The sequence below is a fragment of the Pseudoalteromonas sp. NJ631 genome (genome assembly GCF_000276645.1).
Classification (GTDB): Bacteria; Pseudomonadota; Gammaproteobacteria; order Enterobacterales; family Alteromonadaceae; genus Pseudoalteromonas; species Pseudoalteromonas piscicida.
This window is the reverse complement of the sequence record NZ_AKXJ01000003.1, coordinates 230,686-346,028: the sequence shown is the minus strand read 5'-3', so window position 1 is coordinate 346,028 and position 115,343 is coordinate 230,686. Positions and strand designations below refer to the sequence as shown.

The following is a 115,343-nucleotide window of genomic DNA, read 5'->3' as shown; positions in this document are numbered from 1 at the left end:
CCCACCAGCTATCCAAGAAAAAAAGAAAAGCAGTACCAAGGTGGCACGGTTCGTTGTGCGTTTAATACGGAGCAAATACAACAATTAGATGAAGCCTGCCACCGCGATGGCGTAACACACTTTACCGCCTTGCTTGGCGTGTTTTACATCTTGCTTTATCGCTACAGTGAGCAAGCTGATATTACCTTAGGGGTGCCGGTTGCAAATCGTCAGCAAAGCGAGTTTGAAGCTATGCTTGGCTGCTTTATTAATACTTTGCCACTGCGTATGCAGATAAACGGTCATCACTCCATGAGTGAGGCGATTAAGGCGCTGCAATACAAAGTATTGCAAGGGCTTGGTAATCAAAACGCTGCCGTGGAAGACATCATTGAAGCGCTGGAGCTACCCAAATCCGCCGCGCATTCCGCCTTGTTTCAAGTGTTATTTAACTACAATGGTGTAGCGAGTAATAAGGTGTCGGTAAATAACCAATTAGAAGCCGAGTTAATTGCCCTAGATAATGGCACTGCGAAATTTGACTTAACCCTATCTGTTGATGATACAGATGATGGCCTTGTGTGTGACTTTGTTTATGCAACAGGGCTTTATGACCATGCGCTTATTCAGCAATTTGCCGATGATTATTTGGCGCTCGTCCAGTGCTATTGTGCTAAAGAGGCGCTGCCAATTGACGACTTGGTGCTCAAATCAACGAGCGTACCGACAACGGCGGCGGGTATCAATCACAACATCAGCCAGCCGATGCTTGTGCCGCAAGCAATCAGAGATATAGCGCAAACCCAAGGTGAGGCGATTGCAGTGGTTGTGCCAAGTACCAATGGCGAAGCATCACGGACCCTGACGTATCAGCAGTTGTATGCCCAAAGTTTGCAAATTGCCAACAACTTAGATGTTCCAGCGTCAATCATTGCGCTGATAACAACGGGCGATATGAGTGACATTGTCACTATGCTTGGCGTAATGCAAAGTGGCCGCGCGTATCTACCTATTGATGGCAATATGCCCACTGCCAGAGCGCTACAAATGCTAGCGCAAGCTAATTGTAATACGGTGGTGGTAAGTGTCGAAACGCCACTTTGCCAAGCGCTACGAGAAGCTGACATTAGAGTGCTTACATATAGTGAGCTGAGCCAAAACAAGGGAGCGCCGCAGCAAACTTATTCACCAAGTTTTGATGATAGCGCGTATGTGTTGTTTACTTCTGGTTCTACTGGTGTGCCCAAAGGGGTTGAGATCAGCCATGGCGCGCTGAGTCACTATTGTAGCAGCATCGCGGCGAGATTGAGTTACAACCAAGATACGCGAGCGGGCGTGGTTACAGGACTTGCCACGGATTTATGCTTAACGGCTGTCTACCCGGTGCTTACTCATGGCGGCACTGTGGTGCTCACCCTTGCAAACCAAGCGCCAGAACTGACTGAAATCGCAGCCAAGTTAGTAGCAGAGCAAGTTAATTTGATTAAATTAACCCCTTCTTTTGCCGCGGTGCTTTTGCCTCAGTTTGCTGAGCAAAAGCCCGCTATTTCGCAGTGGGTGTTAGGTGGAGAAGCATTAGGTGAGCAGCTTGTTGATAGCATTCGCGCGCTGACGCCAGCGGCGCGTATTTTTAACCATTATGGTCCGACGGAGGCTTGTGTTGGAGTGGTTTGTCATGAAGTCACTGACAGCAGGCTAACCGGCCACAGTTATCCGATCGGTACGCCTTTGGCACATGTTACCACCTGCGTACTCAACAAACAGGGGAAGCCAACACCTGTAGGCATGCCTGGAGAGCTCTATATTGGCGGGCCGAGCCTCGCTAAAGGGTATATAAATACGCCTTCAGAGACCGCAGCTCAGTTTACAAGTAGCTTGCAACATAGTGCCCAATGCGTCCGTTTTTATCGCAGTGGTGATAGCGTTAGACTGAATGCGAGCGGCGAGCTTGAATTTCTCGGTCGAATTGACAAACAAGCGAAAATTCGCGGTTACCGCGTTGACCTTAATGAAATAGAAGTTGCACTGTTAGCGCTTGATGAGGTATCGCAGGCAGCGGTCGTCGTGCGTAAGCTCGGCAAACAAGATGCTTTGGTTGCTTTTGTGGTAAGTGTTGATATCAGCCAGTGCGCCGCAACCAATCTGCGCGAGGTGATCCGCCAAGGCTTGAAGCGTCGCTTGCCTGAGCCGATGATCCCAAGCTGGATAGAGCTTTGCCAGCACTTACCCACCTTGAGTAATGGCAAGATAGACCGCCAACAATTACAGTCTTTGGCATTAACTTCTCAAAGCCAAAGTAGTGAGGTGACAAGTGCGTTGCAGCGACAGTTAATCACACTCTATCAAACCTTAACGGGCGCACCAGAAGTGGGGCTGCACGATAGCTTTTTCAGCATCGGTGGTCACTCTTTATTGGCAATGCAATTACTCAATGAACTAAGAGCCCAGCTCTCGGTGGAGGTGAGCTTAAAGCAACTGTTTGCCAATCCTAGCGTATTTGAACTAAGCGAGATGCTGGCTAACTCTCAGTCTCAATCTTCACTACCAAGTCTACAACCTGCGCCATCACAGCCCAATTATCCTTTGTCATTTGCACAGCGGCGCTTGTGGTTTGTTGACCAACTGCAAGGGCACAGCAACCAGTATAACCTACAGGGTATATTCCAATTGCAAGGCAAGCTTAATACCGAAGCCTTAGAGGAAGCCTTTATTGCAGTGATTAAGCAACATCCAGTCTTGGCGTTTAATTATCATCAAAATGCGCAAGGAGAACCGCACCAAAGCATTAACCTTGATGCTCGATTTACTCTGGTTAAGCATGACTGGACAGATAAATCCCCAGAGCAACAAGCACATGCGTTAGAGCAGGTCATCGCAGAAGATTACGCAACCAGCTTCGATTTAAGCCATGATTTAATGCTGCGAGCCAGTCTTTATCAACAAGAGGCGATGCAGGCTACGCTAGTGATCACCTTACATCATATCGCTGCCGATGGTTGGTCTATTGCGTGTTTGAGTGAGGCTTTAGGACTGGCTTACAAAGCCGCGCTCAGCGGCGAAACCTTAGCGCTACAAGAGGTGCATTACGTTGATTATGTGATGTGGCAACAGCAGCTGGAACAGAGTTCGCTATGGCAACAGGAGCTAGATTATTGGCGTATGCAATTACAAGGTCTGCCCAAGGTGCATGAACTACCGCTTGATTACCGCAGAGAAGCAACAACCTCTGCGCGCGGCGCGTTAGTGATTGAGCCCATACCTGCGGCGCTGGTCAGTGCGCTTCGAGCGTATCAAACTCGCTCAGGACAAACCTTATTTGTGTTACTGCAAACGCTATTTTCATTGTGGTTAAGCCGCTTTTCTCAACAGCGCGATGTGGTTGTTGGTACGCCGGTATCAGGACGTCACCTCAAAGCATTTGAAAGTATGATTGGTAATTTTATCAATACTTTAGTGCTTAGAAGCGAATGGAGTGAAGACACCAGTTTTACCCAAGCGCTACAGCAAACCCAAGGCTTACTCAATGACGCGTTGCAATATCAACATATTCCCTTCGATGTGTTAGTGGATGAGTTAGACATTGAACGCTCAAGCGCCCAGCATCCGCTGCATCAAATCGTGTTTCGGGTAAATAATCAGGTAAATGAAAACCTTACGCTAGCGCAACTGGAAGTGACGCCCTGCCAAAGTAAAGTACGCGGTGCCAAACTAGATTTAGAAGTCGCAGTGATAGACGAGGGGGATGTACTCACCGTTGAATGGCTTTATGACAGCAATTTGTGGCAAGAAGCGAGTATAGTTAGTTTCCATCAGCAGTTTTGTTATGTGTTATCGCAGTGTCTTGCAGAGCCAAATACTCCGTTGTCAGCATTGTCATTGTGGCCCGCTGAGCAGCAGTTAGCTCTATTAAAACAGCAGCAAAGTGTTACGGTAGAAGTGACAGAGCAACAGCCATGGGTGACTCAGTTTAGTCAGGCGGCTCTTCAGACACCACTACAGACTGCGGTGCGTATGGGAGAGTTCACTTGTAGTTATCTCACCTTAGAAAAATGCGCGAACCAACTTGCTAATAGCTTATTAGAAATGGCATTTGCCGAGCAAAGTCGCATTGCTATTTTACTGCCGTCTTCGAGTTACATGGTGGCCGCGGTGCTGGCAATATTAAAAGCGCGCCATACCTATGTGCCCATTCATCATGACACGCCAACCGATACCTTAGCCTATATCATGGATGATGCAGACATCGTATTGACGCTGGCGCTAAGTGAAGATGCCGAGCGCTTGATTGAAGCCGGTAGTGACTTTTTGTTGCTTGATGATTTGTTCGAAGCCGAAGGGAACTTTGCGTTTTACGATACCAGTTTGTTGGTAGATGAAGACGCATCTGCATTTAACCAAGCCGAGCTTGCCTATGTTATTTATACCTCAGGTTCAACCGGGCAGCCAAAAGGGGTGCCCATTAGTCATGGCAACCTCAATAATTATCTGCGTTTTGCGTCTCAGCGCTACTTGCCACAATCGGGTGGCATAACCAAGGCCGTACTCAGTACACCGCTGGCGTTTGATGCGACGGTGACCGCCTTAGTGCCTATTTTAATGCGAGGCGGTGAGCTTGAGCTGCTCCCTACGGACGCCGAATTGTTGCCTGCGTTACATGAACAGATTTTTGCCGCTACGGAAGCCAAGTTATTCAAGTTAACACCGGCTCACTTACGCGCGGTATTTGCATTAAGTGACGCACAAACTCATAACAATATCGCCCACCGATTTGTGGTTGGCGGTGAAGGGCTAAGCGCAGCTTTGGTTGATAAGCTGATGGATAAGCTCCCTAACGCCCAGTGGATAAACGAATATGGCCCAACAGAGGCAACAGTCGGCTGTAGTATCTATGCTGTAAGCCGTGAGTCGCGCCACCTGTTAGCGGGCCACGAAGAAGTGCCTATCGGTCATACTATCGATAATATGACCCTTGCGGTAGTCGACGAATTTGGTGAACTGGCTTTACCTAACATGCCCGGAGAGCTTTGGTTGGCGGGAGATGGGGTGTGTGAAGGCTATATTAATCTCGCGAGTGTGACGCAAACACGCTTTGTTGAGCAAGCAGTGCCTGCGTCTGGTACTTCAAGCATGCGTTGGTATCGCAGTGGCGACAAGGCAAAGTGGCAGGCGAATGCGCGCGGTGAGGCTGACTACCTTTGTTATTTAGGGCGGTTAGGCGAGCAAGTAAAACTGCGAGGCTACCGTATTTCTCTTGTGGCAATCGCCCATCAAATCGACGCGTTGGCGCAAGTAAAAAGCTGCGCTGTGAGTGTTGATGAAGCACAAGAAAGCCTAGTGGCTCATGTGGTTTTAAATGGTGAGGCTAAGCTCACACTCGTGCAGTTGCGCCAAGCTTTATCGCAGTCGTTGCCCAGTTATATGTTACCTGCCGCGCTGGATATCGTTGCTGATCTTCCACTGACTGCAAACGGAAAAGTAGACAAGCAAGCATTACAGCTTGCCTATCAGGCTCAGGCGAAAAGCCAAGAGGTCGCTGAGGTAATTGATGGATCTAAGCTCACGGACATACAGCGTTATTTACTTGAGTTATATCGTGAGCTACTGCCGAGCCAAGTACAGAGTATTAACGATAGTTTCTTTGACTTAGGCGGGCATTCTCTGCTTGCCATAAAAGTGATCAGCCGAGTGCGCAGTGAGCAGCGGCGAGATATCACCTTACCACAACTCTTTGATGCGCCAAGTATTGTAGCGTTTGCTGAAGTAATAACCGCAAGTTCGATGATTGCGCACAGCCATACCATTGAGCCAGTATCAAGAGCCCAAGCGTTACCTCTGTCTTTTGCTCAGCAGCGTTTGTGGTTAATTGACCAGTTACATGAGCAGAGTCTGCAATACCATATGCCAGCGAGCTATTGGTGTGAGGGAGCCTTAGATATTGATGCTTTAACACAAGCGTTAAGCGCGATTGTTGCACGTCATGAAGTACTCCATACGGTCATCGTTCCTGCAAATGGTGAGCACGGTGCAGTGCAACAGGTTCGTGATCAAGTAGCCAGTCCTGTGGAATTAGTAGATTTGTCTGGGCTGAATAACGCAGAGCAACAGCAGCGTTGGCAAACATTGCAGCAACAATCGCTCAGCAAGCCTTTTGATTTATGCCAAGACACTATGCTGCGCGTTATCTGTGTACAGTTTAGTCACAACCAATTTGGACTCTTGTTTAACATGCACCACATTGCCAGCGATGGTTGGTCGATGGCGCTGCTGGCCAAAGAGTTCGTGGCGTTTTATCGGCACTTTAGCGAAGCGCCAGCGTATCCCTTGCCAGAGCAATACGCTAAACCGCTAGCGGTGCAGTATGCAGACTTTGCCTACTGGCAGCAGCAACAGCAAGATAGCTATCAGGCGGATCTTGCCTATTGGCAAACTCAGTTGCAGCAGTGTCCAGTTGTTCATGAATTACCGCTGGACTTTGAGCGACCACAAGTTCAGTCCCTAGATGGTGAGTGTATTCGTCATACCCTTACGACATCGCAAGTTGAGGCGATAAAAGCGCATTGCCAAGCACAAGGGGTGACCTTGTATATGTGGTTGCAAAGTGCCTTTTCGCTGTTGATGCTTCGTCTTAGTCAAACGCAGGATATTGTTATTGGCTCGCCCATTGCCGGACGTGAGGTGAAAGAGTTAGAGGGGTTACTGGGCTGCTTTGTGAATACCTTGGCTATTCGCGCTCACAAAGTGGGGGCGCCGTCATTTAACGACTGGCTAAGTGAGCAAAAGCAGGTGATCTTGGCGGCGTTTGCCCATCAGAGTTTACCCTTTGAGCAACTTGTTGATGCCATTAATCCTCCGCGTAGCCTAGCGCATTCGCCCGTGTTACAAATACTCTTTGCACTACAAAATAACGAACAAAGTGACTTCAAGCTACCTCACCTTAAAATTGAGCAACAGCTTGATCTAAAGCCTGCAATGAAGTTCGACTTAGAAGTGAATGCACAAGAATCGGGCAGTGAGATAGCAGTGCAGTGGAATTATGCCAAAGCCTTGTTTAAACACACTAGCGTACAGGCGATGGTTGATGCTTTTGTGACCTTAATTGATGCTGCGCTCACAAGCCCTGAGCAAAGCGTGAATACCTTACCATTAGTTGAGAGTAAAGCACTCAGCGAGCTAGGGCTCGCCACGCAAGCACAGCCTCAATCTCCTTGGTTTATCAGCGATAAAATACAACATTTTGCTCAGCACCGCGCGAACCATAATGCAGTGCGAGATATGGCTGGAAAACGATTAAGTTTTGGCGAATTGGAGTCAAAAAGTAATCAACTAGCGCGTTACTTGATTGAGCAAGGCGTAACGGCAAGGTCGCAGATTGCAATAAGCTTAGCGCCAAGCTGTGAGCAAGTTGTGGCACTTTTGGCAGTCTTAAAGGTCGGGGCCGTGTATGTGCCGCTTGACCCCAATGCACCGAGTCAGCGTCAGCACTTTATATTGCGTGACAGTAAAGCGGCTTGCCTTATCACCACCTCAGCACTACTTCCAAGCAGCGCAGATCTCAGCTGCCGTTTGGTGCTAATGGACACCACACAGCATTGGCAGAACATGCCTGTAGAAGCGCTTGCGCCGTTAAGTGATATTGATGCGCCGGCTTATATAATTTATACCTCAGGCACCACAGGGCAACCCAAAGGCGTGGTGGTCAGCCATCGTAATTTGCACCTTTATCTTGAGCACGTTAGCCACAGTTATCTCCAAGGCGATATACAAGAGAGTGTTGTCAGCACGCCTTTAGCGTTTGATGCGACTGTAACGAGCTTATGGGGCGCGCTGGTTAATGGTCTTGGTGTAGTGCTGCTAAGCGATGGTGAGCAGTTAATCACAGAGCTTAGTGCGTGTTTAGCGCGCGAAGAGTCATTGCTGTTTAAGCTGACTCCAGCCCACTTGCAAGGCGTGCTGGCACGATTACAACCGAGCAATGCTGCGCACCACATTGTGGTGGGGGGAGAAGCTTTATCTAGCAGCGTGGTTGCTCAAGTCGGGGCACTGATGCCACAGGCTCATTTTTATAACGAATATGGCCCAACAGAAGCAACAGTCGGGTGCTGTGTGTATCGTTGTAATGGCCAAGATGCGGTTTCGCTTGCGCAGCAATCGCAGCGCTTTGTGCCAATCGGTAGCGCCATTCAAGGCACTCATTTGGTGGTGCTGGATCAGCATCAACAGCTTGTTCCTATAGGCATGCCCGGAGAGTTATACATCGCGGGCGATAATGTGGCTCAGGCGTATTTTGGGTTGCCTGAGCTCAGTGCCAGTAAATTTGTGTCATTGTCTTTGAACAATGACTCGCAGCGATATTATCAGACGGGCGACCAAGTGCGTTGGCTGCTAGATGAAGAGGGCTGCTCTAGCGTGCTGCAGTTTATTGGTCGTCGAGACAACCAAGTTAAACTGCGTGGCTATCGCATCGAACTTGAAGAAATTGCGGCTCAGCTTGAGCACCTAGATGCAGTGCAACAAGCACATGTGTTACTTAACGAAAGTAAAGATAACTTACTGGGCTGTGTGGTACTAACTACGCCATCCCAAAGAGATGCCATTTATGAGCTTGAACAGACGCTACACACTCAGATATTAGCCTCGTTAGCAGAGGTCCTACCAAGTTACATGTTGCCCTACAAGCTGTATGCACTGGCTGCTATGCCGCTCACTAATAATGGCAAAGTAGACGCAGGCGCGCTTGCACAACTGCTGCAATCGCAACAGGCGCAAGCGCTTACAGCACCTTTAGCTCCTATGACTGAACTACAAATGCTGCTGGCAGAAATTTTTGCTCAAGTGCTCAACACTCAAGTTCGAGATATTAACAGTAACTTCTTTGAGTTAGGGGGGCACTCTTTATCAGCGAGCCAAGCGGTTGCCTTAATTGAGCAGGCGCTTGAGGTGCCCATCACCTTAAAAGTATTGTTCGAGCGGCCAAGCGTAAGTGCACTTGCAACTTGGTGTGAGATCCACCGTGCAGCCAAAGCGGCGGACGAAAACGGCCAGTCTGAGGAGATGTTTTTGTGATGAATGAACAGCAAAGACAGATAGAGGCATTGATCGCAGAAGCATTAGCAGCTGGCGTGACCTTGTATGAAAAAAACGGTGGCCTGGCATTTAAGCAAACCGCTGGATTTCCTCCACAGTTAAAACAGCAAGTGGTTGAATATAAATCAGAGATCATTGCCTATTTCCAACAGCAAAGCCGTGATGTGGCGAACTCATCGCCGAAAATAGTCGCGCAGCCAAGCGCGGGGAAAATCTTACCGCTGAGCTTTGCGCAGGAAGGACTGTGGTTTATTGAGCAACTGCAAGGTAGCAAGCAGTATTATATGCCCGCCGAGTTTTTGTTACGCGGCAAGCTTAATATTCAAGCAATGCGCAGCGCAGTACAAGATGTGGTGCAGCGCCACGAAATACTGCGCGCTAGGTTTGTAAAAAATGAACAAGATGGCCAACCCCAGCTGCAAATAACGGATGATATTAGTGCGCCGTTCGAGTGGCTTGATGCCAGTGTAGCAGCTGAGGAAACAAGGCAAGCCTACATTGCTTCGCGCATCGCAGCACATCAGAACAAGTCTTTTGATTTGGCTCATGATTGTTTGCTTCGCGTGCTGGTGGTGAGTGATGGCGATGAGCATCACCTTGCATTTAATATGCATCATATTGTCTCTGATGGCGCGTCCATGGCGCTACTTGCACAAGAGATAGAGGCTGGCTATTGCAAACACATAGGCGCACCTTATACACCGCTTGCAACTATGCAGGTGCAATATGGCGATTTTAGCCAGTGGCAGCGAGCACAGTTAACGCCAGATCGCATCGAGGCACCACTGGCGCAACTAAAACAGCAATTTAGCGAATTAGCGCCGTTGCAGTCATTGCCTTGTGATTTTGTCCGTCCTGCGGTGCAGTCGTTAACGGGGAAAGTATATCGCCAAGCGCTCGATGCGTCGTTATTTGCGGCGATCTCGACACAGGCTAAGTCGCTCCAGCTCACACCCTTTATGTGGCTGCTCAATACCTTTATGTTGTTTATTGCAAGGCTTACGCAATCGCAGCAGGTGATTGTAGGCACGCCAGAGCTTGGCCGCCATCATCCTGAATTAACGCCGTTAATCGGCTTGTTTGTTAATACCTTAGTGATGCAAGCAAAGCTTGAAAGTGATATGCCATTTAGCCAATGGTTGCAGCAACAAAAAGCCCTCAACCTAGCGGCGTTTGAATACCGCGATATTCCTTTTGATAAAGTGGTTGAAGCGGTTGGCGCTCCAAGAGATTTAAGTCACCATCCGCTAGTGCAAATATTATTTACACTGGAAACCCGTGATGAGCGTGCTTTTACGCTTCCGGGATTATCGGTTCAAGAAGTGCAAAAACAAAAGGCGGATAGCATAGCGGTAAAGTGCGACTTAGAACTCAATGCCGTAGTTGATGAGCAGGCACTTTATTTACATTGGAAGTTTGATAGCCATCTTTACACAGAAGAGACCATCAAACATTGGGCGGATTGCTTTCACACGCTGCTTCAAGCTTGTGTTACAGCCCCTCATACCGCCGTTGGTGAACTTGCGTTACTGAACCAAAAACAGCAGCAAGCTTTAATAACGGACGCTCAATGCCAAGCGGCAACTTGGCCTAAGCAAGACACCATCACCAGTTTATTCACGCGCTACGCCGAGCGCTTTGCCACACGTACTGCCGTGCAAGATAGCATGACTGTGCTGAGTTATCGTGACCTTAACGAGCGAGTCGATGCGCTGGCGATAATGCTGTTACAACAAGGCGTCACGCCACGAACCATGTTGGTGGTGAGTGTATCGCGCAGCGTTGAGATGATAGTGACCTTGCTGGCAGTGCTTAGAGTTGGTGCTGCCTACGTGCCAGTAGATCCCGACTACCCTCAAGAACGCATTGAGTATATTTTGGGAGACGTGCAAAGCCCATGGCTGCTTTGTGACAACGCTACCCAGGCACAGTTTAGTCAGATTTCATACCAGCTAATTAATGTGTCACAGGCAGAACATCAGGTAAGCCGCGAAGCTCTCAAGCTGCTTGATGCTATTCAGATTGAGCCGCAAGACTTGGCTTATATGATCTATACCTCTGGCACCACAGGACGACCAAAAGGCGTACAAATTGAGCACCGCCATGTGGTTCGGTTACTTCATGTTGAGCCCAACTTATTCGATTTTAATGAGCAAGATGTTTGGACCTTGTTTCATTCCTTCTGCTTTGATTTCTCAGTGTGGGAAATGTATGGCGCGTTGCTCTTTGGTGGTCGCCTTGTGGTTGTGGATAAAGCGACTGCGCAAGACACTCAAGCTTTTGCTCAGTTGTTGGTTGATGCCCAGGTTACGGTATTAAATCAAACACCTAGTGCGTTTTACGCGCTGCAAGCCACGCTACTCAATGACAGTCAGTTGGCGAGCCAATGTGCAGTGCGGTACGTGATTTTTGGTGGTGAAGCGTTGCAGCCAAGTAAGCTACAGCCTTGGGCACAGCACTTACCAAATTGTCAGTTAATCAATATGTATGGCATTACCGAAACCACGGTACATGTTACCTTTAAAGCGCTGGAGCCTGCGGATCTGACGCTTGGCACCAGTAATATAGGTCGTGCGATTCCGACCACCAGCTGCTATGTACTTGATGAAAAGCAAAGGCTCTTGCCACAAGGTGCCGTGGGCGAGTTGTACGTAGGGGGCGAGGGGGTTTGTCGGGGATATTGGCAACGTGATGAATTAAACGCGACCCGCTTTATTCAAAACCCATTTAGTGAAGCACCTGAGCAGCGGCTATATCGCTCGGGGGATCTCGTGCGGCTAATGGCCAGCGGTGAGCTGAGCTATGTTGGTCGAATTGACGACCAAGTAAAGGTTCGAGGTTATCGCATTGAATTAGGCGAAATTGAAAACCAGTTGCGCCAGCATCCCGAAGTGGCTGAGGTCACTGTGCTGTTAAATCGGCAAGACCCAGAAAATGTCTGGATCTGCGCCTTTGTGGTGTTACACAAACAAGTCGAGTTCGACGACATCACGTTGGTCATGCAGCAGTTTTTAAAACAAAATTTACCCGACCATATGTTGCCTGCCAAAGTGCAAGCGGTTTCAGCCATGCCACTGACCAGCAATGGTAAAGTAGATAAAAAAGCACTACTGCAGCAACTTGATACAAGCCTTAACGAAAACACTTATGAAGCACCGATTGGCGAGCTTGAAACCCAACTTGCAAGCTATTTTGCCGAGATACTGCAGCGCGAGTTGGTTGGTCGCTATGACGACTTTTTTAGACTCGGCGGACACTCGCTACTTGCTGCAAAACTGGCAAATCATATTCGCAAGACGCTGCACATTGAGTTACCGCTGCAAGCGATTTTTACGCACCCTACAGTACAAGGTTTAGCGGCTGCACTTGAAAAGCAAGACGCGCAGCTAAGTGCTATTGCTGTGGTGGATAAAACCAATGGCGTAGTGTTGTCTTTTGCTCAGCAGCGTTTATGGACACTAGATCAAATGCAGCAGGGCAGCCAGCAATATCAAATTCAAGCGTTATTGGCGTTTTCAGGGGAGTTTGATCTGAGCGCATTCGAGCAAAGTTGGCAAAAGGTGCTGTCACGGCATCAGGTGTTGCACTCGGCTATCACCAACACGAATGATGGGCCTAAACAGTACCTTGTGGCTTTGCCTGAGCATTTTGTTACGCTCATTGATGTCTCCACACAATCGCCGCTTTGGCAAAACTTGGTTTGGCAGCGCGCGGTACGGGACGACCAAGCACAGGGTTTTGATCTTAGTAAAGATCTAATGATCCGCGCAACTCTAGTTCGATTTTCATCAGGTTATCATCGCCTTATCGTCAATATGCACCATATTGCTAGTGATGCTCGCTCTATTGAAGTATTAATGCGAGAGCTAACGCAGTTTTATGCCCATTACACCCAAGGCTGTGGACTTGCCCATGACTTAATTGCGCCACCTGAGGTGCAATACGCGGATTATGCCCATTGGCATCGATCACTGTGCCAAGGCGCGCAGCAAAGTGCAGACATGGCATTTTGGTCAGCGCACCTTGACGATGCGCCGCCACTGCATCAATTACCGCTCGATACGCCTCGTGGGCAGGCCGTGAACAATAGCGCGCAAGCATTTACTGAGCAGCTAAGCGCTGAAACATGGCAACGGCTGCAACAGTATTGTCAGCGCTTGGCAATAACCCCGTTTATTTGGTTGCATAGCGCGTATGCGGTGGTGCTCGCTAAGTTTAGCCAAGTGGATGATATTGTGGTTGGTGCGCCATTTTCAGGGCGGCATCACCCGCAAGTGGAGCAGTTGATTGGCTTTTTCGTCAATGCCTTGCCTATTCGCGTGAAGGTCGATTGGCAGCAGAGTTTCAGTCAGCTACTCGATATACAAAGAGAGCAGATTGAGCAAGTACATCAACATCAATCACTTCCCTTTGAACAGCTCATTGACCATCTTGGTGTTAGCCGTGAGCTAAGTCACCAAAGTGTTTTCCAGTTGAGTTTTGCGTTTAATCCCGAGCCACAGCACACACCAGAGTTTGTAGGCCTTAGCACGGAAGTTTTAACGTCGGAAAACATGCGTGCCAAGTTTGATCTTGAGCTCAGTGCAACAGTAAGTGGGCAAGGGTTGAGACTGCGCTGGCTATACAACAGTGGATTATTTGAAAAAGAAACTGTGGCTAGCATTGCAGAGTGTTTTAATGCCGTGATAGTGCAATTACTCGCGCAACCTGAGTGCCCGCTTGCGGATATAAAACTTTGCAAGGAGCAGAAGCTAGAGAGTCATGCGATTTCAGGCAAATCAGCGCCGGAACACCTTGAGCAGTCAGTGCTTGAGCAAATTGAGCGAAATTTGGCTGTGCCCACGCAGGCTAAACAGATAGCGGTAATTGACACAAACTCAAATCAAACCTTGAGTTATGGTGAGCTTACTGAAAGAGCCAAGGCATTGGCGGCGCTGTTATTAAGTGAAGGGCTGCAACCCGAACAGCCTGTACTTGTTGCGATGACGGGGAGCGCAGATCTCATTGTGGCTATGTTGGCTGTGTTAAAAGCGGGTGGATGTTATGTGCCTGTTGACCCTCATTACCCTCAAGCGCGAGTCAATTACATCGCTAAAGACAGCGGTGCAGCGCTGGTTTTAACAAAGTGTGAGTTTGCCGCTTGCTTTGAGGTCGCTGAGTTAGATGATAATCACCTTGAGGCTGAATATCGCTCGCCACATGTTATGTGTGTTGATGACGCCAACGTGCAAACGCGCCTTGCGGCAATAGCATTACCTCAGCAGTTTCCAAAAATTAAGGCTGAGCAGCTGGCCTATGTGATTTATACCTCTGGCACGACAGGTAATCCCAAAGGCGTGATGATAGCCCACCAAGGGTTAGCGAATTTATGTGGTTGGCACCGACGAGCTTTTGCGGTGGATAATCATAGCGTAGCGAGTCAAACCGCCAACCCCGCCTTTGACGCAGCAACGTGGGAGATTTGGCCTTATTTGTGTGCCGGTGCGAGCTTAGTGTGTGTGCCAAAAACCGTGCTACAGTCACCGGCCGAATTAACTGCCTGCTTCAATACGCACCAAGTCACGCATAGTTTTATTGCAACGCCAATCGCTCAAGCGCTGCTCACTGAGCCTTTGTTTAATCCACAAAGCTTGCGCTATTTATTGGTTGGCGGCGATAAACTCGGTGCGCTGCAAGCAAAAGAGTACGGATTTACCCTAGTCAATAACTATGGACCTACCGAAGCTTCGGTGGTCGCGACTTCTGGTGTGGTTGAGTTTGACAAACAGGTGCCAGATATCGGCTTGCCCGTCGACAATAGTCAGCTATTTATCTTAGACCCACAACTGCGGGCTGTGCCACCGGGGATGATCGGTGAGTTATACGTAACAGGGGCAGGACTTGCCAGAGGATATTTGCATCAACCACAGCTTAGCGCTGAGCGTTTTATTGAGCTACAAGTCTCTCCATCGCAAGCGGTGCGTGCCTATAAAACCGGAGATTTGGTTCGCCTGCTTAGCAACGGCCGTATCGCCTATATGGGTCGTAACGATGGACAAGTAAAGCTGCGAGGTTATCGTATTGAGCTGGCCGAAATTGAACAGCAAATTGGGCTGCTATCGAGCGTACAAGAATGTGCGGTTCAGATAACCACAAGTGCGTCAGGGCAGCCACAGTTGCAGGCATTTGTGGTGGCAAACACTGAGCCTCAAGTGCTTCAAGCCCGGCTAAAGGAAAGACTACCAAGTTATATGGTACCAGAGCATTTTGTCATGCTCGCAAGGCTGCCTTTGACACCGCATGGCAAAGTTGACCATCGTGCCTTGGCAACGCTTGGTAAAACTCAACAGACTACCACAGTAACCGAGCAGAGCGCGGTCACATCACAGGCTAACAGCATCGTAGCCCAGTTACTGGCGATTTATCGGCAGGTATTAAATACGCCATCCATGACCGCTAAAGACGACTATTTTGCTTTAGGCGGCGACTCTATTTTGAGTATTCAAATCGCCAGTAAAGCCAAAGCACTCAAGTTACCTGTTAGCGCTACCGACGTGTTTACCTACCCCTGTGTTTCGGCACTTGCAGCAAGACTTGCCCAGCAAGATATTCTGGTGCCAATAGGCAAAGAAAGGCAGCCATTGGTTGGTAAACTCGATAAATTACCAATTCAGCATTGGTTTTTTGCCCAACAATTTGCCAACCCCAGTCATTGGGATCAGAGCGTGCTGGTGAGTGTAGATAAATCCGTTACACCAGCGCAGCTCATGCAAGTGATAGGGTACTTGATAGCCCAGCACGATGCGCTACGTTTGGTGGTTGCGGATGAAAATACCCTATTTATACGTGATGGCATTGATATTCAAAAGGTATTTACGGCGCATACGCTTGAGCGTGACGCATGGCAAGCTGAGCTGAGCGAGTTCAGTGAGCAAGTGCAGCAAGGTTTTGCGTTTACTGGCACGCCACTGTTTAAAGCGGTGTTATTTGTGACACCTGATAGTGAGGCCAATAATCGCTTGTTGTTTAGCGCACATCACTTGCTAGTGGATGGCGTCTCTTGGCGTGTGTTACTTGAAGATGTAAGTCAGCTACTACAGCAGAAAATAAACAATGTGCCGTTGGAGCTTCCTGCCGCAAGCGCGAATTTGGCTGAACTTGCCGATTTTTATCGTGAACTTGCAACCGATGAGCGTGGTTTGCGCAAATGGCAGAAGGTGGTTGCACTGGCTGAAACCTCACACTTATTGAGTCTTAAGGATACAAGCGCGACCCCAACCATAGCCAAAGTTCGCCACACACTGTCAGCAATGCACACCCGTGCGCTACTGGGAGCCGCCAACACCAGTTATGGTACAACGGCGCAAGCATTGCTGCTCAGTGCGCTTGCCTGGTGTGCGCAAAAGCGTGGTGCAGGCAGTGAAGTGATCATGCTAGAAGGGTATGGTCGCGAGTTATTGACGGAGGCACTGGACAGTAGCCGAACCATTGGCTGGTTAACGGCACTCTATCCAATGCAGTTATTTAGTAATAGCAGCCGCTTGCATGATGTGATTTGCAGTATCAAGGCGGAGCTTGAAAGGAGCGCTAAAGTCGCCAGTAGTTATGGCGCTACGCGGTATTTACACCCAGAGCCAAGCGTTCGCTCATCGCTTGAGATTGATACCCGAGGCTTTCTGTTTTTCAACTATTTAGGCCAGCTAGATACAGTTATTGAGCAACAAGGTTTGCTGGGAGATGCTCGTGAGTCGACTGGCACTTTGGTTGCTGAGTCAAACCTCAGTTACTTTGGAGCACAACTAACGGCGGCGGTCGTGGATGGTAAACTGGCGTTAACGCTGGAATTTGACAGCCAGCGCTTAGCGTCTGAAGAAGCAGAGCGATTAAGTAAAGAGATACTTGAAAGTCTAATTCAGGTCATCGAGCATTGCCAATCCCAGCCTCAACGTCACTATACAGTCAGTGACTTTGCACTTCTCAGCGGCATTTCTGAACGGCAGTTACAGCGCATACTTGGGCAGGTTGAAGGAGACGTTGAGGATATTTACCCTCTAACTGGTTTGCAGCAAGGCATGTGGTTCCACAGTCAAACGGCAAGTGAGGCGCACACTCAAAGCATGCTACCTTACGTCGAGCAAACCAGCTTATTGCTACAAGGTTGTGTGGATATTGAGGCGTTGAGTTATGCTTGGCAGCAATTGATTACACAGCACAGCATATTACGCACGGCCTTTATAGATGTTGCTGGCGAGCCGCTGCAAGTGGTCTGTAAACATGCCGATGTACCACTGACACTGCTGCACAGCGATGCTGTTGCAGAAGAACAATCGCACATGGTGAAATCACAGGCTGCGGTGGAGCTTGCCGAGCCGCTTAGGCTCTCACAAGCGCCTTGTATGCGGTTGTGTTTAATCGTTTTTGAAGATGGCAATGTCGGGGTGGTGTGGACCTATCATCATCTCATCATGGATGGATGGTCGCTGCCGGTGTTATTTGCTGAATTATTGGCATTTTATCAAGCCCGTTGCCAAGGTGATTTACGCCCCATTGTGGTAGATAATTTCCGCGATCATATCGAATATTTGCATATGCATGTTGACCGCGACGAAGCGTTTTGGCGGGAGTATTTGGGTGGAGTCACCGCGCCCACATTGCTTAGCGAAAAGGTACTACATACTGAAAATAAAGCGACAGGTGTTAAAGAGCTCAGTGTGACTTTACCGCAATCACTGCAAGATGCTGTGACTCGCTTTACAGGCGAGCAAGGACTTACCGTCAATCAGTTTATCCAAGGGCTCTGGGCTTATTGGGTGGCAAATTGCTGCAACGAACCGTATGCCTTATTTGGTCAAACTATTGCGGGTAGACCTACAGCGCTTAGTAGAATGGCGCAGCGCGTTGGCTTGTATATTAATACGCAAGCGGTCCATGTCACGATAGATCAAAATGCGCGTGTGAAAGATTACCTGCAAGCGGTGAAGTCGCAGCTTACGGCATTGGCGCAGCACCCGCATACACCACTGACACAAGTTCACCAGTGGTCGGGTATTGAGAATGAAAGGCCACTGTTTGATTGCTTGTATGTTTTTGAAAATTATCCGCAGGATCCGTTACAAAATAGCGCTGCGCTGCCATTTATCGCAACAACCTTAAGTGAAGTTGACGAAACGCACTATCCATTGACCTTTGTGGTAGGCATAGGGGCGGGTTTATCGCTCACGCTGAGCTATCAGCAGCAATGCTTTGATGAAGTGTTTATCGAGCAAAGCCTTGCGGCGATGCAGCAGCTGATGTTAGCTGCGACACAACAGCCCGAACAAACACTTGGGAAATTGTCTTGGCAGCCTCAACACGCGCAGTACAGCAAGGCATTGCCTCTACCTACTTTTTCACTGACGCAAGCGGTGCAATATCAAACGCCAAATTTACCAATTCAGCAATTATTTGCTCAAGTTGCTGCTGAATTTCCTGAGCATATTGCTATTCGTGAATATAGTACCGCCTCTGGGGAGGCTCGCTGTTATCGCTATTCACAGCTGGATAAAGACGCCAATCAGCTCGCCCATTACCTTGCTTCACGACAAGAGCCGAGCACAGCCCCCGTTATTATTGGCCTGTGTTTAGAGGCGAATTATCAGCTTATTGTGGCTATGCTTGCGGTGCTCAAATTGGGCGCGGCTTATCTACCAATTGCACCATCACTACCCGAGCCTCGACGTCGTTTGCTGCTGCAAAATGCCAATGCAGCCATGCTGGTTACTAAAACAGAATATTGGCAGGGTAGCTCGGAGCAAGTGGTGCCTCAAGTCGATTTAGATAGTATTCAGGGCGCTTTGGCCGAGCAGCCTAGTCGTTGCTTTACTGCGCCATGCCAGATTGACGACCTCTGTTATGTAATTTACACCTCGGGCACCACGGGCATGCCAAAAGGGGTGATGGTGGAGCATGCTAGTGTCGTTAATTATGTGCAGGCATTAGCCGCGCAATATGCGATTACGGCAAGCGACAATTACCTGCAATTCGCCAGCATGAGCTTTGATGTGTTTGCGGAAGAAGTTTTTTGCACTTTACTTCATGGCGCAACGCTGGTGATGGCTCCGACAGACGACATGTTGGACCCCAACAAGCTGGCGCAATTAAGCCAAGGTGCCGAGCTGACACTGATGAGTTTACCAACGGCGTATTGGCATCAACTTGCTGCGACTTCAGTCACCTTGCCAAGCTCGCTGAGGATCATCACCATAGGTGGCGAGCAAATGCAGATAGCCGCGCTCACCGATTGGCAGCAGCGCTATGGCGACCGTATTCGAATTATTAATGCCTATGGCCCGACCGAAGCAACCATTTCTGCAACCCTTAATGATGTCACACACTTCAGCGGTGCGCGTGTGCCGATCGGTCAGCCCGTCGCGGGTTTGTCTTTATATTTACTTGATGAGCAGCTCCGAGCGGTGGCTACCGGTGTGGAAGGCGATTTATACATTGCGGGTATTGGCCTTGCCAGAGGCTATCTCAATGACAAAGAAAAGACGCAGCAGGCCTTTATTGTTGAGCCTAACAGCGGCCAGCGACTTTATAAAACTGGCGATCGCGCTTGCTGCTTAGCATCAAATGAATTGCTGTATCTAGGCCGTGGTGATGACCAAGTTAAAGTGCGCGGTTACCGCATCGAATTGGGAGAAATTGAGCGACAGCTTCAGCTGCTAGACGAGGTTGCTGCTTGTGCTGTGGTGGTGCGCGAAGATAGCAGTAACAACGCGCAATTGGTGGCATTTGTACAGCCAACGCAGTATACGGAAGTGAATGATGCTGCTGTGCGAGCGCAGTTACGCGCAGTACTACCCGCTTACATGGTCCCTGAGTTGTTCCAATTAGTTAGCCAACTTCCGCTGACAACGAACGGCAAGATAGATCGCAAGCAGCTCATTGCACTGGCAGGTTCATACACTCCGCCTCAATCCTTGCGGCAAGAGGATAAGCTGGAAAGGCTCACACCACTACAAACTCAATTAGCGCAGCAGTTTGCCTATCGTTTGCTGGTGGATGGAGTTTGCCTTGACGATAACTTCTTTAATTTAGGTGGCCATTCACTATTAGCGATGCGTTTAGTGGGTGATATTAATCAACATCTACAACTCAATTTGCCGCTGTCGGCACTTTTTGAGTATCCGACTGTGCGTGGGCTCTGTCAGTATATTCAAGCATTGAGTGATGGTCTTGGCGAACGCCAAGGCGAACCTCAATCGCTTGAAACCTTAGTGTGTTTGCAAGAGGGCGAGCTTGGTTTTACACCTGTGGTGTTGATTGCGGGAGCGGGAGGTTGGCTAATGGCATTTCATGCGTTAGTGAATAGACTTGATAGCCGTATACCCGTTTATGGCTTGCAGCCAGAGGCGCTTACCGAGGAACCCGAGACGCTAACCTCAATTGGGCGTACCGCAGAGTATTACTTGAGTGTATTAGCTGGCGCAGAACTTGGTGAGCAAGTGCATTTGGTCGGACATTCTTTTGGTAGCTTTATTGCCTATCAACTTGCCACTTTACTTGAGCAACGAGATCGAATTGGCTGCTCGGTAACTGTGATTGATACGCCTGTCCCAAGCAATCCAGCGCTTAACTTGGATGAAACGCAAATTGCACAAATGATGCTGGATAATCTGATGGCGTTTTTCCGCCTTAGTGTCTCTGGTGCTGAAATCAGTGCTTATCAACAAGGTGATGCAACAGCACGCATTGCCTATCTCAATCGTTGGATACACCAAGCTGGATTTAATTTTAGTGATGCGCATCTACGCCACTTTCAGCAAGTTTTTAGTGCCCAACTGCGAGCAAATGTTGAGATGCCGTCTATGCTTAGCGACACCCCAATCTGCGTTGTAAAAACGCAGCAAACGCAAGAATTTGAAGGCCGTCCTGTGAATAAAGACATGGGGTGGAAACCATTTAGTCACTCTCTCTCTTGTTATGAAGTCAAAGGAGATCATTTGTCCTGCCTACAAGCCGAGCAAGTGGGGCAGTTGGTTAACATAATTGAGCGCAACTATGTGTTGCACTAGCAAAAGTACTTACTTTTAAGGATGGGAAAACAATGGATCACGCACTTTCTTTGGAATTGGATCCGACAACAATTGCAGCAGACTCTCGGATACATGACTTATCTGAGGTTAAACAAAGCGGCATGGCATGGGTGAAAAACCACGTTCAAGAGGTGAATAACTGGGTTGAGCGAGATGGTTTTGCATTGCTTCGTGGCTTAAATATTGTGAGCACGAATCAGTTTAGCGCCATACTTGAGACCTTGTTTGGTGAGCGTTTAAGCCAGTATGTTTATCGCTCCTCACCGCGTACGGCACTGAACAACAATATTTACACCACCACGGAATATCATGCCGATCAAGTGATCCTGCAGCATAACGAAAATGCTTACTCCAATGTTTGGCCGATGCGAATGGGCTTTTTTTGTGTGATCCCAGCAACCACGGGTGGGTGCACTCCACTTGCCGACAGCCGTGAAGTATATCGTCGTATTCCCAGTGAATTAAGAGACAAGTTTGAGCGTTTAGGTGTGCAGTACGTGCGTAACTACGGTGATATCGACCTACCTTGGCAAGAGGTTTTTCAGACCGAGAGTAAAGCCGAAGTTGAGCAATATTGCCGACAAAATGAAATCGAATTTACTTGGCTTGATGATAAAAGGCTACAAACCAAGCAATGGCGTCCGGCGGTCATGCGCCATCCAAAAAGTGGTGAAAAGGTATGGTTCAATCAAGCTCACTTGTTCCACTGCTCGAGCCTAGATAATCAACTCAGTGCACAAATGCGTGACAGTATCGGCAGCGAATTTTTACCTCGTAACGCCTTTTTTGGTGATGGTAGTGAAATAAGTGACCAAGACATCAAGCTCATCAATCAAGTTTATCAAGACCTCACTTTTGCTTACCCGTGGCAAAGAAACGATATTTTGCTGCTGGATAATATGCTGTTTACTCACGGCAGAGAGGCCTATACAGGCACTCGTAAAGTACTAGTTGGCATGGCAAATATCGCGTCAGCATAACTAGTTGATACTTATTCCGATGAAAGTCGGGCAACAACATTTGTTAGTGGTTACGTGGTTGGCAATGTAAGGAATGAAAAAATGAAATGGCTAATACAACTACGGCTAAGAATGATGATGCTATTTTGCATCACCTTAGCACTGGCTTCTTGTTTGCAGAAAAAGAGTGTCGCAGATAATCACACGATTATGCCTAATCAATTAGAAATGATAGAGGCGGTGGTGAAGGAATATTGCGATGCCAACCTATTCTTTGGCACGGTTTATATCACCTCGGTTGATAAGGTGGTGTACCAGTCCAACTGCGGACCACAGAACATGCAATATGATGTTGATAACAGCGTTAAGTCTAAGTATCGCATTGGCTCCAATACCAAAGCGTTTTCGGCTGCTATTTTAATGAAGATGTTAGATGGTAAGGACTTACGGCAGGAAACCATTGGCGATCATTTGCCTTGGTACCCAGATAATCAATGTGCGGATGTTTCGTTACATCATTTGCTTACTATGTCGTCTGGGATCAATAACTACAGCGATAACGAAGCCGTATACGATAACTACGGTTGGCGGCCTTATTTATATAACGCGAGTCTAGATCTTAACGGACCGGAAGATTTTAGTAACCGCTTTTGCACCTGCGGTGCCGAAGCGGGGCAAAGTGGTACACCGTCATTTACGCCCGGCAGTAAGTATGAATACAGCAACTGTAACTACTATCTTATCGGTAATATCATCGAGCAGTTAGCGGCTGGCAAACAAGGCAATATTGGTCGTGAGTATTGGTTTGCCAATATCGTTCAAGAGCAAATTTTAAACCCGCTTAGCATGACGGACAGCGGCTCTTACAGTGCGATTGGTGTCTATGCAAATATGACTACAGGTTATATCTATAATCAAAACCAATATTTATCGCTTGCTAATGGCCGTCCACCAGCCACTGGAGGCCCCGCACCTTACGAAGATATTTTAGTGAATCCATATAGCAACCCATTAGTGCTGTATTCAGCTGGAGATTTGTATTCCACAGTGGAAGACATGCATAAATGGGATCAAGGTTTGTATGGCACTCAAATCTTAAATGATACCCAGAAACTAGCGGCCTTTGCTCCCTACTCTAACACTGGTAGTAGCGACGAGTGTGAATACTATGGCTATGGCTGGTTTGTCACTTATGTCGACCCAAACCAGTACGGCAAAGTGGCAAATTGCCCCGAAAACCCAGCCGATGCAAATCTCAGAATGTATGAAAAATTCTTACAGTACTCTGGTAGTTACCCCTATTCATGGGTGACCAGTTTTACTCGTTTACTGGAACGAGATCAAAGCATTATGGTGTTTAGCAACTATGTGAAAGAGGGGATTGAGTCAGATTGTATCGCCAAGGAGATCCGCAACATTATCTTCTATAGTGATAAACACCGTACCGAGCAATGCCAGCAAGATTTGAATCAGGCATAACGCGGTAGGGAAAAACACTGAGCTTTCGCGCTCGGTTAAACAAATTAATAGAACGCCTGCAGTAGGTGGCAACGTTTCGCTCAGTTGTATTTGTGACACTGTGCAAATCCTTGGTTGTTCTTAGGTTTACTTCTTCATCATGGATGAAGGCGGTAAAGCTCAGAGTTGAATAAGTGCAGCTTGTTTGATTTTGGGTACTAGGGCAAGTGCCAATATGGTGCTTGATGAGTTCGACAACTGTTTAAATAAATCATAGAGGATGAATTATGGCAGTGACAAAAACAGCGAAGGATGACAAGGCGAGCGACGCTCCAGAACAACAGGAATCACAACTTGTTGCTGATGAAGACAGAGCAGCCGTTGCTCAGCTGATTGTCGACAAATACACAAAATGGTCGTTTGGCTCTGGGTTTATTCCCGTTCCTGCGGTTGATTTAGTGGCGTTGACAGGGATCCAAATGAAGATGATAGGCGAAGTAGCAAAAGTCTATGGTCAATCATATGGTGACAACAAGCTGCGTGGCACAGTAAGCGCATTGATTGGCGGCTCTTTTCCACAAACCTTAGGGGGCGCGGGACTAAGCAGCTTTTTGAAGGCGGTTCCTGTCCTTGGCACGTTAAGCGCAATCGCATTTATGCCAGTTGTGTCTGCGGCATCAACACACGCAGTAGGCGCAACTTTTGTTCGACACTTTGAAAATGGCGGCACGCTGATAGACCTGAATCTAGCAAGTATGAAAGGGGATATCGCAGACATCGCAGCTAAGTATCGTGCAAATAAAGGGAATGCGGACGCAACAGCTACAGCGGATAAAGCCACAGTATAACCGATACTGGCTGACATAAACCGGCAGGCAACTGCTGGTTTATTCTCCGCACCGAATTTATCAACAACTTGGAGAAAATTATGCTTATCGCTTTATATTTAGTGTTATGCATTTTAACTGGTTATTGGGGACGAAACACCTTTGCCGGACCTGTGGGCTTCTTTTTAATTTCGTTGATGTTTACACCTATTGTTGGCTTGATCATTTTACTAGTTGGGCAAAAGCGCAAGCCCACAGAGGTGAATGACGAGGAATGAGATCTTACATTGCTGGTAAAACTGGGCGGTTTATAAATATAACTTAATGTTTTAATGAAATATTTATTTAAATCCAACAGGCAGTTTTGATTTTTAGGGACTATGCTAAGTAGCATGCGCGGGCGGTAGCCCAATAACAATAAAAGATAATAACAATGGTATTGTACGAATTAATTCGCCGACATATTCAGATAAAGAAAAGGACCTTTATTGCACTGGGGTGCATTTCTGGTTTGGCCAATGCGTTGGTGCTTGCGCTTATCAACAACGTAGCAGCCAATATCTCTGATATTAATAAAGAAAATCATATTCTTTACTACTTGGTGCTATTTACACTGACGATTGCAATATATGGTTTCACTCAGCAAAGATTGATGACTAAAGCCGCGCAAATGGTGGAGCGTGCTATAGACAAATTGAGAGTCGATCTGTTTGAAAGCATTCGTCATACCGAGTTGTCAACACTAGAGAAAATTGGCAAAGAGCGGATCTTTAATACCATCAGCAAAGAGTTGCAGACTATATCTCAGTCGGCGCAGCTGTTTGTGATCATTGGTCAATCCATTAGTTTGGTGTTTTTCACATCGCTCTATATTGCCTGGCACTCTTTTGTGGCTTTTATGGTTATCTCGACACTGATTTTGGTCGGAGCCAGTATTCACCGATTACGCGCCAATGAAATCCAGCGCAACATGCGCATTTCTTTTGAAAGCGAAAACCAGCTTATTCAACGCTTATCTGACTTGCTCGATGGCTTTAAAGAAGTAAAGCTCAGTGAGCCAAGAGCGGAAGATTTAGAACATGAATACCGCCGTGATTCGAATCGTGCAAGGCGTGCAAAAACCAAAACCCAAACCTTGTTTGCGACCGACTTTATTCTGTCGCAAATCACCTTTTTCGCAGCCACAGGCGCGATGGTGTTTATCGTCCCTATGCTTTCGGATGTATATACCGATGTGGTCATTAAAGTTACCACTGCATCGCTATTTTTAATCGGCCCTATTACCAGTATTGTTGGTGGGATCCCCGTTTTCACCACCGCAACAGAGGCGGCGCAAAACGTCTTAGCATTGGAGCGCGATTTAAAAAATGTCCAAGATGAGCAAGAGATTAAACGACCTGAACCTGGTGAAAGCCTAACCTCATTTAATGCCATCACCTTAGCGGGGGCGTTTTATCAACATCAGAAAAAATCGAGCGATCGTCCGTTTGCTGTGGGGCCGGTGGATATCACCTTTGAACAAGGAAAAACCACTTTTATTACCGGTGGTAATGGTAGCGGTAAAACAACGTTTATACGGATGTTGACTGGCCTTTATGAATTACAGAGCGGACAAATCCTTTTGAATGGCAAAGCGGTTACGGAAGATAATCGCCTTGCTTATCGAAGCCTATTCACAGCCGTTTTTGCAGATTTTCATTTGTTCCAGCAGCTCTATGGTATTCGTGATTTGAGTACTGAAGAAATCGACGAATGGTTGGACTTTTTAGAGATGCGTGCCAAAGTGGGTATTCAAAATGGGGCGTTTAGCACCATAGACTTATCATCAGGCCAGCGCAAGCGTTTAGCGCTTTTGAGTACCATTTTAGAAAATCGTCCCATTTACATCTTTGATGAGTGGGCGGCAGATCAAGATCCTATCTTTAGACGAAAATTCTACGAACAAGTGTTACCTCGTTTAAAAGCGCGTGGTAACACCATTATCGCCATCACCCATGACGATGCCTACTTCCATTTGGCCGATGTACACTTAAAAATGGAGGAAGGTCAGTTGTTAGCACACCACGACAGTGAAAGTAATGGAGTACCATCATGAACATTAATATTTCAGGGGATTTTGCCTTACTCGTCGCCGGCGGCTTAATACTGGCACTGATCCTATCTAATTTGCTCATGCGGGTGTTAAAGCGTTACAAGCCCAAGTGGCATAAGCGTATTTTGTCTTGGCGTTTTCGTGCTGGTGTGACGTTACTTATTTTATTATTTATTGCCGTTGCATTGGTCAAAATCATTTTTATCAAGGTAGACTCAGGTCAAGTTGGAGTACTTTGGAAGCGCATTGGCGGTGGTACGTTCGTAGAACATCCATTTTATGAGGGCACGGTGCTAGTTTATCCTTGGGATACATTGACGATTTATTCGAGCCGATTCCAAACCGCGACTACTCAGGTACATGCGATCACCTCTGAGGGCCTGCGGATCCAACTAGATATCACCGTACGTTACCGTCCTGTAGTGGAGCATATTCCCTACCTACATAAATTAGTTGGAGAGGATTATTTAGATGAAATGGTGATCCCTGAGGTGGCCTCTGCAGTGCGCATGATTGTTTCTGACTATACTGCGGAGCAAGTCTATGGTCATCAGCGTCTAGAAGTTCAGGCTCGGCTATTGAATACGGTGTTAAAGGAGCTACAGCTGCAAGAAAAAACAATTCTTGAGCAAGAGAACAGTACGATGCAAGGGCATAACTTAGTGAACCTTGACGATATGCTTATTCGGCAGGTAGATGTGCCAGATAAAGTACATAACGCAATTATTTCCAAAGTGAATCAAATGTACTTAAATCAAGAGTATGAAATGCGTTTAGAGGTAGCCAAAAAAGAGGCAGAACGGAAAAAAACCGAAGCGCAGGGCATAGCCGACTTTCAAGAAACGGTGAGTGGCGGGATCTCTGAAACTTATCTAAGATGGCGCGGCATAGAAGCAACCATAGAATTGGCAAAATCTAACAATGCAAAAGTGGTGGTAATAGGCAGTGGTAAAGATGGCCTACCACTGATTTTAAATACAGAGGGTGGCACACCGGCTTTGCCAGCCTCGGTTAACCCAAATGCTACGGATCCACAAAGCCAAGAACCGCAAACGCCTAATGCGACTAAATCAAAGTAAGGAGTAGTTACATTTTCAGTGTCACGGACTACACTGTGGCGATAAAGGAAAAGAGAAGGACAACGAAAAATGCAAATTGATTTACATCATGGTATGACATGGGTGGTCGCACGCGCGGCGGGGTTCACCGACCAAGAGGCTGAAATTATTGCTTACGCGGCACAATACGTAGACGATGCAACAAACTATGGTCACATCAAGTTTGATAACGGTGCCGCTTATGAGCGCATCGCAACCGCCCACAGGATGCTCGATTATAAAAGCCTAGACAGCTTAAAGAATATGAAAGTGTGGGTACCTTTTCATTTCCTACCGGGTAATGGCGGTTTACCTGCTGGGCAAAATCCATCGGGCACCTTTATTCAAAAGCTAGTGTGTAAGCCACATTCTCATGTAGCAAAAGATATGGTCGCTGAGTGTATTGCAGATAAGCATAGGCCTTATGGACTGCACCGCCTTGGTATCACCTCTCATGTCTTTATTGATACTTGGGGCCATCAGGGATTTGCTGGCATACAGCATAAAGTTAATGAAGTGACTGAAATAACGGACTTGAATGGTGAAGCAGAAGAGACTTGGCGCGAGCGAATTAGAGAATACTTTTTAAATGTTGTTCAAGATGATATTCCAAGTTTAGGGCATGGGCAGGCGCTTTCTCATCCTGATCAGCCTCATCAGCAGTGGAGCTACATCAACGGATTGGGCGAAAAAGTGGTGCGAGATAATCCAAGCGATTTTCTAATCGCAGCCGATGAGCTTTGCAAAGTCTATCAAGACTATCGAGGCGAGGTTATCAGTGGCTTGAGTGAATCATTAAAGCAAGAAATAGCGCAATGCTTTGCTGAATTTGATATGGATGATGGTGAAGAACGTCATCAACTGTGGCTTGACGCCATTGAAGCTAACCGGTTTGGACTTGGAAGTTATACCCTAACTTACATTGCAAAAGGTGAGGGGTCTTGGAAACACCAAGCGCTAGGTACAACCCGTGCTAAAGGTGACGACGATAGCTATTCATTTCGCAGTGAATTCTTAACTTCTAACTGGAAGTATTTTCACGATGCAGCCAAAAAGCATCGCCTCTGTGTCATTGATGATATTTTGCCCAAATACGGAATTTGTGTGAGCTAAGCTTCAGTAAAGTAAGTGCAGCTAGGCTGCACTATTTTTGTGTTTAAAATAGCTCGGAAGAAAGCTCACGAGATTGCGAATTTTGATTTATATGCCAAGTTTCGACAAGGCGAGTTGTACCGCCCGAGTTTTTACAGATTAATTCTGTCACCAGTACCTTATAAAAACCACTGTATTTAGCCTCACCCACAACATTCAAGACATCACTATAAAATCCACCTTGATGTCTTTCATTGAAAAATTCGGGGTTACCACTGACATAATTGGTTTTACGGCACTGGCCTTGATGCGAGTTGTTATTAATATTAATCAAGCCAGTATATTGAACATTTGCAAAATATCCTGGGCCATTGCTCGGCGTTTGCCAGTCAGCCACCGTGATTTCACTGTGCCATACAACGGCGGGAGCCTTGGGTATCTTGTGATAAACAATTGCTTCTTCACCTGAGGGTAAGGTGCAGCTGAGTTTAACCGACTTTTCTGTCAGCTTATGCTCCGCAGGTAGTGGGCCAGAAATAAAGGGCGCGTTGAATGTGAGAGGAGCAATCAAATCGCCGGTTTGTGTATTAACCACTTCAAATTGATGGCATTTATCCACCGCTAAGCCGCCCGTGAGCGCATTAAAGTACTCAGTTGTGCCTGCACGAGCTGAGATAAAATCGACAGGTGCGCCCTGATACTGCGAATGATCTCCCGCACCATCCTGATCATAAAATACCTGAGTAGCCAAAACAGAAGTGGAACTACAAGCCAATGCCATCGCAAGCAGTCGAGTGTTGAATGTAACCATAGTCTTTCCTTTACAGTTGTGTTTGTTTTTTATTCAGTTTCAATATAAGGTAAATGTAACTTCATGCAACTTTTTGATTTTTCTGGTTTTGGCAACTATCTAATTACTGCAACCGCTATGTGTATTGGTACGTGATGTGGATATAAATACTTAGAGTTTAGCCAGCGTTAGATGAATGGAGTTCAAGTGGGTAGAGGTTAGAGTCATCAGGCGCTCTAGTTACTAGGTTTCAATATTTTATGATATGGATTGAAAGTTGTGTTTGTACCTGCTTTGGATTAAAGCTGTGCAACTTTAAAGTTTAGGGCTAAGGAGCCAATATCTTTATAGTTTGCAATCAAATAAGCTTTTGAATATTGATTTCAGTAGTACGTTAAAAAGAGTGCAAAAGACGTAAGGTAAGAAAATGGTGGCCCCACCTGGACTCGAACCAGGGACCTAACGATTATGAGTCGTGCGCTCTAACCAACTGAGCTATAGGGCCATTTTGTATTGTAAGTGCTCATTAAATTCATCCATGAAGCAATATCCTGTCGGCGTCCTGCCTCCACCTCATCAAGCTGCGAAGCGCTGCTTCGGTCTTGATTCGCCCAACTGAGCTATAGGGCCATTTGCTATAGTAATTTAAAGGTAAATCACTGAAAGCGCAGGCAGTATAAAAATTTTTAACAGGCTTGTCACTATTAAAACGTGAAAAAGTCGGGGCGAATGGATTGATCGCTCAATAATAAGCCAATGTTGTAGCGGTTAGGGTGTTGAGCTGTGCGGATCAGTAAAATGGTGAGGTAAGTACTGGTCTGGTTTTGCAGTGAAAAAAATAGAGTCTCTTAGAATTCGGGTTGGATTTTTGCTGTAAACACAAGATGAGCAAGCAGTAACGTTCGTTGGAAGTAGGGCAGAGATAAAAGAAGCCGGCAATTGGCCGGCCTCTTTTAGGAGAACGAATTAGGTTATTGGTGCATGCCTAGTTTTTTCTCTAGGTAGTGGATATTCGTGCCACCGTTTTGGAAGTTCTCGTCTGACAAGATCTTCTTGTGAAGCGGGGTATTGGTTTTAATCCCGTCAATCACTAGCTCATTCAGTGCGTTTTTAGCACGAGCGATCGCAACATCACGGTTCTCACCATAAGTGATTAACTTACCGATCATTGAGTCGTAATGTGGCGGTACTGTGTAATCAGCGTAAATATGGCTGTCCCAACGGATCCCAAGGCCACCTGCAGGGTGGAAGCGTGTAATTTTACCCGGTGAAGGGATAAAGTTTTCTGGATCTTCTGCGTTAATACGGCACTCGATTGCGTGACCACGGATCACCACGTCTTCTTGTGTGATAGAAAGCGGTTGACCAGCAGCAATCTTAAGTTGCTCTTTGATTAAGTCTACGCCAGTGACCATTTCAGTTACTGGGTGCTCAACCTGAATACGGGTGTTCATTTCAATGAAGTAGAACTCGCCGTTTTCGTATAAGAATTCAAACGTACCTGCGCCGCGATAACCAATCTCGATACACGCACGAGTACAGCGATCACCAATGTACTTACGCATTTCTGCTGTGATCCCTGGTGCAGGAGCTTCTTCCACTACTTTTTGGTGACGACGCTGCATTGAACAGTCGCGCTCACCTAGGTGGATTGCATTGCCTTGACCGTCAGCGAGTACTTGTACTTCGATGTGGCGTGGGTTTTCTAGGAATTTTTCCATGTAAACCATGCCGTTACCGAAGAACTGCTTCGCTTCTTGTTGTGTTAAGGCGATAGAGTTCGCGAGTTCTTTTTCGTTGCGAACTACACGCATACCACGACCACCGCCGCCGCCAGCCGCTTTGATGATAACTGGGTAGCCGATACGCTTAGCGATCTGCGTATTGCGGTCGTTGTCATCGGTCAATGGACCATCAGAACCTGGCACGCAAGGTACGCCTGCTTTTCTCATCGCTTCAATTGCTGATACTTTATCACCCATTAGGCGGATCGTGTCGCCCTTTGGACCGATAAAGATAAAGCCACTTTGCTCAACTTGGTCAGCAAAGTCGGCATTTTCAGAAAGGAAACCGTAACCTGGGTGAATAGCAACCGCGTCTGTGACTTCGGCTGCCGCGATAATACGAGGAATATCAAGGTAGCTTTCGCTTGCCGCAGGTTTACCGATACAAATGGTTTCATCCGCAAGAAGAACGTGTTTTAGGTCGCGGTCAGCTGTTGAGTGCACAGCAACCGTCTTAATACCTAGCTCCTTGCAGGCACGCAATACGCGAAGTGCAATTTCACCTCGGTTTGCAATGACTACTTTATCTAACATAACGTTGACCTTCTGCGTAATTATTCGATGATGAATAGCGGTTGGTCGAATTCTACTGGCTCACCGTTTTCAACTAGGATTGCTTTCACTACACCAGCTTTGTCTGATTCGATCTGGTTCATCATCTTCATGGCTTCAACGATACAAAGTGTGTCGCCAACATTTACTTTTGAACCTACTTCAACGTATGCCGCTGCTGTTGGAGAAGAAGCTGTGTAGAAAGTACCAACCATAGGAGACTTAACTTGGTGACCTGCTGGTGCGCTGCTTTCTGCTGGTGCTGCTTCTACTGCTGCAGGAGCCGCCGCTGGTGCTGCTGGTGCAGGTGCCGCTGGAGCTGCCATGTATTGTTGAGGTTGCGCATAAACTGGAGCACTGCTGTGGCGATTGATACGTACTGACTCTTCACCTTCAGTGATTTCTAGCTCTGCAATACCTGATTCTTCTACTAGCTCGATAAGTTTTTTGATCTTGCGAATATCCATACAATGACCCGCCTGTTAGTTAATTTGAGTTATTTTGTTTTCGCAATTGCGCTAACGCTGCATCAAATGCAGCACGATAGCCCAACGCGCCTAATCCACATATCACGCCTTCCGCCACATCAGAAAAATAAGACTTGTGACGAAATGGCTCTCTGGCGTACACATTGGTGATGTGTACTTCATAAAAAGGGATGTCCACACTGAGTAAAGCGTCTCGAAGGGCAATGCTCGTATGGGTAAATGCGGCGGGATTAATGATAATCGCATCGCATTGTTCATATTGAGCGTGAATAGCCTCGATTAGCTGCGCTTCACTATTACTTTGAATGTGTGACAAGCTGACTTGCTGTGCTTCTGCATATTCAGTTAATGCGTCAACAATTTCGTTGAGAGTCTGCGTGCCGTACTTGTGCGGCTCACGGCGACCTAGCATATTTAAATTAGGGCCGTTTACTAATAAAATCTTTAATTTTGCAGACATATTACGCGAACTTCCTTTAACTAAAGCATTAGCCAAAAATTTAGACTGTATGGCTTGTTAACTTAAGCCGAATTCCAGCAAATAGCAAATATTTCTCCATTTCGTGGAGTATTATAGAGAGTTCGAGGTAAATAGCAGCAAAATACTGGTCTAATCAGAAGGGAAGAGGGGCAAACAAGCTTGCCCCTAAAATGGTTACTTTGCGTCCTGCTTGGCCTTTTCTAGGTGGGCAGCAAAGTCTTTTGCGTCTAAAAAGCCTGTGATGCGGTGTGCTGGCATCTCATTACCTTGGCTATCAAAGATTAAAATAGTCGGTAAACCAAACACCGTAAATGCTTCCATGATCTCTTGGGTGTTGTCATTGGCCTTGGTCAAGTCGAGCTTTAATAGCTCATAATCTTTGAACTGTGCTTGTACTTCAGGTTTCGGGAAAGTGTATTTTTCAAACTCTTTACACGCAACACACCACTCTGCGTATAAATCAACGATAGGCACTTTGCCTTTAGCATTGGCCTCAGCAACGGCGACTTTAAGCGCGGCTAAGTCAGGTAGTAACTTAAACTTCTGCTCTCCGGTAACGGTCTCGGTTTGAGTCGATGCAGTACTTACAACAGCTGCAGGTGCTGGAAACAGGTTTGTTTTTAATGCATATAAGCCAACAATAAACAGGGTGATCGCAAAGCCCCATAATGTGGTTTTACCTTTGCCTGCCTGTAATTGGCTTTGCCAATAATGCAAATAGAGTGCTGTCGCTACGGCGAGGCCACCGGCAAGTGAGATAATCACTGTCGCATCAAGTATGCGCTCTAAAAGGATAAGCGGTACGAAGAGCATCACAAAACCAAATAGCGTTTTGACCTGATCCATCCAGCCTCCTGCTTTTGGTAGTAATTTTCCACCTGAGGTACCTAGCAGTAATAGCGGTAGGCCCATGCCCAAGCTAAGTGCGTATAGCGTTACCGCGCCCACAACATAATCACCACTTTGCGCGACAAATAATAGCGCGCCAGAAAGTGGAGCTGTGGTGCAAGGCGATGCAATAAGTCCAGAAAGCACACCCATAATGAATACGCCCCAGTAATTGCCGCCTTTTTGTTTGTTACTGAGCTGAGTGAGTTTATCCATCATGCCGCTAGGTAAACGAATTTCGTAAACCCCAAACATAGATAGCGCGAGTGCGACGAACAATATACTAAAGCTGATAAGTACCGCTGGATGCTGCAAGTAGCCTTGAATTTGGCCACCGAAATACGCAACGACTAACCCAAGCGTAGCGTAAGTGACCGCCATACCTTGCACATAGACAAAAGATAGACTGAAGGCTTTTTTAGTCGATAGACCTTGTTGACCAGCAATGAGGCTCGACAAAATCGGGAACATCGGGAATACACAAGGGGTAAAGGCAAGGCCAATACCAAGGCCAAAGAACGTCAAAATATTCGCAAGTAAGCTGCGCTGCATTAACTGCTCAGTGAAAGACAAATTATCGTCATCCACAGGCGCGCTTTCGCTTTGAACTTCTGCTTTTGTCTTTGGTACTTTTGTTTCAGGAGCTTTGGTTGAGGTGGTCTTTGGCTTTTCTCCGGCAATCGTGCTTAGCGGCACTTCAACAATTTCTGGCGGATAGCAAAGTCCAGCTTCGGCGCAGCCCTGATAGCGTATTTTTACGATTGCACCTTGCTCGATATTACTGAGCTTAGAGATAACAGATAAGTTATTAAAGTAGACTTCAGTGCGACCAAAAAACTCATCTTCAATCATCTTTCCTTGCTCAAGCTCCGGCACTTGGATGTCGGCTTGTTTGGCGATAATTTGAAGATTCTTCTTATATAAGTAATAGCCGTCGGCGATGTCCCAACCCACAAACAAGGTGTTGCCTTGTTGGTCAAAATCGAACTTGAATGCTTCTTTTACTGGTAAAAAAGTTTGTTGTTTAGGAGCCAGTAAGCTGTCTAGCACTGCATTGTTTGCTTGCGCGGGAAACCACATCAGCAATGAGAAAAGAACTACTAAGAGTCGCATTACAATAATACCTCGTCCATCCATTTGAAATAAGCTAAGTTGCCGCTGGTTACGTCCACGACTTGAATTTCTGGAACATCATAACTGTGTAGTTCACGAATCGCGGCCATCACTTGCTCTAGTTTTTCGGATTTTGTCTTGATTAACAGCTTGGTTTCTTGTGCATGTTCAACCTGACCTTCCCAAACATAAATAGATTCCACTGCTGGGATTAGGTTCACACAAGCTGCAAGTTTTTGCTCTACAAGTTGCGTTGCAATCTTACGCGCTTCTGCAACTGAATCGCATGTAGATAAGACGAGTTTATATCTTACGCCCATTGCCATTTCCATTTTAGGGTTAGTAATGGCATCTTAGCGGATAGCGCCTCTTTTCTAAAGCGTCTTACTTGTATCGCTTGAATTAAGACCTTTGCACCCATATTTATCTTTCGTAGATTTGGAGAAAGTATGTTTAGATTCTTATTTATTTTATTTATCGCTATTCCGATTATTGAAATTGCTTTGCTGATCCAAGTCAGCGAGGTGATAGGCGGTTTTGCTACCATTGCGCTTGTAATTGGTACCGCTATTTTAGGGGCAAGACTAGTGAAACAGCAGGGTCTTGGCGCTTATGTCAACGTGCAGCAACAGATGTCTCGTGGGCAATTGCCTGCACAAGATTTATTTACCGGTTTGTGTGTGATTATTGCCGGCGTGCTATTGATGACGCCTGGGATCATGACCGATGTATTAGGCTTTTTACTGTTAACCCCAGCCGTCAGAAAAAAGCTGGCGCAGTCGCTTTTAGCCCATGCCACCGTAAGAGTGCAAACAGGCATGCACTCAGGTCAGTCACCGTTTGCTAATCAATCACGCGACGAGCGTGCGGATCAGCAGGAAGAAATTAGAGATCCATTTAAAAATCAATCGGGTAGAAATTCTTCAACAACGATTGAAGGTGAATACGAAAGAAAAGACTAAATTTTTTTGGTTTTTTCTCTTGGGTTTTAATTTGCCCATCCCCATAAATGAAAGCAATTAAAATTGCGTGTGTTAACCACAACCTGTGGATGTAACACCGCCTTAAAAAAAGCATTATTTCTGTCATTGTTCAGAAACTGTTAGGAGAACTATATAAATGAACATTCGTCCTTTACATGATCGCGTCATTGTTAAGCGTCTTGAAGAAGAAACAAAGTCAGCTGGCGGCATTGTGTTAACTGGTTCTGCAGCTGAAAAGTCTTCACGTGGTGAAGTAGTTGCAGTAGGCAACGGCCGCGTGTTGGACAATGGTGAAACTAAAGCACTACAAGTAAAAGCTGGCGACACAGTGTTGTTCGGCTCTTACATCGAAAAAACTGAAAAGATCGAAGGTCAAGAGTACCTGATCATGCGCGAAGATAACATCTTAGGCATCGTAGAATAATTAATACTTTTTAGTTTAATCGACAACAGAATTTAAGAGGAATTTATAACATGGCAGCTAAAGAAGTTCGTTTTGCAGGTGACGCTCGTACAAAAATGCTAAAAGGCGTAAACGTACTAGCAGACGCAGTAAAAGTAACACTAGGTCCTAAAGGCCGTAACGTTGTTTTAGAAAAGTCATTCGGCGCACCAACTATCACTAAAGACGGTGTATCTGTTGCGAAAGAGATCGAGCTTGAAGATAAGTTCGAGAACATGGGCGCACAAATGGTTAAAGAAGTTGCGTCTAAAGCTAATGACGCAGCGGGTGACGGTACTACAACTGCAACGGTTCTTGCGCAAGCTATCGTGAACGAAGGTCTTAAGTCAGTTGCTGCGGGTATGAACCCAATGGACCTTAAGCGTGGTATCGACAAAGCAGTTATCGCTGCTGTTGAAGAGTTAAAAACGCTTTCAGTGCCTTGTTCAGACGCAAAAGCGATTGCACAAGTTGGTACGATTTCAGCTAACTCTGATAAAGAGATTGGTGACATCATTGCAGAAGCAATGGAAAAAGTAGGTCGCGAGTCTGGTGTTATCACTGTAGAAGAAGGCCAATCACTACAGAACGAATTAGATGTAGTTGAAGGTATGCAGTTTGACCGTGGTTACCTTTCTCCGTACTTCATCAACAACGCTGAAAAAGGCCAAGTTGAGCTAGATAACCCACATATCCTTCTAGTAGACAAGAAGATCTCTAACATTCGTGAACTTCTACCTACACTAGAAGCTGTTGCTAAAACAAGCAAGCCGCTACTAATCATTGCTGAAGACCTTGAAGGTGAAGCGCTGGCAACTCTGGTTGTAAACAACATGCGTGGTATCGTGAAAGTTGCTGCGGTTAAAGCGCCTGGCTTTGGTGACCGTCGTAAAGCGATGCTACAAGATATCGCGACACTAACTGGTGGTACGGTTATCTCTGAAGAAATTGGCCTTGAGCTTGAGAAAGCTACGGTTGAGGACTTAGGTACAGCTAAGCGCGTGGTTATCACTAAAGATGATACAACTATCATCGACGGTGCTGGCGAGCAAGAAGCAATCGATGGTCGCGTATCTCAGATCAAAGCACAAATCGAAGAAGCAACTTCTGACTACGACAAAGAGAAACTACAAGAGCGCATGGCAAAACTTGCAGGCGGTGTAGCAGTAATCAAAGTTGGCGCAGCAACTGAAGTTGAAATGAAAGAGAAAAAAGACCGCGTAGAAGATGCGCTACACGCAACTCGCGCAGCGGTTGAAGAAGGTGTAGTACCTGGTGGTGGTGTTGCGCTAGTTCGCGTTGCGAGCAAGCTTGAATCGCTAACTGGTGACAACGAAGACCAAAACCATGGTATTAAAGTGGCACTTCGTGCGATGGAAGCACCACTTCGTCAAATCGTTTCAAACGCAGGTGACGAAGCATCAGTTGTGGTTAACGCAGTTAAAGCTGGCGAAGGTAACTACGGTTACAACGCTGCAACTGGCGAATACAGCGACATGATCGAAATGGGTATCCTAGACCCAACTAAAGTAACGCGTTCTGCACTTCAGTTCGCAGCATCAGTTGCTGGTCTAATGATCACCACTGAAGCGATGGTTGCTGAAATTCCAAAAGAAGAAGCTGCTGGTCCAGATATGGGCGGCATGGGCGGAATGGGTGGCATGGGCGGCATGATGTAATAAACATCATCTCCTAAGCACTACACGCTTTAGAAAAACCCTAACAGTTTGATGTTAGGGTTTTTTTATGTCTTTAATTTGCTAAAGCTTCATCATTTTTGGGGTATTGATTAAACGCCCATTTGTTGTAAAAAATGTGCTTTTATGACTATTCATTTTAATATCCATTCAGCGTCAACAACGAATACATCAACACCTACACAACTGCTTGCTGCGCCCGTAAAAAAGAAGCCAGAACCTAATCAGGTTAAAGAGATACCAAAGAGAAACAAGTATCTGACGAGTCTGTGTCTATTGCTGCATTTACAGGTGATGCACCGAGCAGTTCACCATACAGCGCTCTACTTAATCCTGAGGACTTTGATTACATCCGTTTGAGAACGATTTACCCTAATTTCGGTCTTACTAACTATAAGCTAACTTGAACGCTAGCAATTGTGATTCCTTAAGAGTGCTTTAACTTTGTTTTTAATAGCCCCGAAAACCTACATTGCTTTTGAGAAAGCACTGCTCTAGGGTGGAATAGTATTAGTGAACTTAGTTTTTCATTCAGTTAGCTAACTAACTTTTGTGTACAGCTTTAGGTTGGTTATGTAAATGTAGTCAAATGTCACACTGCGTAAAAGGGTGTGATCTTGCTTTACTTCGCACAATGAAGGAGTAAGGTGATGGTAGAGTTTGAAGGAGATCCAAAGATGAAAACACAAATTGCAATACTTGCTTTATTTATGACTCCCTTGTTTGTCAATGCAGGTGAGGTCGCTGTGACTTGGAAGGACTTTAAAGAGTATCGCGATGTTAAACCAGGTAATGAAACCCGAGGTTCATTTCATAAACGGGTTGAAAAGCAACTACAGAAGCACCTAGAAGAATTAGCGACTAAATTACCCGAGGGCTACAAGCTCGCAATTACCTTTGATGAGATAGACCTTGCTGGTGATGTTCATTACGGTACCACTGATATTCGGGTGATTAAACCAATCCATTTCCCCCGTTTTGAAATTAGCTATAAGTTAACAGATAAGTCAGGTAAAACCATCGCAGAGGAAAATAGCGTGACCTTAAAAGATATGTCGTTCATGGATAGAATAAAAAGAGGCATGGACGAAGCTTTTTATTATGAAAAGCGTCTTTTAACTGACTGGTTTGAAGATGACTTAATGAAGAAAGTTAGTTAATTAACCGGCATTAGCCTTGAGATAAGCTTACACGCAGCGGCTAAGCTGCGTGTTTGGTTAGCTAGTTGGCTATTTAAATGTAGCCAGTAGCTGTAATAAGGATTGTAGCTTTTTCACAACCAGTGCGAGTTTTTGCTCGTCAATTTCTTCAGTTGTCGATAGGCCTTCAACGTCGGCTGCAACATCTAAAACATAAGGTTTAAAGCGTTTTGCTTCAAACGTAAACCCCGCTTCTTCTGTAAATAGCGCTTTAAACTTACCATGACCTTGCTGCTGCAATTCATCGAGTTTTTTATCCGCATCTAGTGCTTGGCGGTATATGATCTTGAGATTTTCATTGAGTTTTTCGATAACGGCTTGCATGGTCAGTCCTAATCGCCCTACTAAAAGCGCTTATTTTAAGGGTTTCATTTACAAATGTCAGGTGTAAATCTACCCTTTTATAAGTAGTACAAAGGAATTGGAAATTTATCTCGTAATTTATCCTAAAGGTTTAAATTTATACGCCGATAACCAATTTGATCCATCAAAAAGTCAGGTAATCACTTATGAATATTTCCGGAAGTAACCTACCTGCTATGTCTGGAGCTGGTCAAAGCGGTGAAGTATACAGCGCCGTTTTGGCAAAAAAGCAACAGAAAGCAGATGGACAAGCCGCGCTTGCTTTAATTGAATCTGCGGGCAGCAGTGCAGCAGCACAAACGCCAGCTAAATCAGTGACAGCAACGCTAGGCAACAACATCAATACATATGCGTAAGCTTATGTCTGATGGCACGTTGTCTTCGGCATGTCCGATAGATATGTGCAAAGCAATCGGTGCTAGGGTCATTAGCACCGATTTTTTGCTATTTTAGTCTAGTAAATTTAAGTCAATCGGCGTTTTGCTTGGCTGACCACCAATTTCTCGCACCAATTTGGGCACCAAGAATCCCGGCAGCACTTCTAAAAGCTCAGCCATTATCGCCTTGGCTTCACGCTCTTCTACATCAAAATGACTAGCGCCTTCTACCTTATCGAGTAAATGTAAATAATAAGGCAGTATATCTGCATCGAACAGGGCTTCACTCAGTTGAGCTTGGGCCGCAACATCGTTATTAATTCCTTTAAGTAGCACAGCTTGGTTTAGCAAAGTCACATTGGCTTGTTTAAGCCTTTGCATTGCGGCTTTAAAGGTATCATCGATTTCATTTGCATGATTAATGTGATTTACCAAAATTACCTTTAAATGACTCTTTGTTAAACGTAGGCACAATTCCTCGGTTATTCTCGCTGGGATCACTACCGGTAAGCGACTGTGAATACGCAAACGTTTGATTTGTGGTATAGCCTCTAATTGTTCTAGCACCCAAGCTATCATGTCATCTTTGGCCATCAGCGGATCACCGCCACTTAAGATCACCTCATTGATTTCAGGATGGGCGCGCAAATAATCAAATACAGGCTCTAAGGTGCGTTTGTTGACCTGATTATCCTGATAAGGGAAGTGGCGTCGAAAACAGTAGCGGCAGTTGACCGCACAACCAGTTTTGAGCATGAGTAATACCCTAGAGCGGTACTTATGTAACAAACCAGGTACAGGCGCGTCTTGTTCTTCGAGTGGATCTTTACTAAATCCCGCTTCAGTTAAATATTCCTGATGTACAGGTAACACTTGTAATAGCAAGGGATCATGACGATCTCCGTGGCGCATTTTAGCGATAAATGGGCGAGGTACTCGCATAGGAAACAAGCGCTTAGCTGCAAAGTCTCGTGCATCAAACTGGTCATGCAACCCCAAGATGTTGAGTAGCTCTTGTGGGTCAGTGACAACATTTGCTAATTCTTTTTGCCAGTTAGTCTGCAAATTTACTTCATTTATTTGTATCATTAGCAGGTTAATTACTCGAATATACGTAGATTAGAGGATACGATGGCGAATTATAGCACCAACGAGTTCAAGGGCGGCCTAAAAATTATGATGGACGGCGAGCCTTGTTCTATCTTAGAAAATGAAATGGTCAAGCCTGGTAAAGGACAAGCGTTTAACCGCGTTAAAATCCGTAAGCTTATCTCAGGTAAAGTACTAGAGAAAACATTTAAGTCTGGCGACTCAGTGGAAGGCGCAGACGTAATGGATACTGATCTAGCGTATTTATACACTGATGGTGAGTTCTGGCATTTCATGAACAACGAAACATTTGAGCAGATCGCAGCTGATGAAAAAGCACTTGGCGATAGCGTAAAATGGTTGGTTGAAAATGACGTTTGTACTATCACACTGTGGAATGGTAACCCAATCGCAGTAACACCACCTAACTTTGTTGAGCTTGAGATCACTGAAACCGATCCAGGCCTGAAAGGCGACACTGCGGGTACTGGTGGTAAGCCAGCAACGCTGAGCACAGGTGCTGTTGTTCGTGTTCCTTTGTTCGTTCAAATTGGTGAAGTGATCAAAGTTGATACGCGTAGTGGCGAATACGTAAGCCGCGTAAAATAATAGCGTAAAGCAATTTACGATGTTTTATAAATCCCAGCATGTTGCTGGGATTTTTTTGGAGTAAACAATGACGGTGAACAATTGGCAGCCAAGTGCAACGATAGAGACGCTTAGGCAAAGGGCTGCGATTTTAGCGAAGATACGGCACTTTTTTGCTGCTCGTGATGTGATGGAAGTCGACACGCCAAGCCTTTCTCAAGCCTCAGTGACCGATCCTCACTTAGATACTTTCCATACTCGATTTGTTGGCCCAAATCACAGCCAAGGTTTGCCTTTATTTTTACAAACGTCACCTGAGTATGCGATGAAAAGACTACTTGCCGCGGGTAGTGGTGCGATTTTTCAATTATGTAAGGCTTTTCGTAACGAAGAGTCAGGGCGTCATCACAATCCAGAATTTACGATGTTAGAGTGGTATCGTCCGGGCTTTGACGAATTTGACTTAATGGCAGAAATCGATGAGTTGATGCAGATGTTATTGGACTGTCCAGCTAGTGATTCGATGACTTACCAGCAAGCCTTTGAGACCCATCTTGGATTTGACCCTTTAAGCGTGTCGCTGACGGAATTGAAAGCGCACGCCAATAAATACGGTTATGGTGATATTGCAGCTATCGAGAATAATCCAGATACTTTACTGCAATTGCTATTTTGCATGGAAATTGAGCCTAAAATCGGTCAGCAGCAACCTTGTTTTGTTTATCACTTTCCGGCATCGCAAGCGGCACTGGCAAAACTTAACCCGAAAGACAATCGCGTTGCAGGGCGTTTTGAGCTCTATTACCGCAACATGGAACTCGCCAACGGATTTAACGAATTGACGGATGCAGTAGAGCAAAGAGCGCGTTTTGAGCAAGATAACCAACTCAGAGCTGAGATGGGATTGCATCCAGTGCCGGCTGATGAGCGGTTATTGGCTGCACTTGACGCAGGCGTCCCCGATTGTGCTGGTGTTGCACTGGGAATAGATAGGCTAGTCATGCTGGCGCTAAACAAAGCGAGTATCAGCGAAGTGCTCACATTTGATGTTTCGCGGGCTTAGCGCCGCGAAACAAAGCGAGTAAGTTCTTTTTGAGTGGTTTCTGTGAGCTTTTGGGCACTTTGGCATTCAGCTAACGCGCCATCAATTTGTGATTTAGATTGCTGACCCAGTTCGACAATTTGTTGCACTGCTTGGTGGGTATGTTTTTGCGTTTCTTCAAGTTGGTGTACCGCACTAACGATTTCTTCTAATTGCGCTTGATTGCGTTCAAAGTCATCACTCATCGAAATAAAGCCTTGAGAGGTATCGCTGATGGCTTTCTCTGCTGAGCTTGAATGAGAAATCAATTGTTCTGATTCTTGATTGGTTTCACCGACTAGCACGTTCATTTGATTGATAAAATCGCTGATCTGGCGGGTGGCCGCATTAACCTTGACCGACAGCGCACGAACTTCATCGGCAACCACTGCAAAGCCACGCCCGGCTTCACCTGCTCGAGCTGCTTCAATTGCTGCATTGAGCGCAAGCAAGTTGGTTTGGTCAGAAAACTCTTCAACCATTTTTAGAATGTTGCGAATATTCTCACTATTTTCTTTCAGGCCTGAAACCGTCGATGAGAAGTTACCTAGTAGCGTGGTGATTTGTTTTACTTCAGCGACAAGCTTAGTTAACGACTGTGATGAACCGCGAACAAAGTGCAAGCTTTCAGTGTTGGCCTGATAAACCTGATCGGTATTGTGCACAATACTTTGTAAACTGTGACTGACCTGATCGGAAGCGGCAATAATCGTGTCACCTTGGCTCAGCTGCTGCTGTCCATACTTTGCGGTACTTTGCATGGAGCTGGTGATATCGCGGTTGCTTTGTGTCGCCGCAGCGGCACTTTCGTATGTTTTTTCCAATAAGAGACTAAGGTGGGTGGTAAAGGTGTTGTACTGCTCGCTTAAATCTCTAAATTCGTCATAAGTGAATTGTGGCAGTTTCGCATCTAAGTTACCGTCTTGGCGGTTAACACGCTCCAATGACTCTTTCATCGCTTGTACAGGTCGCACGATTAAAAAGCGCATATAGAAGACGGTAAACGCAAACGCAGCAACAATCACAATGGTGATCAGCCAAAATAGCCCCATATTCGCGCCAGATTGGGATAGCTCCGAATACAACCAAAATAAACTAATTGCTTGAAAGAGAAGTAAAAAGCCTAAATTGCCAACAATTTTGCGTGTTAGGGTAAAGAAAAACGTCTCTTCTAAAAAATTATAAATGCGCATATATAAACTCATATTGGGCTCATCATTGTGCCACTTTATTTGTCTCAGTATAGATGAGCTAAATGGAATAACAATGCTAAAGCGATCAAGCAGTTACTCAATTGGGGTGGCGTAGGCGCCAATGCCCTGTAAATACATTTTGGTTTGGCATGGAAAGTTGGTGAAAATACCATCTACCCCGAAATCTAGCATCATATCTATGTCTTGTTGTTTATCGACCGTATAAGCAAATACCTTTAATCCGCGAGATTTTGCGTCCAACACATATTCATGATTAATAAAGTTTTTGTCCATATGAATACTGTAGGCATGGAGCGATTCGGCAAATTGCGCATAATGAATTGGGATCGAAGCGGTTAACGCGCCAATTCTTACCCAAGGTAATTTTTGCTTTAGCCACAATAGTTGATGATGGTCAAAAGAGGAGATGAGTAGCTGCTCTCTGGTGATCACGCCTTGCTGAATATGTTCTTCAATATAGGTAACGAATTTATCTAGGCCAAAGGTATGCTTCAGTTCTAAATTGATATCTGTCTGTTTGCCTATCGTGGCGAATACTTGCTGCAAGGTGGGAATTGATTGCCCTTTACCGGCATCAAGCGTGGCAAGGTAGGCTTGAGTTTGTTCATTGACTCTACCCACGCCGTTGGTGGTTCTGTCTAGCCAAGTGTCGTGGATAATGGCGTAATCATCCGCGCAACTTTGCACATCCAACTCAATACCATCAACGCCAATATGGAGAGCCGCTTCTATTGCAGCAAGTGTATTTTCTGGATAGCTGCCACTGGCTCCACGGTGCGCTAAGACTTGAATCATGCTTTTTTCCTTGTAATAGACCAAGTTTCAAAACAGGCTGCACTAACGACCAACAACCCGCCAAGTAATGTTGTAAGTGTCAACGTCTCGTGTAACAGAATATAAGCTAATAGCGTTCCATACAATGGCTGTAAACAAGAAATTAACCCTGCAGTGGTGGCAGATAAATAACGTAGGCTAGAGGCAAACAAGGCGTGTGGAATTGCCGTAAATATTGCTCCTGCAAGCAAGATTAACCAGATGTTTTCTGTGGATACTTGCTGAATTGGCACTTCCACAAATGCTAACAGCATGAGGCATGCAACAAGCGTTTGATAAAGCATTGTGTGTGGGCCGCTATAGTGAGAAAAGAAGCGCTTTTGGAGCAAGTTGCGTAGCGCAAAGAGTGCGCCCGAGAATACGCCGGTAATAATCCCCAAGGTAACTTGGTTGCCAAGGTTCGCTTCTGGTACTAACAGATAGATACCAAATAACACCGCGCTCGCACTGATAAAATCTTTTAGCTGTACACGGCTGCGAGTGAAAAGTGGCTCTAAAAAAACGGTGATCACGGGGTAGGTGAAAAAGGCAATGATCCCAACTGCAATTCCCGCCATCTGCATGCCTGCAAAGTAAGTCACCCAATGGAGTCCCACGATGACACCAAGAACTAAAGCCGTTAGATAATCTTTTTTATGTCTTAATTTTATCGGCTGCCGTTGTATTTTGAGTAAGAGGAGTAGCACAACGAAAGCAACGGCGGTACGGTAAACGGTGATATCCAGTGCTGAGAGTGAAATTAATTTTGAAAATAATGCTGTTCCACCAAATAATAAAACGGCACTATGGAGCGAGAGCAAAGCGGATTGTTGTGGGCGCATATTGAGTATTAGAACTGTTTTTTAGCAGTCTATCATTTAATCGCTTTGAGATGACAAGATTGTTGACACTTGTCACTCAACATTCTGCGCTTAAACGTAAATAATAATAAAAAGAGTGAACCAGAGAAGCTTGTGTCCATAACCACAGAATTTACCCTAGTTGAGAAACGGCGCTCATTTTGGAATGCCGGACCCCTTATATTTTCAACCTTTTATTTTTTCCCATTGATATTTAATTGGGCGCAATTGAGTGTAGTTAATATTGCGTTACAAGTTGTTGTTTACTTTAGCTTTGTCGTGCTCTATTGGCAGAGTATTACAAAAACGGGCAATGCGTTGGTGATGAATTTAGTGCTGATGGCTGGGCTTTGTGTCGCGGGTAGTTGGGTGACGACTGGGACGAGTTCATTATTTGGCTTTATTGCTTTTTTCTGCGGTTTTAATTTTCTGCCTCGCTATAAAATCATTGCGATGCTAATCATCATTGCGCTGGTATTGCTAACGGCTAAATTTATCGCGACCCAGCAAACGGTTTATTTCTTGATGCCAGCTCTATGTGTGGCATGTGGACTCTTTATTTTTGGTTGGATGTCACACCGAGAGCGAGTACATCAGGAGTTGCAGAGGCAAAGTGAAGAGGAAATTAAGCGATTAGGCGCCGTGGCTGAGCGGGAGCGTATAGCGCGCGACCTACATGATTTACTTGGTCATTCACTCAGCTCGATAGCATTAAAAGCAGAGCTGGCGAGTAAATTTGCTGCTGCAAATGCATTAGATCAAGCGCAATCAGAAGCGCAGCAGGTTGCAGACTTAGCGAGAGAAGCACTAAGCGAAGTGCGCCAAGCCGTCACCGGCTACCATCAGCTAGCGCTTGATGCTCAGCTGCACATTTTGGCATCGAGGCTAAAAGATAAGGGCATTGCCGTAACTCTAGAATTGCAGGCGGTCACTTTAGATAAAGTAAGCGAAGCCTGTTTGTGCTTTTTTGCTAAAGAAATATGCACCAACATTATTCGTCACAGCGACGCGGATAAGGTTTGCTTCAAACTACGACAAACTGACAATAATGTCTTTGTAGAAATTAAAGATAATGGCTCTATAAAGTCCATAAAAGAAGGAAATGGTTTAATGGGGATCCGTACCAGACTGAAAGAATGTGGTGGCCAATTATTTTATCACACTGAACAGGGCGGATACTTTAAGGCGGTACTAGGGGAAGTAGGATGATCAAAGTTTTTATTGTTGAAGATCAAGCATTAGTAAGAGGAGCTATCGCGGCATTATTGAGCTTAGATAGAGAGATTGAAGTGGTTGGCGAGGCTGAAAATGGTCAAGTTGCAAAGGAAAAGTTAGCAAAGTTAACGCCTGATATCGTGCTAACGGATATTGAAATGCCACAAGTCACTGGTCTTGAACTTGCTCAGCACTTACAACAAAAAATGCCAGACACAAAAGTGGTTATCATGACGACCTTTTCTAAGGCGGGTTATATTCGCCGCGCGATCACTTTAGGGGTAAATGGTTTTGTATTAAAAGAAGCCCCAAGTGAGTACTTGCTATCAACGCTGAAAAAGGTCATGAATGGATATAAGGTTATTGACCCAGAGCTTGCTTTGTACGCTTTGGAAGATGCTGATCCACTTACAGATAAGGAGCGAAAAGCGTTACGTTTGGCTAGTGAAGGGTTAAAAACCGCTGAAATCGCAGGGCAGCTATTTTTGAGTGAGGGAACTGTGAGGAATTATTTATCTGACGCTATCGCAAAATTACATGCGACAAACCGAGTAGATGCAGCAAGAATTGCTAAGCAAAAAGGGTGGCTGTAACTCGGTGTAATAGCATATATCCAGTTAATACTTCAAAATCATGCTGTGCGGTAATATACTGCACCATCCGCTAAGTAATAATAATGTATTAATTTTGAGTGCAATAATGGATCCTAAATTACTTATTCAAGTTACCGCAATAACGACTGTGGTCTGTACAGTTTTTATGGCCGTAAACTGGTTTATTAATAAAGGCCTACCAGGCACTCGAGATTGGCTTATTTTCATTGCGCTTACCGCAATTGGATGTGGCTTGTTGGCCGCCTATACGCTTCCCATTACGTTCTCAATTTTTATTCCCAATCTCACTATCGCATTTGGACTTTTTTATCTGGCTCGTGGTGTTGATGCGTTTTTTAGTGTGAAAAGCAATTACATGCCTTGGTATGTATTAGCCGCATTGGGCATTCCGAGTTTTACTTACTTTTTGTACGTGGATTTTAATTTTATCGCTCGCGTCGGGATCAACTACTTAGTCTGGGCGATGGCGATGATTTATTGTCTACGGGCTTTGAATAAAGGACAAAAGTTATTATCGAAGGAATTTAGTGCAGCACATTGGGCGTTTGGTCTATCGTGCTTGAGTTTACTGGCCGTGTTTACTTTTAGAGTAGTCATGCTTGGCGGCTATTCAGTGACAGACAGCCTTGTTTCGGCAAATTGGGTTAATCAGTTTTTTGCTGTCTCTGTGAGCACGATGCCGCTGCTGTTGTGTTTTTCTTTATGCCTGTTATGTAGCAGCCGTCGTGAAAAAGAACTCTGCCTGTTAAAAACTGCTGCTGAGCAGTCAGCGCAAGTAAAAGGACAATTTTTAACGTTATTAAGTCATGAACTGAGAACACCACTAAACGCCATTGTGGGTCACGCAGAATCACTTAAAAAAGTGCCACGTGAGCCCAATCGCCATGCTCAATTATGCGATGTTATCGTCCACGCCGCGATGTCGATGTCAGACTTAGCCAATCAAGTATTATTGCAAGCGAAAGGGGAATATGCGGCGCAAAATCGCGTGCCTGTCTCGCTTTATAGTCTTTCGCAAGAGTTAGTTCGCCTCTTACAGCCGCTGGCATTGGCTAAAGGGTTGAGTTTGAGGGTCGAGGTTAAAGGCCTGTATCCACAGGACGTTCATGTCGTCGAGCAAGATACATTGTCTTTGGTACTTAGAAATCTGCTCTCGAACGCGATTAAGTACACAGATAAAGGTATTATTACGCTGATCCTTGAAGGTACAAGTCGCGCTGAGGATAAGCAAACTATCCGCTTTGCAATTAAGGATACAGGCAAAGGACTGACTGAAGTACAAATGGAAAAGATCTTCGAACCCTTTGTCACATTAAATACCGAACAATCCATCTCGCAAAGTGCAGGATTTGGGTTGGCGTTATGCAAGCAACTGCTGCAAGGGCTAGACTCTGAGCTTAACGTCGACAGCAAGCTTGGCAATGGCACTGTGTTTAGCTTTGAGTTAGATTGCCAGTGTAGTGATTCACCGTTACAGAGCACGGAATTTAATACAGAGAAGCTAGCACTCAATGTGCTTGTTGTTGAAGATAACGCCATGAATATTGATGTGATCAGCACCTATTTAAACGATATGGTGAGTGAGTTTTCTATTGCTAAGTGCCTCGCAGAAGCTGAGGTCGCGCTATTAGAACACAATTTCGATATTATTTTGTTGGACATGCGACTGCCAGATGGAAATGGTCTTGAGTGGTTTAAAGAGGGCTTCAACGAAATTGGCTTTACCTCCAGCGTTAAGGTGATAGCGTTAACGGGTGATGGCGATCCTGAGTTGAAAAGGCGATGCCTCCGAGCTGGCATGCAGGACTGTTTAACTAAGCCTATCATGCCAAGCCGTTTATATGCGGCACTGGAATGTGCGACTGTAAAAACAACGTCTCGCTTGGAATGTAAGACTCTGATTGAACAATCAAAATTTATGGATCTCGCAAACCGTGAAAGTTCAGGTGTGCTGGCGACGAAATTGATGTATTTAGCAGATCGATTTGAGTACGAAATTGCGCAAATTAAAGGACTCACAGAGTTGAATGTAACTGACTTAGCCGTTGATAAGCTTGCCTACATTGAAAATGAAGCACTGGAGCTTGGCATGGTGAATTTTGCCGAGCTTGTTCAAGCAGCAACTGCGCAGCTAAGTTACTCGGAAGAGCAAGTTGATTGGGACGCTCTCGCTATGGTTGCTAGACGCTCAGTTGAGCGTTTATTAGAACTTCATGCTCAAATTACAACACTGGAGTCGGTATCAAATTCAGTGGTTAATCTATCTGCATAAAAAGATTCATCGATCTTGGCCTAGGTCATTAGGCTATTTTGGGTTAAAATAACAGCATAGCTTATTTAACAAGACAGTAATGCCAAAACAGGATCCCTATCTCGATAGAGAACAGCAAAAATACGACAATCCAGTACCTAGTCGCGAATTTATCTTAGAACACATTAAAAGCGCGGCCAAACCACCTTCTTTCTCTCAATTGTGTAACGATTTAAAAGTGCAAGACGAAGAACGTCAAATTGCGCTTAAACGCCGCTTGCGCGCAATGGAGCGAGACGGTCAGCTGCACTTCAATAAATTTAAGTGTTACACCATTCCAAGTGATGATGGTCTAGTCAAAGGCCGCGTTGTTGGACATCGTGATGGTTTTGGCTTTTTAGAAGTGGAAGGCGAACCCAAAGATTGGTTTATCACTAAGTATCAAATGGAGCGTGTGCTGCATGGCGATTGGGTGTTAGCGAAGGCTGGCAGTCGAGGCTCTGGTGGTAAGGTGGAAGCGCGCATTGTGCGGGTACTTGAAAAAGAGCGTGCGCCAGTCGTCGGTCGTTATTTTGTTGAGTTTGGCATGGCAGTTGTGGTGCCAGAAGACCCTCGCATTACTCAAGATATCATCATCGTACCTGGTCAAGAAAATGGTGCTCGCCATAATCAAATGGTGCAGGTAGAGATCACTCAAAGCCCTAGCAAACAAATGAATGCAATGGGTAAAGTACTTGAGGTGCTCGGCGATCATATGGCACCGGGTATGGAAATTGAGGTGGCACTTCGCAATCATGACATTCCTCATGAGTGGCCAAGTGAAGTAGAAGCACAAGTTGCAAATCTTGGTGAGTTTGTTGAAGAGTCAGCCAAACAAGGCCGAGTTGACCTGCGCGATTTACCGTTAGTGACCATAGATGGTGAAGATGCCCGTGACTTTGATGATGCCGTATATTGCGAGCGTAAAAAGTCAGGAGGTTGGCGTTTATGGGTTGCTATTGCGGATGTGTCTCATTATGTCGGCAAAGGCACTGCGCTTGACAAAGAAGCGATTGAGCGTGGTAACTCAGTGTATTTTCCTGAGCAAGTTGTGCCAATGCTACCTAAGGTGCTATCGAACGGTTTATGTTCATTGAATCCGAAGGTAGACCGTTTATGTATGGTTGCGGAAATGACCGTGTCCGAAGCGGGTCGTTTGTCTGGCTACCGTTTTTACGAAGCTGTGATGAACTCTCACGCTCGTCTTACTTACACCAAAGTCCATGCGATTTTACAAGGTGACGAAAAGCTCAGAGCGGATTATCAGCCTCTTGTGCCTCATCTAACTGAGCTCCATAACATGTATATGGCGCTGAAGGCTGCAAGGCAGGAGCGTGGTGCAATTGAGTTTGAAACCCTAGAAACGCGCTTTGTATTTAATGCTCATCGGAAGATTGACTCTATCGTGCCTGTGGTTCGTAACGACGCCCACAAACTCATTGAAGAGTGCATGATCTTGGCGAATGTGTCAGCAGCAAAGCTGTTGGAAAAACACGAAGCCCATAGCTTGTACCGTGTTCATGATGAGCCAGATCCTGAAAGATTGAGCCAATTTAGACAATTCTTGCAAGACTTGGGTATTGAAAGCCAATTACCTAACGATCCGTCGCCAGAGGAGTTGACCCAAGCGCTTGAGTCATTGGGAGATCGCCCTGAAAAAGAATTGATCCAAACTATGTTACTGCGCTCAATGAAGCAAGCGGTATATCAGCCAGAAAATATTGGCCACTTTGGTTTGGCATTAAAAGCCTATGCACACTTTACCTCACCTATTCGCCGTTATCCGGATCTGGTGGTACACCGCGCAATCAAAGGTATTTTACAGCAGCAACAACAGCCAGTAAGTGGCGCTTACATCTACAATGAAGATGAAGTGAAACAACTGGGCGAGCAGTGCTCGATGACAGAGCGCCGCGCTGATGACGCCACTCGTGAAGTCGCTGATTGGCTAAAATGTGAATTTATGCAAGATCACGTTGGCGATGAATTTACCGGTGTGATCTCATCGGTCACCAACTTTGGATTATTTGTGAGGTTAGACGATCTACAGATTGACGGAATGATCCATGTGAGCAATTTAGGGCATGAGTATTTCCACTTTGATGGTGCAAAGCAATGTCTGATTGGTGAGCATAGTCGCACGGTGTTTAGACTCGGCGATAAACTTACTGTTGTGGTTGCTTCAGTTAGCTTGGACGATCGTCGCATCAACTTAGCCTTAGCTGAAGAAGGTCAGCAAGACAGATATGCAAGGCGTCGAAAATCGCCAAAAAGCACAGCAAGTAGTGTTCGTGAGCAGCTAAAAACGGGTAAAATCCCGGGAGCTAAGCGCCGTGACGGTGAAACGTCTGGTCGCGATAAAGATAATAAAGGCGATGACAAAGCCAAAAAGCGCAAAAGAACGACCCCTAAGGGTGAGCTCAAACAGGCGAAAAAGGCAGGCACGCTGAAGTCGAAGAAAAAATCGACGAGTAAAAAAGCCAAAGCGGCAAAGGGCAAAGCAAAACGCCCAGGTAAAAACGAAAGAAATCGTAGCAAAAAAGCGCAATAGATTATAAAGCGGGAGCTTTAACGTGAGTAACGAATTAATTTTTGGCTTTCATTCAATCGAAGCCATTTTGAATAACGCGCCGGAGCGCTTTTTAGAAATTTATGCACTAAAGGGACGTGAAGATCAGCGTTTAAATCAAGTCGTAAACGATGCCCGTAAGTTTGGTATTTCAGTGCAGTTTATGCAGCGAAAAGCGCTTGATAACAAAGCGAATGGTGAGCAACATCAGGGCATTATTGCCAATGTTAAAGCGGCGCGCGCATACAATGAAAAAGATCTTGATGAGATCATTCAAAGAGAAACCACGCCGTTTTTCTTAGTGTTGGACGGAGTTACCGATCCTCATAACTTAGGTGCATGTCTGCGTAGTGCTGATGCAGCAGGTGTACATGGTGTTATCGTACCAAAGGATAAGTCTGCAAAGCTAAACGGCACTGCAAGAAAAGTAGCGTGTGGCGCTGCAGAAACGGTTCCGCTTATCCAAGTAACCAATCTTGCTCGTACGTTGCGTGATATTAAAGAAGCCGGTGTGTGGGTTGTGGGTACTGCAGGTGAAACCGATACAGCTGTTTTTGATGCAAACCTGACTGGGCCTATGGCCATTGTAATGGGCGCCGAAGGCGATGGCATGCGCCGTTTAACTCGAGAGCATTGCGATGAGCTGGTTAAGATCCCGATGGTAGGTAGCGTGTCTAGCTTAAATGTATCGGTTGCGACCGGTGTTTGTTTATTTGAAGTGTTAAGACAGCGCTCAGCACTTTAATCACTTAATAAGCGCCGGCTTTCACGGCGCATCTTCAAAAGTTTTAAGAGCTCGCAAGGTAAACTTGCTCCTACACGATTCTGTCTGAGGCAGGAGCCGATTTATTCGGCGAGCTTTTAAGACCCGCAAAGTCAGCATGCCACACAGGTCTACCTTTGGTAGGAGCCGATTTACTCGGCGAGCTTTCAAAACCCGCAAGGTAAACTTGCCCCACACAGCGCTACCTTTGGTAGGAGCCGATTTATTCGGCGAGCTTTTAAAACCCGCAAGGTCAGCTTACTCTCACACAATTGTACAGGGTATTACCCCATTAAAATCCCTTGCAACTCTCTCAGAGACTCTACGGTATAGGTTGGCTTGATATGGTCGGGGCAGACTTTGCCATCATGCTTTAACCAACAGCTATCAATCCCAAAGCGGTTTGCGCCTAAAATGTCACTCGCTGGTGTGTCGCCAACCATTAATACTTTGGATTTATCAGGGTTCCCCAACAGCGCTAACGTATGCGCAAAAATACTCGGATCTGGTTTTGCTTTACCTACCAACTCAGAGATCACCACTTCAGAAAAACGATCCACAAGGCCGGTATGTTCCAATCTTTTTTGCTGAAGCGCGGCAAATCCGTTGGTAATAATAGCCAAAGTACATTGGCCTTTCAGGCTGTCGAGCAGGGCTTTAGCTCCCGGTAACGGTTGGCAAATTTCAGCCATCGCTGCCAAGAATCCCGCGTTGAGTGTTTCTGGCGCGATATCGAGTTTTTCAGCCCAGCGGCTAAAGCGCGTTACCTGAAGTGTTTTTGCGTCAATTTCACCATTTTGATACTGCACCCAAAGTGACGCATTTAAGCTGTTGTACTGCTCATAGTCCTCGTCAGTGAATACAACGTCATATTGAGTAAACAGCGTTTGTAATCCAAGCTTGGCATTAAAGCTAAATAAGGTTTCGTCAGCATCAAATAAAATATGTGTGTAGTTCGGCATTATAAATACATCTCAGGGTGATTAAAGGGCGCCATCGCGAGCAATAAGGCTTGCGTGTAGCTACTTTCTCTGGTGGCAAGATGGTTGGTTAGTAGACCTATAGCACCGCCTTGTTGCTTGATATTAGTGGTGTTGAACAGGTCATCCATTACATGCCCTAGCTCTTCACCTTGTTCAAGGCGTGTATAGACCGATGCCGGTAGAGGCAAATTACAACTACGGCCGACACTTGTACGACGGTTATCCGCAATGACGACATAAGCAAAAGTAGCTGCACCGTATTCAAATTTGGCAGCACCTCCTTCCATGGCACAATAAAAATCGGCTTGATGATGTTGCTGTAAGTAAGTAACACGATTCTCTGCGCCTTCGCGGGTGGCTTGTTCACCTAAAGGCTGATCCGCAACGAGACTCGGCGCTGAGATACCCTGACAGTCAATTTTTGCATTGGGAAAGTACTGCGCAAAGATGGTTTTTGCAGCATTGATTTTTACTGGGTTTTTAGACCCCACTAAAATGGTAAGCACGTCCATATAACAACTACTCGTGATGCCCTAAAAGGCGTCAGTGTAAAGTGTGATATGGAGCGATGCAAGGAAGCTATTATTCCTTATCAAAACATAAGCTGGGTTAAATCGGTAAATCGACTGGCGCCATATTCTCAAGGGCACGTTTCTTTACTAATAATTCTTTGATAAGTGGAGTCAGTACTAACTCCATTGCCAATCCCATTTTTCCACCCGGCACAACTAACGTGTTTACGCGAGACATAAAGCTGCCTTCGATCATTTGTAAGTAGTAAGGGAAATTAACATCTTCGATGCCACGAAAGCGAATAACCACAAAACTTTCGTCTAATGATGGTATGTCTTTAGCACTGAATGGGTTAGATGTATCGACGGTGGGCACACGTTGAAAGTTAATATGCGTGCGAGAAAACTGGGGAGTAATGTGATTAATGTAGTCATCCATTGAGCGCACAATTGACGTCATGACGGCTTCTTTGGAGTGGCCGCGCTCATTGGTATCGCGAATGAGCTTTTGGATCCACTCAAGGTTGATGATAGGTACCATGCCAATCAATAAATCAACATTGCTGGCCACATCATATTCGGGGGTCACGACACCACCGTGCAGCCCCTCATAAAACAGCATATCGGTGTTTTGTTCTAGTTCTTGATAAGGAGTAAAAGTGCCCGGTAGCTGATTAAATGGCACGGCATCGTCAAACGTATGAAGGTAGCGACGGACTTTGCCATTGCCGGTTTCGCCATAGCTTTTGAATAGACTTTCTAATGCGCCGAAGTCATTGGCTTCTTCACCAAAGTAGCTAATGTGCTTACCTTCTTGCAGCGCTTCGCGACGCAATTTATCCATTTCTGGGCGAGTGTAGCGATGAAAGCTATCGCCTTCGACATAGGCGGCTTTGGTATTAAGACTGCGGAATATGTGTTTTATCGCGCTTGTCGTTGTTGTAGTGCCTGCGCCTGAACTACCAGTAATGGCGATAATAGGGTGTTTGTCTGACATAAATCTGCCTTAGCTTTCATCATCCGTTAATTCGATGTTACGCGAAGCAAAGTTTTTGGCAAGCTTTGCTTGAGGGCGAGTGTTGGGTATCATAGCGGGGTGATATAACTACAATGAAAAATCAAAGGAACGTCCATGCCCATTTCAATGCGTGTGAAGCTCGCAGTTTGTCTATTCGCTTTCGCGTCCTGTTTACCTGCGTATTCAGCCATGCCCAAAAGCCAAATTTGGCTAGCTGAATTAGGTGAACATTTCAGTGCTAAACCAATTACTGAAAACACCGCATATTTTAATCAGCCGCTAGTGACTGATTCTGGGGTTTACTATACCGCGGAAGTAAGCGCTGATGGCAATAGCCAAACGGACCTGTTTTTTTACGACTTGCAAAGCCAAAACACAACCAACCTCACGCAATCCCCTGTCTCCGAATATTCACCCACACTGCATCCTAATGGAAAAGGATTAACGACGATTGTGGTTGAGGGATCCGGTAAGCAAAAACTGTGGTTTTATCCGTTTGATCAGGCGACAAAACCGAGTCGTGTTTTTGAGCATATTGAACCTGTTGGATATCATGCCTGGGGGAGCAACCAAGATCTGATTATGTTTATTTTAGGTGCGACTGAGAGTGCTCCGCATACCTTACAATACACAGATATTAACGGTCATTTACCACAAATTCTTGCTGAAGATATTGGCCGAACTTTGTCTTACAACCGTGCGCGTGACGTGTTTGCTTTTACTTATCAAGTCAATGGTTTGATGTGGTTCGCAACCTACCATAGAGAGAGCGATCATATTCAGCGATTTTTTGCTCTTCCCAGTCAAGTGCAAGATTATACTTGGTTGGATGATAACAAAGTGGCGTACTCATTGGATAACAAGATTTATTACCGAGATTTAAATGCGCCTAAAAAAGTCCACTTATTAAGAAACTTAAGAAGTTACTGTCAGACTTCAATTTCTCGCTTGAGCTTTTTTGATAACAAGCTGGCATTTGTATGCTACCGCCAAGACTGACAATAACAAATTGAGTAGAATGCTCGATGCGATGCGATGCGATGCGTAGACAACAACCATAGGAAGAGATATGACGATTCTTGTAACAGGTGGTGCAGGCTATATTGGCTCTCACACTGTATTAGAGCTGCTACAGCAAGGCAAAAAGGTAGTGGTCGTAGATAATCTAAGCAATTCTCAGCAGACTTCATTACATAGAGTTGCTGAGATAGTAGGAAAGGAAGCGATATTCCATCAAGGTGATATTCTTGATAAGGCATTTCTTGATAGTGTATTTGCGCAATATGATATTGATGAAGTGATCCACTTTGCAGGTTTAAAAGCCGTTGGAGAGTCGGTTCAAAAACCAATCGAGTATTATCAAAACAACGTCCAAGGTACGTTAACGCTCCTTGATGCGATGCGTGACGCCAGTGTATTTAAGCTAGTTTTTAGCTCGTCAGCGACGGTATATGGAGATCCTGCCAGCCTTCCTATTCGTGAAGATTTCCCTGTAGGTGGCACAACTAATCCTTATGGTACGTCAAAACTGATGGTTGAAATGGTACTTCAGGATGTTGCTAAATCAGACCCACGTTGGGCCTTTGCTATTTTGCGTTACTTTAACCCAGTTGGTGCACACGAGTCGGGGTTAATTGGTGAAGACCCAAATGGTATTCCCAATAACTTACTGCCTTACATCTCACAGGTTGCTGTTGGTAAACTGGCGAGTTTAGGCGTCTTTGGCAACGACTATGACACCAAAGACGGCACGGGAGTGAGAGATTACATTCATGTGGTTGACCTTGCTATTGGCCATTTAAAAGCACTTGAGAAAATCGCAGTAGCGGCAGGCACGCATATCTATAACTTAGGTACTGGCAATGGCTACTCGGTACTTGAGATGGTTACCGCGTTTGAAAAAGCAGCGGGCAAAGCTATACCGTATGACATTAAACCGCGTCGCGATGGCGACATTGCCGCCTGTTACGCAGCACCTGAAAAAGCCAAATCTGAATTAGGCTGGCATGCAGAGCGTGGATTGGATGCCATGATGCAAGATACATGGCGCTGGCAAAGCAATAATCCAAATGGGTATAAATAACCTAAACTCGGGATAACAACCAGAGCCTCTGTTGGCTCTCTTCGCCTTTGCCATTTAGGGTAAAGGCGAGGTTTCATTGAACATCATTACGACATCAATCTTAGTTTCATAAAATTGTCATGCCGTTGTCACCTAAACTCGGTTAAATAATCTGGTATAGACCAGTTTAGAGGCAAGTTATGAACAACGATTATTTACTCCTGACGCCAGGCCCACTCAGTACCTCTCACACCGTGAAAGAAGCCATGTTGAAAGACTGGTGCACTTGGGATGACGAATATAACCAAGGTGTAGTGCAAGTTATTCGCAAGCAGCTTTGTGAAATTGCAGTTGCAGATCCACAGTATCGCAGTGACTACAGTGCAACCTTAATGCAGGGCAGTGGTACAGCAAGTGTAGAGGCGGCTATTGGGACTTTTATTCCTAAGTCTGGCACTTTACTGGTTATCAATAACGGTGCTTATGGTGCGCGTATTATTGAGATAGCCAATTATCTAAATATTAATGTGATAGCGCTCAACTTTGTTGAGACCGAATTGCCGCAACTAGAGCAGATCTCACAAGCGCTTGAGCAACACCCCGAGATCACTCATGTAGCAATGGTACACTGCGAAACCACAACGGGGATGCTGAACCCGGCTAAGCGCGTAGCGGAGCTTGCGAAACATCACAACAAAGTAATGATCCTTGATGCCATGAGCAGTTTTGGCGGCATTGAGATGGATATGCATGAGTGGCAAATTGATATTCTCATTAGCTCAGCAAATAAGTGTATTCAAGGTGTTCCAGGTTTTGGCTTTGTGATCGCAAAAACGGCGCTGCTGGTTGCCTCTGAAGGACAAGCACGTTCACTCTCGCTGGATCTTCACGCCCAGTGGAAAACCATGGAAAATCACCATGGTAAATGGCGTTTTACTTCGCCAACGCATGTTGTCAGAGCATTTGCCAAAGCACTGGAAGAATTGGCGCAAGAGGGAGGCGCTTCTGCGCGATTTAAGCGTTACAGCGAAAATCAAAAACAACTCGTTAGCGGCATGAAAGCCCTTGGTTTTGAAGCCTTGTTACCAGAAGTCATGCACTCACCTATTATCACTTCTTTTTATTCACCAAGTGACGAAAGCTATGAGTTTAAGCGCTTTTATGAAGCATTAAAGCAAAAAGGATATGTAATTTACCCTGGTAAAGTATCAAACGCAGATTGCTTTAGGATCGGTAATATTGGCGAAGTATATGCCGCAGATATTAGCGGACTACTTAAAGCTATCGCGGAAGTAAAATACTGGTAAACCGTTAGGGTAAGAGACGCTTTACGCGGCGATGGGTTAAGGGGGTTACACCCCTTTAGTGTCACCTTTCCATAAAATAAGGCATGCATAATTGGAGTCTTCAGCAGTCATTAAAACTGTAGGCTAACTAAGAAAAATCACGTTTTTACCAAATCACAGAACAATCGCTGTGCTAACAGAAGCTAGAAAGTCTCTGGTGTATATAATAAACACCGCGTAAGCAATGGTTCGATTTCCAATATTATAGTTTATTAAAGCTTTCAGTATTCATAAGTTCTCTAGCTTGAGGTTCATCAATTGCGGTAAAAACCAAAGTACTTTCTGTATCTATTGCTTTCAAAGCTAACTTTTTAGCTTTCGCCTCATCATAACTCTTAAATGGCCCTTCCAATATTTTAGACCCTGGGTTGCGACCATCTAGATCAACACACCTAAAGCCAAACCAATATTTCATTATATTCTCCTTGAGCGCCCATGGTGATGCCCTATTGTTTATTAAATCTTGCTTCATTTTTAATCTGGTCGAGTTTAACCTGATTAAATTTAGGGTTGTTAAGTTATTCCAACTTACAAAAAAAGTTCTTTTTGCTGTCTTTCACTCAAGTTACTAAACTTAATTCGCACACCATTCGCATCTACTAGATGAGCTGGGTTTGCACTACACTGTCGTACAAAGAATGGCTTTTCACCCTTCAATGTGATTTCAATTAGTTTTGTTGAAGCATTACAAGCTTTTCCATGTTCTAATACCTTGCAAGCCCCCTTAGAGTCCGCAAAAAACCTTCCTAATACATTTCTACGAATACCATTTTTAACCAACCTATAAGAGGTAGGTATAAGCGGAAGTGACACTAAGCCACCAATAACAGTAAACGCTGTATTCACAACCTCTATTGAATTGCCATCAATAAGGCATGCTGTTGGGCCGAGCCTTTTATTATGTGATCGCTGATACTTATGATTAATTTCATTCTTATGACTTATTCTCATATTTTTATTCCAACGGTTCAATTATTCAAAGTAATGATAATAGAAAATGTCACCATATCCCCAAACCAGAGTACCAATAATTGCAAAAGAGAAAGCGAAAATGTGAGCAACAAAATACATTATCTTAAAAGTTCTTTCGCCACCTTGTTCGTTTGCTTTATCTCTATCATCATTCTCCATCTTTAAAATTTTTATAACTCCAAATTCAAGTATGATAGCTAAGCAAACTAAAGCTGCACCACTTCGTTGAAACCAAATTTTAGGTTCATCTTTATAAGTTTCAGCCATGCTAACAGTGCGAATCATGGACTCACCAACAAAATTTAATAAATAGTAGATAATGTATATCGCGAATATAGTTACAAAAAAACGAATTAAGAAACCAACGCGAACTGTTGAAATTTGTTCCTTTATTTTTTCTTTACTCATAGCTGATGATTATTCCACTATTGGCTTTATATTAAGGGATTTGTATTGTGCCAGTTCAGCATAAAGTTTACACAGCCCTGGGCATCAACATCACTAATAACAAAATCATGCTTACGGTAAAAACTATGCACTTGATAATCATCACTGGCAGTATTACCCCAAAGTGCAGTTACCTGGTATCTATAGGCTACCGCTTTAACCCAATGGATTAGCTGGCTTCCTATACCTTTTTGCCGATCATCCAAGTCGTGAATCATCAAATCGCAGATTCTTAGTCGATTGTTTCCAACTGACCAAGCCAGATACCCAACCTCCCTGCATCCCTCATGGACTGTAATGCGTCCCTCAGCTCCCCAGTCAGTAACTTTAAACTCCATTTCATATTTTTCTAAAATCATCTTCCTCTCCAGACATTACTTTTAGACCCGCCATTTCAATATCTTATTTACGAAGACCGAAAGATTTTTCTCTAAGCTCTCCAAGTGTTGTTTTGTAGCTTAACTTTAAGGTTGTTCTTCTCAGAACATTTTCAATCCTTGTAAATTTCTTTGAATCGGGAACTTCGAGTGATATTTCCAAAAAATTTGCTTTATCGCTAGATCTGAGTGCTTTCGGTGTGCTGTATTGCATAATAAAATCACGTGAACTGTCTGTCGCTTTTTGCATGAAAGACCTGAACGTTAACATACCTATGACTTCAAATTTTTCATCTGAAACAGACTCTTCCCAAATAAGACAATAAACAATATCAATAGCTGCGCCAGGTCCTGAATTTACAAGTTCCAGTTCATAATGGCTTTTTTCCCTATCTATAGTTATCATTGGGTGCAGATAAGGTTCCGCTTGTATAGCTTTTTGTTGCCTTTGTTCTTTAAGGCCAAAGTAAGCAAAACCTGCTGTAACTGTTAAACCAATAGATGCGACTATATCACTAAAATCAATGGTTGTTCTTCTTAAGTAAACAGAAATAGAGTCCTCTAGTGACACTCCAAGTAAAAAGCCTATAAGAATTAAACTTAAGCACACCAAAATATAGAATGTATTAGTTTTTACGATAGTGGGCGTGTGATCTTCCATGCTTTGGTACTTATTTTTCATTATTTTATTCAGTGTTACTTTTTGTTAGGTAAATATATATCAATGAATTGCTTCTTCGTTAAAATACGTTTTTGCCCATCCTTCTCGAAAGTCACTGAATCATATGGTGTATTTATTTTAAAACCATCAAAACCAAGAACGTAAGCCATAACTTGTAACTTTTTGTCTTTCATTTAATGTCCTGTTACTTTAACTCTTGAATACACGTTGTTAATAGCGTCTGATAGCTGCAACAAATTACCGTTATATTTATCTGTCACAACTTGTCTCGATGCGTAGCCAAACAAATCAGCCACCACACCATGATCAACGTCTTTTGCTAAGTGAATAATTAGCGAGTCTTCAAAGGTTTTCGCGGTAGCCCAATCAATACCAGCTTTTTTAAGTAATGTGTTTACTTTGGTTCTTAGGTTTGTTGGTTGCATGTTAATGCCGCTTTTGACTACTCGTTCGCTCATAGCAAATTCATTAAGTCGATCATTGAGTAATGCAGGGGCGTATTCACTAAAACCCCGATAAGTACCCAAGTTGTGCTTGTACTGCGCTGGCACTTCTTGCTTTTCGTACCAATCGAGATAATGTTCAAGCGACTGACAAAACACTTCTGGCACTTCGATAATACGGTCTTTTTTGTTTCGGCTGTAGGCCGCTGGCAAAACCCATCTACGATACACTTCGCCTTTATCATTTATTAACTGGTGCAGCTTTAATAAATTATGCTCTGTAAGCGATAACGGAACGTAAGCAAGCTGGCTTATTAGGTATTTATCTTTAAGCGCAAACTTGCCCATACACGCCTTTTTGAAAAGCGAATCTATGTCACTATCTACGAATATCTGCCTTAACATGTATATTGTTGCATAAGCCTTTCAATAAATTTATGCAATATAGATTACATCATTCGAGTGCAATAACAAGACTGCTTAACTAATAAAGATGGTTCAATATTGGAATAGTCATTTGGAGTGCAAAGGCTTAATCAGCCTTTGCAATTTGATAGACTAAATTTAATTGAAGAATGCCTCTAGCAGCTCTCGGATCAACCAAGAAGCTATTCCTTGCTTGAAACCTTTTTGAAAGTCATTTTTCGTTGTTTTGTTATCACTAGTTTTTTTGTTGCTAATTTTGGACATCTTACGACTCCTATATTTATTTTTATATGATCCTAGAGCCACCATCTACTTCAATACTTAAGCTGTGTACTAACACTAAAAAAAACCATGTTGGACATAATGTTGAATTAGAATGAATATGGAATTTCACGCAGCAGAAAACCGCAATTCTTTAGTAAGACAGCAGTAAAAATATAAACATGAGATTGGTTTTTCTAGGAGTGAATGAAACGACTTATTTATTTTAGTTTTTGTCGATTCATAATTTCATTATAACATAATGAGAATTATTTGCAATAATGCTTAATTTCTTGCATACAAGAGTATTCCACCACTAACTCGCATTTAGACGTAGAATATAGAATTAATGAAGGTGTTTTTGACGCGGCAGTAGCTCTGGAAAGGTTGTCGTGCTAAAGCACGACCTACGGGGTACACCCTCAACAATCATTTCTATGGCGTCATGGAGCTGATATTTAATATGATGATTATGTCGCACCATGCGACGATATATGCGAAAAGGTTGTCGTGCTAAAGCACGACCTACGGGTATGGGTTTACACGCCTTCAACAATCATTTCTATGGCGTCATGGAGCCAATATTCAATATTGTAATCCACTAATGCTTGCTCGGCGTCATAGCGGGCGCGCAGTACCTTTAAACAAGGTGCGCCGCTGTTCTTTTCTAATTTTTCGGCAATATCATCGGGTAGTACGGTGACGCTTATCACGCACTGTTCAAAGCTGACGTCAACTTGGTAGTGGGTCGACATCACTTCTGTGATAGAACCATCCAGCGGTTGGTTGTGTAAGTCGGCAAAGCGCTCGGCCGCACAATAGATCTGTTCCATCATTATTGCACGATCATCTAACGCGCGTACTCGAGTTAATTCATACACAGGCTGGCCGTTAAAATGAGAGTGGCTAAACTCAGGCTCAGTGGAAGGAGTATTAATTGCCACTACTTGAGTTGTTGGTGTAAAGCCTTGTTCAACGGCAAGGTGGTTAAAGTTCACTTTTTTAGCTGGATGCCACTTGAGTTTTTCCGGCGTGACAAACCAGCCGCGACGCTTTTGGCTAAAGATAAGTCCTTCGGCTTCAAGTCGTGCTAGGGCTTCACGGACGGTGATCCGTGTTGAGCTAAATGTTTCTTGCAGCGCACGCTCTGAAGGCAACTTGGCACCGGGTGTCATGCTGCCAGCGGCTAGCAGCGCTTGGATATGGTTTCGAATACGTTGATAAAGCAGCATAATTGAGTCGATAAAACCTTTTGTGACAAGCTTACTATCGTTTTATGACAGGATAAATATTTATAATTTGAGACTTGTAAACTCAGATTGGCCTAACTCGCCAAATAGGCTTCTATCTGGCTAAACCAATAGCTACTCGGCAAAACGGCTAAACTCTGATCTTTCCCTAAATCATCAAAACGACGCAGCGCGATAATAGCGTCCAATTCAGGTAGCTTGGAGAATGCCGCAAGTTCTTCGCAGCTCATCTTTCCGCCTTGTCTTGTTAGTGTTAATTGGCTGGCTGGAGAGAGGGTTTGGTAATACTCCTCATCAATACTGACGAGATAGCGTTTCGCATCTACGTGTTTGCGCACCAGTATTGTCACCGCGGGGTCAAAACCAAGTTGAGTTAAATGATCTGCCCCTAAATCGCCATGATTGCTATATCCTTGCGGGGTAAAGTCGGGGTTATGCTGAGACTGGGCAACAAAATGGCCAATATCATGTAAAAATGCAGCGATTTGTGTTGCTTGATCATAACCACTTTCTTTCGCGAGGGTGGCGCATTGCTCGGCATGGCAAATTTGGCTACATGCCTCGTCATAGGTGGCATGACCATATTGCTCGAATAGCTGTTTTATTTGTGCAATGGCATTCACTTTATATACTCCTGCTTTACGTTCGAGTCTAATTTTGCTGCGCTGCCACTAAGCTTACTTAGCCAAACATCGAGTTTACGCGGTGGCGTGTTGTTATCCTCTGCGCTTTCTTTACGGCGAATGGCATTTCTCACCATGAAGGCCCCCGCGGTGCGAAATGGCTCGACGGGAAACTGTTTAAGCGTTTGGTTGACCAAGGCGCAGTGACGCCAGTCGTTATGTTGATTAAGCAGTAGACTCGCTAAGATTTGTCCACCTAAATAGGATTGCACCACGCCGTTGCCCGAGTAGCCACTGCCATAAAACACATTAGCTTGACCATATAAATGACCAAAGAAAGGCATGCCTGACACACTTCGGTCTGAGGGGCCGGTCCAAGTTCTGTCTATTTCGAGCTGGTGATGTGCAAAGAAATGGCTAAATGAGCGTTCAAGAATCGCTTGATAACAGCTAGCACGGTGAAAGGTGTCTCTCACTTGGTTATTGAAACTAAAATAATTCCCGCCTTTGCCAAGCATTAATCGACCGCTTGAGGTGGTACGGTAGTAATTCACAAAAATGCGTGCATCAATCACCGGCGCACCGTGGTTCAGCCTCATTGCTGCAAGCTTTTCAGGTGCTGGTGTGGTGATCGCCATATCGCTCGAAACCAACACTACGCTGCGAGAAAACTGCGGCAATAAGCTTGGCAGCCAAGCGTTAATCGCAAATACCAGCTGATTGGCTCTGATCTGGCCTTTGTCAGTGGTAATGGTTAGCGTGTCTTGGCCTTGGTGCTTTAAGTAGCGGGTGTGTTCAAATACCTTGACCCCAAGTTTTTTTGCCACCTTCATCAGTCCACGCACAAGCTTGGCGGGTTGAACGCTACCCCCGTGGGGGGAGTAAATTCCAGCAAGGTTAGCATTAGAGCCAGTGGCTTGTAACTGCGCTTTATCCAGTGTTTGCCACGCATTAAGCTGGTGTTGGTCGAGTAGGGTGGTAATGGGGCCAAAGGCACTACGCTGGCTGTGATTTGAAGCCGTATAGTAAGTACCATCAACGCGGCAATCACATTCAATCCCGTGTTTACTGGTAAAGGCTTTAATGTCATGAACGGCCTGCTCTGACTGACGCACTAAAAAGCAGGCTTGTTCTAAGCCAAACGCTTTAATTAAGCTGGCAAATTTAGTCGACCATGTCAGCATGGCTCCGCCGTTACGACCCGAGGCGCCTTGTCCACAGAGGTCTTTTTCAATAATGGCGATATTCAGCTCAGGTTTTTGCTTTTTCAGCGTTATGGCTGTCCAAAGGCCAGTAAAGCCGCCACCTATGATACAAACTTGGGTATCTAACGCGCCATGAGGCGGCGAGCTTGCTGCGGCTTCAATATCGGCTTGAGTGATTGCTTCATCAAACCAAAAAGGCTGAAAGCGCATTACGGGCGCTCTCCACGGGCGATACGAGCAGAAATATCCACCAAGACCATTTCGATGTCGGCTAGTGAATCAATCACATAGTGCGCACCGGCTTCGCCAAGCTGCTGATAAGCACTAAGGGAACGTGCACTTTGCTCTTCGTGACCGAGTGCCATCCATTCTTCTTCACTGAGCCCCACCGCATTACCCGTTAAAGCAAGTCCAACGGTCCACATGCCGGCATTTAATCCCTCGCTTATTCCCGGCGCGGAGTCATCGACTTTTACGCACCCAGACACACGATTAATGCCAAGTCGTTGTACGTTTTCTAACGCCATCCAAGGGCCAGGGCGAGAGCCCGCCGCACATTCATCACTGGCAACCACACAATCTGGCTGATAACCATAGTCGGCCGCGGCTGGTACTAGCACGTCCATCACAGGCTTAGGATACCCAGAACAACTGCCAATCTTAACGCCTTGTTGTTGTAATCGTTTGATCACCGCAAGCACGCCCGGAATGGGGGCTGCTCGGTCGGCGACTTTTGCCTGTTGGAGCGGCATAAAGGTTTGATAAATATGGTCAACATCCGCCGTACTCGGTGGCTGACCAAATTGGGTTATCCAGCGGGTGCGCACGCTCTCCATTTGTAGCAAGGTATTAATGTGATCCCATTTGCCCATTCCCATCGGACCGCGCGCTTCAGCTAAGGAAATATTAAATTGATACGCTTGCTTAAATGCTTCAACAAAAATACTGGTAGGGGCAATCGAACCATAGTCGACCACAGTACCTGCCCAATCCAAAATTAACGCTTCAATGTGTTTCATGTTGCAAAGACTCCTAGCTAGGAAATATGTGATGAAAGTGCCGTGGCGCGTAGTTGCGTTGACGTCTTACGTGGTCGCTTTAATTTCACGGCAAAATAAATAATTGAACTCACTACGAGGGCGCTTGCGATAAACGCCACCCAGTAGCAGGCCATGGTAAAAAAGTGCAGCCAACTGAGCTCAGGTGTGGCAAAAGTTTTATAGAGCAAAATGCCCACTGAGCCGATGTAGCCCGCCGAATCCGCCAGATAAATTAAAAAACCTGCGTTCGCAGTCGAGCCAACCGCTGAGATCATGCGGTCAAACAAAAAGCAGTTATAGGGGATATAACTGATATAAAGACCAGCTCCCAGCAGTACCATCCACGTTTTAGGATCGAGACTTTGGGTTTGGTATAAATACGTACTGCCAGCCAGCAGTAAAGCCCCGAGTAAGACAAAGCCATGATTGGCAAAAAATGCGATGCGGTTATTTTTAATTAACACCAAAGCGGCAAGCGCAATGAGCACGATAAAGGCGATGCGGATCCCGGCATAAGCAAAAATCGCGGGTTCTTGCCCATAACCTAAGGCCTGCCAGATCTCGGCTGAGAAGTTATCTCTAAAGTCACGAAAGCCGGTAAAGAGTAAAAAGCTAAGCACCAGTACGGTTATTCCAAACCAATACTGTTTAAAAAACGCCAGCCGGGCTTTGCCATCCATTGGCGCGCGCTTTTGTCGTAATTGTTCATCTTCTTGTGTAGGTTCAGGAATACTATTAAGGCAAGCTACGCTAAGTACAAGCAGCGGCAGAAAAATCGCTCCGGTTGCCGCTGGCATCCACAGTTCAGGCACATTGAGTTCACTCACCAGCCATTTGCCCACGGTTCTGACCAATCCAGAGGCAAGAATAAAAGTCACGCTGAGTACCGCACCTAAGATTTCGGTGGTTTTACGACCTTCTAAAAAGCTAAAAACCAAGCCCCAGATCATCCCAAGGGAGAGGCCATTGGCAAATAGCCAAACCAGATTCCAGCCCGTGGGAGTGATGGCAAATAGCACCAGTGCGAGCTCGGCGGCTAAAATCATACCCAAAATCGCACGGCCGCGATAATGATGCTGCATTTCAGCAATCACTTTAACGCCGATAAATTTCGCGCATAGGTAGCCAAATACTTGCGATAAAATCAGGGCAATTTTAAAGCTAACAACCCAGCTCGGATCATCAAAGGCTTCATAGGTATTGACCGAAAATGGCTTACGAAAGGCGTACATACAAAAGTAAGTCATAAATGCACTGGTCGCGGCAAATAGCACAAAGCCGATACCTTGGGCGTCTTTTAGCCAGCGCGGGCGGGCGTTAAATAGGGTGATCTGCAACATCATAGGATCCTCGGTAATTCGATGGCAATCCTTCGTGGATTGCCCGTCAACCGGTGTATACCAATCGGCTTAATCAAGTGAATTGGTATTAAAATTGGTAGTTAATGCCGACCATGCCGCGGATACCATAGTATTCCACCTGTAATGGACGACCTTGCTCACCTTGGTAGTACTGCAATGCTTCATTGGTGAGGTTACTTAGCTCTAGGTAAACTAACGTTTGTTCGTTAAGTTGGTATGACGTTGTAAAGTCGACGCTGGTATTGGCGCCATAGTAGCTATCCGATTGGCTATCGCCACCGTGCTCTTCGATATAAGCACCTTTATGATTAAGCGCTATTCGAGCTGCAAAGCGGGTGTCGTCGTAATACAGCGTAAAGTTGTAAAGCTCATTGGCCTGACGTGGAATGGCAACCTTTTCTGTGCGCTCTGGAATTTGCATTTCAGAATCCATAAAGGTCGCATTGGTCATTACCCCAAAGTTGCTCAACCTGTCAGAAATAAAACCAAGGTCGCGGTTAAATGCCAGCTCAATACCCGCAAGCCAAGCGCTATCGCCGTTTTCAGGACGGATGATGGTCACGCCTTGCTTGTTGTTGTAATTGCCAACGCTGGTGGCTTGGAAGATTGGGTCTTGGATATCTTTGTAGAATACCCCCGCAGAGACCAAACCAACGCGGTCAAAGTAATGTTCCACCATCAAGTCGAGATTATTTGAGTAGGTAGGGTCGAGCGCTGGGTTTCCTGAATTAAGCTGGTTGTCCTGCTCAAGGTAAGTTGCGCCTGGTGTTAACGAACCAAAGTCAGGACGGGCAAAGGTGCGAGTTAGTGCGAGGCGATAATTGGTATCGTCATTGGCACGATAGGTAACATGTAGTGCAGGTAATATTGACCAATAATCATTGCTGTTGGTGGTATCAACAACTTTGTCTTCGTCGGCTAAATAAGTGTAACCAGACACTTCGGTATCGGTGCGGGTAACGCGTAAGCCACCTAATACTTCCCAGTTGTCGCTGGCTTGGTAAGTTGCCATACCGTAGAGCGAGGCGTGGGTTTCTTCAACATCGAAGTTTCTGCCCAGCGCTCCACCGTTGCTGATGAGTGCTGATTCACCCGCATCTAGCTTGAACTTATTGCGATTTTGCGTCCAAAACTGAGCAAGAGCATCGGTGGAAGCCACCTGTGACAACTGCGTGCGATAATCAAACTTGGCTTCGCTTAAGTAATCGCTGCGACCGGGTTGATCGCTTAAGGTAAAGTCTGCAAGCGTTGGCGCTGCGCCATATTGTTCGCTGTCCCACGCGTAAAACTCATCGGCAAAGTCAGCTTTACGGACTTTGTCACGGTATTTTGCCCCAAATTTAACGGCTAGCTGGTTATTGTATTGCCAGTCAAAGTCGGCATTGGCCACCAGTCTGTCTTTTTCGTTGACGTAGACCTTGTATAGCTCAACCCAAGACAATCCCATTTTGCTCGGATCGAGTGTAAAACCCGAGGGGAAGTGATTGCTAATGGCGTTCCAAGGATCGCTGCCGCCGTCTACTTGGTTGTAGGCATAATTTTTACCGGTATCGCGGTCTTCAAGTCCAACATATCCTACCTCTTTTTGATCAAAACGAGCGACAAAATAGCTGTTGTCTTCACTGTTGGGTTTGTCGCCATAGCGAAACTCATTTTCGTACGTGGCTAGTTGCCAAGAGAGCGTCTTATCAAAGCCAAAGTCGTGTTCACCTGCAATTTCAAAGCCTTGCATTTCGGTGATGAGTTCGTTGCGAATATGCTGCAGCTCAGCACGGTCTTTATCAAAACGTAGCCTGTGTTTATAGTGGGTTTCATCGTCAATCAGTGTGCCATACAGCGCGCTGGCGCTGAGCGTGCCGTTTTCAAGTTGATATTCCAGCGAGCCATTTAAGCCATAAGTTTCACGGGTTCCCGTATAATCACGCAGCTCTAAGCGATAAATACCCAAGCCATCGTTACCCCGGCGTGGCTCATAGTTATCGGTTGCCCAATCTCGCTGCCAAGCTGTGGCATTAATGATAAAACCTAGCTTGTCGTCGAGTAGACGGTCGCCGTACACTACATTGGCAGAATAGTTTGTGCCATCGGCCAGTTCGTTTTGGCCCACAGCAAAGTTGGTTTTGAGGATAAAATCATCAGCGCCTTTTTTGGTCACGAAATTAACATTACCGCCAATCGCATCACCTTCCATGTCAGGGGTGATAGCCTTAGACACTTCCACAAATTCAATCAATTCGCTTGGAAAAAAGTCGAACGCAGTAGCACGGCTGGTGGTCTCCTCTTCAGCAGTTGGAAGGCGGTTACCGTTGATGCTGGCCGAACTCCATTGTGACGGTAAACCACGCACTGCAACAAAACGGCCTTCACCTTGGTCACGCTCTATCGACACACCTGGAATACGTTGCACGGCTTCAGCGGCATTTCTATCTGGTAACTTACCAATCCCATCGGCAGAAATGATACTTTTGATATTACTGGCATTTTTTTGGTTATTTGCTGCGGCCATTTCGCCACGGAAGATTTGCCCAACTGTGACCACTTCTTCCATCGCTTGTTGATGGTTTAATAAGATTGGAGACAATGTAGTGACTTTGCCATCAGCCACTTCTACCTGTAGTTCAGTTTCCTGATAACCCATATACTTCACGACTAAGGTGTAGCGACCGGCATCCAGTTTTGGCAGTTCAAAGCGACCACGATAATCAGACACAGTGGATACATCTTGGCCTTTTACTGAGATAACAGCGCCAGATAGATTACTTTGTGGGTCTTTTACAACACCAACAAGTTTACCTGTCGCAGCATATAAGCTGGGACTGGTGGCGAGTAACACGGCAGCAGCGATTTGGGTTAGTTTTTTCATTGCTCTTTTCTCAAAAGTTTGGGTTAAGTTTTCTGGTCTAGTCCAGTTTGTTGCAGATAGAGTAATGACGGTTTTTTACATTCCGATGACACAAAGGTGAAAAATTAACTAGCATCTACTGCTCTTTGTTGTTTGATTCGCTTTTTAGGAGATAGGAGGATGTTGTTAGATGTTTGGCTTAACTGAATAAGATTTGTCATACTCGCGTTATCAGCAGCAGGTTTTCAGTAAAGGAATAGCAACGTGATTTATGCTTTGATTGCGGCGATTGGACTTTCTCTTTTTATCTATAGCATCACAGCTCGACAATTAGATAGGGCGGAGCTCACTGCACCTATGTGGTTTGTGCTAACGGGCGGGGCGATAGGCTTTGTGCTTGGTAATATTAATGGGGGGCAACAAGCTTTAGCGGTAGATATTAATGGCTTACAGACTTGGTTGCCGATTATTGAGCTAACGCTTGCGATTTATTTATTTTCCGATGCTGCAAAAACGCGATTACGGGTGTTATCTCACAGCTTCCAGTTACCGGTTAAGTTGTTACTCGGGCTGCCATTAACTATGGTATTTGGCGCTTGGGTGGCCCATGAGCTGTTCCAGTTATCTTGGTTGGCTTGCTTTTTAATTGCGGTGATCATCACCCCAACCGATGCTACTTTATGCAAAACCTTCATTCAGGATAAGTCTGTGCCCACCAGATTACGTGAGGCAATTAATGTGGAAAGTGGCTTGAATGATGGCCTGTGTATTCCGGTATTTCTGTTTTTACTGGGGGTATTAGCTGAGCGAATGCAAGCGACGACTGAATCATTTGCTTGGATTTTTATACGGGAAGTGGGGATTGCACTCGTTGTCGCGGGGTTACTGACTGGAGTGATCATTTGGTTACTTAAACGCGCCTATCAACATCATTACTTTGCGTCTAAAACCAGCCCTTTTCTCTTTGTTGGCATCGCTTTTTTAGTTTTCTCGGTAACCCAAGCTCTGCATGGCAGCGGCTTTATTGCTGCATTTGTCAGCGGTTTGCTGTTTGATAAATATTATCGTGATGAGTTTAAAGATCAGCTTATCGAAGAAGGGGAGCATCTCGCCGAATTTGCGGCTTTTATGATCTGGATTGTGTTTGGTTTGTCGGCCAGTGTAGTGCTGTTAAATGTTACCCAATGGCAGGTTTGGGTGTATGCAGTGTTAGCAACCGCCTTGTTTAGATTGATCCCGGTATTCCTTTGTTTGTTAGGTGGTGCACTGACAACCAAAGAGCGCTTTACGTTAGCTTGGTTTGGCCCCAAGGGATTGGCTTCGGTGGTGCTCACCTTAATGCTACTCAGCGAGGAGTTGCCAAATGGTTTGCAAATTACTCAAGTGGCAATGGCAACGGTGCTGTTGAGCATTTTTGTATTTGGATTATCCAGTCGACCCATTTCTAAATTATTTACCAGTGCTTCTGGTCGAGAGTGATTACTCTAAATCACAATTGGTGTAGCGTGTGATTTCGTATCTTAGTTGTACTGTTATATTGTAACTTATTGTGAAATAAAATATTTTTTGTCACTTTGTTGAAATAAAAAAGTCATGTAACGCGCCTAGACTGTGCCCGCCTTACAGACAAATATTACGTTTCAGGAACAGTACAATGAATAAAAAGTTACTTACAGTTGCTATCTCTGCAATTCTACTTACCGCGTGTGATGACGATACAAAAACCGTTGAGGTGATCAAAGAAGTTGAAGTCATCAAAGAAGTACCAGTGCAAGAAGTGACACAAGTAAAAAATGTGATCCTTATGATCGGTGACGGTATGGGACCACAGCAAGTTGGCTTACTTGAAGAGTATGCTCAGCGCGCGCCAAACTCAACTTATAAAAACAAAGGCAATCAAACTGCGCTGTCTAAACTTGCTGCGGGTGGTCATTTAGGCCTTTCCATGAACGCACCACATGGCGCGACTGGCAGTCTAGTGACTGACTCTGCTTGTTCGGCAACACAATTAGCAACCGGCCTTGCTGCAGGCTCAGAAATGATAGGCCTTGATGCCGATGGCAATAAAGTAGCGACTATCTTAGAAAAAGCCAAAGCCGCAGGTAAAGCGACGGGTCTTGTTTCAGATACGCGTATTACGCACGCGACGCCTGCTGCATTTGCTGCCCATATGCCGCATCGTTCATACGAATCTGAAATCGCTGAGCAATTAGTTCGCTCTGGCAGCGTTGACGTGATGTTATCTGGTGGCGCTCGCGTATTTGTACCAAAGAGCACGCCTGATAACGCTGAAGTAAAAGCACAACTTGACGCGCTTGGCATGCCTAGCAGCGTATACAAAAAATCAAAACGTGGCGATGAAACTAACCTAGTTGTTGAAGCAAAAGAGCAACATGGTTATGGCCTTGCTTTTGATAAAGCACAATTAAGCAGTTTTGAAGGCGAAAAAGTACTAGGCCTATTCGCAAACTCTGGTATGAGCGATGCAATTGCTTACAAAGCTTGTCAACAAAGCAACAGCTGTACTCAGCCTTCATTAAAAGAAATGACGGTGAAAGCGCTTGATATCTTGTCTAAAGATGAAGATGGCTTTTTCTTGATGATTGAAGGCGGTCAAATTGACTGGGCGGGTCACGCAAACGATGCAGGTTGGATGTTAAACGAGCTGCTTAAATTTGATGAAGCCGTTGAAGCTGTTCATGAATGGGTAAAAGACCGCAACGATACACTAGTTGTTGTGACTGCAGACCATGAAACGGGTAGTTTTGGCTTTAGTTATTCAAAGCATGAGCGTCCTGAAGCACAAACGCTGTCTGGCGATGGTATGTACGTAAATGGTGTTGCTAAAGAATATCATCCTAAGTTTAACTTTGGCCCACTTGCGCAACTAGACAAGCTTTACGCGCAAACAGGCACTTTCTTCGATATTCTTGCTGAAGCTGCGCCTGATGAAGCCTATGAGAATGTATCGGGTCCAACTTGGAAAGCGACCATTGAAGATATGACGGCTTACACCGTGACGCTAGATAATGCAGAGAAGGTTGGTCAAAGTGTCTATGACGATAAAGATGCAACGATGATCCCTGCGTTTGAAGACTTTAGTGACTTCTACGTATACGCCAAAGAAGACTACACTGGAAAAATCGCTCGCGCGATTGCCTCAGAGCAAAGCGTAGTGTGGGGTACTGGTACGCATACGGCTGCGCCAGTACCGGTTTATACTTTCGGTCCTGCGGGCGTAACTAAGCAGTTCTCAACCATGCAGCACCATGTGGATGTTGCAAACAAAATGATGACTGCACTTGGTTTAACTGAATAAACCAAGCACCTAGATTTAAGTAACTTCAGTTAAGCCACAGCAATGTGGCTTTTTTCCGTCATTAAGGTCAGAAACTCGCGTTGTGGTAGCGGTTTTGAATAGTAATAACCTTGACCAAAATCACATCCAGCCTGTTTTAATAGCTGATGCTGGGTCGCGGTCTCAACGCCTTCAGCGATGACTTTTAAGCCAAGGCGGTGGGCCATCAAAATAATGGTTTCACACAGGGTTAAATCGTCTGCATTGGTTGCGATGCCATCGACGAAGCGCTTATCAATTTTCACAAAGTGACAATCTAATTGTTTCAGATACGCAAGTGACGAGTAACCCGTGCCAAAGTCATCTAACGCAAATTGAAAACCTTGTTGCTTTAACCGTTCAACTCGTTGTTTAGTGCGGCTATCATTGTGCATCATCATTCCCTCCGTAACTTCTAAAACCACGTGCTCAGCGGGGATCGCAAGCGTCGTGAGTTTGTCACTCCAGCTTGCTAAGGTGCAATTTTTAGCGGCAAATTGGACCGGTGACACATTGATGCTAATTTGTGTTGCATGGCCTAAGTGCTGTAGTTGCGTCAACGTGTCAACAGACTGAGCAAAGGCTAAATCTCCAATATGGTGAATGAGCTGGGTTTCTTCGGCTAACGGAATAAACTCAGCGGGACTCACCATGCCTTGCTCTGGGTGTCGCCAGCGGATCAAGGCCTCGGCTTTGGCGACGCGATTGTCGTCAAGTGACACGATTGGCTGGTAGTGCATTTCAAATTGATTGTTATGCAGTGCAGTGCGAATACCTTTGAGCATTTGCATTCTAGATTCCGCGACTTTGCGTAAGGTATCGTCAAAAATCACATAGCCATTGCGACCTTGTTGCTTTGCTCGATACATTGCTTGATCGGCGGCCTTTAATAGGGCTTCTGCACCATTACCATCTGTTGGTGCGGTGGCAATCCCCATACTTGCTGTGATATGGCACTGCTCATCTTTGATCTCAAATGGTTGTTTGAGTGCAGATTGGATCTTGGAGGCCAATGCTTTGCATGTTGTTTTGTGTTCATCATCTTCCAACACAAAGACAAACTCATCACCTCCAATGCGAGATAAAAACGCATGCGGAGCCATACTCTTCAAACGTTGCGCGACTAACTTTAAGAGTAAATCACCGTAATAATGGCCTAAAGTGTCGTTAATATCCTTGAAGTTGTCGAGATCGAGTAACAGCACGGCGGTTTGTTGTTGTCCGCTGGCAACCTGCTTTTTTAAGTGCTTTTTAAGTCCTACACGGTTGTGAAGATCGGTTAATTCATCAAAATGTGCTTGTTTCCAGATCAGCGCATCTTTACGCTTAACTTCGGTAATATCGGTGAAGATCGCGACGCGGCGATAGATCTCACGGTTGCTATCATAAACGCTATCAATAGTTAGCCATTCGGTGTAGAGCTCGCCATTTTTCTTACGGTTGACAATCTCACCTTGCCAACGGCCATGTTCGTTAAGCTGCTGCCACATTAACTCGTAAAAGCTACGGTCGTGTTGACCCGACCCCAACATGGCAGTGGACTTACCTAGCACCTCTGAGCGTGAGTAACCAGTTACACGCGTAAAGGCTAGGTTGACGTCCAAGATAAAGCCATTGGCATCCGTGATGATCATGCACTCACTACTATTGTTGTACACCAATGCTGCAAGGTTTAATGCCTCTTCTTGATGCTTACGTTGGCTAATATCGCGGAAAATCAACAACGCCTGAGGGTGTGATTCAATGGCGCACAGGCGACATTCAACCACTTGATTGCTGGTTGGAGAAAACTCAAGTTGCACATAGGTTTTATCGTTTAGCAGAGCAAGTTCTGCTCGGATCCGCTTATAGATATGTTCTGGGAGCAACTCTCTAAGCGTTTGTGCCTTATCGGTATAATCACCATAGCGAGATAAGATCTGAGCCTGCTGATCTAATCGCACATAGCTATCGGGGAGTGCATTAATCAAGGCTTTTACAACGGCAAGCCTATGATTTGCATTGTCTTCAGCGGCTAGGCGTGTTTGCGCCATATGAGCAAAGCGCTCGGCGATATGCTCAAATTCACTGGGTACTTTGGTTGCGTCAAAACGGGGATCTTGCTTGCCCGATTCAAGCTTTGCAATAGCATGCTTGAGTGCACTAAGCGGTTTTAAAAGTTGTTGCTTTAGTTGCCAATGGGTTTGCCAAAACAAAATGCACACAAGCACAAAGAAGATCCCTAAAAAGAGTGCAAATCGCTTATCTATACTGCTCAACTGGGACTCAAAGTCGAAACTAAAGTAGATTTGTAACGCTCGGTTGCTGTTATTGAGTGATTGCTTTACATACACCAAGCGATTGCCTTCAGGGGTGTTGAGTAGTGTCGCCTGTGTGCTTAAATTGCTTGGCCAAGAACTGCTAACAGCACGACCAAGTTCTGCATTTGCTGCTGGATATTGCGCAATGATTTGCGCTTTAGCATCGGCAATCATTACCCGAGTACCAACAGGAAGGGGCAGTTTTGCAAGGGTCTGGCTCCAATGCGTTAAGCCTTTTACCGCAACAAGCATAAATAAAAATTGTTGCTGATCATCGTAAATTGGTAGCGCGAAGTTGACCGTTGCACGCTGCATGCTGCGGTCAATCTGATACTCACCGATACTGAACTGGGCAGTGCGTATTGCGGTTTTAAAGTAACCACGATCGGCGATATTGATCTCGCGTTGATCTGCTTGATGCGTCGTACAAAGTACGTTCCCTTGTGCGTCAACTATGCCAAGGTTAGCTAGGTTGGGGCTGAGCAGCATCGCGTGATAAAGCAGCGGCGGGCACTTACCGTGCTCTACCGTAAGATGATCAATACGGGTCGACAGTTGCTGTAAGACTTGTTCTGTATCTGCGAGCTCTACCTGCTGGATCGCCGCAACTTGTTTGGCATAATGCAGCGCCTGTTGTGACTGTTGTGTTAATGCCTGCTGACGTTGCTCACATAATAGAAATAAAATAATGATCAGACATGGCAAGCACAGTAGAACTAGTAAGCGATAAAATCGAAACTGTATTGAAGATTTCAGAATAATCCCACCTATGGAGCTGATCAGAGAGCGCGAATGATACCGAATCGAGTAGGGACAACCAAGCAAATTTGCATAAATAATTCAGCTGCAAAAGCATCCTTAAGCAAGGGTTAACAAATGGAATTTTTAATTTCTAATTTGAAAGTACGACGTGATTATCTGGCCAAAAAAAATGGCATTTTTTCATCTCTCCACTTTTTTCCACAAAATTCATGATCTTCCACAAATCCCGCGATTTTTCTGGCTTTCAAAGGCGTTAAAGGTGCCGACTGAGCTTGACAAAAGTGCTTGTCAAGCCCTAGACTGTTCTTCTGTGGTAAAAAGTGGGTTTTAGTGGATCAAACTGGATCAACCAACTTAGAAATAGGATCAGCATGTTTCGAGGTGCAAGTTCGCTAGCTTTGGATGACAAAGGGCGTTTTGCGGTACCGACTAAGTACCGTCAACCGCTGCTGTCCGAAGATCAGGGAACTGTTATTTGTACTATTGCGATCAACGAACCGTGCTTGTGGCTCTACCCACTCTCCGAATGGCTAGAAATTGAGACCAAGCTAAGTCGCATCTCTAATACCAATCCCAGAGTGAGACGCTGGCAGCGGATGTTGCTAGGTCATGCTACAGAATACCAACTAGACAAGAATGGCCGGATTTTATTGGCGCCTTCATTGCGATCCCATGCGCAATTAGGCAAAAAGATCATGCTAGTTGGGTTACTCAATAAATTTGAAATTTGGGACGAAGAACGCTGGTATCAGCAAATGCAGGCAGATACCGAAATTGAACACTCAGGAAACTTTGAGGAAAGCCCTGAACTGGAAAACTTTTCCTTGTAGGGGTAAACAAATTAATGAGCGAAGAGTTTAAGCATATTTCGGTATTAATGGCCGAAACCCTAGATGCCCTAGCAATTAACCCTGAAGGTATATATATCGACGGGACATTTGGTCGTGGTGGGCACTCAGGTGAAATCCTCAAAAGATTGTCGACTGGGCGTTTACAAGCCATAGATCAAGATCCTCAAGCAATTAAGGCGGCTGAAAAGTTTGCCGATGATGCGCGTTTCTCTATAGCGCGAAGCCGCTTCTCGCAAATTAAATCTGTCGCGGAACAAGCCGGTATCTTAGGACAGGTTGATGGCATCTTGTTGGACATTGGTGTGTCTTCCCCTCAGCTTGATGATGCAGACCGTGGCTTTAGCTTTATGAAAGACGGGCCGCTGGATATGCGAATGGATCCAGATTCAGGTCGCAGCGCTGCACAGTGGCTAGCTGAAGCTGAACTTGAAGAAATGGTATTCGTGATCAAAAAGTATGGCGAAGAAAAGTTTGCTACTCGTATTGCTCGTAAAGTCATTGAAGTGCGTGAGCACACCGAGATTACAACAACTGCACAACTGGCTCAATTGATAGATGAAGCTGTGCCTGTCAAAGACAAACACAAGCATCCTGCAACTCGTACTTTCCAAGCTATTCGTATTTATATTAACAGTGAGTTAGAAGAAATTCAGACTGCATTGCAAGCGTCACTTGAGGTGTTAAAACCTGGTGGTCGGTTAGTGGTGATCTCGTTTCATTCTCTAGAAGATCGCATTGTAAAGCAGTTTATCAAGAAGCAGAGTAAGGGAGAGGCGATACCCAGAGGTCTGCCTTTAACGGATGAACAACTTAAACAAAATCTCACCTTAAAGGCAGTGGGTAAAGCCATTAAGCCTAGCGATGCAGAGATTGCACAAAATCCACGCTCGCGAAGCTCAGTATTAAGAGTGGCGGAGAAGCTCTAATGAATGCAAGTAAGCAACGTCAACCGAATCTATTTGTAGAAATAGGCTATTACATCATTGCTAATAAGTTGACGGCATTCTTGCTACTTACGATTTTGATTTCTGCACTCGCAGTAGTGCAAATTACCCATTTAACTCGCCAGCAATTGATACAGCAGGATGAGTTATTGCAACAGCGCGATGAGCTAGACCTACAATGGCGATATCTCGTTGTGGAAGAAGAGTTTTACTCCCAGCATGCAAGGATTGAAGAGATAGCCAAGATGCAGTTAGAGATGAAACGCCCAACCAGTAAAGATGAACAGGTGATTGTGCTGCCATGAATAAACAAAAGCAAAAAACTCAATCTATTATCACCTGGCGCTTTGCTCTAGTTTGCGGCGTAATGCTCACCGTTTTTATGACGCTTGTTGCACGCGCTGCATTTTTGCAAGTAATTGAGCCTGATAAGGCCATTGAAGAAAACGATAAGCGCACCGTACGGGTTGAGAAACTCAATGTTCAACGAGGCATGATCTTCGACCGCAATGGCAAAGAGCTGGCAGTGAGTGTGCCGGTTGTGAGCGTTTATGCAGATCCCCTTGCCATTGATAAGGCACTTGCCAAAAAAGTGTTACGCAAAGCCCGTAAAGAAGGTGAAGATTATAAAGCGTTGGAGCAAAACGATGCTGAGCTGAAAATACGGAAACAAGCTTGGTACGATGATGAGCTCAGGTGGAAAGAGCTTGCAGATGTACTCAGACTCAAACCAGAAAATGTCGATGAACGGCTTAGGGGAGACCCAAGCCGTCGTTTTGTCTATTTGAAGCGTCAAGTGACGGCGGTTGTTGCCAACTATATTCGTCAAATGCGCCTGCCGGGCGTGCACTTGCTTGACGAGTCCAAACGTTTTTACCCAAGCGGCGAAGTAACAGCGCACATGATTGGTGTAACCGATATTGATGGCAAAGGTATTGAAGGCGTCGAGCGTATGTTCGACTCTGCATTAACCGGTACGGCTGGTAAACGCACCATTCGAAAAGATGCGCAAGGTCGTGAAGTACAAGTACTTTCAGAAGAACAGCGTGTCGAGCCAGAAGATGTTTACCTGAGTATTGATTTACGGATCCAAGCCATTGCCTACCGCGCGTTAAAGTCGGCGGTACTGAGCTATAAAGCTACCTCTGGTTCGGCGATAGTTGTTGATGTACACACTGGCGAGATTTTAGCTTTGGTGAATAGCCCAAGCTTTAATCCTAACGACCTAAGTACTGCTGCACCTTATAAACGTCGTAATCGTGCTATGACTGACCTATTTGAACCCGGTTCAACCTTAAAGCCTTTAGCGGTATTGGCTGGTTTAAATTATGGTGCAGTTAAGGCAACAGACACGATAGATACTTATCCGGGCTGGATGAACTTAAGCGGTGGCTTGGTGAAAGACACTCGCAACAATGGTGAGCTGAGCTTAAGAGAGATCCTTAAAATCTCCAGTAACATGGGGGTTGCGAAGATCTCGCAAATGTTACCAAAGGAATACTTTATCAATTTATACCAAGAAGTGGGCTTTGGTGAGCCAACGGGCTCAAACATGATTGGTGAAAGCGCAGGTTTATTTTATCCAAACCGCCGTTGGTCTAACTTTGAAATCGCAACACTATCCTATGGTTATGCGGTATCAGTAAGTACCGCACAAATGGCGAGACTTTACGCCATGTTTGGAGCCGGTGGTATCTTGCGACCACTCACTATTGTGAAGCAAGATGAAATTCCTGAAGGTAAGCGTATTTTTAGCGAGCAAGATACACATGCCGTGGTAGAGATGATGGAGTCAGTATTTGAACGTGGTGGTACAGCCCACAACGTAAAAGTTGATGGATACCGTGCCGCTGGTAAAACAGGTACTTCAGAAAAAGCCGTGGCGGGTGGTTATGGTGATGAGTACGTTGGTTACTTTGCGGGCGTTGCACCGGTAAGTGACCCAAGGCTTGCGGTTGTGGTGATGGTTAATGAACCGGCGGGAGATGTTTACTATGGCGGTCAAACCGCAGGGCCTGCTTTTGCTGAAATTATGTCTAATGCACTGAGAATTCTAAACGTAGCACCTGATAAAGAGCGTGTAGCTTATATTTCGGGAGCAGATAACGATGCGTGATCTGGCTCAGGTACTCAGTGATTATGGTGTCAATATTGCCGCTGTTGAGGTTGAGCACCTACGCATAGATAGTCGAGCGATTGAGCCGGGTGATTGTTTTGTTGCACTGCAAGGTCATGCCCAAGATGGTGCTAAATATGCCGCTAGTGCCGTTGCGCAAGGCGCTAAATGTGTGCTTGCAGAAACGGGAAGCGAGCTTAATATTGCCCCAGAGCAAGCGATTTTTATCGATAATCTTGCTGATAAGTTGGCGGCAATTGCAGCGCAGTTTTATGCATACCCGAGTAAAAAGCTCAAACTCACAGGCGTTACTGGCACCAATGGTAAATCTACCACGACAGCAATGATTGCCAATTTAGCTAGCCTAACCGGTAGTGCAGGGGTTGTGATAGGTACGCTTGGTTATGGTCAACCAGACAGTCTTATTCCGCTGGCAAACACCACGCCGTCAAACGTAGATTTACAACGTATTTTGGCGTTTTTACAGCAACAATATGATCAAGTCGCGATGGAGGTCTCTTCCCATGGCTTGGTGCAAGGTCGAGTTGATGAGTGCGACTTTGATGTGGCTGTTTTCACCAATTTGACGCGCGATCACTTAGATTATCACGGTGATATGCAAAGCTATGCAGAAGCCAAGAAACTACTATTTACTCGCTGTGCGCCAACTCACAAAGTCATCAATATTGACGATGAAGTGGGGGCTAGTTGGGCTGCTGAATTCAATGACGACACCGTGGTTGTTTACGGTCGCTGGAGTGAAGCGCATAGCTACCAACAATACGTATTCTTTGATGCCGTGTCGGCACACCCAAACGGTTTAACAGCGACATTAAAAACCAGCTGGGGTGAATGTGAAGTCAATGTGCCACTGTATGGTGAGTTTAATCTTTATAATTTAGCTGCTGCGATTGCGACTTTACTATTGCAAGGTGCAAGTCTTGATGCATTAAGCGAAGCTTGCAGCCAGCTCGCGCCAGTTGCAGGCCGCATGCAGCCATTTAGTGCCCCTGAAAAGCCTACGTGTATTGTTGATTATGCCCATACCCCAGACGCTTTGGCACTTGCACTACAAGCCTTGCGAGCACATGTACCGGGTAATCTTATCTGTGTGTTTGGTTGCGGTGGTGATAGAGATAAAGGTAAGCGTCCTGAAATGGCGCGAGCTGCGGAGAAATATGCAGATAAACTGGTGATCACCAGCGATAATCCACGAAGTGAAGATCCTAATTTAATCATTGATGACGTTAAGGCAGGACTCATCCACCCTGAGTATGCTGTCTGCCAGCCTGATAGAGGGCTAGCCATTCAACACGCGATAGACCTAGCTGATGAAAACAGTGTGGTGCTAATAGCGGGGAAAGGGCACGAGGATTATCAAATTATAGGTACTGAGCGCATTGATTTTTGTGATAGGCAATGCGTTGCAGCGATTTTACGAGGGGAAAAGGCATGATCAAGATGGATTTTTCTTGGCTTGCAGCAGTCTTAAAAACCCCTTACGACGGGGAGAATTTGGCAGTCGCCAATATTAATACTGATACCAGAACAATACAGTCTGGTGAGGTGTTCTTAGCACTTAAAGGGCCTAACTTTGACGGCCACCGCTTTTTGGATGTGGCCAAAGCGCAAGGTGCTATTGCAGCTATTGTTTCTGAGCACGATGAAGATATCGATTTACCACAGTTTGTTGTTGAAGATACGCGCATTGCTTTAGGCCAAATTGGTCGAGCAGTAATTGAAACCGTTGCCCCTAAAACCATTGCAATTACTGGCAGTGTCGGTAAAACCACAGTGAAAGAAATGTGTGCAGCGATTTTGGCGCAAAAAGGCAAAGTCCTTGCTACTAAAGGTAATTTTAATAACGACATCGGGGTACCGTTGACGCTATTGCGCTTAAGTGAAGATGATGAATACGCGGTGATAGAGCTCGGCGCTAACCACTTGGGTGAAATTGCTTATACCACAGCATTAGTGAGCCCAGATGTGGCGACAGTGTGTAATGTCGCACCAGCCCACATCGAAGGGTTTGGTTCCATTGATGGCGTAGGAAAAGCGAAAGGTGAGATTTTCTCAGGCCTCAAAGCTGACGGTGTCGCAGTCATCAATGCGGATAGTGATTATGCTCAGATGTGGCAGGAAAGCTTAGCTGTTTCTAAAGTGAAACGTTATAGCTTAAATGCTCAGCTTGATATTTGGGTGGAAGCAATTGAGTTGGATGAGTTAGCTCGCCCCACCTTCACGCTATGCCAGGGTGAAGAGCGTACCACCATTAGCTTACCGCTTAGTGGCCAGCACAACGTTGGCAATGCGCTGATTGCGGCAGCATTGACAACTGAACTGGGCGCAAGCTTAAGTGAGGTGGCAACGGGTCTTGAACAAATGGCTGAAGTAAAGGGCCGTGTCAACATGATCCAAGTCTCGGACACGCTGCGTGTGGTCGATGACACCTACAATGCAAACGTGAAGTCTGTCAACGCGGCGATTGATTTATTGGCGTCTATGTCTGGCTATAAAGTATTGGCGTTGGGTGATATGGCAGAACTGGGTGAAGATGCTCGCGAATATCACCGTGAAGTCGGCGAGTATGCTAAGCAACAAGGCATTGATGAATTGTTTTCATTGGGGGTGCTGAGTAGTAGCGCTAGCAATGTATTTGAAAAGCCAAATCGTCATTTCTCGACTCGCGAGAATTTAATGAAGGCGTTACGGGTTGTATTGGCCGAGCAATCAGGGCAATGCACCGTTATCGTTAAAGGATCACGTAGTGCGCGGATGGAACTGCTCGTTGAAGAATTAGTAAACGCTGGCCAGTCGGATAGCGAGACAGGAGAAGTATCATGTTAGTTTGGCTAGCCGAGTATCTTACCCAATATTATTCTGGGTTTAACGTATTTTCTTACCTTACCCTGAGGGCGATTTTAGGCATTTTAACGGCGTTAATGATTTCGTTGTATTTTGGTCCTAAACTCATCGCTGCATTACAGCGTATGCAGATTGGTCAGACTGTACGTGATGATGGCCCAGAGTCGCATTTATCCAAGTCGGGTACGCCAACCATGGGTGGTCTGTTAATTCTGGCTGCGATCTTTACCAGTACGCTACTGTGGGGCGATCTTAGCAACAAATATGTATGGGTGACGTTATTTGTCATTGGCAGCTTAGGTATTGTTGGGTTCGTGGATGATTACCGCAAGGTGATCAGAAAAGACAGCAAAGGCCTAATTGCACGTTGGAAGTACTTTTGGCAGTCGGTTATTGCGATATCTACGGCTGCATTTTTGTACTTTACGTCCACCAGCGCTGCGGAAACCACGCTAGTCGTACCATTTTTGAAAGATGTGTTACCACAACTTGGTTTGTTCTATTTGGTCATGAGCTACTTTGTGATTGTGGGTACGTCAAACGCAGTTAATCTAACAGATGGCTTGGATGGTCTTGCCATTGTTCCGACCATTTTGGTTGCCTCAGCACTCGCTATTATTGCTTACGTTACGGGTAATGCGAATTTCTCAAGCTACCTTCATATTCCTCATTTACCACTCACAAGTGAACTGGTTGTGGTATGTACGGCGATTGTTGGCGCTGGTCTTGGTTTCTTATGGTTTAACACCTATCCGGCACAAGTTTTTATGGGCGATGTGGGTTCATTGGCGTTAGGTGGTGCACTCGGGATCATCGCTATTTTGGTACGCCAAGAGTTAGTGCTTATCATTATGGGCGGTGTATTTGTGATGGAGGCATTATCCGTGATTTTACAGGTAGGGTCTTACAAACTCAGAGGTCAGCGGATCTTTAGAATGGCCCCTATTCACCATCATTACGAATTAAAAGGATGGCCAGAGCCGCGCGTGATAGTCCGTTTTTGGATCATCTCGATTATCTTGGTTTTGGCCGGCCTTGCGACGTTGAAGATTAGATAATGACGTATATTGAGCAATTACAGAAAAAGCATGTCACAGTACTGGGACTTGGAGTCACAGGACAGGGGATTGTGCGTTTTCTGCTGTCGCACGGTATTAATCCAAAAGTGGTTGATAGTCGTCCAGTGCCTCCGGGCTCGGACTGGCTAAGTCACAACGCACCTGAATGTGAAGCGGTATTTGGCAATCTTGCTGATGCCGCTTTGGCGCAAACGGATCTGATTATCATTAGCCCAGGGATCCCGTTATTTGAACAGAGCGTTGCCGCAGCCATTGCTGAAGGCGTTGAAGTCATCGGCGATATCGAGCTATTTGCACGCCTCAATACCCGTCCAGTGATTGCCGTTACAGGCTCTAACGGTAAGTCCACCGTTGTTACGCTCGCGACAGAAGTATTGAAAGCCGCTGGCTTAAAAGTTGGGCTTGGCGGCAATATTGGCACGTCTGTGCTGTCGTTGTTAGAGCAGCCGCATGATGTTTATGTACTTGAGCTGTCTAGTTTTCAGCTTGAAACCACGCATAGCTTGGCTTGTTTGTCGGCAATGATCCTCAATATTACTGAAGATCACATGGATCGCTATCCTGATTTTCAAGCTTATATTGAAGCGAAGCAACGTATTTACCAGCATGTTGAGCATATTGTCTTTAATGCTGAAGATCATTATACCTTTGCGCAGCATGGGCAAGGCAGCAGTGTATCCCTCACTGAGGGGGACTATCACTTAATGACCTTTGACGGTGAGCCGCATTTCGCACACAAACAAACACCACTGCTAGCGGTAAAAACGTTGGCGATGGTGGGGCGACATAATCAATTTAACGCCTTGGCGGTATTAGCGTTATTAGCGCCGATGCAATTACCTATGCAGGCATTTGCCAGCGCGTTTGCGAGTTTCACGGGGTTACCTCATCGTTGTCAGTTGGTTGCCGATGTTGCAGGGGTTCGTTACTTCAACGATTCAAAGGCAACGAATGTTGGTTCGACGGTTGCCGCTATTGATTCTTTAGCTTCAGGTCGCAAAAATATTATTTTGATCGTGGGTGGTGATGCGAAAGGGGCAGACCTTTCACCACTCAAGACGCCACTCACTACGCATTGCAAAGCGCTATTTTGTTTCGGGCAAGATGGAGCACAGTTTATGCCACTGCTGCGCAATAGCCATCAGGTCAACAATCTGGAAGAAGCAGTGTTGGCGGCAAAAACGATAGCGACCAATGGTGATATTGTTTTATTAGCACCAGCCTGTGCCAGCATAGATATGTATCCAAACTATATGGCGCGTGGGGATGAGTTCGTCCGTTTAGTGGGGGAGCATGCTTGATTAATGTCGCTGATATCAAAGAGGCGCTAACGCCTCGCCAGTCCGAGAGCTTATTTGACGTACCGTTGATGTACTGCATGCTCATGCTTATTGGAGTGGGATTTGTGATGGTGACAAGCGCTTCTATGCCAGTTGCCGAGCGACTATTTGATAATCCTTTTCACTTTACTATTCGCCACGTCATCTTTTTAGTGGGCTCGTTTATTCTCTTTTGGTTTGCGACGAGTGTGCCAATGACTTGGTGGAAACGCAGTAATCCATATTTGCTGCTTTTTGGTTTGGTACTGTTAGTGGCGGTACTCATTATTGGTCGCGAAGTAAATGGTGCAAGGCGCTGGATCCCGCTTGGTCCTTTTGGATTGCAAGTAGCGGAGGCATCTAAGCTATTTTTCTTCAGCTATATTGCCGGCTACTTGGTACGTAAACGCGATGAAGTACAAGAAAACATCAAAGGCTTTGCCAAGCCAATGATTGTGTTTGCGGTGTATGCGTTCTTAATTTTGATGCAGCCAGATTTAGGTACTGTGGTGGTTATGTTTGTGACGACCGTTGGCCTATTGTTTTTAGCCGGTGCAAGGCTTTGGCAGTTTTTTACCTTAATGCTTACCGGTGTCTCTTTGGTTGTAGTGCTTATCATCATAGAGCCATATCGTATGAAGCGTGTCGTGGGCTTTTTAAACCCTTGGGAAGATCCATTTGGCGCTGGTTATCAATTGGTACAATCCCTAATGGCATACGGCCAAGGTGGCTGGTTTGGTCAAGGTTTGGGTAATAGCATACAAAAGCTACAGTATTTGCCGGAAGCACATAATGACTTTATTTTTGCAGTAATTGCCGAAGAGCTGGGCTTTATCGGTGTATTTAGCATTATTATTGTACTCGGTGTATTGGTTACTCGTGCGCTTTTTATCGGGCAAAAGGCCCTTAAAGCAGGCAAAGAATACGAAGGGTATTTTGCCTTGGGCATTGGTATTTGGTTTGCCTTTCAGGCAGTCGTTAATATTGGTGCGAGCGCCGGCATTTTACCTACTAAAGGCTTAACACTGCCATTTGTTTCTTACGGTGGGTCGAGTCTTTGGGTGATGACAATTGCGGCAGGTATTTTACAGCGCATAGACTTTGAGACAAAAATGTCGACAAGACAGGCAACATCCCGTGGAGGTAGACGATGACTAAACGTCTTCTAGTGGTCGCGGGCGGTACAGGTGGACATATTTTTCCAGGTATTGCAGTGGCACAATTTTTACAAGCGCAGGCTTGGCAAGTGAGCTGGGTTGGCACTGCGGACAGAATGGAAGCCGATGTGGTGCCGCGTTACGGTTTTGAAATTGATTTTATTGCCATGAAAGGTGTCCGAGGTAATGGGGTCAAACGATTACTAACCGCACCATTTATGGTTTTAAAAGCGGTACTTGCAGCTAAGCGTATTTTACAACAACGTAAACCTGATGTGGTGTTAGCTATGGGTGGTTATGTAACAGGTCCTGTAGGTGTTGCTGCGAAGCTGCTTGGGATCCCTTTGGTGATCCATGAGCAAAACGCGGTTGCGGGTATGAGCAATAAGTTGCTGGCGAAAATTGCAAGTCGCGTATTAGCGGGTTTTCCCGGCGCATTCAGTGAAAAGCTCGCTCAGGTTGTGGGGAATCCGGTACGTGCAAGCGTTGCTGAGATTAGCGATAAACCCGTTTCAGTGCCGTTAAATCTATTAATTGTCGGTGGTTCATTGGGAGCAAAGGCACTGAATGAAACCGTACCAGAAGGACTCAAGTTACTTCAGCAACAGGTAGCCAGTATCGGATTAAGTATTCGTCATCAAAGCGGTAAGCATAACCAAGACGATACACAACAACGATATGAAAGTGCGGGCATTAATGCTGAGGTCAGCGAGTTCATTCATGATATGGACGCCGCATACGCTTGGGCTGATCTGGTTATTTGCCGCGCAGGTGCGTTGACCGTGAGTGAGATAGCCGCAGCTGGGAAAACGGCGATTTTTGTGCCTTTCCCACATGCAGTTGACGATCACCAGACGGCTAACGCGCAATTTTTAGTGTCTGCTGGGGCTGCTTTTATATTGCAGCAAACAGCACTGACGCCAGAAACGCTAGCAACTACACTGCAGCCACTTGTTATTGAGCCGCAAAAAATTGCGACCATGGCAGCAAAAGCGAGACAATGCGGCAAGTCGGAGGCAACAGCGAAAGTTGCCCAAATTTGTACAGAATTATCGAACTAGGATATTAAATGGAAGCTTCAAGCAGAAGAGCAATGCGACGTATCAACACCATCCACTTTATCGGAATTGGTGGTGCTGGTATGGGTGGGATTGCAGAAGTGCTGGCCTTTGAAGGTTACCGAATTACAGGCTCAGATATCGCCAAAAGTACGATGACAGAGCGACTAACAAATATGGGCGCCGAGATCTTTATCGGCCACCAAGCTGAAAATGTAAAAATGGCCGATGTGGTTGTGGTATCGAGTGCAATCAATGACCAAAACCCAGAGATCCAAGCGGCGAAGGCAAACCGTACGCCAATCGTTCGTCGCGCCGAAATGCTCGCTGAGTTGATGCGCTTTCGTCACGGGATTGCGGTGGCAGGAACACATGGTAAGACCACAACGACGAGCCTGATTGCGAGTATTTTTGCGCGGGCTGAGCTGGATCCAACCTTTATTATTGGTGGTTTGCTCAATAGTGCTGGCAGTAATGCCAAAGTCGGCAGCAGTGAATACCTTATCGCAGAAGCGGACGAGAGTGATGCATCGTTTTTGCATTTGCAGCCGATGGTGTCGGTGGTAACAAATATCGAAGAAGACCACATGGATACTTACGATGGTGACTTCGAAAAAATGAAAGACACCTACATCGAGTTTATCCATAACTTACCATTTTATGGTCTGGCGGTGGTGTGTATCGATTCGCCAGTCGTGAGAGAATTATTACCACGCTTTGCAAGGCCAACAATCACGTATGGTGAGGCTAACGACGCGGATTATCAGTTACTGGACTTCAAGCAAACACAAAGTGAATCACACTTTAAAGTCAGAACCAAAGACGGTGAGCTACTTGAAGTGAAGCTAAATATGCCAGGTAAGCACAATGCATTGAACGCCCTGGCATCTATTGCGGTTGCAAAAGATCACAATATTGAAAACGAAGCGATTTATCAGGCGTTAGCCAATTTTGAAGGTGTGGGACGTCGCTTCCAGCATTACGGCTCATTCAATAATGAAGTGGGAGAGGTGATGTTGGTTGATGATTATGGTCACCACCCATCTGAGGTTGCGATGACGATAAAAGCAGCTAAGTCTGGTTGGCCTGATAAACGTTTGGTTATGATTTATCAGCCACATCGCTATAGTCGAACACGCGATTTATATGAAGATTTCGTAAAAGTGCTTTGCGATGTTGATAAACTACTGCTGTTAGATGTATATAGTGCCGGTGAAGCGCCCATCGTTGGTGCGGATAGTAAAAGTTTGTGCCGTAGTCTCCGTCAACGTGGCGTTGAGCCGATCCATATCAGTGACCATGGTGAATTGGCGAAAGTGTTGGCAAGCACCATGGAAGATGGTGATTTAGTGTTGACGCAAGGGGCTGGCAATATAGGTCAGATCGTAAAGCAGTTAGCCGCAACCGGGCTATCGATAGCGCAGTTAAAACAGAGTGAATTATGAGTAGTCAGTTTGGAAAAGTAGCCGTATTACTTGGCGGTAGTTCAGCAGAGCGAGAGGTGTCGCTAAAATCCGGTAATGCAGTGTTAAATGCCTTCGTCAATCAAGGTGTTGATGCGATTGCTTTTGATCCAGCAGAACGTAATTTATGGCAACTGAAAGACCTAGGTGTGGATCGCGTATTCATTGCACTGCATGGCCGTGGCGGTGAAGATGGCACTATTCAAGGTGCGCTTGAGTTTATGGGGATACCATATACAGGAAGCGGTGTACTTGGTAGTGCGCTTGCAATGGATAAAGTCCGCTGTAAGCATCTTTTTCAGTCTGCCAAGTTAAGTACGGCACCTTATGCTGTTGTAAGCAAAGAGACGGGTTTTGATGCTAAGGCGCTAATCGCTGAGTTTGGCAAAGTCATGGTAAAGCCAAGTCACGAAGGCTCAAGCATAGGTATGGCTCAGGCAGACAGCGAAGAAACCCTGACTGCGGCATTAAATAATGCCTTCAAGTTTGACGATCAAGTGCTCGTTGAACAATGGATCACTGGACGCGAGTTTACCGTGTCTATGCTCGGTAAAGAGGCATTGCCTGTTATTGAAATGCGTACGCCTCGTGGTTTTTACGATTATGAAGCGAAATATCAAGTTAACAGTACAGAGTATTATTGTCCGGCGGATATTAGCGCTGCACACACTGAGCAATTACAAGTGATGGCAAAGCACGCTTTTGAATTGGTTGGTGCCACTGGTTGGGGACGTGTTGACGCCATGCAAGATGAGCAAGGTCATTTCTATCTACTCGAGGTAAATACCGTACCTGGTATGACCGAAAAGTCGTTGGTGCCGATGGCAGCAAAAGCAACGGGTGTAAGTTTTGAGCAATTAGTTGTTCGCATTTTGGAGCAAACGCTTTAATATGCGAGCATTTTTGGCAGGGTTGAAGCTGATCAGTTCTAGAGTGAACTGGCCCCTTTTTTGGGGACTTAGCTTCTTCTTTGTGGTGATTTTTACATTGGTAAGAGGAACATACTGGGTAAGTGATTGGTTAGTTGCACATCATGATGCGCAAATAAAAACACTCAAAGTGCTCGGTAAACCGCATTATACCAATGAAGATGACATTGTAGCGGCAATTAAAACCGCAGATTTAAATAGTTTTTTTGAGCTTGATGTTAAAGCAGTCCACAAGGCGGTAAAGTCTTTACCTTGGATTGCGACAGTATCAGTCAGAAAACAATGGCCGGATACGCTGCAAGTCTATGTAGTGGAACATAAGCCGGTTGCGCATTGGAATAGCGATTCATTACTCAATGATGATGGCGAAGTATTCCAAGCGCGTAGTAACAAATTGCCGCCAGGGCTGCCTGAATTATACGGCCCTGAAGGGAGTGCTGAAGAAGCATGGCAAACATTTAAGCAGTTTAAAGCCTTGTTGGCGGTAAATCAGTTTACGTTGGAAAGTTTAGCGCTTTCAGAACGATTTGCTTGGCAGCTATGGCTGGACAATGGGATCCGCTTAAATTTAGGGCGTGAAGATAAAGCCAAACGAGTACAACGTTTTATCGACGTGTATCCACGTATGGAACGCCCTGAAGGTAAAGTAATCGATGTCATTGATTTACGCTACGACACGGGACTGGCAGTGAGTTGGAAAGAACCTACTGAGCAGCAAGAACAACAAAATAACAAGAGTGAAGCATGACAAAGTCGGCAGAAAGAAACTTAGTGATTGGATTAGATGTTGGCACATCAAAGGTCGTCGCCACAGTTGGGGAGATCACTGTGGACAATCAACTTAGTATTGTCGGTGTCGGACGCCAAGAGTCTCACGGCATGGATAAGGGCGGGGTAAACGATTTAGACCTCGTTTCTGAGTCTATTAAACGCGCTGTAGATGAAGCAGAGCTAATGGCTGATTGCAGAATAAGCTCGGTTTATTTGGGGATCTCAGGCAAACATATTCAGTGTCAAAACGAAAGTGGCGTGGTAGCAATAAATAATGCGGAAGTCACAGACGATGATATTGCCAATGTTATTCACATTGCACGTTCTGTACCTATGTCTGCCGAACGCAAAATGCTGCACTCATTGCCGCAAGAATATAGCATCGACATGCAAGAGGGGATCAAAAACCCTCTAGGTATGAGTGGCGTAAGGATGGAAGCAAAAGCACATATCATTACGTGTTCGAATGACATGGCAAAGAATATTGAAAAGTGTGTTGAACGCTGTGGTTTACAAGTAGATCAATTAACGTTTAACGCCTTGGCGTCATGTTACTCGGTGTTGACTGAAGACGAAAAAGAGCTTGGTGTTGCGGTATTAGATATCGGTGGTGGCACTATGGATATTGCGATTTATGTGAATGGTGCGCTGCGTCATACTGCCGTGATCCCAGTTGCGGGCAATCAGGTCACTGGCGATATAGCAAAAATATTTAGAACACCTATTTCGCATGCCGAGTCTCTGAAAGTACAATATGCCTTCGCGTCGAGCCAAATGGCATCAAGTGAAGAAACCATCGAAGTACCAAGTGTTGGTGGACGTCCTGCTCGGGTAATGTCTCGTCATACTTTGTCTGAAGTGGTAGAACCAAGATTTAGAGAACTGTTTGAGCTTGCGCAAGAAGAATTACGTCGCTCAGGTTTTGAAGATCAAATTGCGGCAGGTCTTGTTATCACAGGCGGTAGTGCCAAGATGCAAGGTGCACAAGAAGTCGCAGAAGATATATTCCAAATGCCAGTAAGAATAGGGAAACCAATTGGCATTAAGGGGTTAACAGATTATGTGGATGACCCTGCATATGCAACGGCGGTAGGTTTGTTACAATACGGCCGTTCACTACAATCGATGAATGCACAGAAGTCGAAAGTAGATGCAGAGGGGAGTTGGTGGAACCGTGTTACAAAATGGTTCCAAGGCGAGTTTTAATACTCAAGTCGGAGAGTGAAGATGTTTGATATTATGGAACAGCACAGCGAAGAAGCTGTCATTAAAGTCATCGGTGTCGGTGGCGGCGGCGGTAACGCCGTAGAACACATGGTAAACCAAGAAATTGAAGGTGTACGTTTTATCGTTGCGAATACTGACGCACAAGCGTTACGTCGTTCGTCTGCGGATATTACCGTACAGCTGGGGACTCAGATTACCTCAGGTCTTGGAGCTGGCGCAAACCCAGAAGTGGGCCGCAGCGCAGCAGAAGAAGATCTAGAAACCATCAAGAGCAGCCTTGAAGGTGCAGACATGGTATTTATCGCAGCCGGTATGGGCGGCGGTACAGGTACCGGTGCCGCACCTGTTGTTGCACGCGCAGCAAAAGAACTTGGTATTTTGACTGTGGCTGTAGTAACGCGTCCTTTCGATCTTGAAGGTAAAAAGCGCATGGCTGCGGCTGAGCAAGGTATTGCTGAGTTGTCAGAAATTGTAGATTCACTTATTACAATTCCAAACAACAAATTGCTTAAAGTTCTAGGTAAAGGGACTACACTGCTAGATGCCTTCGCAAAAGCAAATGACGTACTTTATGGTGCGGTACAAGGTATTGCAGAGTTGATCACACGTTCAGGTCTAATCAACGTTGACTTTGCGGATGTTAGAACCGTGATGTCAGCAATGGGTACTGCAATGATGGGGACTGCTTCGGCAACAGGTCCTGATCGTGCACAAGAAGCTGCGGAAGCCGCGATTTCTAGCCCGCTTTTAGAAGATGTTGACCTAACTGGCGCGAAAGGTATTTTGGTTAATATCACCGCGGGCATGGACATTACTATCGAAGAGTTTGAGGTCGTTGGTAACCATGTTAAAGCGTTAGCGTCAGAGAATGCGACTGTGGTAGTGGGTGCTGTTATTGATCCTGAAATGAGCGAAGAGCTAAGAGTGACCGTGGTTGCCACCGGCTTAGGTGGTGACCGTCGTCCGCAATTTGGTATTGTAGACAATGGCTTTAGACAAGCCTCAGGCTCAGATGCGGTAGGTGGAACACAAACTAGCTCACAAACGAGCATGTATGTGCCAAGCTTTACGCAACCACAAACGTCTGCGGCAGAGCCTGAGCAGCCAGCTGAAGCGCCTGCACCACAAGTGCAAGAGCAGAAGCCACAACAAGCTTCTAGTTCAACAAGCGCGAAAGGCAATGACAGTAAAGAAAAAGGTGACTACTTCGATATTCCGGCTTTTTTACGTAAGCAGTCAGACTAAAGTTGGTATAAAAAATAAACAAAGATTGGCAGTTTGGTGGAACTATGTTATACTCCGCCGCCTATCTAGAATTTAAGTGGGCGAATATATGATTAAACAACGTACGATTGCACAAGTCGTTAAAGCCACAGGTGTAGGTTTACACAAAGGTGAAAAGGTCACGATCACTCTCCGACCAGCTGGTGTGAATACAGGTGTTGTATTTCGCCGCGTTGATCTAGACCCTGTTGTTGATTTTGAAACAACCCCAGAAGCTGTGGGCGACACGCAACTGTGTACGTGTTTAACAAACAAAGACGGCGTTCGCTTGTCTACTACCGAGCATTTGATTGCCGCGGTAGCTGCGCTTGGGATTGATAATCTAATCGTAGAGCTAGACAGCGCTGAAGTGCCTATTATGGATGGCAGTGCATTGCCATTCATCTACTTAATTCAAAAAGGCGGTATTGAAGAGCAAAACGCTGCCAAGCGCTTTATTCGTATCAAAGAAAAAGTGCGTGTTGAAGATGGCGACAAGTGGGCTGAAATTGAGCCTTACGATGGTTTCCACATCGACTTTGAAATCGACTTTAATCACCCAGCGATCAATGCTAGCCGCCAACGTATTGGATTAGACATTACTGCTCAAAGCTTTACTGAAGAGATCAGTCGAGCTCGTACTTTTGGTTTTATGCGTGATATCGAATACATGCATGCAAACAACCTAGCCTTAGGTGGCAGCATGGATAATGCGGTTGTTTTAGACCAGTTTAAAGTATTAAATCCAGATGGCCTGCGCTATGCAGATGAGTTTGTTAAACACAAGATCTTAGACTGTGTGGGTGATATGTTTATGGCAGGTCACAACATTTTAGGTAAGATCTCATGCTATAAATCAGGCCACGGCCTAAACAATATGTTGCTTCGTGAAATCATGGCAACTGAGTCAGCATGGGAGTGGGCAACATTCGAAGAGCCAGTCAGTATGCCAGCGCCAGGAATGGAAGCGGGTATCAATACCGCAACAGCATAAGCCTCTTAGGCTAATACAGTTTGAGAAAAAATGACGCTAAGGCGTCATTTTTTTTGCGTAGTGTTTGCGTGTTTAGCGAGTCTTTCTAGTTTCGCCTTAAGCGACGGTGGAGCGGATTGCGCTAGCGCTAGCAAATGCTCGCCAGTGGCTTGGCTCATACTTCGATTGGTTTGATAGGTCGAAGATTGGGACTCCACCTTGTTGGTAAGACGCTGTTGGGTTTCTGGATTGGTGGTAATTTTAACCAATGCACAGTCATGTAATCCAACTTTTCTAAATGCACTGAGAATATCCATTTTCAAAAAGTTTAACCGAGTAGCAAGCGTTGCTGAAGCCGCTTCTATCGTCAGTGTCCCCTCTTTGTAGTGAGCGACACGGCATTTCTTACTCAGGATAGGGCCTAGAGTGTCTTCCAAACAGCTCTGTAACTGTGCCGCTTGGGCACTTTTTTGGCCATATTGATTGAGCTTATCTGACCACCCACCCATCACTTCATCAAGCGGTTTTGGATTGTAGCGATTTTTAGCCAATGACTTACTTCCCATAGGTTGAAAAATAAAAAATAACCGCCATATCGGGATAATACGGAGTTAAATTACTCCGTACTGGTGGTTTCTCAGTCTTCTAAGTATATCAGAGACAAATTTTTGAGAAATCCAAAAGTACCAACATTTGTTGTCGAAAGCGCTTAGCTCTGTACTCGAATAAATGAGTCGAGTTAGATGCTAACTAAACTTTATCACTTGCAACGGTACGCTTACGCCCAACAGTAAAGATTTCTTGCAATTGAACTTGGTATTATTTACCCAATAAGGTTTGCAGAAACAAAGAGTCTGGTATGATAGGGCATAATTTTAACTCGGCAAGATACAAAATGCTCACTCCTAAATTGGCAAAATGAAAACCGTAATTTAGGAAGGCTTTTGTCGCCAACAGGACAAGCGCGACCCAACCTTAACAACATTGGCTTAGAGAGATGGGTCAGCCAATACACAGAGTGAAACGGTTTAAACATGTTAGCAAATATTTTTACCAAAATTTTTGGTAGTCGTAATGATCGCACCATCAAAAACCTAAGAAAAACAGTCGCTTTAATCAATGCGTTAGAAGAACAATACGGCAAATTAAGCGATGAGGAACTGAAAGCAAAAACGGCTGAATTTAAACAGCGTATCGAGCAAGGTTCAACGCTAGATGATTTATTACCAGAGGCGTTCGCTACGGTGCGTGAAGCATCTAAGCGCGTATTTGGAATGCGTCATTTCGATGTGCAAATGATTGGTGGTATGGTGCTTCACCAAGGTCGTATTTCAGAAATGAGAACGGGTGAAGGTAAAACACTAACAGCAACATTGCCTGCGTATTTAAATGCGGTTTCAGGCAAGGGTGTTCACGTTATTACCGTCAACGACTACTTAGCTAAGCGTGATGCTGAGACCAACCGTCCACTCTTTGAATTCCTAGGCCTTACTGTAGGTTGTAACGTACCAGGCATGATGCCACAGCAGAAAAAGCAAGCCTATGCTGCGGATATCACTTACGGCACCAATAACGAGTTCGGCTTTGATTACTTGCGCGATAACATGGCGTTTAGTGTTGAAGAACGTGTACAACGTCCACTTAACTATGCGGTTGTGGATGAAGTGGATTCAATCCTAATCGATGAAGCGCGTACACCACTTATCATTTCAGGTCCTGCTGAAGATAGCTCTGAGCTTTATGCCGAAATCAATAAAATTGTGCCTGATCTCGTACAGCAAGAAAAAGAAGACGAAGAAGGTGTGGAAGGCGATGGCGATTTCACCATTGATGAAAAAGGTAAACAAGTTCACCTTACCGAGCGTGGTCAAATCAAGGTTGAGGAATTACTAACTGAACGTGGTTTGATTGAAGAGGGCGACTCGCTTTACTCAGCAGGTAATATTTCACTACTTAGCCATGTTTACGCAGCACTTCGTGCTCACAAGCTATATCAAAAAGACGTTGATTACGTTGTAAAAGATAACGAAGTTATCATCGTTGATGAGCACACTGGTCGTACGATGGAAGGACGTCGTTGGTCTGAGGGTCTTCACCAAGCCGTTGAAGCGAAAGAAGGGGTTCGTATTCAGAACGAAAACCAAACCTTGGCTTCAATCACATTCCAGAATTACTTCCGTTTATATAACAAGCTTGCAGGTATGACAGGTACAGCGGACACTGAAGCGTTCGAATTTCAGTCAATCTATGGCCTAGATACGGTAGTTATCCCAACCAACAAACCTATGGTGCGTGATGACCGTGCGGATCTTGTATATTTGACGCAAGAAGAGAAATTTGAAGCCATTCTTGAAGACATTCGTTCTTGCCAAGAACGTGGTCAGCCTGTGTTGGTGGGTACGGTATCTATCGAAAGTTCAGAGTATCTTTCTCACTTCCTTCGCAAAGAAAAAATTGAGCATAACGTACTGAATGCTAAATTCCACGCGCAAGAAGCGGATATCATCGCGGATGCGGGTCTACCGGGCAAAGTAACGATTGCGACGAATATGGCTGGTCGTGGTACGGATATCGTACTGGGTGGCAGCTGGCAGTCGGATGTTGAAAAATTAGAAAATCCGTCAGAAGAGCAAGTAGCAGAAATTAAAGCCGCTTGGAAAGCGCGTCATGATGCAGTACTAGCTTCTGGTGGTTTACATATTATTGGTACTGAGCGTCACGAGTCGCGCCGTATCGACAACCAGTTGCGTGGACGTGCAGGTCGCCAAGGTGATGCAGGTTCAAGCCGCTTCTACCTATCGATGGATGACGCATTGATGCGTATCTTTGCTGGTGAGCGTATGACTAACATGATGCGTAAGCTAGGTATGCAACGTGGTGAAGCCATTGAGCACCCATGGGTTAACCGTGCGATTGAAAACGCACAGCGTAAAGTAGAAGCGCGTAACTTTGATATTCGTAAACAATTACTTGAATACGATGACGTTGCGAACGATCAACGTAAAGTGGTTTACGAACAGCGTAACGAACTACTTGAAGAAGGCGACATCTCAGAGACGATCACGGCTATTCGTGAAGATGTATTGAATGCGACTATTGATCAGTATATTCCACCGCAAAGTCTGGCGGAAATGTGGGACATCCCAGCACTTGAAGAACGCTTGAAAAATGACTTCCATGTTGAGCTTCCGATCGCTAAATGGCTTGAAGAAGACAGCAAGCTATATGAAGAAATGCTACGCGATCGTATCGTAGAGGACGTGGATAAAGCGTACAAGCAAAAAGAAGAGATGGTAGGCCCAGATGTGCTACGTCACTTCGAAAAAGCGGTTATGTTACAAAGCCTAGATCAGCATTGGAAAGATCACTTAGCGGCAATGGATCATCTTCGCCAAGGTATTCATCTACGTGGTTATGCGCAGAAGAATCCGAAGCAAGAATATAAGCGTGAGTCGTTTGAGTTATTCTCACAAATGCTTGAAAACTTGAAGATTGACGTTGTTGGCGTACTAAGTAAAGTTCAGGTTCGTGCTGAGGAAGATGTTGAGAAGGTTGAAGAACAACATCGTAAGAGTGAGCAAGCACCGCGTGAATATCAACACGAAGAAGTTGAGCGCGTGGGCGGCGAAACGCCTGAGGGTGCGGTTGTTGCTGAGCGCACAGAGCCTAAAGTTGGTCGCAATGAGCCATGCCCTTGCCAATCAGGTAAGAAGTTTAAGCAGTGTTGTGGCAAACTAAAATAACAGCCCCTAAATCTAAATTGGTATAAAAAGCGACGCTAAGTCGCTTTTTTTATGGAGTAAATGATGCAAAAAAAACGTGTTGAAGTCGCTGTTGGTGTTATTGAAAAGGCGCAGCAAATCTTTGTATGTTTAAGAGGTGAAGATCAACACCAAGGTGGGCTTTGGGAGTTCCCAGGCGGGAAAATGGAAGCGGGTGAAGATGTCTTTTCGGCATTGAAACGTGAGCTGCAAGAAGAAGTTGGCATTGAGATCTATAACTCATCTGAGCTAATGCGTATTGAGCATGACTATGCTGATAAGGCCGTATGCTTATACATTCATCATGTTGAGGATTTTTCCGGTGAAGCTCATGGTGCAGAAGGGCAGCCTTCTAAATGGGTTGCAGTTGAGCAGTTGCATGAACTCGCGTTTCCTGAGGCCAACAAAGCAATTGTGGAATTATTGCAAGCGCGCCAAAGTTAGTGACAAACTTTGTTACTAAATTCAGCACTCAGAGTCATAGTCATTCACTATGTGCATAGGTAGACTAGTGAATGACCGCTTACGTGTAAATAAACATCAGCCAACGATTCTCGTTACTCTGAGGTTTGATAGGAAACACAGTTAGAAGGAATTCTTTTCAAGCCATAAAGGTTATGTCTATATTACATTCATCTATATGCAATTGACCTGCTTGATTATTTAACCTGAGGTTTGGATAAGTAATTTAAGCATTATTTTATCTAGATGAATGGAATTCGGCGTTTACAAGCGAAACTCTATCAGGGGAATAAAATGAAGAAATTATCACTGACCGCTGCAAGTGTTGCACTTGCATTGGGATTGATTGGTTGTAGTGAACAACCGCAAACACAACAACAAAAACCAGTGGAACAAGCCGAAGCACAAAAGGCAGTTTTGAATTCTGGTATCGAATTAGAAAATATTGATAAATCAGTGCGCCCACAAGATGACTTCTATTTTCATGTGAATGGTCACTGGTTAGAAAAAACTAAAATCCCTGCAGATAAGTCAAATTATGGCTCTTTCTCGCAGCTCTATGATGAGTCGCAAAAAGCACTGCGCAAAGTGCTTGAAGATGCTGCAAACAGCGCATCTGCAAAAGCAGGCAGCGATGAGCAGAAGCTGGGTGCGTTTTATCAAAGTTATATGGATGAAGGGGCGAGAAATGAGTTGGGTTTAAACCCAGTTAAGCCTTATCTGAAAGAAATTCAAGACTTGAAGAGTAAGTCGGAGTTACCAGCTATCTTTGCTAAAATGCGTTTAACGGGCGCAAGTACACCGTTTGGTTGGTACGTTAATAATGATGCCAAGAATTCAAGCGAAAATGCACTTTATATGTTCCAGTCAGGGCTTGGTTTACCTGATCGCGATTACTATCTGAAAGATGACGAAAAATTCAGTAAGATCCGTGAGCAGTATCAGCTTTACATTGAACAGTTGTTGGCAAAGGCTGGTCATAAAAATCCAGGCCAAGCTGCACTGAATATTGTAGCGTTAGAGAAGCAAATTGCCGAGGCGCAATGGACACGTGTTGAAAGCCGCGACGCGACTAAAACCTATAACAAGCTAAGCAATGATGCGTTTAATCAATTAATGCCAGACTTTGATACGTCAGCATTTCTAACTGCGCTTGGTATCAAAGCAGATTCACTTATTGTAAGCCAACCTAGTTTCTTTGAAGGGCTATCAAAAATCATTGCTGATTCAAAGTTGGAGACATGGCAAGACTACTTAACGTTCCACTTCACCAATGACTACGCAGAGCTACTAAGTAAAGATGTAGTTGACCTTAAATTTGGGTTCTTTGGTAAAACATTGACGGGTGTAGAGGAACAAGCACCAACGTGGAAAAAAGCGGTAGATGCAAGTAATTCTGTACTGGGTGAAATGTTAGGCAAGATTTACGTAAAGTCTTATTTCCCACCAGAAGCGAAAGCGCGTATGGAAGAGTTGGTTGCTAACCTTATTAAAGGGTTTGATCAGGCAATTGATGGTCTAGAGTGGATGAGTGCTGAAACAAAAGTAGCAGCAAAAGACAAGCTCAATAAGTTTACGCCGAAGATTGGTTATCCTGACAAATGGAAAGATTACTCAGCACTTGAGATAAGCCCTGACGATCTTGTTGGTAACTATGTACGCTATAGCCAATTTGCTAATCAGGAAATGATCGATAAATTAGGTAAGCCTGTGGACCGTAGCGAGTGGTTGATGACACCACAAACGGTGAACGCATACTATAACCCAGTGAATAACGAGATTGTATTCCCTGCTGCGATTTTACAGCCACCATTCTTTAACTTAGAAGCGGATGATGCAGTAAACTACGGCGCAATCGGCGCGGTTATCGGTCACGAGTTAGGTCACGGCTTTGACGACCAAGGTGCTAAGTACGATGGTGATGGTAACCTACGTAATTGGTGGAGTGAGTCTGACCTTTCACAATTCGAAGCGCGTAGCCAAAAGCTGGTTGAGCAGTTTAATGGTTTTAAACCATTTGAAGACGCTGGTGTTAATGGTCAACTGACACTGGGTGAAAATATTGGTGATTTAGGCGGACTAACTGTCGCTTATAAAGCGTACCAAATTTCACTAGGCGATCAAAAAGCGCCGGTTATTGACGGTTACACTGGAGAGCAGCGCTTTTTTATGGGCTGGTCACAAATTTGGCGTCGCAAATACCGCGATGAAGAGCTGCGTAATCGCCTAATGACAGATCCGCATTCACCAAGCCATTATCGAGTGATTGGTGTGCTGCCGAATATGCCAGAGTTCTATAAGGCATTTGATGTGAAAGAAGGCGATAAGATGTATCTTAAACCAGAAGACAGAGTGAAAATCTGGTAATTTCACATTTTGAATTCGTGGCGGTTTTATTGCGTTCCAGCAGTAAATCCGCCGCTTTTTACGACATCCAATTACAACTCTCTGAACTTCCTACAAAATATCATACTCAATTCCGCACTTTCTACAAGCACTCGCTATTTCCAAGGTCAAGTTCATCGCTATTTGATGGTATTTACAGCCAAATCAGAGTAGCTTCATTTTGTCTAACACAAGGATATGAAAAAATAATGATAGCGCTGTCATTTTAACTTTTATATGATGTTTAGGAACAATAAGTGATTAAATGATGTTCATTTTGAATTGAACATGAAGACTGGGAGCAAAAGATGAGAATAAAAACGACTTTGCTTGGGGCGATAATTGCTGGGTGCTCGTTCTATACACACGCATCATTTACGCAGCAGCAGTTAGCGCAATTTGCAAGTGACACGCATTTTGAATTTGCGGTAGAAAATAACTTCAGTAATGGTGCTGGGGGCTTTAGCGGTGCTATTACACTGACTAACAATTCAAAAGTTGATCTACCAAAAGGACAAAGCGATTGGCAAATCTATTTGCACTCAGTTCGTCATATCTCAACGGAAACAGCTGAAGGTCTGCGCTTTGAGCATATTAATGGCGACCTTCATCGTATCACCCCTACCGATTCGTTTGCTGGTTTAAAAGCGGGTGAAAAGCTCAAGTTAGCTTTTGATGGTTCGGCTTGGGTTGCTGCATACAGCGATTTTATGCCGCGTGCCTTTATTGTGTCAGGTAAAAATAAACCGGTCATTTTTACAAATACTGATACAGAAGATATGACGCAATTCGTTGCGCCATTTGAGCGTGAGAACCAGCTGAAAAGATACAATACACCTACCGATTACACGCAGATAGCGAACGCAGCGCTGCGTTTTGAACGTAATCAAAGCAATATTTCCGTCTCAAAAGAAGATGCGCTAAGACGTATCATTCCAAAGCCTGAGCACATCGACTTTAGTCGTGGCGAAATCACTCTTAACAAAAACTGGCAGATCCGCTTTGCCGGACGTTTGAAGTCAGAAGTCGCCGTGTTTCAAGAAGACTTATCAGAGTATGGACTGGATTTAAAAGCTGAAGCTAATCACGTGCCTGAAGGGAATATCCCGACGATCCGTCTTAAGGTAGCGAAAAGCCTAGGACGCGATTATGACTACAACCAAGCCGGATCATATACATTAGATATTGACGATGATGTGATTGAAATCACGGGTATTGATAACGCCGGTGTGTTTTACGGTATTCAAAGTTTGCTAGCGCTATTTCCAGCCGATAGTAACAATGAAATTACCTTGTCTCACGTAGAGATCAAAGACTCTCCGCGCTTTAGCTGGCGTGGCATGCATTACGACAATGCCCGTAACTATCATGGTAAAGATGCGTTATTTAAATTAATTGAACAGATGGCGCGTTATAAGTTAAATAAGTTCCATTGGCACTTTTCTGATGATGAAGGTTGGCGCTTGGAGATCCCCGGGTTCCCTGAGTTAACAGAAGTCGGCGCATTTCGCTGCTTTGATTTACAAGAGCGTGAGTGCTTACTGACTCAGTTGGGCACAGGTCCTTTCAAAACGGGAAGTGGAAATGGTTACCTCTCTCGCGAGGACTTTGTCGAATTACTTAAATTTGCCACTGCGCGTCATATCGAGATCATTCCAGAAATCGAAAGCCCAGGGCATGCTCGTGCTGCGATTAAGTCGATGGAAGCGCGTTATCACAAATTGATGGAAGCAGGTAAAGCGCAAGAGGCCAAAGCCTATCTTCTCAACGATATTGATGACACTTCAAAGTATCTAACCGTGCAGCTATACACAGATAACTCTATTAATGTTTGCTTGGACTCAAGCTATGCCTTTATGGAGAAAGTGGTATATGAGCTGCAGGAAATGTATCGCGATGCTGGCACTATGCTAACGACAGTCCATTTTGGTGGCGATGAGGTTGGAAAGGGCTCATGGACTGAATCACCAGCATGTAATGATCTATTTGCGGTCGCCGACAACGGAGTGGCTGGACCCAATGATTTAAAACCATACTTTACTCAAAAAGTAGCAAAATTGCTTGCTAAGCGTGGGATCACCCCAGCCGCTTGGGAAGATGGTTTAATGTATAACACCACGACGACCTTTAAACGTGATGAATTTCCAAATCCACAGTTTTTGGTAAATACTTGGGATAACATTTGGGAGTGGGGGGTTGCAGACAGGGCCCACCGCTTTGCAAACAACAATTACCAAGTTATTTTGTCTCACGGTACACATTTGTACTTTGATCACCCTTACGAAGCGCACCCTGAAGAGCGCGGCTATTATTGGGCAACTCGTTACACAGATACGAAAAAAGCATTTTCGTATATGCCAGATAATATTTATGCGAATGCGGACTTCACGCGAAACCGTGAGCCTATCGTGAACCTAGAAGCCTTAGTTGGTCGAGAGTTACCTGCGCTTAAAAGACCGCAAAATATCCTTGGTATGCAAGGGCAAATATGGAGTGAGACCATTCGCTCGGAAGACCAAGTGTTACGATTGATTTTCCCTCGTTTGCTTTCGCTTGCGGAGCGCGCTTGGCATAAAGCGGATTGGGAAGGGCGTCGTATTAACCAAAAAGAGTTAAATAAGGACTTCTCAACCTTTGCCGCAGCCTTGTCTTTAAAAGAAATTGCAAAGTTACAAAACGATGGCATTAAGCCAAACCTTCCGGTTCCTGGTGCCAAGGTGGTGTTGGGTAAACTTGAAGCGAATAGTGCTTTCCCTTATCTTGCAATTGAAGTGAGCTTAGACAATGGCGAATCTTGGCAGCCTTATACTGATCAGATGAGTATCTCAGATGAAAGTAAGGTATTGTTGAGAACGCGAGCCGGAGAAAAAAATACGAGCCGTGTCACAGGGTTGAAATAAACCCTCGTATTCAGTTTATCGCAAAAAAGGGCAATGGCCCTTTTTTGGTGATAATTTTGCTCAAATTCTAACTGGTAATGAAATAGATTTTAACGTAAAGTTAAATGTCAGCGCTGTCATTTTTGTAAAGAAAGCAGTGAGCAAAGCAAAAAATAACAAGGCAAAAAGCCATACAAACAATAAACGATGAGTAATGTTTATGGAAGCTACCGTGTCGAATACAACAAAACGAAGTAACGCGATCCCTATGGCAATTGTCGCCGCCATGTTTTTTATTCTTGGCTTTGTGACTTGGCTTAATGGGTCGCTAATGCCATATTTGGAGCAAGTATTAAAACTAACTCCTCTCCAATCTTCATTTATTCTTTTCTCTTTTTATATTGCGGTGACATTTACCGCGGTTCCTTCTGCCCTAGTTATCCGCAAGGTGGGTTATAAAAATGGTATGGCCATCGCAATTGCAATGATGATGTGTGCGGCGTTGCTATATATTCCAGCGGCTAAAACACAAATGTTTGCATTGTTTTTGTTTGCTCAATTTACCATGGGTATTGGACAAACATTATTACAAACAGCTGTAAACCCGTACGTGGTGCGTATTGGGCCTGAAGAGTCAGCAGCTGTACGCGTAAGTATTATGGGTATACTGAATAAAGGTGCTGGTATTGTTGCACCGCTTGTATTTACCGCGTTGGTGCTGAGTAACTTTACTGATATGGCAGGTAAAGAACTGACTCAAGCTGATATCGATGCAATGGCAAACGGTCTTATCGGCCCATATTTAGGTTTGGCTGCATTTATTGGCATTTTTGCCTTGGGTATTAAGTTTGCACCACTACCTGAAATAGAAAAAGATGACGAAGAAGAGCATGGCTCGGTGAGAGAAGCGCTATCTCATCCTAATCTAAAACTAGGTGTGATCGCACTGTTTTTGTACGTTGCGGTTGAAGTGATCGCTGGTGATACGATTGGTTCATTTGCGTTAGCGCTGGGTGTTGAAAAATATAGTGTGATGACGTCTTATACTATGGCTTGTATGGTTACGGGCTATATTTTGGGTATTATATTGATCCCGAGAGTAATATCGCAGGAGAGGGCGTTAACAGCATCTGCCGTGCTTGGTGTGCTTCTCACGCTCGCAATTTCATTTGGTAGCCCAGACTCATTTGTCATTTCAAATCTATTTGGATTATCAGCGTTGCCTGATATTCTATTGATGGTCGCTATTTTAGGTTTAGCAAATGCCATTATGTGGCCAGCTATTTGGCCGCTCGCATTATCTGGACTTGGCAAGCTAACCAGTGTAGGCTCTGGTCTATTGGTTATGGGTATTGCCGGTGGTGCATTCGGTCCAGTGTTCTTAGGTTTAGCAAAGGGCACCTCAGGTACGGTGGAATCACAGCAAATTGCACACCTTGTAATGTTACCTTGCTATCTATTTATAATCTTCTACGCTGTGAAAGGTCATAAGATCAAAAAGAAAGCGTAGCAAGAAAATGTAAAGCATTTCTATGTATGTAGAAATAATCCCGTGTGTGATGCCACCTGAATAAGGTGGCATTTTTTATGCCTAAATCACTCCCTTACCTGCAAAACCGGCTTAATGCTGAGATCTTCTTCGCGATATAAAATCGCCGCTACGCTGATATCTGGTGCTTATTGTTTGGTGCTTGTCGTGTAGGAGCTACTTTATGTAGCGATGTTTTCATTCTTAAGTCGCGATATAAAATCGCTGCTACGCTGATATCTAGTACTTGTTGTTTGGTGTTTGGTGTTTGGTGTTTGGTGTTTGTCGTGTAGGAGTTACTTTATGTAGCGAGGGTTTCATTCTTAGTCGCGATATAAAATCGCTGCTACGTAGATATCTGGTGCTTATTGTTTGGTGTTTGTCGTGTAGGAGCTACTTTATGTAGCGAGGGTTTTATTCTTAGTTGCGATATAAAATCGCTGCTACGCAGATGTCTGATGTTTGCTATTTAGTGTGTAGGGGGCGATGTGTGTAAAAATAAAAAATGTGGAATACATTTATAGAAAGAGTGGGGCGACTGATGGGACTTGAACCCACGACAACCGGAATCACAATCCAGGGCTCTACCAACTGAGCTACAGCCGCCACAAAAGACTTGAACACCTTGTCTGGTGTGGCGCGCATAATACATAAGTTTTTTGCAAATGCAAAGGGAAATATCGAAAAAACTTAATAAAAGTTTTTTTTCGGAGATTATTTCCGCATACAGCAAATATTCATATATCCTATGTATGATCCAGCCGATCTAATGATAAATAACTGCTTAATATAAAAAAGGGGGATGAGTATGGAAGCTGTTTGGAAATGGGTTAATGAGAACTCAGATTTAATCTTACACTATGTGCTTCAAGGCGTTATTGCACTAATAATTTTCTTCGTTGGCTTAAAACTAGCTAAGCTCAGTGCTGATCTCACCGAAAAAGCATTTGGTAAACGCAAGGTAGATAAAGCGGTAGGCTCATTCGTTGCCAATATTGCTTATGCGATTGTGTTTGCCGCGACACTGCTTATGGCATTATCTCAGGTTGGTATCGAAACCACCTCATTCATTGCTATTCTAGGTGCAGCAGGTTTGGCTGTTGGTCTTGCGCTGCAAGGTTCACTTTCTAATTTTGCGTCTGGTGTACTTATTATTATGCTACGCCCATTCAAGTCAGGTGACTATATTGAAGCTGGCGGTAGAGCGGGTAGCGTACAAAAGATAGAAATCTTCTCTACTGAGCTACGTACTCCTGATAACAAAGTGATTGTAATGCCAAACTCTTCAATTATGTCTGGTGCAATCGTTAACTACTCGCGTGAAAAAACACGTCGTATTGACCTTGTTATTGGTGTTGGTTATGACGCAGATCTAAGAGAAGCAAAAGCAGTATTAAAGTCTGTACTAGACAATGAACCAAGAATTCTTAAAGAACCAGCATACAATGTTGCGGTACTAGAGCTTGCGGATTCAAGTGTTAACTTTGTCGTTCGCCCTTGGGTTAAAACAGAAGAGTACTGGCCAACGTATTTCACTCTTGTGGAAAATATTAAAATTGCGCTAGACGAAGCCGATATCACCATTCCATTCCCGCAAATGGATGTTCACCTACACAAAGATCAGTAAAAGGTTAGTTAGAAATGAAATTAAAGGTTTTAACCTGTTGTATTCTTGTTGCTGCAAGCGCTAATGCAGCGGCAGAAAGCAAAGCTAAGAAGCCAAAGAAAGTTTGGGATGTAACCAGTGAAGTGGGTGCGATTATCACCAGTGGTAACACAGAAACAACAACCCTAAAAGGTGGGATCAAAGCTAAGCACAACCTAACTAACTGGAATAACGAGTACAAGTTAGACGGCTTCTATAAAGAAGACACGCGTGAAAACGATGCGGGTGTAGATGTTACATCTCGTACTAACGAAAAATACTCAGCATCAGTTCAAGGTAACTACAAGTTAAATGAAGATAACAGCCATTTATTCGTGTTTGGCTCTTATGTTTCAGACTACTTTGGTGCTTACCGCAGTGAAGCGGTTATTTCAGTGGGTTACGGTCAACGTTTATTCGAAAACGACGACATGTATCTTAACGCTGAAATCGGTCCCGGTGTAAAGCGCTTTGAGCACCAAGATGATAGTACTGAACTTGACGATGATGGTGAATTACTTGCCGGTACTTCTGAAAGCGAGTTCATCGGTGTTGGTAAACTAGATTACCAATGGCAGATCTCAGAAAACGCACGTTTTACACAGCTTATCGCGATTGAATATGGTGATACCAACACTAAGACAACCTCTGAAACGGCATTGTTGACTAAAATCAACGGCTCTCTACAGATGAAAGTGGCATACAACATCATCCACAACTCAGACGTAGCAGACGATAAAGAAAATACTGATACAGAAACCTCACTTACTTTGGTTTACAGTTTCTAACAAGTATCTTGTCAAAGGGCACCTCAGTGCCCTTTTAATTCTTCCAAACTTCGGTAGAATGCCTGAAGTTTAACAAAAATCCACAATGGAAGAGATTTACGTGAAGTTCCTCAGACTATTACTCCTCTCAATGCTTTTTTTGATCTCACATCAAACAATAGCGGTAACACCCAGTAAACAGCAAATAGAGCAGTTTAAAAAGCTCCCCAAAGCGCAACAAGAAGCCTTAGCAAAACGTTATGGTTTCGATGTAAGTGCGTTAGATAGCAACAAAAAAGGTGATAAAAAGAACGAAGAGAAGGAATCTTCGATTTTACCGCGTGACAAAATGGGGTTACTGGAAGAGGAAGAAGAAGAGGATAAATTCAAACCAAAGTTAGAAGAGCTAAAGCCTTTTGGTTATGAGCTCTTTGCTGGTGAGCCTACGACTTTTATTCCTTCTGAGTTGGCTGCTATTCCTGATACATACTTGCTTGGGATTGGAGATACAGTAAAAATCAACCTGTATGGTAAAACTAATGAAGAGCACGAAGTACAAATCGATCGTGAAGGACGTCTCGCAATTCCTAACCTAAGCCCAATTCATGTCATTGGCTTATCATTTAAGGAATTGAAAGCACTGATCTCGAAAAAAATCTCTGAGGAAATGATCGGTGTTCAAGCTTTCGTCTCGATGGGTGAGCTTAACCCTATGCGTATTATGGTTGTGGGTGAAGCCTATAAGCCTGGTAGCTATACAGTGTCTCCTCTCGCCACTGTCACACATGCTCTGTTTGTTTCTGGTGGAGTGAGTGATAATGGTTCGCTGAGAAAAATTCAAGTTAAAAGGGCTGGTAAGCTAGTTACTACCTTCGATCTCTATGACTTATTGCTATTTGGTGATAGCTCTGATGATGTAGTTTTAAAGCCCGGCGATGTTGTATTTATTCCGCCAGCAGCTAAGAAAATAAAAGTAAAAGGTGAAGTTAACCGTCAAGCTATCTTTGAGCTTAAAGAATCAGACTCGCTTGAGAGTGTGATGGCTATGTCAGGAGGCTTCAAAGCTAATGCGAATAAATCGAAAGTGGTTGTCTCACGCTACAACGGTGATGGAAGGCGCATTACCCTAAACTACAACTTTACTGAAAACACAAGCTACAAACCACAAAACGGTGATGAGATTTCGGTCAACGCTGCTTCAACTCGTTTCCAAAATACTGTTACTGTTGTTGGTGCGGTAACCAGCCCAGGTCATTATGAATGGCATCAGGGTAAGACACTCAAAGATATCTTCAGTGCGCCACGTGAAGATTTGCTATCCATTGCAGATTTTGGCTACTCATTGATTATTCGTGAAGTTAACTTTGAAGGCGATATCGCTATCCATCAGTTTTCTTTACAAGATATTTTTAACGGTAAAGCGGGGGATATAGAGCTCGAGTCTAACGATACAATCGTCGTATTTAGCCGTTATCAGCTTAAAGAAGAAGAAGAACAGTTATTAGAAGACCTCGCGTATAACAAAGAGCAACTGAAACTACGTGAAAACGTGAAGTTATGGGAGCAATTTGAGCGTGATGAGTTCTTAAAATATATTGGTTTGAAAGAAGATGAACTATTTGAACTTGAGGAAGAAGTTAAATTAATCACAAGTATTGATGCACTTTTTCAAGAGCCTGAAGAAGTAGAAGAAGAAGACTATGCGGTATTTAGTCGTCAAAAGCTACTTGCGCCAATTGTCGCTAAGCTACAGAGGCAGGCAACACCTAGCGAACCTGCAAAATTGTTTGCAGTAAACGGTCAAGTTAAGTTTCCTGGTGTTTATCCATTATCTGAAAATGCAGATTTCCAAAAAGCGGTGCAAGCTGGCGGTGGATTTCTAGAAGCTGCGTATCTCGAGCAGGTTGAGCTAACTCGTGTTGTTTATAATGATGGTAAACAGGTTGAACACATCCAACTCAACGGTTTGAACGAGTTGGCTAATCCAACTCAAATACTGACGAGCAAAGATACTGTTAACATTTTCCCAAGACCTAATTGGCAAGAAAGGCTACAAGTTAAGGTTGTTGGTGAGGTTAAGTTTCCTGGGACGTACACCATTAAGCGTGGTGAGACACTTGATAGCCTACTAGAAAGAGTTGGTGGCTTTAATCAATTTGCACATAAAGAAGCGGCAATTTTTACGCGTGAATCTATCAAGCGTAAAGAAACTTCTCAAATTCAACGCCTAACTCAAGAGTTAAGACGCGATATCATTACTAATACTTTCCAAAAAAGTGCCACTGCAAACACTTCTATGCCATATGAAGATATGGATCAAATATTAAAGGATTTATCGAAGGTTGAGGCGTTAGGACGTTTGGTTATTGATCTTGATAAACGTTCAACCCAATCTTTGCAGTTAGAAGATGGTGATGCATTATATATCCCAGCGATGCAAGACTCTGTTAGTGTCATTGGTGAGGTTAATCTGGCTGCAACACACTTGTTCGATTCATCCAAGTCTGTTGATGACTACATTAAAGCTAGCGGTGGATTAAAACAAAAAGCGGATGATGAGCGTATTTATATCATTAAAGCCAATGGTTCAGTTGAATTACCAAGCTCAGGATCATGGTTTGCAGTCAGCAGCCATGGAGGCCAACTAGCGCCGGGCGACACGATCGTTGTACCTCTAGACGCTCAACATATTGATAGCTTGACACTGTGGAGTACAGCGACACAGATTATTTATCAGCTTGGCTTAGCTGCGGCTTCAATTGCGACGCTTAACAAATAATGGATAACAATAAACAGATGACTGAAGCTGAGATCATTAAAAAGAATGAAGTTGATTTGACAGAAATTTTGTCAGTGGTTTGGAGGGGAAAGTGGCTAATTATATTAATCACTGCTGTATTTGCTGTATCCAGTGTGCTTTTTGCACTATCTCTACCGAATACTTATAAAGCGACAGTATTACTTTCACCTGTTGAAGATACTCAAGGCGGCATGCTCTCAAATTTGAAGTCAGAGTTTGGTGGCTTAGCAGCAATGGCAGGGGTGAATTTGGGGGGAAGAAAAGGTGATAAATCTGCTCTTGCGCTTCAAGTAATGCAAAGCCGTTCATTTTTAAATAACTTTGTTGAAAAATATGAGTTAAAGCCAAAGCTGATGGCTACTGAGGGGTGGGAACTGGGTAGTAATCAGCTGATATACAATGGTAAAGTTTATGATAAAGAAGCTGGTACTTGGCTCAGAGATGTTGCTGCACCTTTTCAACCCGAGCCAGGCATTCAAGAAGTATATGAACATATCAGAGCAAAAAACTTAGCTGTGATAGAAGAAAAGGAAAAAGGACTAATTACTATTGCAATGACTCATTATTCCCCTTACTTAGCGAAGGAAATGGTGGAAAACATCGTTGTGGAAATTAACGATTACATGAAAGCTGAGGCTGTAGCAGAGTCCAATGTAAAAATAGAGTATTTGAAAAAGGCATTAGCGGAAACATCGGTTGCAGATATGCAGAAGATATTTTACCAGCTGATCGAGCAACAAGAGCAGACAAAGATGCTAGCGCAAACACAGTCGCAATATGTGTTTAAGACAATTGATCCTGCCATTCTACCGATCCAAAAAGCTGGACCAAAGCGTGCATTGATTTGTCTTGGTATTACTTTCCTAGGCAGCGTACTTGCGTTTGTTCTGTTATTATTTAGACATTTTGTGCTCAGAAAGTAATTTTTGGGTAGGGTATAGAGTTGTTATTTAGTGTTATTGGCAATTTAGTTTAAATTTAATTTCTATTACAATGGCGCGTTAATTAGATAATGATGGAAGCATGTGGATCTTTATGGTCATTTTCTTTGCATTTTTAGCATCGTACTGTTCAATTTTTATGATTAAGCCTGTCGCTGAGCGTTTTGGCTTAGTTGATGTACCCTGCAGCCGAAAAAAGCATGTGGGTGCTATTCCGCTTATCGGTGGTGTATCGATTTTTGTGGCAGTGTTGGCTTCAATCATTGTATTTTTGCCACTTGAGAAAAAGCTGATAGTCTACTTAATTTGCGCTGCTGCTATCGTCCTTCTTGGGGTAATTGACGATTATCGCCAATTAGGAGTCAAGATCCGTTTAGGTGTTCAGGCGTTGGTTGCACTCATTATGATGTGGGGCTCCGATGCGTATATTCATAACTTGGGCAATTTGTTTGGGTTTGGCTCTATTGACTTAGGGTTGTTGGGTATTCCTTTTACGGTAATTGCTGTTATTGCTGCTATAAATGCCTTTAACATGATTGATGGTATAGACGGCCTAGCTGGTGCCATGAGTATTACAACGTTTGCAGCCATTTTAATATTAATGGGGGTCAATGGTGGGCAGTTGTCGGTTTTACCGTTAATCATTATTGCAACCATAGTTCCTTATCTCGCCTTCAACCTAGGCGTACTGGGTCACCGAAATAAGAAAATATTTATGGGTGATGCGGGCTCTATGTTCATTGGGCTGAGCGTTATTTGGCTGTTAATGATAGCTACCCAATCAGAAGTAGATAACGCTTTCAGTCCAGTTACTGCGCTTTGGATAATTGCTATTCCACTGATGGATATGATGGCAATTATCATTAGGCGTGTTAAAAAAGGCCATTCTCCATTCAAAGCAGACAGAGATCATTTACATCATGTCTTCATGCGTATAGGTTTTAGCTCCAGAAAGGCCTTAATTACGATATCAACGTTGGCTGTATTTCTTGCGTCGATAGGGATTGTTGGAGAGTTGATAGGTATTCCCCATTGGTTTATGTTAGTCTTATTTATCGGTATTTTTGTTGCCTATTCTGCTTGTATTCAACACGCATGGAAGGTAGCACGGTTTTTAAGAAAGCACGTCTTTATCAAAAAAATTAAAGAGTAGTTCAATGACAAACAATATGAAGGCAAAGAATAAACATAACGGCTTCACCATGATGGAGTTGTTAATTGTGATCGTAATTTTAGGCTTGCTAGCTTCATTAGTGGCACCAAAATTTTTCAACAAGCTTGGAAGCGCCTCTCGAGATATTGCTGCGGCACAGATGAATGCATTTGAAACTGCACTTGATACTTACCGCCTTGATATTGGTACATACCCACAAAGCTTAAACGAGCTAAGAGAGAGTGACAATCCAAGGTGGGATGGACCTTATTTACCAAAAAACATCCCTTTGGATCCATGGGGTAATAGTTATAATTATTCTCAACCAGGAAATAATGGTGAACCATATTCACTGTTTAGCTTTGGTGCTGATGGTAAAGAGGGCGGTGAAGGCGATAACCGAGATATTATTCACAAATGAGTTTATTTAGTGATTTTCTAGTCCATAACTATGAACTACAGGACTCAGATGTTCGTAGAGCTCTAACATATCAAGAAAAGTTTGGTGGAAAGTTAGAAGAGATTTTGGTGAATATGGGCATTTTAGATGACAGCCTAATTCCTGATATTTTAGCGTCATATCTAGAGCTATCTCTGTTTGATATCAATTCGGAGTTTTCAGTTTGTGTTGAATATCAATATTTCACCTATTTTGCTAGCCACAACTGGCTTGTTGTGAAAGGTGAAAATGAAACGCTTGAGTTTGTTACTTCTGATCCGTTGAATCCAGTTTTAAATAACTGGCTTGCAGAGCATGAAATCAACTGCACTATCAAAATAGCGTCGGAATCTGTAGTTAAATCAATTCTTTCTGAATACTCTACAAATAAAAGCAGCGTAGATGAGGTTAGTTCGGGTTCAGAAGAACAAAGGCTAAGGGATTTAGCATCAGAAGCTCCGATTGTTAATTTGCTGAATTCCCTAATGACTCGCGCCTTGAGGGAAGGTGCATCGGATATGCATATTGAGCCTTTTAGAGGGCGTTGTCGTGTTAGGTATCGGGTCGATGGTGTACTACTGGATATAGAAAAACTCCCGTCATCGATGCAACTGCCTGTAGTTACCAGATTAAAAATCTTATCTGGGATGGATATTGCTGAAAAGCGCCGCCCGCAGGATGGGAAAATTGAGCTTAAACTTGCTGGTCAAGAAATTGATATTCGTGTTTCTGCGTTACCTGTAAACGAAGGTGAGTCGGTCGTAATGCGATTTCTTCGTAAAGAGAATGTCACTTACGATATAAATGTTTTAGGGCTATCACCAGATATAGAAACTGCTTTACGTGCAGATATTAAGAAGACTGCGGGAGTTGTACTGATGACAGGCCCTACAGGGTCCGGTAAAACAACCACACTGTATACATTTCTTAATGAACTAAACAATGATGATGTAAAGATCATTACTTTGGAAGACCCTGTAGAATATCAGCTGCCTGGAATCAACCAAGTACAAGTTAATAGCGATATTGGTTTTACATTTGCGTCTGGTTTACGCTCTATAGTACGTCAAGACCCTGATGTAATAATGTTAGGTGAGATTCGAGATAAAGAAACTGCACAAATAGCGTTGCAGTCAGCGTTGACTGGGCACTTGGTGTTCTCAACTGTTCACACTAACGATGCTGCGAGTGCTTATACTAGGCTATTAGACTTAGGTGTGGAAGAATTTCTTTTAAATGCGGCTTTAGTCTCTATTGTTGCTCAGCGTTTAGTAAGAAAAAATTGTTCTCATTGCTCTGAGCCCGTGAATTTGGAGCAAGAAATTATAGAGAAGTACCTGCTTCATGAGCTTGCAGACAAATGCAATGAAACTCTACAGCCGAAGGCTGGTGTAGGTTGTGAAAATTGTGGTTTTACAGGCT

General features: G+C 44.8%; 84 protein-coding genes and 2 tRNA genes (2 of these 86 only partly in view). 54 read left to right on the top strand and 32 right to left on the bottom strand.

Features of this window, described 5'->3' with window-relative positions; genetic code table 11:
- The 9 genes from A587_RS0108325 to A587_RS0108285 all read left to right on the top strand — a co-directional run.
- Window positions 1–9,042 carry the 3' portion of a non-ribosomal peptide synthetase gene (locus A587_RS0108325; RefSeq protein ID WP_017217215.1) on the top strand. Its footprint begins 786 nt before the window's first position, so the window shows 9,042 of its 9,828 coding nt (coding positions 787–9,828); its start codon lies beyond the left edge, outside the window; the stop codon is at window positions 9,040–9,042.
- Window positions 9,042–21,098, top strand: coding sequence for a non-ribosomal peptide synthetase (locus A587_RS0108320; protein ID WP_017217214.1), 12,057 nt, complete (start codon window positions 9,042–9,044; stop codon window positions 21,096–21,098). Before A587_RS0108325 ends, A587_RS0108320 begins: the two co-directional genes overlap by 1 nt.
- Before the next feature lie 32 nt (window positions 21,099–21,130).
- Complete coding sequence (locus A587_RS0108315) at window positions 21,131–22,099, top strand: TauD/TfdA family dioxygenase (protein ID WP_010607107.1); 969 nt, start codon at window positions 21,131–21,133, stop codon at window positions 22,097–22,099.
- 81 nt (window positions 22,100–22,180) lie between these two features.
- Window positions 22,181–23,557, top strand: a complete 1,377-nt coding sequence (locus A587_RS0108310) for a serine hydrolase domain-containing protein (RefSeq protein WP_017217213.1) — start codon at window positions 22,181–22,183, stop codon at window positions 23,555–23,557.
- Between the two features lie 266 nt (window positions 23,558–23,823).
- Window positions 23,824–24,384 carry a YcjF family protein gene (locus A587_RS0108305; protein ID WP_010368778.1) on the top strand — a complete coding sequence of 187 codons (561 nt, stop codon included), beginning with the start codon at window positions 23,824–23,826 and terminating at the stop codon, window positions 24,382–24,384.
- 80 nt (window positions 24,385–24,464) lie between these two features.
- Complete coding sequence (locus A587_RS25150) at window positions 24,465–24,641, top strand: hypothetical protein (RefSeq protein WP_017217212.1); 177 nt, start codon at window positions 24,465–24,467, stop codon at window positions 24,639–24,641.
- A 155-nt stretch (window positions 24,642–24,796) separates the two neighbouring features.
- Window positions 24,797–26,458 carry a cyclic peptide export ABC transporter gene (locus tag A587_RS0108295; protein ID WP_017217211.1) on the top strand — a complete coding sequence of 554 codons (1,662 nt, stop codon included), beginning with the start codon at window positions 24,797–24,799 and terminating at the stop codon, window positions 26,456–26,458.
- A complete protein-coding gene (locus A587_RS0108290; RefSeq protein ID WP_017217210.1) occupies window positions 26,455–27,534 on the top strand; it encodes a prohibitin family protein in 1,080 nt (359 codons plus the stop codon). Before A587_RS0108295 ends, A587_RS0108290 begins: the two co-directional genes overlap by 4 nt.
- 69 nt (window positions 27,535–27,603) lie before the next feature.
- Complete coding sequence (locus A587_RS0108285; protein ID WP_017217209.1) at window positions 27,604–28,665, top strand: DUF6765 family protein; 1,062 nt, start codon at window positions 27,604–27,606, stop codon at window positions 28,663–28,665.
- Window positions 28,666–28,708: 43 nt separating this feature from the next.
- On the opposite strand, the gene A587_RS0108280 is transcribed toward A587_RS0108285, so the two are convergent.
- The 7 genes from A587_RS0108280 to cutA form a co-directional block, all read right to left on the bottom strand.
- Entirely contained in the window at window positions 28,709–29,455 is a 747-nt protein-coding gene (locus A587_RS0108280; RefSeq protein ID WP_017217208.1) for a hypothetical protein, read from the bottom strand.
- 407 nt (window positions 29,456–29,862) lie between these two features.
- Window positions 29,863–29,939 (bottom strand) — tRNA-Ile (locus tag A587_RS0108275).
- A gap of 466 nt (window positions 29,940–30,405) precedes the next feature.
- On the bottom strand, window positions 30,406–31,752 hold the full coding sequence (gene accC, locus A587_RS0108270) for an acetyl-CoA carboxylase biotin carboxylase subunit (protein ID WP_010368767.1): 1,347 nt from the start codon (window positions 31,750–31,752) through the stop codon (window positions 30,406–30,408).
- Window positions 31,753–31,772: 20 nt separating this feature from the next.
- Window positions 31,773–32,237, bottom strand: a complete 465-nt coding sequence (gene accB, locus A587_RS0108265; RefSeq protein ID WP_017217207.1) for an acetyl-CoA carboxylase biotin carboxyl carrier protein — start codon at window positions 32,235–32,237, stop codon at window positions 31,773–31,775.
- A 19-nt stretch (window positions 32,238–32,256) separates the two neighbouring features.
- Window positions 32,257–32,718 carry a type II 3-dehydroquinate dehydratase gene (aroQ, locus tag A587_RS0108260; RefSeq protein WP_010368763.1) on the bottom strand — a complete coding sequence of 154 codons (462 nt, stop codon included), beginning with the start codon at window positions 32,716–32,718 and terminating at the stop codon, window positions 32,257–32,259.
- A gap of 195 nt (window positions 32,719–32,913) precedes the next feature.
- The gene (locus tag A587_RS0108255; protein ID WP_017217206.1) at window positions 32,914–34,740 is read right to left on the bottom strand and encodes a protein-disulfide reductase DsbD; all 1,827 of its coding nucleotides are present in this window, start codon (window positions 34,738–34,740) and stop codon (window positions 32,914–32,916) included.
- Complete coding sequence (cutA, locus tag A587_RS0108250; protein WP_017217205.1) at window positions 34,740–35,060, bottom strand: divalent-cation tolerance protein CutA; 321 nt, start codon at window positions 35,058–35,060, stop codon at window positions 34,740–34,742. Before cutA ends, A587_RS0108255 begins: the two co-directional genes overlap by 1 nt.
- A gap of 129 nt (window positions 35,061–35,189) precedes the next feature.
- Here cutA and A587_RS0108240 point away from each other — a divergent pair, with 129 nt between their 5' ends.
- From A587_RS0108240 to A587_RS0108225, 4 genes are all read left to right on the top strand, one after another.
- On the top strand, window positions 35,190–35,702 hold the full coding sequence (locus tag A587_RS0108240) for an FxsA family protein (RefSeq protein WP_017217203.1): 513 nt from the start codon (window positions 35,190–35,192) through the stop codon (window positions 35,700–35,702).
- A gap of 157 nt (window positions 35,703–35,859) precedes the next feature.
- Window positions 35,860–36,147 carry a co-chaperone GroES gene (locus tag A587_RS0108235; protein ID WP_010368755.1) on the top strand — a complete coding sequence of 96 codons (288 nt, stop codon included), beginning with the start codon at window positions 35,860–35,862 and terminating at the stop codon, window positions 36,145–36,147.
- Window positions 36,148–36,197: 50 nt separating this feature from the next.
- Window positions 36,198–37,844 (top strand): chaperonin GroEL, encoded by a 1,647-nt coding sequence (gene groL, locus A587_RS0108230; protein ID WP_017217202.1) that lies wholly within the window; start codon window positions 36,198–36,200, stop codon window positions 37,842–37,844.
- Window positions 37,845–38,512: 668 nt separating this feature from the next.
- On the top strand, window positions 38,513–39,022 hold the full coding sequence (locus tag A587_RS0108225) for a DUF3016 domain-containing protein (RefSeq protein ID WP_017217201.1): 510 nt from the start codon (window positions 38,513–38,515) through the stop codon (window positions 39,020–39,022).
- Window positions 39,023–39,091: 69 nt separating this feature from the next.
- On the opposite strand, the gene A587_RS0108220 is transcribed toward A587_RS0108225, so the two are convergent.
- Window positions 39,092–39,385: a hypothetical protein gene (locus tag A587_RS0108220; RefSeq protein ID WP_010605837.1), complete on the bottom strand. Its 294-nt coding sequence runs from the start codon at window positions 39,383–39,385 to the stop codon at window positions 39,092–39,094.
- 185 nt (window positions 39,386–39,570) lie between these two features.
- On the opposite strand from A587_RS0108220, the gene A587_RS0108215 reads away from it, so the two are divergent.
- Window positions 39,571–39,780, top strand: coding sequence for a hypothetical protein (locus A587_RS0108215; RefSeq protein ID WP_010368721.1), 210 nt, complete (start codon window positions 39,571–39,573; stop codon window positions 39,778–39,780).
- A gap of 93 nt (window positions 39,781–39,873) precedes the next feature.
- On the opposite strand, the gene epmB is transcribed toward A587_RS0108215, so the two are convergent.
- A complete protein-coding gene (gene epmB, locus A587_RS0108210; protein ID WP_026000921.1) occupies window positions 39,874–40,890 on the bottom strand; it encodes an EF-P beta-lysylation protein EpmB in 1,017 nt (338 codons plus the stop codon).
- A 42-nt stretch (window positions 40,891–40,932) separates the two neighbouring features.
- On the opposite strand from epmB, the gene efp reads away from it, so the two are divergent.
- Entirely contained in the window at window positions 40,933–41,499 is a 567-nt protein-coding gene (gene efp / locus A587_RS0108205) for an elongation factor P (RefSeq protein WP_017217199.1), read from the top strand.
- A 67-nt stretch (window positions 41,500–41,566) separates the two neighbouring features.
- Entirely contained in the window at window positions 41,567–42,541 is a 975-nt protein-coding gene (gene epmA, locus A587_RS0108200; RefSeq protein WP_017217198.1) for an elongation factor P--(R)-beta-lysine ligase, read from the top strand.
- Here the strand turns inward: epmA and A587_RS0108195 are convergent.
- The 3 genes from A587_RS0108195 to A587_RS0108185 form a co-directional block, all read right to left on the bottom strand.
- Window positions 42,538–43,752 (bottom strand): methyl-accepting chemotaxis protein, encoded by a 1,215-nt coding sequence (locus A587_RS0108195; RefSeq protein WP_017217197.1) that lies wholly within the window; start codon window positions 43,750–43,752, stop codon window positions 42,538–42,540. The two genes, epmA and A587_RS0108195, sit on opposite strands and share 4 nt — an antisense overlap.
- Window positions 43,753–43,845: 93 nt before the next feature.
- Window positions 43,846–44,568, bottom strand: coding sequence for a glycerophosphodiester phosphodiesterase (locus A587_RS0108190; protein WP_017217196.1), 723 nt, complete (start codon window positions 44,566–44,568; stop codon window positions 43,846–43,848).
- Window positions 44,565–45,428: a DMT family transporter gene (locus tag A587_RS0108185; RefSeq protein WP_017217195.1), complete on the bottom strand. Its 864-nt coding sequence runs from the start codon at window positions 45,426–45,428 to the stop codon at window positions 44,565–44,567. Before A587_RS0108185 ends, A587_RS0108190 begins: the two co-directional genes overlap by 4 nt.
- Window positions 45,429–45,674: 246 nt before the next feature.
- Between A587_RS0108185 and A587_RS0108180 the strand changes: the two genes are divergently transcribed.
- The 5 genes from A587_RS0108180 to rlmB all read left to right on the top strand — a co-directional run bounded on the left by A587_RS0108180 (window position 45,675) and on the right by rlmB (window position 52,879).
- A complete protein-coding gene (locus A587_RS0108180; protein ID WP_232288034.1) occupies window positions 45,675–46,655 on the top strand; it encodes a sensor histidine kinase in 981 nt (326 codons plus the stop codon).
- Complete coding sequence (locus tag A587_RS0108175; protein WP_010605828.1) at window positions 46,652–47,254, top strand: response regulator transcription factor; 603 nt, start codon at window positions 46,652–46,654, stop codon at window positions 47,252–47,254. The genes A587_RS0108180 and A587_RS0108175 overlap by 4 nt, the downstream gene beginning before the upstream one ends.
- A gap of 106 nt (window positions 47,255–47,360) precedes the next feature.
- On the top strand, window positions 47,361–49,547 hold the full coding sequence (locus tag A587_RS0108170; RefSeq protein WP_017217193.1) for an ATP-binding protein: 2,187 nt from the start codon (window positions 47,361–47,363) through the stop codon (window positions 49,545–49,547).
- 79 nt (window positions 49,548–49,626) lie between these two features.
- Window positions 49,627–52,116 carry a ribonuclease R gene (gene rnr / locus A587_RS0108165; protein WP_010368700.1) on the top strand — a complete coding sequence of 830 codons (2,490 nt, stop codon included), beginning with the start codon at window positions 49,627–49,629 and terminating at the stop codon, window positions 52,114–52,116.
- A gap of 22 nt (window positions 52,117–52,138) precedes the next feature.
- Window positions 52,139–52,879 carry a 23S rRNA (guanosine(2251)-2'-O)-methyltransferase RlmB gene (gene rlmB, locus A587_RS0108160; protein WP_010368698.1) on the top strand — a complete coding sequence of 247 codons (741 nt, stop codon included), beginning with the start codon at window positions 52,139–52,141 and terminating at the stop codon, window positions 52,877–52,879.
- Between the two features lie 302 nt (window positions 52,880–53,181).
- On the opposite strand, the gene yjjG is transcribed toward rlmB, so the two are convergent.
- The 3 genes from yjjG to A587_RS0108140 form a co-directional block, all read right to left on the bottom strand.
- Window positions 53,182–53,859: a pyrimidine 5'-nucleotidase gene (gene yjjG / locus A587_RS0108150; protein ID WP_017217191.1), complete on the bottom strand. Its 678-nt coding sequence runs from the start codon at window positions 53,857–53,859 to the stop codon at window positions 53,182–53,184.
- Complete coding sequence (yjjX, locus tag A587_RS0108145) at window positions 53,859–54,392, bottom strand: inosine/xanthosine triphosphatase (RefSeq protein ID WP_010368694.1); 534 nt, start codon at window positions 54,390–54,392, stop codon at window positions 53,859–53,861. The genes yjjG and yjjX overlap by 1 nt, the downstream gene beginning before the upstream one ends.
- Before the next feature lie 97 nt (window positions 54,393–54,489).
- Window positions 54,490–55,389, bottom strand: coding sequence for a phosphoribulokinase (locus A587_RS0108140; RefSeq protein ID WP_010368692.1), 900 nt, complete (start codon window positions 55,387–55,389; stop codon window positions 54,490–54,492).
- A gap of 135 nt (window positions 55,390–55,524) precedes the next feature.
- On the opposite strand from A587_RS0108140, the gene A587_RS0108135 reads away from it, so the two are divergent.
- The 3 genes from A587_RS0108135 to phnW all read left to right on the top strand — a co-directional run bounded on the left by A587_RS0108135 (window position 55,525) and on the right by phnW (window position 58,779).
- Entirely contained in the window at window positions 55,525–56,409 is an 885-nt protein-coding gene (locus A587_RS0108135; protein WP_017217190.1) for a hypothetical protein, read from the top strand.
- Window positions 56,410–56,479: 70 nt separating this feature from the next.
- A complete protein-coding gene (gene galE, locus A587_RS0108130; protein WP_017217189.1) occupies window positions 56,480–57,493 on the top strand; it encodes a UDP-glucose 4-epimerase GalE in 1,014 nt (337 codons plus the stop codon).
- A 179-nt stretch (window positions 57,494–57,672) separates the two neighbouring features.
- Complete coding sequence (gene phnW, locus A587_RS0108125) at window positions 57,673–58,779, top strand: 2-aminoethylphosphonate--pyruvate transaminase (protein WP_017217188.1); 1,107 nt, start codon at window positions 57,673–57,675, stop codon at window positions 58,777–58,779.
- Window positions 58,780–59,020: 241 nt separating this feature from the next.
- On the opposite strand, the gene A587_RS0108120 is transcribed toward phnW, so the two are convergent.
- The 14 genes from A587_RS0108120 to A587_RS0108050 form a co-directional block, all read right to left on the bottom strand.
- On the bottom strand, window positions 59,021–59,233 hold the full coding sequence (locus A587_RS0108120) for a hypothetical protein (RefSeq protein WP_017217187.1): 213 nt from the start codon (window positions 59,231–59,233) through the stop codon (window positions 59,021–59,023).
- Between the two features lie 113 nt (window positions 59,234–59,346).
- Window positions 59,347–59,769, bottom strand: a complete 423-nt coding sequence (locus tag A587_RS0108115; protein WP_017217186.1) for a hypothetical protein — start codon at window positions 59,767–59,769, stop codon at window positions 59,347–59,349.
- 21 nt (window positions 59,770–59,790) lie between these two features.
- Complete coding sequence (locus A587_RS0108110; protein ID WP_017217185.1) at window positions 59,791–60,198, bottom strand: hypothetical protein; 408 nt, start codon at window positions 60,196–60,198, stop codon at window positions 59,791–59,793.
- A gap of 26 nt (window positions 60,199–60,224) precedes the next feature.
- Window positions 60,225–60,596 (bottom strand): GNAT family N-acetyltransferase, encoded by a 372-nt coding sequence (locus tag A587_RS0108105; protein WP_017217184.1) that lies wholly within the window; start codon window positions 60,594–60,596, stop codon window positions 60,225–60,227.
- A 43-nt stretch (window positions 60,597–60,639) separates the two neighbouring features.
- The gene (locus A587_RS0108100; protein ID WP_157234636.1) at window positions 60,640–61,296 is read right to left on the bottom strand and encodes a hypothetical protein; all 657 of its coding nucleotides are present in this window, start codon (window positions 61,294–61,296) and stop codon (window positions 60,640–60,642) included.
- A 14-nt stretch (window positions 61,297–61,310) separates the two neighbouring features.
- Window positions 61,311–61,469 carry a hypothetical protein gene (locus A587_RS24980; RefSeq protein WP_017217182.1) on the bottom strand — a complete coding sequence of 53 codons (159 nt, stop codon included), beginning with the start codon at window positions 61,467–61,469 and terminating at the stop codon, window positions 61,311–61,313.
- Window positions 61,470–62,087 carry a hypothetical protein gene (locus tag A587_RS25145; protein ID WP_017217181.1) on the bottom strand — a complete coding sequence of 206 codons (618 nt, stop codon included), beginning with the start codon at window positions 62,085–62,087 and terminating at the stop codon, window positions 61,470–61,472.
- A gap of 216 nt (window positions 62,088–62,303) precedes the next feature.
- Window positions 62,304–62,429 (bottom strand): hypothetical protein, encoded by a 126-nt coding sequence (locus tag A587_RS25350; protein ID WP_017217180.1) that lies wholly within the window; start codon window positions 62,427–62,429, stop codon window positions 62,304–62,306.
- A gap of 536 nt (window positions 62,430–62,965) precedes the next feature.
- Window positions 62,966–63,658 carry a UTRA domain-containing protein gene (locus tag A587_RS0108075; protein WP_017217179.1) on the bottom strand — a complete coding sequence of 231 codons (693 nt, stop codon included), beginning with the start codon at window positions 63,656–63,658 and terminating at the stop codon, window positions 62,966–62,968.
- Window positions 63,659–63,750: 92 nt separating this feature from the next.
- On the bottom strand, window positions 63,751–64,299 hold the full coding sequence (locus A587_RS0108070; RefSeq protein ID WP_017217178.1) for an HD domain-containing protein: 549 nt from the start codon (window positions 64,297–64,299) through the stop codon (window positions 63,751–63,753).
- Window positions 64,296–65,714, bottom strand: coding sequence for an FAD-dependent oxidoreductase (locus A587_RS0108065; RefSeq protein ID WP_017217177.1), 1,419 nt, complete (start codon window positions 65,712–65,714; stop codon window positions 64,296–64,298). Before A587_RS0108065 ends, A587_RS0108070 begins: the two co-directional genes overlap by 4 nt.
- Window positions 65,714–66,523, bottom strand: coding sequence for a phosphonoacetaldehyde hydrolase (gene phnX, locus A587_RS0108060; RefSeq protein ID WP_017217176.1), 810 nt, complete (start codon window positions 66,521–66,523; stop codon window positions 65,714–65,716). Before phnX ends, A587_RS0108065 begins: the two co-directional genes overlap by 1 nt.
- Before the next feature lie 17 nt (window positions 66,524–66,540).
- On the bottom strand, window positions 66,541–67,887 hold the full coding sequence (locus A587_RS0108055) for a DUF5690 family protein (protein ID WP_232288032.1): 1,347 nt from the start codon (window positions 67,885–67,887) through the stop codon (window positions 66,541–66,543).
- 85 nt (window positions 67,888–67,972) lie between these two features.
- Window positions 67,973–70,768: a TonB-dependent receptor gene (locus tag A587_RS0108050; protein ID WP_017217174.1), complete on the bottom strand. Its 2,796-nt coding sequence runs from the start codon at window positions 70,766–70,768 to the stop codon at window positions 67,973–67,975.
- Between the two features lie 243 nt (window positions 70,769–71,011).
- On the opposite strand from A587_RS0108050, the gene A587_RS0108045 reads away from it, so the two are divergent.
- Together A587_RS0108045 and A587_RS0108040 are read left to right on the top strand one after the other, a co-directional pair.
- Complete coding sequence (locus A587_RS0108045; protein WP_017217173.1) at window positions 71,012–72,226, top strand: cation:proton antiporter; 1,215 nt, start codon at window positions 71,012–71,014, stop codon at window positions 72,224–72,226.
- A gap of 175 nt (window positions 72,227–72,401) precedes the next feature.
- A complete protein-coding gene (locus A587_RS0108040; protein WP_017217172.1) occupies window positions 72,402–74,066 on the top strand; it encodes an alkaline phosphatase in 1,665 nt (554 codons plus the stop codon).
- 29 nt (window positions 74,067–74,095) lie between these two features.
- Here the strand turns inward: A587_RS0108040 and A587_RS0108035 are convergent, their stop codons facing one another.
- Entirely contained in the window at window positions 74,096–77,089 is a 2,994-nt protein-coding gene (locus A587_RS0108035; protein WP_017217171.1) for a bifunctional diguanylate cyclase/phosphodiesterase, read from the bottom strand.
- A gap of 428 nt (window positions 77,090–77,517) precedes the next feature.
- On the opposite strand from A587_RS0108035, the gene mraZ reads away from it, so the two are divergent.
- The 16 genes from mraZ to lpxC all read left to right on the top strand — a co-directional run bounded on the left by mraZ (window position 77,518) and on the right by lpxC (window position 95,182).
- Window positions 77,518–77,976 (top strand): division/cell wall cluster transcriptional repressor MraZ, encoded by a 459-nt coding sequence (gene mraZ, locus A587_RS0108030; RefSeq protein ID WP_010368661.1) that lies wholly within the window; start codon window positions 77,518–77,520, stop codon window positions 77,974–77,976.
- A gap of 14 nt (window positions 77,977–77,990) precedes the next feature.
- Window positions 77,991–78,923: a 16S rRNA (cytosine(1402)-N(4))-methyltransferase RsmH gene (rsmH, locus tag A587_RS0108025; RefSeq protein ID WP_017217170.1), complete on the top strand. Its 933-nt coding sequence runs from the start codon at window positions 77,991–77,993 to the stop codon at window positions 78,921–78,923.
- Window positions 78,923–79,246: a cell division protein FtsL gene (ftsL, locus tag A587_RS0108020; RefSeq protein WP_010368658.1), complete on the top strand. Its 324-nt coding sequence runs from the start codon at window positions 78,923–78,925 to the stop codon at window positions 79,244–79,246. The genes rsmH and ftsL overlap by 1 nt, the downstream gene beginning before the upstream one ends.
- Window positions 79,243–81,057 carry a peptidoglycan glycosyltransferase FtsI gene (locus A587_RS0108015; protein WP_017217169.1) on the top strand — a complete coding sequence of 605 codons (1,815 nt, stop codon included), beginning with the start codon at window positions 79,243–79,245 and terminating at the stop codon, window positions 81,055–81,057. The genes ftsL and A587_RS0108015 overlap by 4 nt, the downstream gene beginning before the upstream one ends.
- Window positions 81,050–82,513 carry a UDP-N-acetylmuramoyl-L-alanyl-D-glutamate--2,6-diaminopimelate ligase gene (locus A587_RS0108010; protein ID WP_017217168.1) on the top strand — a complete coding sequence of 488 codons (1,464 nt, stop codon included), beginning with the start codon at window positions 81,050–81,052 and terminating at the stop codon, window positions 82,511–82,513. Before A587_RS0108015 ends, A587_RS0108010 begins: the two co-directional genes overlap by 8 nt.
- Entirely contained in the window at window positions 82,510–83,904 is a 1,395-nt protein-coding gene (locus A587_RS0108005; RefSeq protein ID WP_017217167.1) for a UDP-N-acetylmuramoyl-tripeptide--D-alanyl-D-alanine ligase, read from the top strand. Before A587_RS0108010 ends, A587_RS0108005 begins: the two co-directional genes overlap by 4 nt.
- Window positions 83,898–84,980, top strand: a complete 1,083-nt coding sequence (gene mraY, locus A587_RS0108000; RefSeq protein ID WP_010368649.1) for a phospho-N-acetylmuramoyl-pentapeptide-transferase — start codon at window positions 83,898–83,900, stop codon at window positions 84,978–84,980. The genes A587_RS0108005 and mraY overlap by 7 nt, the downstream gene beginning before the upstream one ends.
- The gene (gene murD, locus A587_RS0107995; RefSeq protein WP_017217166.1) at window positions 84,980–86,302 is read left to right on the top strand and encodes a UDP-N-acetylmuramoyl-L-alanine--D-glutamate ligase; all 1,323 of its coding nucleotides are present in this window, start codon (window positions 84,980–84,982) and stop codon (window positions 86,300–86,302) included. The genes mraY and murD overlap by 1 nt, the downstream gene beginning before the upstream one ends.
- Complete coding sequence (ftsW, locus tag A587_RS0107990) at window positions 86,299–87,474, top strand: cell division protein FtsW (RefSeq protein ID WP_017217165.1); 1,176 nt, start codon at window positions 86,299–86,301, stop codon at window positions 87,472–87,474. The genes murD and ftsW overlap by 4 nt, the downstream gene beginning before the upstream one ends.
- Entirely contained in the window at window positions 87,471–88,538 is a 1,068-nt protein-coding gene (murG, locus tag A587_RS0107985; protein ID WP_017217164.1) for an undecaprenyldiphospho-muramoylpentapeptide beta-N-acetylglucosaminyltransferase, read from the top strand. The genes ftsW and murG overlap by 4 nt, the downstream gene beginning before the upstream one ends.
- Before the next feature lie 8 nt (window positions 88,539–88,546).
- Entirely contained in the window at window positions 88,547–89,980 is a 1,434-nt protein-coding gene (murC, locus tag A587_RS0107980) for a UDP-N-acetylmuramate--L-alanine ligase (RefSeq protein ID WP_017217163.1), read from the top strand.
- Window positions 89,977–90,888 carry a D-alanine--D-alanine ligase gene (locus A587_RS0107975; RefSeq protein WP_017217162.1) on the top strand — a complete coding sequence of 304 codons (912 nt, stop codon included), beginning with the start codon at window positions 89,977–89,979 and terminating at the stop codon, window positions 90,886–90,888. Before murC ends, A587_RS0107975 begins: the two co-directional genes overlap by 4 nt.
- Window position 90,889: 1 nt before the next feature.
- Window positions 90,890–91,675: a cell division protein FtsQ/DivIB gene (locus A587_RS0107970; RefSeq protein WP_017217161.1), complete on the top strand. Its 786-nt coding sequence runs from the start codon at window positions 90,890–90,892 to the stop codon at window positions 91,673–91,675.
- Complete coding sequence (gene ftsA / locus A587_RS0107965) at window positions 91,672–92,904, top strand: cell division protein FtsA (protein ID WP_010605798.1); 1,233 nt, start codon at window positions 91,672–91,674, stop codon at window positions 92,902–92,904. The genes A587_RS0107970 and ftsA overlap by 4 nt, the downstream gene beginning before the upstream one ends.
- A 21-nt stretch (window positions 92,905–92,925) precedes the next feature.
- Entirely contained in the window at window positions 92,926–94,170 is a 1,245-nt protein-coding gene (gene ftsZ / locus A587_RS0107960) for a cell division protein FtsZ (protein ID WP_017217160.1), read from the top strand.
- Between the two features lie 88 nt (window positions 94,171–94,258).
- Window positions 94,259–95,182 (top strand): UDP-3-O-acyl-N-acetylglucosamine deacetylase, encoded by a 924-nt coding sequence (gene lpxC, locus A587_RS0107955; RefSeq protein WP_010368639.1) that lies wholly within the window; start codon window positions 94,259–94,261, stop codon window positions 95,180–95,182.
- Window positions 95,183–95,226: 44 nt separating this feature from the next.
- Here lpxC and A587_RS0107950 read toward each other — a convergent pair whose 3' ends face one another.
- Complete coding sequence (locus tag A587_RS0107950; RefSeq protein ID WP_017217159.1) at window positions 95,227–95,727, bottom strand: DUF721 domain-containing protein; 501 nt, start codon at window positions 95,725–95,727, stop codon at window positions 95,227–95,229.
- A 468-nt stretch (window positions 95,728–96,195) separates the two neighbouring features.
- Between A587_RS0107950 and secA the strand changes: the two genes are divergently transcribed.
- From secA to nagP, 5 genes are all read left to right on the top strand, one after another.
- Window positions 96,196–98,904, top strand: a complete 2,709-nt coding sequence (gene secA, locus A587_RS0107945; protein ID WP_017217158.1) for a preprotein translocase subunit SecA — start codon at window positions 96,196–96,198, stop codon at window positions 98,902–98,904.
- 63 nt (window positions 98,905–98,967) lie between these two features.
- Entirely contained in the window at window positions 98,968–99,366 is a 399-nt protein-coding gene (gene mutT, locus A587_RS0107940) for an 8-oxo-dGTP diphosphatase MutT (RefSeq protein WP_017217157.1), read from the top strand.
- A gap of 312 nt (window positions 99,367–99,678) precedes the next feature.
- Entirely contained in the window at window positions 99,679–101,751 is a 2,073-nt protein-coding gene (locus A587_RS0107935) for a M13 family metallopeptidase (protein ID WP_017217156.1), read from the top strand.
- Between the two features lie 326 nt (window positions 101,752–102,077).
- Complete coding sequence (locus tag A587_RS0107930) at window positions 102,078–104,669, top strand: family 20 glycosylhydrolase (protein ID WP_017217155.1); 2,592 nt, start codon at window positions 102,078–102,080, stop codon at window positions 104,667–104,669.
- A 199-nt stretch (window positions 104,670–104,868) separates the two neighbouring features.
- The gene (gene nagP, locus A587_RS0107920) at window positions 104,869–106,158 is read left to right on the top strand and encodes an N-acetylglucosamine MFS transporter NagP (RefSeq protein ID WP_353477787.1); all 1,290 of its coding nucleotides are present in this window, start codon (window positions 104,869–104,871) and stop codon (window positions 106,156–106,158) included.
- Window positions 106,159–106,706: 548 nt separating this feature from the next.
- Here the strand turns inward: nagP and A587_RS0107915 are convergent.
- Window positions 106,707–106,782, bottom strand: a tRNA-His gene (locus A587_RS0107915).
- Window positions 106,783–106,984: 202 nt separating this feature from the next.
- Here A587_RS0107915 and A587_RS0107910 point away from each other — a divergent pair.
- From A587_RS0107910 to A587_RS0107880, 7 genes are all read left to right on the top strand, one after another.
- Window positions 106,985–107,803, top strand: coding sequence for a mechanosensitive ion channel family protein (locus A587_RS0107910; RefSeq protein ID WP_010368624.1), 819 nt, complete (start codon window positions 106,985–106,987; stop codon window positions 107,801–107,803).
- Window positions 107,804–107,817: 14 nt separating this feature from the next.
- Window positions 107,818–108,609: a DUF481 domain-containing protein gene (locus A587_RS0107905; protein ID WP_010368621.1), complete on the top strand. Its 792-nt coding sequence runs from the start codon at window positions 107,818–107,820 to the stop codon at window positions 108,607–108,609.
- Between the two features lie 100 nt (window positions 108,610–108,709).
- The gene (locus A587_RS0107900; RefSeq protein ID WP_420912134.1) at window positions 108,710–111,367 is read left to right on the top strand and encodes an SLBB domain-containing protein; all 2,658 of its coding nucleotides are present in this window, start codon (window positions 108,710–108,712) and stop codon (window positions 111,365–111,367) included.
- Window positions 111,367–112,311 (top strand): Wzz/FepE/Etk N-terminal domain-containing protein, encoded by a 945-nt coding sequence (locus A587_RS0107895; protein ID WP_017217152.1) that lies wholly within the window; start codon window positions 111,367–111,369, stop codon window positions 112,309–112,311. Before A587_RS0107900 ends, A587_RS0107895 begins: the two co-directional genes overlap by 1 nt.
- 100 nt (window positions 112,312–112,411) lie before the next feature.
- The gene (wecA, locus tag A587_RS0107890; protein WP_017217151.1) at window positions 112,412–113,482 is read left to right on the top strand and encodes a UDP-N-acetylglucosamine--undecaprenyl-phosphate N-acetylglucosaminephosphotransferase; all 1,071 of its coding nucleotides are present in this window, start codon (window positions 112,412–112,414) and stop codon (window positions 113,480–113,482) included.
- A gap of 4 nt (window positions 113,483–113,486) precedes the next feature.
- On the top strand, window positions 113,487–113,903 hold the full coding sequence (gene gspG / locus A587_RS0107885; protein WP_017217150.1) for a type II secretion system major pseudopilin GspG: 417 nt from the start codon (window positions 113,487–113,489) through the stop codon (window positions 113,901–113,903).
- Window positions 113,900–115,343: the 5' portion of a GspE/PulE family protein gene (locus A587_RS0107880; protein WP_017217149.1), read on the top strand. The gene runs 197 nt beyond the window's last position; the window shows 1,444 of its 1,641 coding nt (coding positions 1–1,444); its start codon is at window positions 113,900–113,902; the stop codon falls past the right edge of the window. The genes gspG and A587_RS0107880 overlap by 4 nt, the downstream gene beginning before the upstream one ends.

Excerpts from the sequence above, each read along its gene's own strand:
- murD (WP_017217166.1), top strand. The coding sequence starts at position 84,980 with ATGACGTATATTGAGCAATTACAGAAAAAGCATGTCACAGTACTGGGA.
- A587_RS0108255 (WP_017217206.1), bottom strand. The coding sequence starts at position 34,740 with ATGCGACTCTTAGTAGTTCTTTTCTCATTGCTGATGTGGTTTCCCGCG.
- mraZ (WP_010368661.1), top strand. The coding sequence starts at position 77,518 with ATGTTTCGAGGTGCAAGTTCGCTAGCTTTGGATGACAAAGGGCGTTTT.
- accC (WP_010368767.1), bottom strand. The coding sequence starts at position 31,752 with ATGTTAGATAAAGTAGTCATTGCAAACCGAGGTGAAATTGCACTTCGC.
- A587_RS0107930 (WP_017217155.1), top strand. The coding sequence starts at position 102,078 with ATGAGAATAAAAACGACTTTGCTTGGGGCGATAATTGCTGGGTGCTCG.
- A587_RS0108050 (WP_017217174.1), bottom strand. The coding sequence starts at position 70,768 with ATGAAAAAACTAACCCAAATCGCTGCTGCCGTGTTACTCGCCACCAGT.
- A587_RS0108320 (WP_017217214.1), top strand. The coding sequence starts at position 9,042 with ATGAATGAACAGCAAAGACAGATAGAGGCATTGATCGCAGAAGCATTA.
- A587_RS0108235 (WP_010368755.1), top strand. The coding sequence starts at position 35,860 with ATGAACATTCGTCCTTTACATGATCGCGTCATTGTTAAGCGTCTTGAA.
- A587_RS25150 (WP_017217212.1), top strand. The coding sequence starts at position 24,465 with ATGCTTATCGCTTTATATTTAGTGTTATGCATTTTAACTGGTTATTGG.
- A587_RS0107895 (WP_017217152.1), top strand. The coding sequence starts at position 111,367 with ATGGATAACAATAAACAGATGACTGAAGCTGAGATCATTAAAAAGAAT.
- A587_RS0108105 (WP_017217184.1), bottom strand. The coding sequence starts at position 60,596 with ATGATTTTAGAAAAATATGAAATGGAGTTTAAAGTTACTGACTGGGGA.
- A587_RS0108040 (WP_017217172.1), top strand. The coding sequence starts at position 72,402 with ATGAATAAAAAGTTACTTACAGTTGCTATCTCTGCAATTCTACTTACC.
- A587_RS0108290 (WP_017217210.1), top strand. The coding sequence starts at position 26,455 with ATGAACATTAATATTTCAGGGGATTTTGCCTTACTCGTCGCCGGCGGC.
- A587_RS0108010 (WP_017217168.1), top strand. The coding sequence starts at position 81,050 with ATGCGTGATCTGGCTCAGGTACTCAGTGATTATGGTGTCAATATTGCC.
- groL (WP_017217202.1), top strand. The coding sequence starts at position 36,198 with ATGGCAGCTAAAGAAGTTCGTTTTGCAGGTGACGCTCGTACAAAAATG.
- A587_RS0108190 (WP_017217196.1), bottom strand. The coding sequence starts at position 44,568 with ATGATTCAAGTCTTAGCGCACCGTGGAGCCAGTGGCAGCTATCCAGAA.
- A587_RS0108315 (WP_010607107.1), top strand. The coding sequence starts at position 21,131 with ATGGATCACGCACTTTCTTTGGAATTGGATCCGACAACAATTGCAGCA.
- lpxC (WP_010368639.1), top strand. The coding sequence starts at position 94,259 with ATGATTAAACAACGTACGATTGCACAAGTCGTTAAAGCCACAGGTGTA.
- phnX (WP_017217176.1), bottom strand. The coding sequence starts at position 66,523 with ATGAAACACATTGAAGCGTTAATTTTGGATTGGGCAGGTACTGTGGTC.
- A587_RS0108195 (WP_017217197.1), bottom strand. The coding sequence starts at position 43,752 with ATGCGCATTTATAATTTTTTAGAAGAGACGTTTTTCTTTACCCTAACA.
- wecA (WP_017217151.1), top strand. The coding sequence starts at position 112,412 with ATGTGGATCTTTATGGTCATTTTCTTTGCATTTTTAGCATCGTACTGT.
- A587_RS0108225 (WP_017217201.1), top strand. The coding sequence starts at position 38,513 with ATGGTAGAGTTTGAAGGAGATCCAAAGATGAAAACACAAATTGCAATA.
- A587_RS0107950 (WP_017217159.1), bottom strand. The coding sequence starts at position 95,727 with ATGGGAAGTAAGTCATTGGCTAAAAATCGCTACAATCCAAAACCGCTT.
- A587_RS0108295 (WP_017217211.1), top strand. The coding sequence starts at position 24,797 with ATGGTATTGTACGAATTAATTCGCCGACATATTCAGATAAAGAAAAGG.
- yjjG (WP_017217191.1), bottom strand. The coding sequence starts at position 53,859 with ATGCCGAACTACACACATATTTTATTTGATGCTGACGAAACCTTATTT.
- A587_RS25350 (WP_017217180.1), bottom strand. The coding sequence starts at position 62,429 with ATGTCCAAAATTAGCAACAAAAAAACTAGTGATAACAAAACAACGAAA.
- A587_RS0108135 (WP_017217190.1), top strand. The coding sequence starts at position 55,525 with ATGCCCATTTCAATGCGTGTGAAGCTCGCAGTTTGTCTATTCGCTTTC.
- murG (WP_017217164.1), top strand. The coding sequence starts at position 87,471 with ATGACTAAACGTCTTCTAGTGGTCGCGGGCGGTACAGGTGGACATATT.
- A587_RS0108220 (WP_010605837.1), bottom strand. The coding sequence starts at position 39,385 with ATGCAAGCCGTTATCGAAAAACTCAATGAAAATCTCAAGATCATATAC.
- A587_RS25145 (WP_017217181.1), bottom strand. The coding sequence starts at position 62,087 with ATGGGCAAGTTTGCGCTTAAAGATAAATACCTAATAAGCCAGCTTGCT.
- rnr (WP_010368700.1), top strand. The coding sequence starts at position 49,627 with ATGCCAAAACAGGATCCCTATCTCGATAGAGAACAGCAAAAATACGAC.
- accB (WP_017217207.1), bottom strand. The coding sequence starts at position 32,237 with ATGGATATTCGCAAGATCAAAAAACTTATCGAGCTAGTAGAAGAATCA.
- secA (WP_017217158.1), top strand. The coding sequence starts at position 96,196 with ATGTTAGCAAATATTTTTACCAAAATTTTTGGTAGTCGTAATGATCGC.
- A587_RS0108110 (WP_017217185.1), bottom strand. The coding sequence starts at position 60,198 with ATGAGTAAAGAAAAAATAAAGGAACAAATTTCAACAGTTCGCGTTGGT.
- ftsL (WP_010368658.1), top strand. The coding sequence starts at position 78,923 with ATGAATGCAAGTAAGCAACGTCAACCGAATCTATTTGTAGAAATAGGC.
- A587_RS0108310 (WP_017217213.1), top strand. The coding sequence starts at position 22,181 with ATGAAATGGCTAATACAACTACGGCTAAGAATGATGATGCTATTTTGC.
- nagP (WP_353477787.1), top strand. The coding sequence starts at position 104,869 with ATGGAAGCTACCGTGTCGAATACAACAAAACGAAGTAACGCGATCCCT.
- A587_RS0108285 (WP_017217209.1), top strand. The coding sequence starts at position 27,604 with ATGCAAATTGATTTACATCATGGTATGACATGGGTGGTCGCACGCGCG.
- efp (WP_017217199.1), top strand. The coding sequence starts at position 40,933 with ATGGCGAATTATAGCACCAACGAGTTCAAGGGCGGCCTAAAAATTATG.
- A587_RS0107975 (WP_017217162.1), top strand. The coding sequence starts at position 89,977 with ATGAGTAGTCAGTTTGGAAAAGTAGCCGTATTACTTGGCGGTAGTTCA.
- A587_RS0108100 (WP_157234636.1), bottom strand. The coding sequence starts at position 61,296 with ATGAAAAATAAGTACCAAAGCATGGAAGATCACACGCCCACTATCGTA.
- A587_RS0108185 (WP_017217195.1), bottom strand. The coding sequence starts at position 45,428 with ATGCGCCCACAACAATCCGCTTTGCTCTCGCTCCATAGTGCCGTTTTA.
- cutA (WP_017217205.1), bottom strand. The coding sequence starts at position 35,060 with ATGGGCGTAAGATATAAACTCGTCTTATCTACATGCGATTCAGTTGCA.
- A587_RS0107910 (WP_010368624.1), top strand. The coding sequence starts at position 106,985 with ATGGAAGCTGTTTGGAAATGGGTTAATGAGAACTCAGATTTAATCTTA.
- A587_RS0108120 (WP_017217187.1), bottom strand. The coding sequence starts at position 59,233 with ATGAAATATTGGTTTGGCTTTAGGTGTGTTGATCTAGATGGTCGCAAC.
- A587_RS0108170 (WP_017217193.1), top strand. The coding sequence starts at position 47,361 with ATGGATCCTAAATTACTTATTCAAGTTACCGCAATAACGACTGTGGTC.
- mraY (WP_010368649.1), top strand. The coding sequence starts at position 83,898 with ATGTTAGTTTGGCTAGCCGAGTATCTTACCCAATATTATTCTGGGTTT.
- A587_RS0108140 (WP_010368692.1), bottom strand. The coding sequence starts at position 55,389 with ATGTCAGACAAACACCCTATTATCGCCATTACTGGTAGTTCAGGCGCA.
- ftsZ (WP_017217160.1), top strand. The coding sequence starts at position 92,926 with ATGTTTGATATTATGGAACAGCACAGCGAAGAAGCTGTCATTAAAGTC.
- murC (WP_017217163.1), top strand. The coding sequence starts at position 88,547 with ATGGAAGCTTCAAGCAGAAGAGCAATGCGACGTATCAACACCATCCAC.
- A587_RS0108015 (WP_017217169.1), top strand. The coding sequence starts at position 79,243 with ATGAATAAACAAAAGCAAAAAACTCAATCTATTATCACCTGGCGCTTT.
- A587_RS0108065 (WP_017217177.1), bottom strand. The coding sequence starts at position 65,714 with ATGCGCTTTCAGCCTTTTTGGTTTGATGAAGCAATCACTCAAGCCGAT.
- A587_RS0107935 (WP_017217156.1), top strand. The coding sequence starts at position 99,679 with ATGAAGAAATTATCACTGACCGCTGCAAGTGTTGCACTTGCATTGGGA.
- aroQ (WP_010368763.1), bottom strand. The coding sequence starts at position 32,718 with ATGTCTGCAAAATTAAAGATTTTATTAGTAAACGGCCCTAATTTAAAT.
- A587_RS0108075 (WP_017217179.1), bottom strand. The coding sequence starts at position 63,658 with ATGCTGCTTTATCAACGTATTCGAAACCATATCCAAGCGCTGCTAGCC.
- A587_RS0108055 (WP_232288032.1), bottom strand. The coding sequence starts at position 67,887 with ATGATGTTGCAGATCACCCTATTTAACGCCCGCCCGCGCTGGCTAAAA.
- A587_RS0108305 (WP_010368778.1), top strand. The coding sequence starts at position 23,824 with ATGGCAGTGACAAAAACAGCGAAGGATGACAAGGCGAGCGACGCTCCA.
- ftsA (WP_010605798.1), top strand. The coding sequence starts at position 91,672 with ATGACAAAGTCGGCAGAAAGAAACTTAGTGATTGGATTAGATGTTGGC.
- phnW (WP_017217188.1), top strand. The coding sequence starts at position 57,673 with ATGAACAACGATTATTTACTCCTGACGCCAGGCCCACTCAGTACCTCT.
- A587_RS0108240 (WP_017217203.1), top strand. The coding sequence starts at position 35,190 with ATGTTTAGATTCTTATTTATTTTATTTATCGCTATTCCGATTATTGAA.
- A587_RS0107970 (WP_017217161.1), top strand. The coding sequence starts at position 90,890 with ATGCGAGCATTTTTGGCAGGGTTGAAGCTGATCAGTTCTAGAGTGAAC.
- epmB (WP_026000921.1), bottom strand. The coding sequence starts at position 40,890 with ATGATACAAATAAATGAAGTAAATTTGCAGACTAACTGGCAAAAAGAA.
- A587_RS0108005 (WP_017217167.1), top strand. The coding sequence starts at position 82,510 with ATGATCAAGATGGATTTTTCTTGGCTTGCAGCAGTCTTAAAAACCCCT.
- A587_RS0108175 (WP_010605828.1), top strand. The coding sequence starts at position 46,652 with ATGATCAAAGTTTTTATTGTTGAAGATCAAGCATTAGTAAGAGGAGCT.
- A587_RS0108215 (WP_010368721.1), top strand. The coding sequence starts at position 39,571 with ATGAATATTTCCGGAAGTAACCTACCTGCTATGTCTGGAGCTGGTCAA.
- epmA (WP_017217198.1), top strand. The coding sequence starts at position 41,567 with ATGACGGTGAACAATTGGCAGCCAAGTGCAACGATAGAGACGCTTAGG.
- yjjX (WP_010368694.1), bottom strand. The coding sequence starts at position 54,392 with ATGGACGTGCTTACCATTTTAGTGGGGTCTAAAAACCCAGTAAAAATC.
- gspG (WP_017217150.1), top strand. The coding sequence starts at position 113,487 with ATGACAAACAATATGAAGGCAAAGAATAAACATAACGGCTTCACCATG.
- A587_RS0107905 (WP_010368621.1), top strand. The coding sequence starts at position 107,818 with ATGAAATTAAAGGTTTTAACCTGTTGTATTCTTGTTGCTGCAAGCGCT.
- mutT (WP_017217157.1), top strand. The coding sequence starts at position 98,968 with ATGCAAAAAAAACGTGTTGAAGTCGCTGTTGGTGTTATTGAAAAGGCG.
- A587_RS24980 (WP_017217182.1), bottom strand. The coding sequence starts at position 61,469 with ATGAAAGACAAAAAGTTACAAGTTATGGCTTACGTTCTTGGTTTTGAT.
- rsmH (WP_017217170.1), top strand. The coding sequence starts at position 77,991 with ATGAGCGAAGAGTTTAAGCATATTTCGGTATTAATGGCCGAAACCCTA.
- A587_RS0108280 (WP_017217208.1), bottom strand. The coding sequence starts at position 29,455 with ATGGTTACATTCAACACTCGACTGCTTGCGATGGCATTGGCTTGTAGT.
- galE (WP_017217189.1), top strand. The coding sequence starts at position 56,480 with ATGACGATTCTTGTAACAGGTGGTGCAGGCTATATTGGCTCTCACACT.
- A587_RS0108115 (WP_017217186.1), bottom strand. The coding sequence starts at position 59,769 with ATGAGAATAAGTCATAAGAATGAAATTAATCATAAGTATCAGCGATCA.